101 protein-coding genes, 1 tRNA gene and 3 pseudogenes (1 of these 105 only partly in view) are annotated in these 113,928 nt (G+C 66.6%); 55 read left to right on the forward strand and 50 right to left on the reverse strand.

Annotated features, from left to right (window positions below; genetic code table 11):
- The 5 genes from alaS to citZ all read left to right on the forward strand — a co-directional run.
- A protein-coding gene (gene alaS / locus NO887_RS00535) for an alanine--tRNA ligase (protein WP_256416539.1) crosses the window boundary here: on the forward strand, positions 1-685 show its end. Its footprint begins 2,096 nt before the window's first position; 685 of the gene's 2,781 nt are visible here — the last part of the coding sequence; its start codon lies off the left edge, out of view; the stop codon is at positions 683-685.
- A 17-nt stretch (positions 686-702) separates the two neighbouring features.
- Positions 703-1,509 (forward strand): alpha/beta fold hydrolase, encoded by an 807-nt coding sequence (locus tag NO887_RS00540; protein ID WP_256416540.1) that lies wholly within the window; start codon positions 703-705, stop codon positions 1,507-1,509.
- Between the two features lie 47 nt (positions 1,510-1,556).
- Positions 1,557-2,273, forward strand: coding sequence for a type 1 glutamine amidotransferase (locus NO887_RS00545; RefSeq protein WP_256416541.1), 717 nt, complete (start codon positions 1,557-1,559; stop codon positions 2,271-2,273).
- A 118-nt stretch (positions 2,274-2,391) separates the two neighbouring features.
- Positions 2,392-4,290 (forward strand): PINc/VapC family ATPase, encoded by a 1,899-nt coding sequence (locus NO887_RS00550; protein WP_256416542.1) that lies wholly within the window; start codon positions 2,392-2,394, stop codon positions 4,288-4,290.
- A gap of 155 nt (positions 4,291-4,445) precedes the next feature.
- Positions 4,446-5,594 carry a citrate synthase gene (gene citZ, locus NO887_RS00555; protein WP_256416543.1) on the forward strand — a complete coding sequence of 383 codons (1,149 nt, stop codon included), beginning with the start codon at positions 4,446-4,448 and terminating at the stop codon, positions 5,592-5,594.
- A 1-nt stretch (position 5,595) separates the two neighbouring features.
- Here citZ and NO887_RS00560 read toward each other — a convergent pair whose 3' ends face one another.
- On the reverse strand, positions 5,596-6,240 hold the full coding sequence (locus NO887_RS00560; RefSeq protein WP_256416544.1) for an FAD-dependent oxidoreductase: 645 nt from the start codon (positions 6,238-6,240) through the stop codon (positions 5,596-5,598).
- 298 nt (positions 6,241-6,538) lie between these two features.
- On the opposite strand from NO887_RS00560, the gene NO887_RS00565 reads away from it, so the two are divergent.
- The 3 genes from NO887_RS00565 (at position 6,539) to NO887_RS00575 (ending at position 11,624) form a co-directional block, all read left to right on the forward strand.
- Complete coding sequence (locus tag NO887_RS00565; protein WP_256416545.1) at positions 6,539-8,296, forward strand: 2-oxoacid:acceptor oxidoreductase subunit alpha; 1,758 nt, start codon at positions 6,539-6,541, stop codon at positions 8,294-8,296.
- Between the two features lie 3 nt (positions 8,297-8,299).
- Positions 8,300-9,163, forward strand: coding sequence for a 2-oxoacid:ferredoxin oxidoreductase subunit beta (locus tag NO887_RS00570; protein WP_256416546.1), 864 nt, complete (start codon positions 8,300-8,302; stop codon positions 9,161-9,163).
- 94 nt (positions 9,164-9,257) lie between these two features.
- Entirely contained in the window at positions 9,258-11,624 is a 2,367-nt protein-coding gene (locus NO887_RS00575) for a PAS domain S-box protein (protein ID WP_256416547.1), read from the forward strand.
- Positions 11,625-11,674: 50 nt separating this feature from the next.
- Here the strand turns inward: NO887_RS00575 and NO887_RS00580 are convergent, their stop codons facing one another.
- Together NO887_RS00580 and nasA (NO887_RS00585) are read right to left on the reverse strand one after the other, a co-directional pair.
- Complete coding sequence (locus tag NO887_RS00580; protein WP_256417009.1) at positions 11,675-12,973, reverse strand: MFS transporter; 1,299 nt, start codon at positions 12,971-12,973, stop codon at positions 11,675-11,677.
- A 526-nt stretch (positions 12,974-13,499) separates the two neighbouring features.
- Positions 13,500-15,602: an assimilatory nitrate reductase NasA gene (nasA, locus tag NO887_RS00585; protein WP_256416548.1), complete on the reverse strand. Its 2,103-nt coding sequence runs from the start codon at positions 15,600-15,602 to the stop codon at positions 13,500-13,502.
- A 519-nt stretch (positions 15,603-16,121) separates the two neighbouring features.
- Between nasA (NO887_RS00585) and NO887_RS00590 the strand changes: the two genes are divergently transcribed.
- The 4 genes from NO887_RS00590 to NO887_RS00605 all read left to right on the forward strand — a co-directional run bounded on the left by NO887_RS00590 (position 16,122) and on the right by NO887_RS00605 (position 21,561).
- Complete coding sequence (locus NO887_RS00590) at positions 16,122-17,897, forward strand: nitrite/sulfite reductase (protein ID WP_256416549.1); 1,776 nt, start codon at positions 16,122-16,124, stop codon at positions 17,895-17,897.
- Positions 17,890-18,027 (forward strand): hypothetical protein, encoded by a 138-nt coding sequence (locus tag NO887_RS00595; RefSeq protein ID WP_256416550.1) that lies wholly within the window; start codon positions 17,890-17,892, stop codon positions 18,025-18,027. Before NO887_RS00590 ends, NO887_RS00595 begins: the two co-directional genes overlap by 8 nt.
- The gene (gene nasA, locus NO887_RS00600) at positions 18,024-20,177 is read left to right on the forward strand and encodes an assimilatory nitrate reductase NasA (RefSeq protein WP_256416551.1); all 2,154 of its coding nucleotides are present in this window, start codon (positions 18,024-18,026) and stop codon (positions 20,175-20,177) included. The genes NO887_RS00595 and nasA (NO887_RS00600) overlap by 4 nt, the downstream gene beginning before the upstream one ends.
- 151 nt (positions 20,178-20,328) lie before the next feature.
- A complete protein-coding gene (locus NO887_RS00605; RefSeq protein WP_256416552.1) occupies positions 20,329-21,561 on the forward strand; it encodes a digeranylgeranylglycerophospholipid reductase in 1,233 nt (410 codons plus the stop codon).
- Here the strand turns inward: NO887_RS00605 and NO887_RS00610 are convergent.
- Together NO887_RS00610 and btuC are read right to left on the reverse strand one after the other, a co-directional pair.
- The gene (locus NO887_RS00610; protein ID WP_256416553.1) at positions 21,558-22,916 is read right to left on the reverse strand and encodes an ATP-binding cassette domain-containing protein; all 1,359 of its coding nucleotides are present in this window, start codon (positions 22,914-22,916) and stop codon (positions 21,558-21,560) included. The genes NO887_RS00605 and NO887_RS00610 overlap by 4 nt on opposite strands.
- Positions 22,913-24,055, reverse strand: coding sequence for a vitamin B12 ABC transporter permease BtuC (gene btuC, locus NO887_RS00615; protein WP_256416554.1), 1,143 nt, complete (start codon positions 24,053-24,055; stop codon positions 22,913-22,915). The genes NO887_RS00610 and btuC overlap by 4 nt, the downstream gene beginning before the upstream one ends.
- Before the next feature lie 62 nt (positions 24,056-24,117).
- On the opposite strand from btuC, the gene NO887_RS00620 reads away from it, so the two are divergent.
- On the forward strand, positions 24,118-25,233 hold the full coding sequence (locus tag NO887_RS00620) for a PGF-CTERM-anchored ABC transporter substrate-binding protein (protein ID WP_256416555.1): 1,116 nt from the start codon (positions 24,118-24,120) through the stop codon (positions 25,231-25,233).
- 21 nt (positions 25,234-25,254) lie between these two features.
- Here NO887_RS00620 and NO887_RS00625 read toward each other — a convergent pair whose 3' ends face one another.
- Positions 25,255-25,986 (reverse strand): MBL fold metallo-hydrolase, encoded by a 732-nt coding sequence (locus NO887_RS00625; protein ID WP_256416556.1) that lies wholly within the window; start codon positions 25,984-25,986, stop codon positions 25,255-25,257.
- A 34-nt stretch (positions 25,987-26,020) separates the two neighbouring features.
- On the reverse strand, positions 26,021-28,045 hold the full coding sequence (locus NO887_RS00630; protein WP_303652197.1) for an ATP-dependent DNA ligase: 2,025 nt from the start codon (positions 28,043-28,045) through the stop codon (positions 26,021-26,023).
- 122 nt (positions 28,046-28,167) lie between these two features.
- On the opposite strand from NO887_RS00630, the gene NO887_RS00635 reads away from it, so the two are divergent.
- Positions 28,168-29,727, forward strand: a complete 1,560-nt coding sequence (locus NO887_RS00635; RefSeq protein WP_256416557.1) for a glutamate-cysteine ligase family protein — start codon at positions 28,168-28,170, stop codon at positions 29,725-29,727.
- 76 nt (positions 29,728-29,803) lie between these two features.
- Here NO887_RS00635 and NO887_RS00640 read toward each other — a convergent pair whose 3' ends face one another.
- The 3 genes from NO887_RS00640 to NO887_RS00650 are packed head-to-tail and all read right to left on the reverse strand — an operon-like array spanning position 29,804 to position 34,796.
- Complete coding sequence (locus tag NO887_RS00640; protein ID WP_256416558.1) at positions 29,804-30,784, reverse strand: segregation and condensation protein A; 981 nt, start codon at positions 30,782-30,784, stop codon at positions 29,804-29,806.
- The gene (gene smc, locus NO887_RS00645) at positions 30,777-34,355 is read right to left on the reverse strand and encodes a chromosome segregation protein SMC (RefSeq protein WP_256416559.1); all 3,579 of its coding nucleotides are present in this window, start codon (positions 34,353-34,355) and stop codon (positions 30,777-30,779) included. The genes NO887_RS00640 and smc overlap by 8 nt, the downstream gene beginning before the upstream one ends.
- A gap of 18 nt (positions 34,356-34,373) precedes the next feature.
- Positions 34,374-34,796, reverse strand: coding sequence for a DUF7518 family protein (locus NO887_RS00650; protein WP_256416560.1), 423 nt, complete (start codon positions 34,794-34,796; stop codon positions 34,374-34,376).
- Between the two features lie 330 nt (positions 34,797-35,126).
- Here NO887_RS00650 and NO887_RS00655 point away from each other — a divergent pair, with 330 nt between their 5' ends.
- The 5 genes and pseudogenes from NO887_RS00655 to NO887_RS00675 all read left to right on the forward strand — a co-directional run bounded on the left by NO887_RS00655 (position 35,127) and on the right by NO887_RS00675 (position 39,004).
- On the forward strand, positions 35,127-35,708 hold the full coding sequence (locus NO887_RS00655; protein ID WP_256416561.1) for a double zinc ribbon domain-containing protein: 582 nt from the start codon (positions 35,127-35,129) through the stop codon (positions 35,706-35,708).
- Between the two features lie 217 nt (positions 35,709-35,925).
- Positions 35,926-36,105 (forward strand): ribbon-helix-helix domain-containing protein, encoded by a 180-nt coding sequence (locus tag NO887_RS00660; RefSeq protein WP_256416562.1) that lies wholly within the window; start codon positions 35,926-35,928, stop codon positions 36,103-36,105.
- 4 nt (positions 36,106-36,109) lie between these two features.
- Complete coding sequence (gene ftsZ, locus NO887_RS00665) at positions 36,110-37,330, forward strand: cell division protein FtsZ (protein WP_256416563.1); 1,221 nt, start codon at positions 36,110-36,112, stop codon at positions 37,328-37,330.
- 29 nt (positions 37,331-37,359) lie between these two features.
- Positions 37,360-37,854, forward strand: a pseudogene (locus NO887_RS00670) (RNA-guided endonuclease InsQ/TnpB family protein); the annotation flags it as partial.
- A 151-nt stretch (positions 37,855-38,005) separates the two neighbouring features.
- Positions 38,006-39,004, forward strand: coding sequence for a zinc-dependent alcohol dehydrogenase (locus NO887_RS00675; protein ID WP_256416565.1), 999 nt, complete (start codon positions 38,006-38,008; stop codon positions 39,002-39,004).
- A gap of 45 nt (positions 39,005-39,049) precedes the next feature.
- Here the strand turns inward: NO887_RS00675 and NO887_RS00680 are convergent, their stop codons facing one another.
- From NO887_RS00680 to NO887_RS00690, 3 genes and pseudogenes are all read right to left on the reverse strand, one after another.
- Positions 39,050-39,835 (reverse strand): CDP-alcohol phosphatidyltransferase family protein, encoded by a 786-nt coding sequence (locus tag NO887_RS00680; protein ID WP_303652207.1) that lies wholly within the window; start codon positions 39,833-39,835, stop codon positions 39,050-39,052.
- 77 nt (positions 39,836-39,912) lie between these two features.
- Positions 39,913-40,299: a DUF7475 family protein gene (locus NO887_RS00685; protein WP_256416567.1), complete on the reverse strand. Its 387-nt coding sequence runs from the start codon at positions 40,297-40,299 to the stop codon at positions 39,913-39,915.
- Between the two features lie 115 nt (positions 40,300-40,414).
- Positions 40,415-41,467 (reverse strand): annotated as a pseudogene (locus NO887_RS00690) (aldo/keto reductase); the annotation flags it as partial.
- Here NO887_RS00690 and NO887_RS18470 point away from each other — a divergent pair.
- The 4 genes and pseudogenes from NO887_RS18470 to NO887_RS00710 form a co-directional block, all read left to right on the forward strand.
- Positions 41,447-41,851 (forward strand): annotated as a pseudogene (locus tag NO887_RS18470) (alkaline phosphatase family protein); the annotation flags it as partial. The pseudogenes NO887_RS00690 and NO887_RS18470 sit on opposite strands and share 21 nt — an antisense overlap.
- 67 nt (positions 41,852-41,918) lie before the next feature.
- Positions 41,919-42,296: a 6-pyruvoyl trahydropterin synthase family protein gene (locus tag NO887_RS00700; protein ID WP_256416570.1), complete on the forward strand. Its 378-nt coding sequence runs from the start codon at positions 41,919-41,921 to the stop codon at positions 42,294-42,296.
- Positions 42,293-43,447 carry a glycosyltransferase family 4 protein gene (locus NO887_RS00705; RefSeq protein WP_256416571.1) on the forward strand — a complete coding sequence of 385 codons (1,155 nt, stop codon included), beginning with the start codon at positions 42,293-42,295 and terminating at the stop codon, positions 43,445-43,447. The genes NO887_RS00700 and NO887_RS00705 overlap by 4 nt, the downstream gene beginning before the upstream one ends.
- Positions 43,444-44,481: a hypothetical protein gene (locus tag NO887_RS00710; RefSeq protein ID WP_256416572.1), complete on the forward strand. Its 1,038-nt coding sequence runs from the start codon at positions 43,444-43,446 to the stop codon at positions 44,479-44,481. Before NO887_RS00705 ends, NO887_RS00710 begins: the two co-directional genes overlap by 4 nt.
- A gap of 41 nt (positions 44,482-44,522) precedes the next feature.
- On the opposite strand, the gene ncsA is transcribed toward NO887_RS00710, so the two are convergent.
- The 4 genes from ncsA to NO887_RS00730 all read right to left on the reverse strand — a co-directional run bounded on the left by ncsA (position 44,523) and on the right by NO887_RS00730 (position 48,162).
- A complete protein-coding gene (gene ncsA / locus NO887_RS00715) occupies positions 44,523-45,542 on the reverse strand; it encodes a tRNA 2-thiolation protein NcsA (RefSeq protein ID WP_256416573.1) in 1,020 nt (339 codons plus the stop codon).
- Positions 45,543-45,613: 71 nt separating this feature from the next.
- Positions 45,614-46,567: an alpha/beta fold hydrolase gene (locus NO887_RS00720; protein WP_256416574.1), complete on the reverse strand. Its 954-nt coding sequence runs from the start codon at positions 46,565-46,567 to the stop codon at positions 45,614-45,616.
- A gap of 68 nt (positions 46,568-46,635) precedes the next feature.
- Positions 46,636-47,742 (reverse strand): methylmalonyl Co-A mutase-associated GTPase MeaB, encoded by a 1,107-nt coding sequence (gene meaB / locus NO887_RS00725; RefSeq protein WP_256416575.1) that lies wholly within the window; start codon positions 47,740-47,742, stop codon positions 46,636-46,638.
- Positions 47,743-48,162: a cobalamin B12-binding domain-containing protein gene (locus tag NO887_RS00730; protein WP_256416576.1), complete on the reverse strand. Its 420-nt coding sequence runs from the start codon at positions 48,160-48,162 to the stop codon at positions 47,743-47,745. It abuts the gene before it with no gap.
- 133 nt (positions 48,163-48,295) lie between these two features.
- Between NO887_RS00730 and NO887_RS00735 the strand changes: the two genes are divergently transcribed.
- Complete coding sequence (locus NO887_RS00735; RefSeq protein WP_256416577.1) at positions 48,296-49,225, forward strand: VOC family protein; 930 nt, start codon at positions 48,296-48,298, stop codon at positions 49,223-49,225.
- Positions 49,226-49,310: 85 nt separating this feature from the next.
- Here NO887_RS00735 and NO887_RS00740 read toward each other — a convergent pair whose 3' ends face one another.
- The 10 genes from NO887_RS00740 to NO887_RS00785 all read right to left on the reverse strand — a co-directional run bounded on the left by NO887_RS00740 (position 49,311) and on the right by NO887_RS00785 (position 58,447).
- Positions 49,311-50,363 carry a sodium:calcium antiporter gene (locus NO887_RS00740; protein WP_256416578.1) on the reverse strand — a complete coding sequence of 351 codons (1,053 nt, stop codon included), beginning with the start codon at positions 50,361-50,363 and terminating at the stop codon, positions 49,311-49,313.
- A 66-nt stretch (positions 50,364-50,429) separates the two neighbouring features.
- Positions 50,430-50,891: an arsenate-mycothiol transferase ArsC gene (locus NO887_RS00745; RefSeq protein ID WP_256416579.1), complete on the reverse strand. Its 462-nt coding sequence runs from the start codon at positions 50,889-50,891 to the stop codon at positions 50,430-50,432.
- Between the two features lie 27 nt (positions 50,892-50,918).
- The gene (gene phoU / locus NO887_RS00750) at positions 50,919-51,584 is read right to left on the reverse strand and encodes a phosphate signaling complex protein PhoU (protein WP_256416580.1); all 666 of its coding nucleotides are present in this window, start codon (positions 51,582-51,584) and stop codon (positions 50,919-50,921) included.
- A complete protein-coding gene (gene pstB, locus NO887_RS00755; RefSeq protein WP_256416581.1) occupies positions 51,585-52,421 on the reverse strand; it encodes a phosphate ABC transporter ATP-binding protein PstB in 837 nt (278 codons plus the stop codon).
- A 2-nt stretch (positions 52,422-52,423) separates the two neighbouring features.
- Positions 52,424-54,046, reverse strand: coding sequence for a phosphate ABC transporter permease PstA (gene pstA / locus NO887_RS00760; protein ID WP_256416582.1), 1,623 nt, complete (start codon positions 54,044-54,046; stop codon positions 52,424-52,426).
- A gap of 1 nt (position 54,047) precedes the next feature.
- Entirely contained in the window at positions 54,048-55,049 is a 1,002-nt protein-coding gene (pstC, locus tag NO887_RS00765; protein WP_256416583.1) for a phosphate ABC transporter permease subunit PstC, read from the reverse strand.
- Between the two features lie 48 nt (positions 55,050-55,097).
- Positions 55,098-56,162 carry a PstS family phosphate ABC transporter substrate-binding protein gene (locus tag NO887_RS00770; RefSeq protein WP_256416584.1) on the reverse strand — a complete coding sequence of 355 codons (1,065 nt, stop codon included), beginning with the start codon at positions 56,160-56,162 and terminating at the stop codon, positions 55,098-55,100.
- 234 nt (positions 56,163-56,396) lie between these two features.
- Positions 56,397-57,110, reverse strand: coding sequence for an energy-coupling factor transporter transmembrane component T family protein (locus NO887_RS00775; RefSeq protein WP_256416585.1), 714 nt, complete (start codon positions 57,108-57,110; stop codon positions 56,397-56,399).
- Positions 57,107-57,856 carry an energy-coupling factor ABC transporter ATP-binding protein gene (locus NO887_RS00780; protein ID WP_256416586.1) on the reverse strand — a complete coding sequence of 250 codons (750 nt, stop codon included), beginning with the start codon at positions 57,854-57,856 and terminating at the stop codon, positions 57,107-57,109. Before NO887_RS00780 ends, NO887_RS00775 begins: the two co-directional genes overlap by 4 nt.
- A 9-nt stretch (positions 57,857-57,865) precedes the next feature.
- A complete protein-coding gene (locus NO887_RS00785; RefSeq protein WP_256416587.1) occupies positions 57,866-58,447 on the reverse strand; it encodes a biotin transporter BioY in 582 nt (193 codons plus the stop codon).
- Between the two features lie 118 nt (positions 58,448-58,565).
- Here NO887_RS00785 and NO887_RS00790 point away from each other — a divergent pair, with 118 nt between their 5' ends.
- On the forward strand, positions 58,566-59,246 hold the full coding sequence (locus tag NO887_RS00790) for a hypothetical protein (RefSeq protein ID WP_256416588.1): 681 nt from the start codon (positions 58,566-58,568) through the stop codon (positions 59,244-59,246).
- Between the two features lie 120 nt (positions 59,247-59,366).
- Here NO887_RS00790 and NO887_RS00795 read toward each other — a convergent pair whose 3' ends face one another.
- The 3 genes from NO887_RS00795 to NO887_RS00805 all read right to left on the reverse strand — a co-directional run bounded on the left by NO887_RS00795 (position 59,367) and on the right by NO887_RS00805 (position 62,505).
- On the reverse strand, positions 59,367-60,761 hold the full coding sequence (locus NO887_RS00795; RefSeq protein WP_256416589.1) for a signal recognition particle protein Srp54: 1,395 nt from the start codon (positions 60,759-60,761) through the stop codon (positions 59,367-59,369).
- A gap of 60 nt (positions 60,762-60,821) precedes the next feature.
- Complete coding sequence (locus NO887_RS00800; RefSeq protein WP_256416590.1) at positions 60,822-61,586, reverse strand: DICT sensory domain-containing protein; 765 nt, start codon at positions 61,584-61,586, stop codon at positions 60,822-60,824.
- A 61-nt stretch (positions 61,587-61,647) separates the two neighbouring features.
- On the reverse strand, positions 61,648-62,505 hold the full coding sequence (locus NO887_RS00805) for a pantoate kinase (protein WP_256416591.1): 858 nt from the start codon (positions 62,503-62,505) through the stop codon (positions 61,648-61,650).
- A 120-nt stretch (positions 62,506-62,625) separates the two neighbouring features.
- Here NO887_RS00805 and NO887_RS00810 point away from each other — a divergent pair, with 120 nt between their 5' ends.
- From NO887_RS00810 to NO887_RS00820, 3 genes are all read left to right on the forward strand, one after another.
- Complete coding sequence (locus NO887_RS00810; protein ID WP_256416592.1) at positions 62,626-63,174, forward strand: zinc ribbon domain-containing protein; 549 nt, start codon at positions 62,626-62,628, stop codon at positions 63,172-63,174.
- 93 nt (positions 63,175-63,267) lie between these two features.
- Positions 63,268-63,771 (forward strand): FlaD/FlaE family flagellar protein, encoded by a 504-nt coding sequence (locus tag NO887_RS00815; RefSeq protein ID WP_256416593.1) that lies wholly within the window; start codon positions 63,268-63,270, stop codon positions 63,769-63,771.
- A complete protein-coding gene (locus NO887_RS00820; protein ID WP_256416594.1) occupies positions 63,768-64,820 on the forward strand; it encodes an actin-like salactin in 1,053 nt (350 codons plus the stop codon). Before NO887_RS00815 ends, NO887_RS00820 begins: the two co-directional genes overlap by 4 nt.
- Positions 64,821-64,834: 14 nt before the next feature.
- On the opposite strand, the gene NO887_RS00825 is transcribed toward NO887_RS00820, so the two are convergent.
- The 7 genes from NO887_RS00825 to NO887_RS00855 form a co-directional block, all read right to left on the reverse strand.
- A complete protein-coding gene (locus NO887_RS00825) occupies positions 64,835-65,800 on the reverse strand; it encodes a Kiwa anti-phage protein KwaB-like domain-containing protein (RefSeq protein WP_256416595.1) in 966 nt (321 codons plus the stop codon).
- A 34-nt stretch (positions 65,801-65,834) separates the two neighbouring features.
- On the reverse strand, positions 65,835-66,383 hold the full coding sequence (locus NO887_RS00830; RefSeq protein ID WP_256416596.1) for a hypothetical protein: 549 nt from the start codon (positions 66,381-66,383) through the stop codon (positions 65,835-65,837).
- Between the two features lie 112 nt (positions 66,384-66,495).
- Positions 66,496-67,773: a DNA methyltransferase gene (locus NO887_RS00835; RefSeq protein ID WP_256416597.1), complete on the reverse strand. Its 1,278-nt coding sequence runs from the start codon at positions 67,771-67,773 to the stop codon at positions 66,496-66,498.
- Positions 67,774-67,862: 89 nt separating this feature from the next.
- A complete protein-coding gene (locus NO887_RS00840; RefSeq protein ID WP_256416598.1) occupies positions 67,863-69,239 on the reverse strand; it encodes a hypothetical protein in 1,377 nt (458 codons plus the stop codon).
- A gap of 1 nt (position 69,240) precedes the next feature.
- The gene (locus NO887_RS00845; RefSeq protein ID WP_256416599.1) at positions 69,241-71,271 is read right to left on the reverse strand and encodes a helicase HerA domain-containing protein; all 2,031 of its coding nucleotides are present in this window, start codon (positions 71,269-71,271) and stop codon (positions 69,241-69,243) included.
- A 489-nt stretch (positions 71,272-71,760) separates the two neighbouring features.
- A complete protein-coding gene (locus tag NO887_RS00850; RefSeq protein ID WP_256416600.1) occupies positions 71,761-71,964 on the reverse strand; it encodes a hypothetical protein in 204 nt (67 codons plus the stop codon).
- 244 nt (positions 71,965-72,208) lie between these two features.
- A tRNA-Gln gene (locus NO887_RS00855) sits at positions 72,209-72,281 on the reverse strand.
- Positions 72,282-72,396: 115 nt separating this feature from the next.
- On the opposite strand from NO887_RS00855, the gene NO887_RS00860 reads away from it, so the two are divergent.
- A complete protein-coding gene (locus NO887_RS00860; protein WP_256416602.1) occupies positions 72,397-72,933 on the forward strand; it encodes a hypothetical protein in 537 nt (178 codons plus the stop codon).
- A 93-nt stretch (positions 72,934-73,026) separates the two neighbouring features.
- On the opposite strand, the gene NO887_RS00865 is transcribed toward NO887_RS00860, so the two are convergent.
- The gene (locus NO887_RS00865) at positions 73,027-74,208 is read right to left on the reverse strand and encodes a hypothetical protein (RefSeq protein ID WP_256416603.1); all 1,182 of its coding nucleotides are present in this window, start codon (positions 74,206-74,208) and stop codon (positions 73,027-73,029) included.
- A gap of 125 nt (positions 74,209-74,333) precedes the next feature.
- Here NO887_RS00865 and NO887_RS00870 point away from each other — a divergent pair, with 125 nt between their 5' ends.
- The 3 genes from NO887_RS00870 (at position 74,334) to NO887_RS00880 (ending at position 77,600) form a co-directional block, all read left to right on the forward strand.
- Complete coding sequence (locus NO887_RS00870) at positions 74,334-75,575, forward strand: DUF7504 family protein (RefSeq protein WP_256416604.1); 1,242 nt, start codon at positions 74,334-74,336, stop codon at positions 75,573-75,575.
- Positions 75,576-75,669: 94 nt separating this feature from the next.
- Positions 75,670-76,788, forward strand: coding sequence for a DUF5305 domain-containing protein (locus NO887_RS00875; RefSeq protein WP_256416605.1), 1,119 nt, complete (start codon positions 75,670-75,672; stop codon positions 76,786-76,788).
- 59 nt (positions 76,789-76,847) lie between these two features.
- Positions 76,848-77,600 carry a long-chain fatty acid--CoA ligase gene (locus tag NO887_RS00880; protein ID WP_256416606.1) on the forward strand — a complete coding sequence of 251 codons (753 nt, stop codon included), beginning with the start codon at positions 76,848-76,850 and terminating at the stop codon, positions 77,598-77,600.
- Between the two features lie 3 nt (positions 77,601-77,603).
- On the opposite strand, the gene NO887_RS00885 is transcribed toward NO887_RS00880, so the two are convergent.
- Positions 77,604-79,505 carry an ABC transporter substrate-binding protein gene (locus NO887_RS00885; RefSeq protein ID WP_256416607.1) on the reverse strand — a complete coding sequence of 634 codons (1,902 nt, stop codon included), beginning with the start codon at positions 79,503-79,505 and terminating at the stop codon, positions 77,604-77,606.
- Between the two features lie 153 nt (positions 79,506-79,658).
- On the opposite strand from NO887_RS00885, the gene NO887_RS00890 reads away from it, so the two are divergent.
- The gene (locus NO887_RS00890; protein ID WP_256416608.1) at positions 79,659-80,156 is read left to right on the forward strand and encodes a LabA-like NYN domain-containing protein; all 498 of its coding nucleotides are present in this window, start codon (positions 79,659-79,661) and stop codon (positions 80,154-80,156) included.
- A gap of 11 nt (positions 80,157-80,167) precedes the next feature.
- On the opposite strand, the gene NO887_RS00895 is transcribed toward NO887_RS00890, so the two are convergent.
- The 7 genes from NO887_RS00895 to NO887_RS00925 form a co-directional block, all read right to left on the reverse strand.
- Positions 80,168-81,382 carry a M20/M25/M40 family metallo-hydrolase gene (locus NO887_RS00895; RefSeq protein WP_256416609.1) on the reverse strand — a complete coding sequence of 405 codons (1,215 nt, stop codon included), beginning with the start codon at positions 81,380-81,382 and terminating at the stop codon, positions 80,168-80,170.
- Positions 81,379-82,356, reverse strand: a complete 978-nt coding sequence (gene dapF, locus NO887_RS00900) for a diaminopimelate epimerase (RefSeq protein ID WP_256416610.1) — start codon at positions 82,354-82,356, stop codon at positions 81,379-81,381. Before dapF ends, NO887_RS00895 begins: the two co-directional genes overlap by 4 nt.
- Positions 82,353-83,741, reverse strand: a complete 1,389-nt coding sequence (gene lysA, locus NO887_RS00905; protein WP_256416612.1) for a diaminopimelate decarboxylase — start codon at positions 83,739-83,741, stop codon at positions 82,353-82,355. Before lysA ends, dapF begins: the two co-directional genes overlap by 4 nt.
- On the reverse strand, positions 83,738-84,577 hold the full coding sequence (locus NO887_RS00910) for a 2,3,4,5-tetrahydropyridine-2,6-dicarboxylate N-succinyltransferase (RefSeq protein ID WP_256416613.1): 840 nt from the start codon (positions 84,575-84,577) through the stop codon (positions 83,738-83,740). Before NO887_RS00910 ends, lysA begins: the two co-directional genes overlap by 4 nt.
- Before the next feature lie 85 nt (positions 84,578-84,662).
- A complete protein-coding gene (dapB, locus tag NO887_RS00915; protein WP_256416614.1) occupies positions 84,663-85,499 on the reverse strand; it encodes a 4-hydroxy-tetrahydrodipicolinate reductase in 837 nt (278 codons plus the stop codon).
- Positions 85,496-86,479 (reverse strand): 4-hydroxy-tetrahydrodipicolinate synthase, encoded by a 984-nt coding sequence (gene dapA, locus NO887_RS00920; protein WP_256416615.1) that lies wholly within the window; start codon positions 86,477-86,479, stop codon positions 85,496-85,498. The genes dapB and dapA overlap by 4 nt, the downstream gene beginning before the upstream one ends.
- 408 nt (positions 86,480-86,887) lie before the next feature.
- Positions 86,888-87,571, reverse strand: a complete 684-nt coding sequence (locus NO887_RS00925) for a haloacid dehalogenase type II (RefSeq protein ID WP_256416629.1) — start codon at positions 87,569-87,571, stop codon at positions 86,888-86,890.
- A 291-nt stretch (positions 87,572-87,862) separates the two neighbouring features.
- Between NO887_RS00925 and NO887_RS00930 the strand changes: the two genes are divergently transcribed.
- The 13 genes from NO887_RS00930 to NO887_RS00990 all read left to right on the forward strand — a co-directional run bounded on the left by NO887_RS00930 (position 87,863) and on the right by NO887_RS00990 (position 100,256).
- Entirely contained in the window at positions 87,863-88,756 is an 894-nt protein-coding gene (locus NO887_RS00930; protein ID WP_256416630.1) for an HD domain-containing protein, read from the forward strand.
- Positions 88,757-88,820: 64 nt separating this feature from the next.
- The gene (locus NO887_RS00935; RefSeq protein WP_256416631.1) at positions 88,821-89,339 is read left to right on the forward strand and encodes a PUA domain-containing protein; all 519 of its coding nucleotides are present in this window, start codon (positions 88,821-88,823) and stop codon (positions 89,337-89,339) included.
- An 83-nt stretch (positions 89,340-89,422) separates the two neighbouring features.
- Positions 89,423-90,415 carry a rhomboid family intramembrane serine protease gene (locus NO887_RS00940; protein ID WP_256416632.1) on the forward strand — a complete coding sequence of 331 codons (993 nt, stop codon included), beginning with the start codon at positions 89,423-89,425 and terminating at the stop codon, positions 90,413-90,415.
- Complete coding sequence (locus NO887_RS00945) at positions 90,416-91,351, forward strand: endonuclease V (RefSeq protein WP_256416635.1); 936 nt, start codon at positions 90,416-90,418, stop codon at positions 91,349-91,351.
- 74 nt (positions 91,352-91,425) lie between these two features.
- Entirely contained in the window at positions 91,426-91,698 is a 273-nt protein-coding gene (locus tag NO887_RS00950) for a DUF7385 family protein (protein ID WP_256416636.1), read from the forward strand.
- Positions 91,699-91,761: 63 nt separating this feature from the next.
- Entirely contained in the window at positions 91,762-92,007 is a 246-nt protein-coding gene (locus NO887_RS00955) for a hypothetical protein (protein WP_256416637.1), read from the forward strand.
- A 119-nt stretch (positions 92,008-92,126) separates the two neighbouring features.
- Positions 92,127-92,894, forward strand: a complete 768-nt coding sequence (locus NO887_RS00960) for a nucleotide-binding protein (RefSeq protein ID WP_256416638.1) — start codon at positions 92,127-92,129, stop codon at positions 92,892-92,894.
- Complete coding sequence (locus NO887_RS00965; RefSeq protein WP_256416639.1) at positions 92,891-93,538, forward strand: DUF8054 family protein; 648 nt, start codon at positions 92,891-92,893, stop codon at positions 93,536-93,538. Before NO887_RS00960 ends, NO887_RS00965 begins: the two co-directional genes overlap by 4 nt.
- Before the next feature lie 30 nt (positions 93,539-93,568).
- Positions 93,569-94,300, forward strand: coding sequence for a DUF8116 family protein (locus tag NO887_RS00970; RefSeq protein WP_465261987.1), 732 nt, complete (start codon positions 93,569-93,571; stop codon positions 94,298-94,300).
- Between the two features lie 388 nt (positions 94,301-94,688).
- Positions 94,689-96,998: a phosphoenolpyruvate synthase gene (gene ppsA, locus NO887_RS00975; protein ID WP_256416643.1), complete on the forward strand. Its 2,310-nt coding sequence runs from the start codon at positions 94,689-94,691 to the stop codon at positions 96,996-96,998.
- Between the two features lie 84 nt (positions 96,999-97,082).
- Complete coding sequence (gene mfnA, locus NO887_RS00980; RefSeq protein WP_256416644.1) at positions 97,083-98,150, forward strand: tyrosine decarboxylase MfnA; 1,068 nt, start codon at positions 97,083-97,085, stop codon at positions 98,148-98,150.
- Positions 98,151-98,417: 267 nt separating this feature from the next.
- Positions 98,418-99,098 carry a 2,5-diamino-6-(ribosylamino)-4(3H)-pyrimidinone 5'-phosphate reductase gene (locus NO887_RS00985; protein ID WP_256416645.1) on the forward strand — a complete coding sequence of 227 codons (681 nt, stop codon included), beginning with the start codon at positions 98,418-98,420 and terminating at the stop codon, positions 99,096-99,098.
- A gap of 234 nt (positions 99,099-99,332) precedes the next feature.
- Complete coding sequence (locus NO887_RS00990; protein ID WP_256416646.1) at positions 99,333-100,256, forward strand: coiled-coil protein; 924 nt, start codon at positions 99,333-99,335, stop codon at positions 100,254-100,256.
- Between the two features lie 121 nt (positions 100,257-100,377).
- Here the strand turns inward: NO887_RS00990 and NO887_RS00995 are convergent, their stop codons facing one another.
- The gene (locus NO887_RS00995; protein ID WP_256416647.1) at positions 100,378-101,907 is read right to left on the reverse strand and encodes a uracil-xanthine permease family protein; all 1,530 of its coding nucleotides are present in this window, start codon (positions 101,905-101,907) and stop codon (positions 100,378-100,380) included.
- Positions 101,908-102,070: 163 nt separating this feature from the next.
- Here NO887_RS00995 and sppA point away from each other — a divergent pair, with 163 nt between their 5' ends.
- From sppA to NO887_RS01010, 3 genes are all read left to right on the forward strand, one after another.
- The gene (gene sppA / locus NO887_RS01000; RefSeq protein ID WP_256416648.1) at positions 102,071-103,006 is read left to right on the forward strand and encodes a signal peptide peptidase SppA; all 936 of its coding nucleotides are present in this window, start codon (positions 102,071-102,073) and stop codon (positions 103,004-103,006) included.
- 62 nt (positions 103,007-103,068) lie between these two features.
- Complete coding sequence (locus tag NO887_RS01005) at positions 103,069-104,193, forward strand: DUF373 family protein (protein ID WP_256416649.1); 1,125 nt, start codon at positions 103,069-103,071, stop codon at positions 104,191-104,193.
- A gap of 83 nt (positions 104,194-104,276) precedes the next feature.
- On the forward strand, positions 104,277-105,101 hold the full coding sequence (locus NO887_RS01010; RefSeq protein WP_256417010.1) for a shikimate dehydrogenase: 825 nt from the start codon (positions 104,277-104,279) through the stop codon (positions 105,099-105,101).
- Positions 105,102-105,393: 292 nt separating this feature from the next.
- Here the strand turns inward: NO887_RS01010 and NO887_RS01015 are convergent, their stop codons facing one another.
- A complete protein-coding gene (locus tag NO887_RS01015) occupies positions 105,394-105,852 on the reverse strand; it encodes a transporter (RefSeq protein WP_256416650.1) in 459 nt (152 codons plus the stop codon).
- A 123-nt stretch (positions 105,853-105,975) separates the two neighbouring features.
- Here NO887_RS01015 and NO887_RS01020 point away from each other — a divergent pair, with 123 nt between their 5' ends.
- The 6 genes from NO887_RS01020 (at position 105,976) to NO887_RS01045 (ending at position 111,973) form a co-directional block, all read left to right on the forward strand.
- A complete protein-coding gene (locus NO887_RS01020; RefSeq protein ID WP_256416651.1) occupies positions 105,976-106,494 on the forward strand; it encodes a helix-hairpin-helix domain-containing protein in 519 nt (172 codons plus the stop codon).
- A gap of 74 nt (positions 106,495-106,568) precedes the next feature.
- On the forward strand, positions 106,569-108,254 hold the full coding sequence (locus NO887_RS01025) for an anthranilate synthase component I family protein (RefSeq protein ID WP_256416652.1): 1,686 nt from the start codon (positions 106,569-106,571) through the stop codon (positions 108,252-108,254).
- Positions 108,251-108,871, forward strand: coding sequence for an anthranilate synthase component II (locus NO887_RS01030; RefSeq protein WP_256416653.1), 621 nt, complete (start codon positions 108,251-108,253; stop codon positions 108,869-108,871). Before NO887_RS01025 ends, NO887_RS01030 begins: the two co-directional genes overlap by 4 nt.
- Complete coding sequence (locus tag NO887_RS01035) at positions 108,864-109,814, forward strand: aminotransferase class IV (protein ID WP_256416654.1); 951 nt, start codon at positions 108,864-108,866, stop codon at positions 109,812-109,814. Before NO887_RS01030 ends, NO887_RS01035 begins: the two co-directional genes overlap by 8 nt.
- A gap of 332 nt (positions 109,815-110,146) precedes the next feature.
- Complete coding sequence (locus NO887_RS01040) at positions 110,147-110,617, forward strand: Rieske (2Fe-2S) protein (RefSeq protein ID WP_256416655.1); 471 nt, start codon at positions 110,147-110,149, stop codon at positions 110,615-110,617.
- A gap of 159 nt (positions 110,618-110,776) precedes the next feature.
- Positions 110,777-111,973 carry a S24/S26 family peptidase gene (locus tag NO887_RS01045; RefSeq protein WP_256416656.1) on the forward strand — a complete coding sequence of 399 codons (1,197 nt, stop codon included), beginning with the start codon at positions 110,777-110,779 and terminating at the stop codon, positions 111,971-111,973.
- 29 nt (positions 111,974-112,002) lie between these two features.
- Here NO887_RS01045 and NO887_RS01050 read toward each other — a convergent pair whose 3' ends face one another.
- The gene (locus tag NO887_RS01050) at positions 112,003-112,968 is read right to left on the reverse strand and encodes a response regulator transcription factor (protein ID WP_256416657.1); all 966 of its coding nucleotides are present in this window, start codon (positions 112,966-112,968) and stop codon (positions 112,003-112,005) included.
- A gap of 151 nt (positions 112,969-113,119) precedes the next feature.
- The gene (locus NO887_RS01055; RefSeq protein ID WP_256416658.1) at positions 113,120-113,806 is read right to left on the reverse strand and encodes a TetR/AcrR family transcriptional regulator; all 687 of its coding nucleotides are present in this window, start codon (positions 113,804-113,806) and stop codon (positions 113,120-113,122) included.
- Between the last annotated feature and the right edge of the window lie 122 nt (positions 113,807-113,928).

A 113,928-nucleotide genomic window follows, 5' to 3' on the forward strand; every position in this document is an offset into this window, starting at 1 on the left:
CGTCCCGCCGGGAACGAACGTCCGGCTTATCCATGTCGGCGACGCAGACGTGCAGGCGTGTGCCGGAACCCACGTCGCCCGAACCGGACAGATCGGCGCGGTGAAGGTGCTGAAGACGGAGCCTGTTCAGGACGGCGTCGAGCGGATCGTCTTCGCCGCTGCCGGCGCGGCCGTCGAGTCGACCCAGCGCACCGAGGACGCGCTGTACGACGCCGCCGACGCGCTCGACGTCGACCCGCTCGACGTGCCGGACACGGCCGAGCGGTTCTTCGAGGAGTGGAAGGCGCGGGGCAAAGAGATCGAGTCGCTCAAAGAGGAGCTCGCGGCGGCCCGCGCGTCCGGCGGCGCGGACGCCGAGGAGGTCGATATCGACGGAGCGACGGCCGTGATCCAGCGGCTCGACGGCGACGCAGACGAGTTGCGCGCGACCGCGAACGCCCACGTCGACGACGGAAAGATCGCCGTCATCGGGAGCGGTGCCGGCGGGTCGGCAAGCTTCGTCGTCGGCGTCCCCGACGGCGTCGACGTCAACGCCGGGCGGGTGGTCGCGGCGCTCGCCGACCGCGTCGGCGGCGGCGGCGGCGGCCCGCCGGACTTCGCGCAGGGCGGCGGACCGGACGTCGACGCGCTCAACGAGGCGCTCGACGCGGCACCGGAGATCGTCCACAGCGTCCGAGAGGCGTAAGCACGGAGCGTTCACCGATGCCGACAGCCGACAACGCCGGGGTCACAATCCGGTACGAGGTCGATGCGCCGGACGCGGGTGACGCCGACGAAGCCGTCGTGTTCTGCGGCGATGTTGGCCTCGGGGCGTGGCAGTTCGGCTGGCAACACGCCGCGGTCGCGGGACCGCACACGGTCGTCACGCCAGAGACGCGGGGCGTCGGTCGGTCCGACGCGCCAGCGGGACCGTACACGGTCGACGCGCTGGCGAGCGATGTCGACGCCGTCTGCGCCGCAGAGGAGATACGGAACGCCCACCTCGTCGGGTACGGACTGGGCGGTATGGTCGCGCTCGCGTACGCGAACGCCTCGTCGCGCCCCGCGAGCCTGACCGTCGTCGGCACGCCGCCGGCGGGCTTCGACTACCACTCTCGCGGGGTGTGGGCCGACCCGTCGTCGCCGGCGGCGGTCGAGGGGTCGCTGACCGGGCTCCTCTCCGAGTCGTTCCGTGAGACGCATCCGGACGTGCTCTCGCGGATCACCGACTGGCGGCTCGGGGAGGACGCCGACCGCGAGACGTTCGAGGCGCACCGCGCGGCCGTGACGGAGTTCGACGTGTCGGACCACCTGTATGAGATCACGACGCCGGCGCTCTGCATCCACGGTGAGGCCGACACCGTCTGTCCGCTCACCGCCGCGGAGACGCTCGCAGACGGGCTCCCGCGGGGGGAACTCACCGGGATCGAAGGTGCGCGACACCTCGTCGGCGTGGAGGCGTCCGCCGCAGTCAACGACCTGCTCGTCGGCTGGCTCGCGGAACACACCGCCGATCCGCTCTCCGGGTGACCGACGCGCCACAACCGTTTTCAGTTTCTCGGGCCTCTGTCCGGTCAATGACACGCCTCCGGTTCGCGCTGTTGAACGCGGCGCAGACAGACGGGAACACGCGGCGGAACTTTCGCCGCGAACTCGACGCCGACCTCGTGGAGTTCGACGCTACGAGCGGTCACCTGCCCGACCACACGGACTTCGACGGCGTCGTCGTCACCGGTTCGCGGTCCTCGGTCTACTGGGACGAAGCGTGGATTCCACCGCTCGTCGAGTACGTCGCCGACGCTGCCGACGCGGGCGTGCCGGTGCTCGGCGTCTGTTACGGCCATCAGGTGCTTGCGGAGGCGCTCGGCGGCCGCGTCACCGGAATGGATGGCTTCGAGATCGGCTACAACACGGTGCGACAGCGTGGCGACGACTCGCTGTTCGCGGGCGTCGACGAGGAGTTCACGGTCTTCACGACGCACGGGGACACGGTCGTCGACCTCCCGCCGAACGCGACGCTGCTGGCCGAGAACGACCACGGCGTCCACGCGTTTCGCGACGGCCACTGCTGGGGCGTCCAGTTCCACCCGGAGTACGACATCGAATCCGCGCGCGATGTCACGGAGGGCAAGCGCGAACGCTTGGGAGACGCACGAGTCGACTCGGTCTTGGCGGAGATCACGCCAGACGCCTACGATGCCGCCTGCGAGGCGAAGTCGATCTTCGACAACTTCGTCGGGTACGCCCGGCGGCTGAAGGCTGAGCGAGAGTCGACGGCTGCCACCGGGGACTGACCCGCGCTCGCACAGAAGAGTGCCGGTCGATCCGGACCGAGAGCCCCTCTCAGAACGGTCGACGGGGGACTGCGGCCGGGTCGAACACCCTTATACCGCTCCCGCCCGGAGCGACCGTATGAACGTAGTACCGGACACCAGTGCGGTCGTCGACGGCCGCGTGTCCGAACGCGTCGCCTCGGGGAGCTACGAGTCGGTGACGGTGCTCGTCCCCGAAGCCGTTGTCGGCGAGCTGGAGTCGCAGGCCAATGACGGGCTGGAGTCGGGCTGGGACGGGCTGAGCGAACTCAAGCGGCTCGCCGATCTGGCCGACGACGGAGCGATCGAACTCCGGTACGTCGGCGAGCGCGCGAGCGGCGACGCTCGATCGCGCGCTCACGAGGGCGACATCGACGCGCTGATACGCGATCTGGCGGCCGATCACGGTGCCACCCTCCTGTCGAGCGACGTTGTGCAGGCCGAAGTCGCCCGCGCGAAGGGGGTCGACGTGGAGTACGTCGAACCGGTCGCTCGCGGCGTCGTCGACGAGCTGCCGATCCAGCGGTTCTTCACCGACGAGACGATGTCGGTCCACCTCAAATCGGAGACGGTGCCGAAGGCCAAACGCGGGAGCCTCGGCGAGATGCGGTACGTCGAGATCGCTGACGAGGCGACGAGCGAGGAACAGATGCGCGAGTGGGCGACCGCGATCGTGGACTTGGCGCGCCAGTCGAACGAGGGGTTCATCGAACTGTCCAATGACGGGATGGACATCGTCCAGTTCCGGAACTACCGGATCGCGGTCGCGCAGCCGCCCTTTTCGGACGGGATCGAGATCACTGCGGTCAGGCCCATCGCGAAGACGACGCTCGACGATTACGAGTTCGCCGACGAACTCCGCGAGCGGTTCCTTGAACAGAAACGCGGCGTGCTCATCTCCGGGTCGCCCGGCGCGGGGAAGTCGACGTTCGCACAGGCGGTCGCGGAGTTCCTCAACGACTCTGACTACGCCGTGAAGACTATGGAGAAGCCGCGCGACCTACAGGTCGGCCCGGAGATAACCCAGTACGGGGCGCTCGGCGGCGACATGGCGAACACCGCGGACTCGCTGCTTTTGGTCCGCCCCGACTACACGATCTACGACGAGGTGCGCAAGACGGACGACTTCGAGGTGTTCTCGGACATGCGGATGGCCGGCGTCGGGATGGTCGGCGTCGTCCACGCCTCCCGCGCCATCGACGCGCTCCAGCGGCTCGTCGGCCGCGTCGAACTCGGGATGATCCCGCAGATCGTCGACACCGTCGTCTACATCGAGGCCGGCGAGGTCCACACCGTCTACGACGTGGAGACCGAGGTGAAGGTGCCGGCGGGACTCACGGCCGAGGACCTCGCACGGCCGGTCATTCAGGTGTCGAATTTCGAGACCGGCAGCCCGGAGTACGAGATATACACGTTCAACCGGCAGGTCGTCACGGTTCCGCTCGACGACACGGACGGGGACGACGCGGACTCCGGGGTCGGACGGATCGCCAAACAGGAGATCGAACGAGAGATACGATCGGTCGCGCACGGGCACGTCGAGGTGGAACTGAAGGGCACGGACAAAGCGATAGTGTACGTCACCGAGGGCGACATCGGCACCGTCATCGGCAAGGGCGGCGGCCGGATCAGCGACATCGAGAACCGGCTCGGCATCGAGATCGATGTCCGGACGCACGCCGACAAACCCGGCGGGGCCGATGACGCCTCGACCGGTGCGGGGTCCAACGGAACGGGCGGATCTGGCGGGACTGGCGGACAGGTCGGCGAAGAGCGCGGCACCGTCGTCGAGCCGGAGATCACCTCCCGACACGTCGTCATCGATGTCGACGACGGCGTCGGCGAGACCGTCGAGGTGCGTGCAGATGGTGAGTACCTCTTTACCGCAACCGTCGGCCGCGGCGGCGAGGTGCAGGTGTCTCGCGGATCCGCAATCGCGGAGGAACTGGAAGACGCAATCGATCGGAAGCGGCAGGTGACGGTCGTTCCGGCGCGCTGAGCGTGACCTCGACGCGTACCGCCGCTGTCCGATAGTCGAGGTCGGCACTCCCCGCCGCGGTGTCCGTCGTTCGACTCGAATTAAGTTCCACGATCGTCGAACAATATCCCTCCTGAAAGATAACGCTTTTTTGGTGGTGGACGGAATCCTCCTCCATGTCAGACGAGTTAAAGCGCGGGCTCGAAGGCGTCCTCGTCGCGGAGTCGGATCTGAGCTACGTCGACGGCGAGGTTGGCAAGCTCGTGTACCGCGGCCACGACATCGAGGACCTCGCGCGCGGCGCGAGCTACGAGGAGGTCTTGTATCTCCTCTGGTACGGCTCGTTGCCGACGCGAGAAGAGCTCGACGCGTTCGCCGCGGAACTCGCCGCCGAACGAGAGGTCGACGACGACGTGCTGGAGACTGTCCGCACGCTAGCTGACGCCGGAGAACGCCCGATGGCGGCGCTCCGGACCGCGGTGTCGATGCTGTCGGCGTACGAGCCCGAGCCCGACGCGGACCCCGAAGATCTCGACGCGACGCTCCGGAAGGGCCGTCGCATCACTGCGAAGATTCCGACGGTCTTGGCCGCCTTCGAACGCGCGCGTCAGGGCGAAGACCCGATCGCGCCCGACCCCGATCTCTCGCATGCCGCGAACTTCCTCTACATGCTCACGGGGTCCGAGCCCGACGCCGTCAGCGCGGAGACGTTCGACATGGCGCTCACGCTCCACGCCGACCACGGTCTCAACGCCTCGACGTTCACCGCGATAGTGATCGGCTCGACGATGGCCGACATCTACTCCGGTGTCACCGGCGGGATCGGCGCGCTCTCCGGATCGCTTCACGGCGGGGCGAACCAAGACGTGATGGAGGTGCTCTACGAGATCGATGCCTCCGACAAGGACCCCGTCGAGTGGGTGAAAGACGCCCGTGAGGACGGCCGCCGCATCCCCGGCTTCGGGCACCGCGTGTACGCGGTGAAAGACCCGCGCGCGAAGATCCTCGAAGAGAAACTCCGGGACCTCTCAGAGTCGTCCGGCGACACGAAGTGGCTCGACTACACCACGGCGATCGAGGGGTATCTCACCGATCAGGGGCTCTTAGAGAAGGGGATCGCGCCGAACGTCGACTTCTACTCCGGCTCGGTGTACGACTCGCTGGGCATTCCGGTCGATATGTACACGCCCATCTTCGCGATGAGCCGCGTCGGCGGCTGGATCGCACACGTCGTCGAGTATCAGGAAGACAACCGTCTCATCCGACCGCGAGCACGGTACACCGGCCCCGAGGACGCGACGTTCGTTCCCATCGACGAGCGCTGAGTTAGCCGAAGTTCTCTATTTTCGCGGCGTCCGCGTCGCCGCCGATGGCCTCGATGGCCGCGGTCGCGTCCTCGACGAGATCTGCGAACCCGTACACGAACACCGTCTCGCCCGCCGCGCCGGTCACCACGTCCGCCAGCGCGTCGCGCAGGTCCGCGTCGGCGTCGAGGAGGTGGACCGTCGCGCCGCGCTCTTTCAGCCGCTCGATTCGGTCGGCGTGCGCCACGTCGTCGTCGCGGTAGACGATCGCCGCCTCGGCCCCATCGTCGAGGGCACGTTCGGCGATGGCGACCGCTGGTCCGACGCCGGGGCCGCCGGCGACGACGATCGCGCGGGGTTCGCCGTCGTAGTGCTGATCGCCGAACGGCCCGGAGAGTGTCATCTCCGTGCCGGCCGTTGCGTCCGCGAGGAACGCGGAGAAGTCGCCGCCGTCGTCCGGATCGATGCCAATGGTGACCTCGAAAGTGTCGTCGACGGTCGGCGAGGAGAGCGTGTAGAAGCGCGCGATCGACTCCCCGTCGATCTCGGTGCCGAGCTTCACGAACTGTCCCGGTTCGGCGGCGAACTCGTGCGGTGCGTGAAACCGGAGAGCGTACGTGTCGCGGCCGACCGTCTCGACTTCGCTGACCGTGGCTGTCGTGTCCATGCTGACGATCCGGCCGGCGGACACAAACGTGTTCCCGTCGCCGTCGGTCCTGCCTCCGTCGAAACACGGTGAATGTGACCGACTGCGCGCGTGTATTTCGACGAATGTCGAAACGATCTGCGACAGAAAGAGTCGATCGTGAGGAATGTGGAAAACGAACGTCTGGTTCTTGTACTATATTCCACACAGAATCTTTTGTTCCTAATATATTAAATGATAAAAATATGAATGTGTGAAACTGTGTCCGTAGCTCCTTCCAGAAGTCTTTTGATGAGCCCGGTGGAAGGCGGACCATAGCATGGCTGCGGACTTCAATTGGGCCGTCGGCGGGGAGGCCGGTGACGGCATCGACTCGACCGGGAAGATCTTCGCGCAAGCGCTCTCTCGGGCGGGCCGACACGTGTTTACATCGAAGGACTTCGCGTCGCGGATTCGGGGCGGATACACCGCCTACAAGGTGCGAACATCCGTCGACAAGGTACAGAGCGTCGTCGATCGGCTGGACGTGCTCATCGCATTGACCCCGCGGACCATCGAGGAGAACCTCAACGAGCTCCACGAGGGGTCGGTGATCATCTACGACGGCGAGCGGACCACGATGCAAGACGTCGAGATCCCCGACGGGATGATCGGGATCGACGTTCCGCTCAAGCGGCTCGCCGAGGAGGCCGGCGGGGCGATCATGCGGAACGTCGTCGCACTCGGTGCCGCCTGTGAGGTCGCCGACTTTCCGATCGAGAACCTCGACTCGGCGCTCGAAAAGCGCTTCAAGGACAAGGGACAGAAGCTCGTCGACAACAACAAGGAGGCCGCACGCGCGGGGCGATCGTACGTCGCCGAGGAGTTCGACCACGAGTTCGACTACGATCTAGAGACGACGGAAGAGGATTATGTCCTCCTCAACGGCGACGAGGCGATCGGGATGGGTGCCATCGCGGCCGGCTGTCGCTTCTACGCCGGCTACCCGATCACGCCCGCCACCGACGTAATGACCTACCTCACCGGGCGCATCGAGCAGTACGGCGGTCACGTCGTGCAAGCGGAAGACGAGCTGTCCGCGATCAACATGGCGCTCGGAGCCGCCCGCGGGGGCGCGCGGTCAATGACCGCCACCTCCGGTCCCGGAATCGATCTGATGACGGAGACGTTCGGACTCATCGCCACCTCGGAAACGCCGCTCGTCATCTGTAACGTGATGCGCTCCGGTCCCTCGACAGGGATGCCGACGAAACAGGAGCAGGGCGATTTAAACCAGATGCTATACGGCGGCCACGGCGAGGTCCCGCGGTTCGTGCTCGCGCCCACGACGATCGCCGAGTGCTTCTGGAAGACCGTCGAGGCGTTCAACCTCGCCGAGAAGTACCAGATCCCGGTGTACATCACCGCAGACCTCTCGATGGCAGTCACGGAGCAGACGTTCACGCCGGACACCTTCGACATGGAGAAGGTGGAGGTCGACCGCGGCTTCGTCGTCGACGAGTCTACGATCGACGACCACATGAGCGAGTCGGGCGGCTTCCAACCCCACGAGATCACAGAGGACGGCGTCTCACCGCGCGCGTTCCCCGGCACGGCTGACGGCGCGCACATGTCGACGGGCCTCGAACACGACGAGCAGGGCCGCCGGACCGAGGACACGGAGATGCGCGTCGAGCAGGTCGACAAGCGCAACCGGAAGGTCGCGACCGCCCGCGAACGCGAGGACTTCTCACCGCGCGAGTTCGGGGACGATGACGCCGACACGCTCGTGATCACGTGGGGGTCGAACGAGGGCGCGCTCGCGGAGGCGGTCGAGTTCCTCGACGAGGAGGGAATTTCGGTTCGGGTGATCTCCGTTCCGTACATCTTCCCGCGACCGGATCTCTCGGCGGACGTGGAGGCGGCGGAGAACGTCGTCGTCGTGGAGTGTAACGAGCAGGGACAGTTCGCCGACCTCGTCGAGCACGACGTGCTCGAACGGGTCGACCGGATAAACAAGTACAACGGCGTGCGGTTCAAGGCCGACGAACTCGCAGTGGAGATTAAAGCCACCCTCGCGGCGGAGGTGGAGGCGTAACCAATGAGCTCAGACATTCGATTCACCGACTTCAAGTCCGACAAGCAGCCGACGTGGTGTCCGGGATGCGGCGACTTCGGCACGATGAACGGGATGATGAAGGCGCTCGCGGAGACGGGAAACGATCCCGACAACACCTTCGTCGTCGCCGGCATCGGTTGCTCCGGAAAGATCGGCACGTACATGCACAGCTACGCGCTTCACGGCGTTCACGGCCGGGCGCTCCCCGTCGGCACGGGCGTGAAGCTCGCGCGGCCCGACATCGAAGTGATGGTCGCCGGCGGCGACGGCGACGGCTACTCCATCGGTGCGGGCCACTTCGTCCACGCCGTCCGGCGCAACGTCGACATGACGTACGTCGTGATGGACAACCGCATCTACGGGCTGACGAAGGGGCAGGCGTCGCCGACCTCGCGCGAGGACTTCGAGACGTCGACGAGCCCCGAGGGCCCCAAACAGCCCCCGGTCAACCCGCACGCCCTCGCGCTGGCGTCGGGCGCGACGTTCATCGCGCAGTCCTTTTCCTCAGACGCGCTCCGCCATCAGGAGATCATCCAGAAGGCGGTCGAACACGACGGCTTCGGCTTCGTGAACGTCTACTCTCCCTGTGTCACGTTCAACGACGTCGACACCTACGACTACTTCCGCGACTCGCTCGTCGATCTCAAGGAAACGGACCACGATCCGTCCTCCCGCGAGGACGCGAAAGATGTCATCCTCGACAGCGAGCAGGAACACCAAGGCGTCATCTATCAAGACGAGGAGTCGGTGCCGTACCACGAACAGCACGGCGTCGACGAGGACATGTCCGTCATCCCCGACGGCGCGCCCGAAGGCGCGACTGACCTCGTCCGCGAGTTCTACTGAACGACGGTTCGCGGTCGGGTTCGCATCACTCGCACCGCGCGTCTCACCGGCCGACGACACAGCTATTTATCCGCGACGTGAGCATTACGTACTCATGGACGAAATTCGGGTTCTCCACGTGGACGACGAGCCCGACTTCGCCGACCTCACCGCGGATTTCCTCGAACGGATAGACGACCGGTTCACGGTCGAGACGGCCACATCGGTCGCGGCGGGCCGTAGCGCGCTCGACGAGGACCCGGCCGTCGACTGCGTGATATCGGATTACGACATGCCGGAGCAGTCCGGGATCGACTTCCTCCGGCGCGTTCGCGAGGATCACCCGCATCTCCCGTTCGTGTTGTTCACCGGGAAGGGCTCCGAGACGATAGCGAGCGAGGCGCTCCGGGCCGGTGCGACCGACTACCTACAAAAGGACGCGGGCACGGAGCAGTACGAGTTGCTCGCGAACCGCGTCGCGAACGCCGTGCGGCAGGTCCGCGGCCGGCGAGCGGAACAGCGCCTCGTCGAGGTCGCGGACAACACCGATCAGCTCATCTTCGTCTTCGACACTGACTGGAGCGAGCTACTGTTCGTGAGCGCCGCCTACGAGGAGCTGTGGGGCCACCCGCGTTCGGAGCTGCGAGACGATCCGACCGCGTTCCTCGACGACGTTCACCCCGACGACCGTGACCGCGTACGAGACGCGATGGATCGACTCACCGCCGGGGAGTCGGTCAGACACACGTTTCGTGTTCGTCCCAACGAGGACACCCAGCGATGGATCGAGATCCGCGGTGAACCGATCCGCGACGACGCGGGAGAGGTCGTCCGAGTCGCCGGGTTCGGCGTGGACGTGACTGACGCACAGCGACGACGACAGCGCAGAGAGCGCCAGCGGGAGACGCTGCTCCGGCTGGCAACCGATGAAGCGGTGGCCGACGGCTCCTTCGAGACCGCGGTCCGAACGATCACGGAGGCAACCGCGAGGGTGCTCGACGTCGACCGCGTCAACGTCTGGTTGACCGAGCCGAAGGCGGGTATCGACGGAACGGCGAACTCGGCTGCGTCCGACGAGTTCCTCTACTGCGTCGACGACTACGACCGGCAGACGGGCGAGCACGACGCGGGGGGCAGGCTGCGAATCGACGACCATCCCACGTACATCGAGGCGCTCGAAACGAACCGCGCGATCGCTGTCGACGACGCCGCAAGCGACCCGCGAACGGCCGAGTTGGCGGACGGCTACCTCGAGGCACACGGCGTCGGCGCGCTGCTCGACGGGACGCTTCGTTCCGGCGGCGACGTGATCGGAATGGTCTGCCACGAACACGTCGGCGGCACCCGCAAGTGGACCGACGACGAGGCCGAGTTCGCAAGCGACGTGGCAGAGGTCGTCCACCGTGCGGTTCGGAACCGCGAGCGCGCAGCGCGCGAACGCGACCTCGAACGGTACGAAACGATCGTCCAGTCGCTCGCAGACGCGGTGTACACGCTGGACGATGAGGGACGGATCGACTTCGTCAACGACGCGTACGTGGACATGAAGGAGGCGAGCCGCGAGGAACTGATCGGGAGACCGATAGTCGACTTCGTCGACGACGAGGTGATCGACCGGACGACTGCGATGTACGAGTCGCTCGATGAGCGTGATCGGGACATCGCTCGGATCGAATACGACTTCCGGACGATAGACGGCGATCCGATTCCGGCTGAACTCCGGTTCACGTCGCTTCCGGGGTCGGACGACGGGGTCTCGCGCGTCGGCGTGATACGCGACATCTCCGATCGAAAGCAGAGAGAACGCGAACTCAAACGCCAGAATGAGCGGCTCGACGCGTTCGCGAGCGTCGTCTCTCACGACCTTCGGAATCCGCTCCGCGTAGCCGCCGGGAACATCGAGCTCGCGAGGGAGTCGTGTGACACCCCCGGGCTCGACGACGCCGCGAACGCGCTCGACCGGATGGAGGCGCTCGTCGACGACCTCCTCACGGTAGCGCGCGAGGGGAAGCCGGTCGAAGATCCGGACACGGTCGAGATCGGAGATGTGGCGACAGCATCGTGGCGGACGGTCGAGACGGATGACACGACGCTTTCGGTCGAGATCGACGCGAGCATCCGTGCCGATGAGAGCCGGCTTCGACAGCTGTTCGAGAACCTCTTTCGGAACGCGATGGAACACGGTCCCGATTCCGATGGAGTGGACTCCGACGGGCCGCCCCTGTCCGTCACCATCGGCCCGCTCGCAGATGGAACGGGGTTCTACGTCGAAGACGACGGTGTCGGGATCCCCGTCGACGAGAGAGACGACGTGTTCGAGGGCGGCTACTCCACCGACCCCGACGGAACCGGGTTCGGCCTCACGATCGCGCGGGAGGTGGCCGAAGCGCACGGCTGGTCGATCGACGCGACGGCGGGAGAGACGGGCGGAGCGCGTTTCGAGATCACGGGCGTGTCGGGTATCGCCGGCGACGGAGAGTGACGGTGACAGAGGGTGGCGGCAACAAAGCGTGACGGCGACCGCGGACCGGCTCAGTCGTCGGCGACGACCGCCGAGTCGTCGTGGGCGACGAAGCCGTCGTCGGTCGCGCGCTCGGCGACGTGGGGCTGGAAGACCCACGCGGTCAACAGGACGATCGGGATCATCGAGATGGCCACGATCGAGTAGCCGAGATGGAGATTGGCGAGGAACGGCGCGGAGTATACGAGCGGATAGACGATGCCGCCGACGGTGCCGACCCCGCCGACGACGCCCGCGACGGCCCCGGAGCTGTTGGGGAACATCGCCGGCACCTGCGCGAATATCGCGCCCTCGGCGAACGCACAGCCCATGCCGACGAGGAACCCGGTGCCGACCGCGAGCAGCACCTGACCGCTCAGTCCCGCGAGCGTCATCGCGAACATCATTAAGACGACGAAACACAGCGAGACGAACGTCCACTGCTCGCGGTACCGACCCTGAAACACGGGCAGGATGTTCCGCTCGGCGCGCGCCAGTCGGTCGCTCACGTAGCCGCCGATCGGCCGCAGTAGGCCGGCCGCGATCGAGAACGTCGCGGCGAACGTCGCCGCGAGCGTGAGGTTCTGCGTGTTGAACCCTTCCCGGTAGTAGGTCGCGAGCCAGCCGTTCATCGACAGTTCGAGGCCGAACGTCATCACGTACGCCAACGCGAGCACGACCGTCCCGTACCGGGTCGCAGTGTAGATCCAGTCTGTGAAGCTCGCGTTGTCCGCGGTGGCCTGACGCTTCTCCTCGTCTTTGGCCGCCTCGCCGAACACGAAGTAGACGACCGCGAGGAGGATCGAGACGACGCCCGTGTAGAAGAAGGCCGCCCGCCAGCTCGTCTCGAAGAGCGGGCCGCTCCAGTCGGCCGTGAAGACCCGCGGGAGGATGAGCGCGCCGCCGGCCGCTCCGGCGTTGCCGATCCCGGCGTAGACGCCCTCTGCGGTGCCGAGTTCCTCCTCTTCGAACCACTCGGAGACGTGTTGGATGCCGATGACGAACGTGATCCCCGCCGTCGCGACGATCAGCCGCGTGCCGAAGAAGACGGCGTACGACTCGGCGACCGCGCTCCACATCGAGAACACGCCGACGTACGCGAGGACGATGGCGAAGATGGTCGGCGCGCCGAACTTATCGGAGAGCCACCCCGTCAGGATTCGCCCGAACGGCGCGAGCCAGATCGCCGCGCTCGCGAGTAGGCCGATCTCGGCCACCGACAGTCCGAACTCCTCGGCCATCGGCCCGGTGAAGGGCGCGAACGAGAACCAGATCAGAAACGAGAAGTTGAATCCGATCGTCGCGAGCAGCAGCGTCCGGTACTTCGTCATCTTGATCGGGCTCTTCATGCGGCCACCCCCTCCGCGAGTGAGCGCTCGGCCGCCTGCGCCGCCGAAGTGAAACGCCCGTCGACGGAACCGACCGGAAGACGACGGATCGAACACCGATCTGCGGTCTCGATACCCGAACACCACACGCCACCGCACCAAATTCTTCTGATTTTGTGGTTTTTCACGTATATCCGATGTATGTGCATGGTTGAAAAGGCGTTCGCTCAACGAATAACCACCTCAGATGGTGTAAGATACAATATAGCGAAAAAGTGGTTTGGTCGATAATAATTCCACACTATTCAAAAAGAAATTAAATATCGTTTAGTATTCTGCTCTGTAATTAGAATTCCGGACAAATATATCGTTGTTTATCGTACATTATATACCTATATCAGTTCAAACTCCGTCTAACGCGAGTATCGAGACGGGCGTCACTGGAGGCGAAAAGAATCGCACGCGTTGGGCGAATAACGGCGAGAAGGCGGGCTGTGTCGCCCGACCGGCATCGAAGAAAGCGAACGCGTTACCCGGAGACGACGAGTCCGTCGGGGTCCGTCCGCGCGCGCTCCGGGGCGTGAAGCGCGACGGCACACTGCTTAAGGTTCGGTTCGGCGGAGTCGGGATCGACGGCCGACAGCGTCAGTTCGTTGGCGGCCGCGTTGTGGATCGGCAGCCAGATCACGCCGGGCGGCACGCCGTCGTTGGGCGCGACCGCGACCGTGACCGTCGCCCGCCGAGACTGGATGACGGTCTTACCGCGATCGAACGCGGAGAGGTGCTCCGCGATTGTCTCGGGATGTACCCGTGCGGTCGGGAGCCCGCCCTCGTCCTCGCGGGTCCGCACGCCCGTGTTGTACACGCCGTCCGTGCGGCCGGTCGTGAGCGTGAGCGGGTACTCGTCGTCGATCGGCTCCGGAACGCGGCTGTGCGTCGCCGTCGAGAACCGCGCCCGACCGGACTCGGTTTCGAACGACCACTCCCCGTCGTCGTAGTACCGGTAGCCGCCTTGGCTTTCGGCGTCGCGCGCGGGCCAGCGGACGGCCAGCTCCGACGCCAGCCGGTCGTACGAGATCCCCGAAATATCTGCCGTCGTGCCGGCGGTCAGCCCCCGCATCTCGTCGAAGATCGCCTCCGGGTCCAGCGGCGGCTCGTCGAACAGGTCGGGGTGGATCCGGTTGCCGATCGCGGCGATGATGTCGACATCCTGACGAACCGCCTCCGGCGGGTCGGTCGCCGCGGTGATCCGGGAGACGCGGCGTTCCATGTTGATGGCGGTTCCCTCGGATTCGCCCCACGTCGCCGCCGGTAACACCACGTCGGCGCAGTCGACCGTGTCCGATCGGAACGCGTCCTGCACGACGAGGAACGTGTCGTCGAGCGCGTTTCTGACGTGACCGGCGTCCGGCATCCCGGCGACCGGGTTCGTCGCGACCGTCCAGCAGACATCGATGTTGTCGCGGGCGAGCTCGTCGACGATGCGCACGAATCCCGGTCCGGGCGATTCCGGAATCCGACTCAGCGGCACGTCCCACAGATCCGTGACGGCCCGCCGGTTGTCGGGGTCGGAGAACTCGCGGCGTCCGGGCCAGGTCCCCTTCGAGGCGCACACCCGATTTCCCATCGAGTTGGCCTGGCCGGTGAGCGAGAAGGGGCCGGTTCCCGGGCCCATGTTCCCCGTCGCGAGACACAGGTCGATCAGCGCTCGGGCAGTTCCGGTTCCCTGAATGCTCTGGTTGACGCCCATTCCCCAGTAGACGATCGTGTCGGCGTCGAACGCCGCGGCGATGTCGCGGACGCGTTCGACGGGGACGCCGGCAGTCTCGGCGGCCGTCTCGGCGTCCGGGAGCGACTCGACGGTCCGGTCGAAGCCGTCAGTGTGGGCCTCGACGAACGCCTCGTCGACGCCGCCAGACGCGACGACCTCCGCGAGGACAGCGCGCGCGAGCGCCAAGTCCGTTCCCGGGTCTGGCCGGACGTGAACGTCGGCGTCCGCGGCCGTCTTGGTCTCGACGGGATCGACGACGACGAGCTCGCCGTCGTCGTCGGCAGCGCTGTTCGCGATCCAGCGGTAGAGAACGGGATGTGCGACGGCCGGGTTCGCGCCCCACACCACGTGCGTGTCCGCTCGCGGCACGTCGTCGTAGGTCGGCGGCGGAGCGTCGCTTCCGAACGACTGATAGTACGCCGCGACGGCGCTCGCCATACAGAGGGTGGTGTTCGCGTCGTAGTGGCGCGTCCCGAACGCGCCGCGGGCGACCTTCCCGAGCGCATAGGCCGCCTCGTTCGTCTGCTGGCCGCTTCCCAACACCGCGACGTTGTCGGAGCTCTGTCGGAGCGCCTCGACGAGTCGAGTGGTGACGACGCCGAGCGCGGTGTCCCAGTCGGTCGGGCGCAGTTCTCCGCCGCGCCGGATCAGCGGCTCGGTCAGTCGTGCGGCGTCCGGGGCAACCGTCTCTCGAACGCCGCGTTGACACTTGAGTCCGGCACTCGTGGGGTGGTCGGGGTTCCCGCAGACGTCTATCGCGCCGCGCGTTTCCGTCGTGTCCGTCCGCTCGTCCGCACCGGTCTGAAGGTATCCGCAGCCGACCGCACACCGCATACAGGTGGTGGGTTTCCAATCAGTCATCCGTCACTCTCGGAGTCGTTCCGCGATCGTTCAGTTTCGTAGCTGTCTGTTCACACATCGTCGATATCGCTGTTCAGATGTCCGATTACGTTCGCAATAGATAACTGTTTTTGTAATCAAAAACCAAGTAAATGGCACAGTTCGTGAGAACGCCGATATCGACGATGTCAGCAAGCGAGACGCCGATGTGACGGGTGCCACGGGACCGATCAACGGACGGCCGTCCGTGATCGAGACACCCGATCGTTCGTGAACGAAGGTGATGAATTCCGGATCGCGGTTGTCAATCTATGACTTCCATCGGAGAGAAGTGCCGGGGAGAAAAATTCTCATTTTTCATATTGAAATTATTCGTGGCTCGAAGTAGAGATATCCGTCCGTCTGATTCGAGACACGAATTTTTGATTTTTTAAACGGATAGTGTTTTATGCAACGATACAAACTGTGAGTCGTACAAATGAATCAGACGACCACTATATCGGCCGTAGACTGTCCGTTTGGGGAATCAAGTGACAACTGATGGCGAACAAGAAGGAAACGTGGAAAGAGGGGATGTACGGCGACGAGGTTCGCGAGAAGATACTCGAGTTCGCAGAGGAGGGGTGGGACTCGATACCGGAGGACGAACGCGACATGTGGTTCTCGCGGTTCAAGTTCTGGGGCGTGTTCCACCAGCGCTCCGGACAGGAGAGTTACTTCATGATGCGGCTCGCGAACACCAACGGCGTGCTCGAACCCGGGCAGCTGCGCGCGATCGGCGAAGTCGCTCGGGAGTACGCGGCGGGTCCGGTCGCGAACCCGGAGTTCGGAGACGCCTGGATCGACCTGACGACGCGACAGTCGGTCCAGCTCCACTGGCTGAAGCTGGAGGACATCCCCGAGATCTGGGAGAAGCTGGAGTCCGTCGGCGTCACGTCCCGGTCCGCGGGCGGCGACACGATGCGGAACATATCCGGGTGTCCGGTTGCCGGGCGGGATAAACGCGAGTTCGTCGACTCCCAGTCGGTGCTCGACGAGATCAAGACGAAGCTCCGCGACGACGACGACCTCGCGAACATGCCCCGGAAGTTCAACATCAGCGTCACCGGCTGTCGGGAGGGGTGCGCGCAGGACTCGATCAACGGGATCGGCCTCGAACCCGCCGAGAAGACGGTGGCCGGCGAGCAGGTGCGCGGCTTCAACGTCCGCGTCGGCGGCGGGCTGGGCGGCCGCGAGCCGCGCCGGGCGCGGAGCCTCGACGTCTTCGTCGAGCCCGACAACGCCTACGACGTGGTCCGCGGATTCGTCGAGCTCTACTTCGAGCACGGCAACCGCGAGAACCGACAGAAGAACCGGAGCCGCTTCTTCGTCGACGAGCGGGGGGCAGAAGAGATTCGCGAGCTCCTCCAAAAGAAGTACGTCGACTTCGAGCTTCGGACGGCGGGAGAAGATCTGCGCGAGGAGTACACCTACAACGCCGGGAAATCCTCCGATGCGGGCAAACACGATCACGTCGGCGTTCACGAGCAGAAAGACGGCGACTACTACGTCGGACTCTCGGTGCCAATCGGGCGGCTGACAGCCGAGGAGACGATCGAGTTGGCTGACCTCGCCGACGAGCACGGCTCCGGCGCGGTGCGGCTCACCCGCCGGCAGAACCCCCTGATTATGGACGTTCCCGAGGGAGAACTCGACGCACTGTTGGACGCCGACCTGCTCGACACGCACAGCCCGGACCCGAGCGTGTTCACCCGTGGGGCGATGGCGTGTACGGGCACGGAGTTCTGCTCGCTGGCGCTGACGGAGACGAAAGCGCGGATGGCTGCGACGCTCCGGTGGCTGCGAGAAAACGTCACCTTGCCGGACGACGTGGAACAGATCAAGATGCACTACTCCGGCTGCACGGCCGACTGCGGACAGGCCATGACCGCCGACATCGGCTTCCAAGGGATGCGGGCGCGCAAGGACGGCCGGATGGTCGAGGCGCTCGATGTGGGGGTCGGCGGCGGCGTCGGCCCCGAGCCGTCGTTCGTCGAGTGGGTCCGCCAGCGCGTCCCGGCCGACGAGGTTCCCGGGCTGTTGAAGAACCTGCTCGAAGGGTTCGCGGCCGGCCGCGAGTCGGGCCAAACGTTCAGGCAGTGGGTCGAGGCGACCGGGACGGAGGCGATCATCGAACTTGCCGAGCCCGAGGAGACCGACTACGAGGATCCGTGCCTGCACGACGCCAAGCAGTCGTGGTACCCGTTCGCTGACGGGGAGGGACCCGCACCGACTGCCGCCGACGGAACCCCGATCGCGACGGAGAGCGATGACTGACGTGGACGCCGAGCGCGACGGAGCGCCGGCGCGCGGGACGGAGCCGGTCCCGGCGGCGTCGATGGACGTGGCCCCGGAGCTGTTCCCCGCGACGATCGTCCGGAACGACGCCGGAGGGGGCGACGCGTGAACGACCCGGTCCCGACGACGTGTATGCGGTGTGCGGTCGGGTGCGGACACCTCACCGGCCGCGTCGACACGGGGTACGGGATCGACGGCGTTCGCGGCGACGTCGCCCATCCGGTCAACCGCGGGCTCGCGTGCTCGCGCGGTATCGAAGAGACCGCAGACCCCGACGGGACGTGGCTGACTCGGCCGCTCGTTCGCCGCGACGGCGAGCTTCATCCGACCACGTGGGACGTGGCGCTGTCGCGCGTCTCGGAGGCGTTCGGAGAGGCCTTAGAGCGCGACCGCGACGGCGTCGCAGTGTTGGGAAGCGGTCAGCAGACGAACGAGGCGGCGTACGCGCTCGGGAAAGTCGCCCGCGGCGGGTTCGGCACGCGCTACTACGACGCGAACACGACCCTCTGTATGGCCAGCGCCGTGACCGCCTACAACGACGCGTTCGGGAGCGATGCGCCGCCGTGTACGTACGACGACATCGAGGACGCCCGGACCCACGTGGTGTGGGGCGCGAACCCGGCCGTCGCACACCCGGTCATGTTCCGCTGGATCACGGAGAGCGCTGCCGCCGAGAACAGCCGACTCGTCGTCGTCGACCCCGTCGAGACGCAGACCGCGGCGGAGGCGGACCGGCACGTCGCCCTCGAACCGGGGACGGACCTGGCGCTCGCGCGCGCCGTCCTCGCGCGGGCGGTAGAACGCGGCGGCGTCGACGAATCGTTCGTCGAGGCGCACACCGACGGCTTCGACGACCTGCTCGCCGAACTGCCCGATCCGGACGACGCCGCGACGACCGCCGGCGTCGAGCCGGAGACCGTGGACGCGCTGGCGGCTGTGCTCACCGACCCGACTCTCGTCTACTGGGGGATGGGCGTCAACCAGAGCACGCAGGGGACCGCGACCGCCGGAGCGCTCGTCGACCTGTGTCTCGCGACGGGAAACGTGGGCCCGGGAACCGGGCCCTTCTCGCTCACCGGCCAAGCCAACTCCATGGGGACTCGCGTCTGCTCGTCGAAGGGATCGTGGCCGGGGATGCGCCCGTTCGAGGACCCGACCGAGCGCCGGACGATCGCGGCGGCGTGGGACGTGCCCGTCGAGCGGCTTCCCGACGACGCGGGACCCGGCCCGGTCGACACGGTGGCGGCGGTCGACGGCGGCCCGGTCGAGGCCGTCTGGGCTGTCGCGACCAACCCGGCCGCGGGGCTGCCGGACGCGTCGGCGGCCCGCGAGCGGCTCGACGACGCGTTCCTCGTCGTGCAGGACGCGTTCCACACGGAGACGACCGCCCTCGCCGACGTGGTGTTGCCGGCGGCGACGTGGGGCGAGTCCGAGGGGACCGCCATCAACATGGAACGACGCGTCTCACGCGTACGTTCCGCGGCGGAACTCGCGCCCGACATCCGCACGGACCTCGACATCATCACGGCGATCGGCGAGGCGGTCGTTCCCGGTCTGCTCGGCGACCCGGACCCGGAGGCGGTGTTCGACGAGTTCGCGGCGCTCACCGCCGGGACGCCCGCCGACTGCTCCGGGATCTCGTACGATCGCCTCGAAGAGGTGCGGGCGGTGCGGTGGCCGGCACCGACGCCAACCTCGGAGGGGGGATACAGGTACTACGACGACGGGGAGTGGTCGTTCCCAACTCCGTCCGGGCGCGCGCGGTTCTCGACGGCGACGCACGACGGCGTCCCGGAGCCGACCGACGACGAGTATCCCCTCACGCTCACGACCGGCCGCGAGCCCGACGGGTACAACACCGGCGTGCGCTCGCGGGGATCTGACGCGTCCGCGGCCCCGACGGCGCGGGTCAACCCGGAAACAATGTCGGCGCTTGGGATCGCAGACGGGAGGAGCGCCGACGGAGAGCGCGCCGACGAGGAGCACGCCAGCGGAGAGCGCGCCGAGAGCGAGGCGACGAACGACGCCCGCCTCACCACTCGGCGGGGAAGCATCGCCACGCGGGCCGTGTCCGATGAGGCCGTCCCGACCGGGTTGGTCTGGCTGCCGATCCACCACCCTGAGACGAACGCGCTGACGCTCCCGGAGACGGATCCGCGGTCGGACGAGCCGAACTTCAAACAGTGCGCGGTACGGCTGGAGCCGATCGCCGGGGACGCCGCGGCGGGTCGTGCGACCGGACTGGTTGCCGACGACTGACCGGTGCGAGCCGAGACGCGAGCGACGACCGGATTCAGTTCGCCGATTCCGACCTCGCGATTCGGCCAAAATACGCCGAGAGAGACCGCACAGACGTCTGTCGCGACCGGTTTCAGCAAGCCTAATTACGTGGGTCCGTATTCACGGGTATATGGTTGACCGCTACGACGTCGTGATCGCGGGGGCCGGACCGGCGGGGGCGCAGTGCGCCCGCGATCTGGCGACCCGCGGCTACGACGTCGTCGTTCTCGAAACGGAGCCGGAGTCGGAGTTCCCCCGTCAGAGCAACAAATCGACCGCCGGCACCTTCCCGTCGATGATGTCTGCGTTCGGCATCCCCGACGACGTGGTGATGTCGTACACCGACGATGTGGTGTTGGAGTCCCCGAACAGCTACTACGAGAGCTACCAGCCCGGCGCGGTGTTGGAGTTCGCGGAGTTCAAGCAGTTCCTCGTCGAGGACGGCCGCGAGAACGGCGCGGAGTATCGGTTCGACGCGCGCGTCTCTCGCCCGATCCTCGATGACGACGGCGTCGTCGAAGGCGTGCGGTACAACGGCGACGAGACCGTGTACGGCGAGGTTGTGATCGACGCCACCGGGCCGGCCGCTCCGATCGCGAGCGCGCTCGACGTGGTCGATCTGGAGCGCGAAAATCAGGCGATCGGCATCGAGTACGAGATGGAGGGCATCGAGATGAACCACCCGGAGTACGCCGACTTACGGCGCGCGATGATGCTCCGGCTCGACCACGATATCGCGCCGGGCGGCTACTCGTGGATATTCGCTACCGGCGAGGACACCGCCAAGGTCGGGCTCTGCTACATCCAGAACGACCGCCACCGCGAGTTCGCAGACGAGGGACAGACCGTCGACGGCTACCTGAACGAGTGGGTCGAGCGCGACCCGCGGTTCGCGGACGCCGAGAAGATCGACGGAAAGGTCCACCGCGGCTCCGCACACATCCAGATGCCGGACGAGCTGCACACCGACCGCTTCCTCGCCATCGGCGACACGGTCCCCTCCATCGATCCGCTGTGGGGCGAGGGGATCCACAAGGGGATGAAGTCGGCCCGCGCCGCGGCGGCCACCGTCGACCGGTGTCTCACCGACTCCGAGCGTCGCCTCGACGCCGAGAGCCTCGCCGTCTACGAGCGACTCTGGCACCGCGACGTCGCGCCGCGGATGAAATCTCGGCTGATGCTCACGCGACTGTTGTACCTCGCGCCGAACGAACGGTACGACCGGTTCATGCGCGATCTCCGCGCGACCGACGAGAACACGCTTGAGAAGGCGAACCAAGGCGACACCGCGGCGATGGCGAAGCTGCTCCACCTCGACGACCTCCCGCTTTTGGCCACCTTCGCGCGCGAGCACTTCTTCTAGGATTCGGGCGCGTCTTCGGCGCGCCGAGTGGCGAGGTCGCGAACCGCAGCCAACAGCGCCTCGTCGCTCGCGTCGCCGTCGACGGACACGACTCTGTCTGCGGCGGCGAGAACCGCGGCGTTCGGTCCCGTGGGCGCAACCGCGTCGCTCCAGTCCGTGGTACCCGCCGCATCGGAGCGGTCGTCTCGCCCCGCGCGGCCCACCGCGACCGCCACGGCTGCGTCGCTCGCGAGGGCGACCGCAGCATCTCGCTTCGCGTCGCCCACCGGCTCGAACGCCGGGGCGACGACGACCGGAGCGCCTGCGTCGTCTGCCACCGCGGCGGCCGCGTCACCCTCGGGCACGACGCCGAGCGACGGATCGTGCCCGGCGGCGGCGAGGCGGGTGAGCACTCGGGCCGCGTCCCGACCGCTCCCGACGACGTGGACACGGTGGCCGTCTCGGGCGGCGGACGAGTCGTGACCGCGCGGTGCTCCGGGGTCGTCGACCGCGGCGAACGCTGTCACGGCGGGCGACCCGGTCGCCGGGCTCCGGCCGACGAACGCCTCGGCGTCAAAGGCGGCACGCAGGGCGTCCGCGGTTAGCACGTCTTCCGGTGGACCGGCGGCGTGGACTCCGCCATTTGCGAGAACGACGAGTTCGTCGCAGTACCGGGCGGCCATGTCGAGGTCGTGGATCGCCGCGAGCGCGCCGCGCCCGTCGTCGACGAGGTCGCTGACGAGTTCGAGCGTCTCCACGGCGTGGTTCACGTCGAGGCTCGCCGTGGGCTCGTCGAGCACGAGCGCGGGCGTCTCCTGTGCCAGCGCCCGCGCAAGGAGCACGCGCTGGCGCTCGCCGCCCGACACTTCGGTAATCGGCCGGTCGGCGAAACGAGCCACACCGGCGGCGTCCATCGCCTCGCGGACCGCCCGCTCGTCGTCAGGGCCGTGGCCGTCGAACCGACCGAGGTGGGGGGTCCGTCCCATCTCCACGACGTGACGCACCCGGAAGTCGAACGCGAGATTCGTCTCTTGCGGGACGCTCGCGACGCGCCGGCCGCGCTCGCGCGCGGAGAGGTCGGACGCGAGGTCACCGCCCAGTCGAACCGATCCGGCGTCCGGCGTGACCGTTCCCTTGATCGCCCGGAGGACGGTGGTCTTTCCCGCTCCGTTCGGGCCGACCAGTCCGACCAGATCGCCGCGGTCGACGCGGAGGTCGACGCCCGAGACGACGGGGACATCGCCGAAGGCGACCGCAAGGTCCTCGACGGCGACGAGCGGATCGTCTGAGTCGGCCGAGTCGAACGCCGACGAAGCGTCTGCGTCGGACGCCGACGAAACAGCCGAGTCGGACGCCGACTGACCGTCCGGACTCACAGCTCGTGCACCTCGCGGCTCACGAGCAGGTAGACGAAGAAGGGCGCGCCGACGGCGGCGGTGACGATGCCGACGGGCAGTTCCGTGCTCCCCGATCGGGCCATCGTGTCGGCGGCGACGAGGAACGTCCCGCCGGCGAGCGCCGCGGTCGGCAACAGGACGCGGTGGTCCGGCCCGACGACCAGCCGAAGCATGTGCGGGACGATCAGTCCGACGAAGCCGATGACGCCCGCGAAGGCCACCCCCGCCGCGGTGATCAGCGCGGAGGCGCAAAGCAGGATCCGCTTCGTGCGCTCGACGGCGATGCCGAGGCCGCGCGCGTCCTCTTCGCCGAGCAGCAGGACGTTGAGGTCGCGGGCGTACGCGAGAAGCAGGAGGAAAAGCGGGGGCACGACGACCGCGGTGACGGCCACGTCACTCCACGCGGCCCCCGAGAGGTGTCCCATCAGCCACGCGACGACGCGCCGCAGCGACTCGCCGGCCTGCAGTTGGAGGTACGAGATCACCGCACCGAGGAACGTCTGGACGGCCACGCCGGCGAGGAGGAGCGTCGCAACCGGCGTCCGGCCGTGTCTGGTTGCAATCGCGTAGACACCGAACGCGGCCGCGAGTGCACCGGCGAACGCGAAGAGGCTCAACCCGGCACCGTCCGGGACGCCCACGCCGACCGCGCCGACGAGCGGGAGGGAGACGGTGGCAGACAGCGTGACGGGGAACACGATGAACGCGACCGCGCCGACGGCCGCACCCGAGGAGACGCCGATGATCGAGGGGTCGGCCATCGGGTTGCGGAAAAAGCCCTGCATGACCGTGCCGGCGGCCGCGAGCGCGAAGCCGACGAGCGCGGCCAAGAGGATCCGAGGGAGGCGCACGCCGATGACGATCTGGCGGTGAACGTCATCGACGGGAAACGCGAAGGGCGAGCGGTACGCGACATCGACGCCCGGCAACAGCAGCGGGCCGCCGCCGAGCGACGAGAACTCGACGCCGACCGGCACCGCGACCGTGTTCACAACCGCCTTCACGACCGCGGAAGGCGGGACGGAGACCGGGCCGATCGCGGCGCTCACCACCGTCACGGCGGCGAGCGCCGCCGCGAGCGCCGCTGACCACGCGACCGATCGGGTCCACGCACGCATCTGTTTGCCAAGGAGACTTGTGGTAGGTAAGTACTTATTGGGTGCGCGTCGTCGTCGATCCGATGCGACTCAGATCCGTCCTCGGCACGGCTCCATCTGTCTTCGTCGCGGCGCTGCTCGTGACGAGCGCGCTCGCCGGCGGCGTCGCGGCCGCGCCCCCGAGCGAACAGCCAGCGGCAGCGAACGCAGACCACGCCACCGCCGTCGTCTCGGCAGGCCCCGGTGACGAAACGACACCCCAAGCAAGCGACGACGCAGCTCCCGACGCGTGCGGATTTCCGCTCGAACTGACGGACTCGACGGGGACGACGGTCACGCTCGACGAGCGGCCCGAGCGGATCGTGACCACGAACCCCTCGGCCGCACAGACGCTCTGGGAGGTGGGCGCTCGCGACCGCGTCGTCGGCGTGACGCAGTTCGCGGCGTACCTCGACGGAGCCGGCGAAAAGACGGACGTCTCGGCCGAGGGGCTCGGCGTCAGCGTCGAGCGGGTCGTGAACGCCGAACCCGACCTCGTGCTCGCGCCGAACGCCTCTGCCGATCAGGTCGCGGACCTCCGAGAGCAGGGGCTCACCGTCTACCACTTCTCCGCGGCGACGAGCGTGGGAGACATCGCCGAGAAGACGACGACGACCGGTCGACTGGTCGGAAGCTGCGAGGCCGCAGCCGCGACCAACGAGGAGATGAACGCGAGCGTCGCCGCGGTCGAGAACCGGACCGCCGAGATCGATCGGCCGGCCGCGCTGTACCCGCTCGGCGACGGCTTCGTTGCCGGCGGCAACACCTTCATCAACGAGATCATGCAGATTGGCGGCGTCGACAACGTCGCCGCCGACGTGGGCGACGGGTACCCGCAGCTGTCGAACGAGGTCATCCTCGAAACGGACCCCGAACTGATCGTCGTCACCGACCCCGACGCCCCGATCCTCGATGAGAAGCCGTACGTGAGCACGACCGCCGGGATCGAGAACAACTACGTCGTCTTGGATGAGAACTACCTCAACCAGCCCGCCCCGCGCAGCGTGATCGTGACGACCGATCAGTTGGCGACCGCGGTCCAAAACCTCGACGACGACGCGGACGGAACGGGTGAAACTGGCACCCAAGCACCCGGCTTCGGCGTCGCCGCCGCCGTGCTCGCGACGCTCGCGGTCGCGCTGCGAGCGCGGCGAGAGTAGGGCCGGGAGATCGGAAGCGACCTACTGATTTGCCGAGCGCGCGTCGAGCGCGACCGGGATCGACCGCGCGGCCACGTCGCCCGCGAACGCCTCGCCGTCGGCTTCGAGCTTCTCGAAGGTGTCGTAGTGGATCGGGACGACCAGATCCGGGTCCAGTTCCTCGGCGAGGTCGGCCGCGGCGCGGCGGTCGGAAGCGAGCCCGGACCCACAGATGTTCGCGAGGAATATCGACACGTCGAGCTCCGCGAACCCGTCGAGCGCGTCGGAGTCGCCGGGCCAGAACACGGTCCGGTCGGCGATCGAGAGGATGAAGCCGCAGCCGAACCCCGGCGGATGGACCACCGAGCCGTCCGGACCGGCGTTCGGTCCGTCCGGATCGTTGTGCGCCGGAACCGTCCAGAGCGTGACCACGCCGGCGGGCGTGTCGATGTCGACGTGCGCCTCGTCGTCGACGCGGATCACGTCGTAGTCGGCGGCCAGCGAGTCGATCGACTCCACGTCGCGGGCGATGCCGGCCGGGTCGACGGCGTCGTAGATCACGAGCGTCGCGCTATCGGCGGCGACGGACCGGATCCCCTCGGGGTCGTAGTGGTGGTCGTGCGTGACGACGACGAGGTCGCCGTCGCGCGCCCAGTAGTCGTCCAACACGCCGTATCGGCCCGGATCCGTGTACGCAACGATTTCCTCGGCCTCCAGCCGCGCTGTCGCGTAGCCGAGCCACTCCACGGTGAACTCGTCGTATCGAACGGTCATGGAGAGAATGCGACTCCGATCGCCTTGAGCGTGACTATGGCTCGTCCCGATCTGGCCGTTCGTCCACATCGGCAGCGCTATCGTCAGTGCAGTCAGCGTCGCCCGCGTCCTCGGCCGACGAGGCCGCGTCGCCGTCCGCCAGCCGCCGGACGCGCGCAAGCGAGTCGGCATCGTCCACGTCCTTGTCTTCTCGAACGCTCACGAACCGCGGGAACCGGAGGGCGTAGCCGGCCGAATACGTCGGTGACGGCTGTATCTCCTCGTATCCGACCTCGACGACGAGAGAGGGATCGAACGCAACGGTCGTTCCCTCCTCGCGGACGACATGCGGCTCCAGCCGCTCCGTGAGGTCGGCAAGTTCCTCGTCCGTGACGCCCGTGGCGACTTTTCCCACGGTCGCGTAGCCGTCGAGGGGGGCAGCGTCGGCGGTTTCGGCGGTTTCGGCGTCGCCGGAACCGTCGTCGGCGTCGTCCGTGGGGTCTCGAACTCCGAGCAGGAACGTCCCGAACAGCTCCGCACGCCGACCCTCGCCCCACTCCGCGCCCACGACGACCGCGTCGATCGTCTCCACGTCGGGTTTTCGCTTCAGCCAGTCGCGGCCGCGGTCGCCGGGCGTGTACGCCGATTCGGGGTTCTTCAGCATGACGCCCTCGTGGCCCGCCTCCAGCGCGGCGCGCTCTGCGGCCGCGATCGCCTCGGCGTCGGTCGCGACCTCCAGTTCGGCGGCCGCGTCCGGGAGGGCGTCGACGAGTCGCTCGTGGCGCACGCGGAGCGGTTCCTCTAGGAGGTCGGTGTCGCCGGCGTGGAGGCAGTCGAACGCGTGCAGGCGCAGGCGTACCTCCTCACGCATTCGGTCGATGTCGTGTTTCCGACGGAAGCGCCGCAGCACCTCCTGAAACGGGAGGGGGTCGCCCTCGTCGTCGACTGCAACTACCTCGCCGTCGACGATGATCGGCGTGTCGACCCTCGATTCGACGTACTCCGCGACCTCCGGAAGCGCGTCCGTCACGTCGTCCATGTTGCGCGAGTAGATCCGCGGGCCGAGCCCGGTGTCGTCGGGATCGCCTCTGGCAGTCTCGGTGGCCTCGTCGTCTCCGGTGGCCTCGTCGTCTCCGGCTCCGGGCGCGTAGTGTATCTGCACGCGCGCGCCATCGAATTTCGTCTCGACGGCGACCTCGCCGAACGACTCAATCGCGTCGGTCGCGGTGCCCGCCTGTGCGAGCATCGCTTGGACCGGCCGACCAACAGCGAGACGTTCCTCGCGGAGCCCGGCCACCCCCGCGTCGCGCGCGAGCCGGGCGACGTGCCCGTAGTCGTTCGTCACTTGGAGCGCGCGCTCGACGGCCGCGACGGCTTCATCGTCGGCACGGAGGGTCGGGGCGTCGCCGTCGTCGCCGTCGCGGTCAGCCGCGTCGCGCGTCGCTCGGGATCCGTCCGCGAGGAACGCCTCAGCGACCGCGTCGCGGACGGTTCCTTCGCCGACGCCGAGCCGCATCTCGCCGAGCACGAGCCGGGCGAGCAGTTTCGCCTCGGCGGGGTCACAGCGGTTGAACAGCCCGAATAGCGCGTCCCGCTTGCGTGACTCGCTGCCGTCTCCCGCCGCGGCCGCGAGCGAGCGAAGCTCCGCGTCGACCGCGCTGACGGTGAGCGCGCCGCGGCCGGCGGTCCCGGTCTCCTCACCGCCACCGAACGCGGCGAGCCCGCGCTGTCCCCCGAAATCGAGGGCGGCGGCGACCGCGCCGATCTCGCCTTCGGCCGCGAGCCGCGCTTCCACGTCGGCGGCCGTGACGTTCGGCCCCGCCGCGCGAGCCATCGCCTCGCGGCACAGCGACGGCCCCACGTCCAGCGTTCGCGTGTCGTGGGCCGGGAAGACGCGGCCGAGCAGGAACCGGACGACCGTCGGGAGGTCGTCGGTGTCGGTGATTTCGCCTGCGCCATCGGTGTCTCCAGTGTCCTCGCCCGCGGCGACGAGCAGGTCGGCGACCGCAAGGGTGGTCTCGATGTCTCCCGGCTCGTCGGCCAGCCGCTCGGCCCGCTCCGCGAACGCGGCGAACTCCATGCGTCGAATCCGCGATCGGCGGGCAAAAGCGCGCCGATACGTCTGACTGCAGGCGTGTTGACCGCTCACACGCCGCCGATCGGCCGTTGCCCTTTTTGGTTGGGCGGTCCGTCGACCGTCGCATGAGCACCGAGTCCGCCCTCGCCGACGGCGTTCGCGAGGCGCTCGCCGTCGACCCCGACGAGTTCGCCGCCCGCGCAGAGGAGGAGGCGGAGATCGTCAAACAGGAGCTCCGAGACGGGTCGTTCGACAACCATCAGTCGATCGTCGGCTTCGAGTACGAGTTCTACGCCGTCGCCGACGGCCGGTGGAGCGAGGAGTCCCGCGCCGGCGACTACGCCCTGATGCGCGTCCCCCGACGGATGCTCGAACTCATGGGCTTCGAGAAGGAGCTCGGCTTACACAACGCCGAGATGTCAACGAGTCCGCAACCGCTCTCGGATCACGGCCTGAAGGCGCAGCTCGCGGAGGTCCGCGCACGACTGGAGGCCGCAGAAAACACCGCGGGCGTCGAGGGAATGCGGCTCGTCTCTGACGGGATCTGGACGATCCCGCCGGCGGGCGAGACGGCACGGGGGTATCTCACCGACAGCGTCGACGTCGACGGGGTGACAGTCGCTGTCAACATGAGCGACGCGGTCCGGTATCACGCGATGGCCAACACCGGGGGCACGGGAGCGACGGACGTGGCCGTCGACGCGCCGGGCGTGTCGCTGTCGGCGGACACGGTGATGCCGGAGAGCCTCATCACCTCGATCCAGCCGCACTTCCAAGTCGCGCAGGCGACGACGCTCCCGCGACACTTCCGATACGCGCTCCGGATCGCCGGGCCGCTGCTCGCGCTCGGCGTCAACTCGCCCTTCTTCCCGCCGGAGTTGTACGACGACGACTGGGACGGCGAACGCGTGCTCACGGAGGGCGCGGCCGAAAATCGGATTCACGTGTTCGAGTCCGTGCTCAACGCTCGGACCGACGCCGACAAGGTCAGATTCCCGCGCGAGTTCCACGACGTGGAGACCGCAGTCGACCGGATCGCGAGCGACGAGACGCTGATCCCGATGCCGGAATCCGACGGAACGGACCGCTTCGACGACGCATTCTCCACGTTCCGGACGAAGCACGGGAGCTACTGGCGGTGGGTCCGCCCGGTCTTCGAGGGCGCGAGCCGGTCAAGCGCGAACGCCCGCATCGAGTTCCGCCCGATCCCCGGCCAGCCGACGGTCCGCGACTCGATCGCGTTTCAGGGCGCGTTTGCCGGACTGATGCAGGCGCTCCCGCAGCGCGAGCACCCCGTGATCGGACTGGACTGGGAGACTGCTCGCGACAATTTCTACGCCGCAGTTGCTGACGGGCTTGACGCCGACATCGAGTGGGTCGGTCCCGACGGCGAGCGAACGACGGACACCGACGCCCTCTTCAGAGACATCCTCGACCACGCGGAGGCCGGACTGCGGACTGCGGGTTGTGCCGACGACGAGGCGGCCGAGTGGATCGCACCGCTGCGGTGGCGGGTCGCGAACCGCACGACGCCCGCGAGTTGGAAGCGCGACCGTGTCCGCGAGCGACTCGACGACGGCGACGACTTCGAGACCGCCCTCTCTGATACCCAGCGGGAGTACATCGACCGCCAGTCGGAGACGCTCATCGACGGCGGATTCTCGGCGTGGACCGGAGCCGAGTGAGGGACTTGGCTGGTCGTCGAATCGAGAAGTGAGCCGAACGCCGAGACGATCGACCGGTCGAGCGCGAGGCGGCCGCTCAGTCCGCCACCGCCTCGGAGTCGGCGGTTGCGGCCGCGGGGTCTTTCACCCACAGGTCGCCGAACAGCTCGTCCTGTTGAAGCCGCACAGTCCCGCGATGTGCCATGAACAGCAGGGCGAGGTACGTCATGAACGGGCGGCCGCCGGCCGTCTCGATCTCCGCGAACAGCACCTCCGTGCGGCCGCGGTCGAAGTGGGCACGGAGGGCGTTGTCGATCTCCACGATGACCTCCTCGATGTCCTCGTCGTGAGTCCGGTCGGTCGCCTCGCCCGCGGTCGGCTCGCCCTCGCGGCGGAACTCGTCGTCCGCGTGGTAATCGAGCGTCTGCGTGCCGCGGGCGTAGCCGCTCGGCGACTCGCTCGTGTCGTACTCGCGGGACTGTTTCCACCACGAACCGCGCTCGGCCTCCCGAAGCTCTCGGACGAGTTCGTCGAGCGTCTCCGGCGACCCGCGGGTGCTCTTCCGGTCGAGCCGGCGGTCCATCTCCGCCTCCAGTTCGTCGATCGGATCGAAATCGCCGTCGGCGGGGTCCGGCGCGCCACCCTCCATCGCGACTTCCCACGGCTCCGGCTCGGATTCCGCCTCGTCGTCCGCGTCGTCGTCGGCCAGCATTCCGTCGCTTTTCATCCGCAGGAGGACGCTCGCGTAAAACAGCGCGCGACCCGTGGTTCGAAGGTCGGTCTCGTCGAGCCGCTCCAAGAACGCGTCGGTCACCTGCATGATGTCAATGTCCCACGGCTCGATCTCTCCCTCCTCGGCGAGTTGGACGAGCAGTTCGACGGGCTCGACCTCCTCGTCATCCGGTTTCGAAGCGCCATCGGTGTCGGTCGATTCCGGGAGCGCGTCCGCACCGCCGAAGTCGACGCGACCGCTGTCGCCGTCGCGTTCGGTGTCACCCTCGTGCTCGCCGCCGTCGCGCTCGCTCGTCAGATCGAGGTCGGGGACGCCGCCGTCGGTCCGACCCGTCTCGTCAGTCATCCGCGGTCACCTCCTCGTCGCCGTCGCCGAACTGCATACCGGTCACCGCGGAGAGGTTGTCGCCCTGCATGGTGACGCCGATGGCGCGGTCGGAGCGTTCGAGCAGGGCCGACCGGTGGCCGACGACGACGAACTGCGCGTCCGCGGCCAGCTCTTCTATCATCTCGCCGACGCGCTCGGCGTTGACCGCGTCGAGGAACGCGTCGATCTCGTCGAGCGCGTAGAATGGGGCGGGGTTGTGCCGCTGGATGGCGAAGATGAACGAAAGCGCGGTCAGCGACTTCTCGCCGCCGCTCATCGCGTCGAGCCGCTGGACCGGTTTGTCCGCCGGCTGCGCTTTCATCGTCAGCCCCTCCTCGAACGGGTCCTCGGGGTTCTCCAAGAGCAGTTCCCCGCTGCCCGCCGAGAGGCGCGCGAAGATGTCCTCAAAGTGGTCGTTGATCGACTCGAACGTCTCCATGAACGTCCGCTTTTTCTCCGCCTCGTACCCCTCGATTCGCTCTTCGATCGCGTCGCGCTCCTCGACGAGTACGTCGCGGCGCTCCTGAAGGGTTTCGAGCGCCTCCTGCACCTCGTCGTACTCGTCGATCGCGAGCATGTTGACGGGTTCGAGCGCCTCCATCTCCGACTCCAGTTCCTCGATCCGCGATTCGACCTCGTCGAGGTCGGGTATCTCCGTGGCGTCGTACGTGCCGACCTGTGACTCCAACTCGTCTATCTCCCACTCCAGCCGGTCGCGACGGTCAGTGAGGTTCTCCAAGGTCGACTCCGCCTCGGCGACGCGAGACTGCTGTTCGTCGCGCTCGCGCGTCGCTTCGGTGATCGCCTCGCGGAGTTCCTCGCGCTCCGCTTTCAGCTCGGCCAGCTCTTCTTCTAGGTCCGCGATCGCCTCGCGCTTTTCTTCCAGTTCGCTCTTCCGCTCGTCGATGTCTGCCTCGTGGTCGGCGACCGCCTCTTCGGCCTCAGCCTTCCGGTTTTGCGCCTCCTCGACCGTGTCGTGGAGGTCGTCGAGCGCGTCCTCGGCGTACCCCTTCTCCAACTCCAGTTCGTTCTGTCGGCCGTCGAGCGACCCCATCCGGTCTTCGAGGTCGTCGATCTCGGCGCGGATCTCGTCGGCGCGCTCGGAGAGCTCGGGGATCTTCGAGTCGGCGAGTTCGGCTTCGATCTCCGCGATCTCGGACTCCACCACCGCGATGTCGGCGTCGAGATCGTCGATGTCGGCGTCGAGATCGCTCATCTCTTCGTCGACCGACTCCCGTTCCGCCTCCAAGTCGTCGAGCTCCGTCTCCAGGTCGTCGATCCGATCTTCGGCCGCCGCGAGCTCGTCTTCGGCGCGCTCCACGTCGGCTTCGAGCGATCGGACGCGCTCCGCGGCGTCGGCCTTCCGGTCGCGGGCGTCGTCGATGTCGCTCTCTAACTCGTCGATCTCCGACTGCAGGGACTGTCGCTCGTCTTCCAACTCCGATATCTCGGCCGCGAGCCGTTCGAGCTTGCCGCCGCCGGACTTGGTGAACGAGTAGCGCGAGCCGCCGCCGGAGCCGCCGGTCATCGCGCCAGACTTCTCGACGAGATCGCCGTCGAGAGTGACCATCCGGTAGTCGCCCATCAGCTCGCGGGCGGTCGCCATGTCCTCGACGACGAGCGTCGAACCGAGCACGTACGAGAAGATCGTCTCGTACCGCGAGTCGTACTCGACGAGGTTTCGCGCGAAGTCGACGACGCCCGGCTGTGAGGGTTTCCGCGGGAGCCCCCGGTCGTCCATCTTCGTGATCGGTAGGAACGTCGCACGGCCGGCGTTGCGCCGCTTGAGGTAGTCGATACACGTCGATCCGACGCCGTCGTCATCGACGACGACGTTCGCGAGGCGACCGCCGGCGGCCGTCTCGCAGGCCTCGGCGTACTCCGCGTCGACGGAGCCGAGCTCGCCAACGGCACCGTGGACCCCGTCGATACCGCCGTTTTTGACCTCGGTCACCGCTCGCGGCCACGAGGCGTCGCCGCGCTCGTCTGCGGCCGCCTCCAGCTTCGCGTACTCGTTTTGCCTCTCGCGGAGGTCGGCTTCCACGTCCTCCAGTCGCTCGCTGACCTCGGCCTTCTCTGCGAACAGGTCCGCGACGCCGTCTTCTATCGTCGACTGGTTCTTCCGGGCCTTGTCCAGTTCGCTTTGCAGCTCCGAGATACGGGCCTTCTGCTCCGGGATCGACTCGTGCGCCTCCTCCACCTGCTCGCGGGTCTCGCTGACCGCGTTTGAGCGGCGGCGCGCCTCGTCGAGGAGCCGATCTTTCTCGCGCTGGAGCTCGTTTTTCTCCTCGCGCAGCGATTCGACGCGCTCCTTCTTTTCGGACAGCTCCGATTTCAGCTCGTCGAACTCGGTGTCTGCGCCCTCAATTTCGGCCTCCACGTCCGCCAGCTCCGAGCGCTTCGTCGCGATCTCGGATTTAACCGATGCCTTCTCGACTTTTACCTCGCGGATCTCCGATTCGAGGTCGTCTATCGTCTCCTCTTTCCGATCGATCTGGACGAACGCGTCACGCCGCTCGGTCTCGGCTTCGGCCGCGCGCGCTTCGGCTGCCTCGATCTTGTCTTCGAGCCGTGAGATCTCGCCTTTGATCTCCTCTATCTCCGAGCGGATCTCGATCTGTTCGTCCTCGCCTTTGGTCTCTATCTCGCGGTTGAGGTCCGCGAGGTCGCCTTCCAGCCGCGTGAGTTTCCCCTGTCTCGCGTCGAGCTCGTCGCGGAGCTCGTCGAGCTCAGTTTCGGCGGCGTCGATGTCGCTCTCGACGCCCGCGAGCGCGTCGCGTTTTTCCTCCAGCTCTGAGGCTTTCAGGTAGCCGCGGTACTCCTCTAGTTCGTCGCGGAACTGCTGGTACTGGAGCGCGATCTCGCGTTCGTCTTCGAGCTGATCGAGCCGGTCCTCCTTCTCGCCGATCCGGAGATCCGCCTCGCCGATCCGGTCTTCGACCGTGTCGAGCTCCTCGTAGGCGGCGTCCTTCTTCTCGTCGAACTCGGCGACGCCCGCGATCTCGTCGATGATCCCCCGCCGCTGGTAGGGAGTCATGTTGATGATCTCCGTCACGTCGCCCTGCATCACGACGTTGTATCCCTCCGGCGTGACGCCCGCGGCCGCGAGCAGGTCTTGGATGTCGGAGAGGTTCACCGAACGACCGTTGAGGTAGTAGTACGAGTAGTAGTTGTCCTCGGTCTCTTTGACGCGCCGCTTGATCGTGATCTCGGAGACATCGCCGACGTTCTCCGTGCCGGCCGCGGAGACCACCTGCGACCGATCGAGTGTCCCGTCCTCGTTCGACAACACCACCGTCACCGAGGCCTCGCTCGGTCCGTCACCGTCGTCATCGCCGTCATGGCCGGGGTTGTAGATCAGGTCGGTGAGCTTCTGGGCTCTGATCCCGCGGGTGCGAGCCAATCCGAGCGCGAAGAGGACGCCGTCAATGATGTTCGATTTCCCGGAGCCGTTCGGGCCCGTGACGACCGTGAAGTCGTCGTAAAACGGGATCCGCGTCGTCCGCCCGAAGCTCTTGAACCCGTCCAAAACGACTTCAGTGATGTGCATTGCGGGGATGAGGTCGGCTTACGCGACGATGATGTCGCCGTCCGACTCTGCCTCGTCGTCTGCGGCCTCCGCGTCGCTCTCGGCGTCCGGTGTCGTCGTCCCCTGTTCGGGGGTGGTCTCGTCGCCGGCTGCCGCATCGTCCGCGGCCGAGTCGTGAGACGCCGTCCCGTCGTCGGTCCGCTCGACGACCTCGACGTGGTCGTCAGAGTGAGTTCGACGCTCTCCGTTGTCAGCGGCCGCGTCCGACTCCGCCTCGTCAGCTTGGGGCTCCGGATCGGCCGGATCGGGCGTCGTCTCGGCCGCCACCTCGGCCGACGTGGCCTGTGCGTCTTCCAGTTGCCTGACGCGCTCTTTCATCTCCACGAGCTCTTCGGTGAGCCCGTTGACCGCTGCCTGTAGTTCTGAGACCTGCCGTTCGAGATCCTCGACGCGATTGCTCATATACTCATGTATGCCCACGCGGGCCGTATAAATCTGCGTCAGACACATGTGTGATCATACACCGTGGAACATGATATCAGTTGTCAAATAGAACGCGCACGCATCTCGCGGCGAGACGGGCGGTCCGTCAGCCAGTGGCTCATCGAACCGTCTCACGCAGTGAGACACACCTCAGATCAAGTACCATTCGGGCGCTCGTCGACACCGATCGCGGGCTCCGCAGAGGGTTGCAAACCCGCCGCCAGAAGACGTTTCTGACATCTGAAACATGTCTGCCGTGAAGCCGACAGCAGGGGAAGATACTTGTACCCTGACCGATATCTCTGGGATATGAGCAAGATCACCTTCCGGGCCGACGACGACCTCGTCGAGCGGCTGGAAGCGTGTGACGCCTCAAAGAGTGAGGTGATGCGAGAGGCCCTCCGAATGCACCTCGGGGACGGCGATCCGGAGTCAGACGCGTCGGACGCTACACTGGACGCCGCGGTGGCCGACCGGATCGACGACCTCATCGGCGATCGACTCGACGCCGCGTTGGACGACCGACTGGGCGATCGGTCGCGTAGTGACCCCGCGTATACGCCCGGAAACACCGGTGATATCAACGTAAACGTCACACTCGACGCCAACGGTGCCGAAGACGGCGAGGCGCGTGTGACACGGGAGACGGCGACTGACACCGAGTCGAAAACGCGTAAGACGCCCGCCGATCCCGACGTGCAAACACGGGAAAACGTCTGTGGAGGATGTGGCGAAAACGTACCGTCTAACCACGTTTACTGCCCGAATTGCGGTGAAAAACAGTCTCACCGAGCGTTCTGTGAGTGCGGTGACGAACTCCGGACTGACTGGGCGTTCTGTCCAGGTTGCGGGCGTCGAACTCCCGCAGCGGACGTGCTGAACGATCGGTAATCGGTATTTCACCACCGTATACGCCCATATATGGGCGTTTTCACGTCGTGTCTTACGACGGGCGGTAGTTTTATAAACCTAGCATCGGTGGATACGACTGCGTAAGACGGTCGTCTTACAGTGGCCGTCCGAAGTGGGGTTGGTCCCCGCAGTCGGACGATTCGTCGCTGTAAGACACACGCGCTGCGTGCTCTACCGTCTTACCGGGGGAATGCCAATGGAGCGTGTGACACTACGAATCCCGAAACAGCAGATAGACGAGGTAGAACAGATGGTCGAGACGGGGGAGTTCCCGAATCGGAGCGAGGCGATTCGCTCTGCCGTCCGCGACATGCTAAACGAACAGGACGGCGATCGCGACGAGCGCAGCCGTAACCGCAACTGGGCGAAGGTGTAAACTGATGCAAGATCTCGTTCAAGAGGCCCTCGACAACGCGGAAGCGGAAAAGCGCGAGATGGACGCCAGCATGGACGACGACGACGAGTTCGGGGACCCCCGAATCGTCATCGTCGGTGCCGGCGGTGCCGGAAATAATACGATCAACCGTCTGTACAACATCGGTGTCAACGGTGCCGACACGGTAGCCATCAACACCGACAAACAGCATCTCAAGATGATCGAAGCCGACACCAAGATCCTCGTGGGCAAGTCGCTCACACAGGGGCTCGGTGCCGGCGGCGACCCCAAGATGGGCGAGCGCGCCACCGAGATGGCTCAAGGGACGATCAAAGAAGTGCTCGGCGACGCCGACCTCGTCTTCGTCACGGCCGGGATGGGCGGCGGGACCGGCACCGGCGCGGCCCCAGTCGTCTCGAAGATCGCCAAAGATCAGGGTGCTATCGTCGTTGGGATGGTGTCGACGCCGTTCAACGTCGAGCGCGCCCGCACGGTGAAAGCCGAAGAGGGATTAGAGACCCTCCGCAACGAGGCCGACTCGATCATCGTCCTCGACAACAACCGGCTGCTCGACTACGTGCCGAACCTGCCGATCGGGAAGGCGTTCTCCGTGATGGACCAGATCATCGCGGAGACCGTGAAGGGAATTTCAGAGACGATCACCCAACCGAGCCTCATCAACCTCGACTATGCCGACATGTCCACGATCATGAACCAAGGCGGCGTCGCGGTCATGCTCGTTGGCGAGACGCAGGACAAGAACAAGACGCAAGAAGTGGTGAACGACGCGATGAACCACCCGCTCTTAGATGTCGACTACCGCGGTGCGAGCGGGGGGCTCGTCCACATCACGGGCGGCCCGGACCTCACGCTGAAGGAGGCCGAAGGGATCGCGAACAACATCACCGAGCGACTGGAGGCGAGCGCGAACGTGATCTGGGGCGCGCGCATCCAAGACGAGTACAAGGGGAAGGTGCGCGTCATGGCGATCATGACCGGCGTCCAGAGCGCACAGGTGCTCGGCCCCTCCACGCAAAAGCAGGCCGACAAGTCCCGCGCCGCGGTCAGCGACGAGGACCTCAGCGACTCGCGGTCCCGTGCAGCCGAAGCGAACGGGAGCCCGGGCAACGCGGCTGCCACCGGGAACGGTAATCGCGGCGCATGGGAGTCCGACGGCGGTAGCGAGCCCGCCGAACAGAACAACGGCCTCGACGTCATCCGCTGAGACCGCTCCCACCCGCGGCCGTCGTCTCCGATTTTTACCTCGTGGCAGTCGAGGACTTGGACGTGAAGGGCTTGGTAGAACTCCCGGGCAGCTCACGGAACCGAGCGGGGGCGGCGTGGGGGACGTTCCTGCGAATGCTCGAATACAAGTGCGAACGCGAAGGAACGCACTTCGTCGCCGTGAATCCGCGCGGAACAACGAAAGAGTGTGCGTCCTGCAGCGTCTCGACCGACAAGCCACTGTGGGTCCGTGAACACTCGTGTCCGGCGTGTGGATTCGAGGCGGATAGAGACGCGAATGCGGCATGGAATATCCTTTCTCGCGGTATCAAGACGCGGTTAGGAGCGGGACGCTCCGAATCAACGCCTGTGGAGACTGCGCTCCCTATGGATACGTCCGTATCTGCAAAGTGCGTCGTGGAAACAGGAAGCCCCATCACCAGAAGTCAAAGACTTCTGGTTAGCAGTCAGAACTCGGAGAGTTCTGACGACACCCTCAAGCGCGAGTCGTCAGGCGAGCGGTAGGGTGGGGTAGTTCACCGGATACCTCGTCTCGTTCGGCGCGAGGACTTAACATCGCGCAGGCCTAGCGGATCCACGTGCCAGTCACCCAGTCACCTCGGAGGGTTCGGGTTCGTCCGAACACCGGCTATGATCCACTCCACGTGTTACCGCGATGACCGACACTGCGCTGGTGTTCACGGGACCAAAAACGGTCGAGCTCCACGAGGTCGACATCGGCCCGCCGGCCGCAGACGAACTACGGGTCGACACGCGCGCGTCGGCGATAAGCGCCGGTACGGAACTGCTTGTCTACCGCGACCAGACGCCGACGGACGTGCCCGTCGACGAGACGCTCGACGCGCTCGACGGCGAGTTCTCGTATCCGCTCCGGTACGGCTACGCCGCGAGCGGCGTCGTCGACGCAGTCGGCGAGAACGTCGACAACGACTGGGACGGTCGGTCGGTATTCGGCTTCGTCCCGCACCAAACGGGATTCGTGACCGCGCCCGACGACGTGGTCGCGCTTCCCGACGGAACCGCGCCCGCGGTCGGAGCGCTCCTCCCCTCCGTCGAGACGGCGACGAACCTCGTCCTCGATGCGGCCCCGCGGCTCGGCGAGCGGGTCGTCGTCTTCGGGGCCGGCGTCATCGGTCTCTGTGTCACCCGGCTGCTGGCGTCGTTTCCGCTCTCGTCACTCGTCGTCGTCGATCCCGTCGAGCGCCGTCGGGAACTCGCCGCCGCAATGGGTGCAGACCGGACCGAGACGCCGGAGACCGTCGGAGACCGCGTTGCCGACGTTGACCTCGCAGTCGAGCTGTCCGGACAGCCGAGTGCGCTCGACGACGCTATCGGCGTCGTCGGCTACGACGCTCGGATCGTCGTCGGCTCGTGGTACGGCGAAAAGCGCGCGCCGATCGATCTCGGCGGCCGGTTCCACCGCGACCGGATCGACCTGATCCCCAGTCAGGTGTCGACGATCAGTCCGCCACTGCGCGGACGGTGGGACCACGACCGCCGCCTCGACGAGGCGCTCGACTGGCTCGATCGGATCGACGCCGAGGCACTTATCACTCATCGGATACCCTTCGAGCGCGCGTCGGAGGCGTACGAACTGCTCGATTCCGAGGCGACCGACGCGGTGCAGGTCATTCTGGAGTACGGCGATCCGTGATCGGAAAGTCGCATCCGATGGCAGGCGTATCGGGAGCCAACGCCCTCACTCCGGACTTCCGAGCGTCACCGCGTGTCGTGAGACCCGTCCGCTGACGACGAGGTAGTCGCGAGCGAAGACGGCGATCGAGGGCGCGAGCACCACCGGCGCGACCGTTCGAACGATCGGCGTCGGAACGGCGGGCGCGAGCGCGACTGTCACGAAACACATCTGTACGCCCGCGAGGTACTTGCCGAGGTCGCTGTCGGGAAGATCGAACACCGGACGGCCGCGAGCGCGGCGCAGCCCGACGGCCCCCCGAAAGATGTAGCGCGCCGCGGACAGCGAGAGGTACCAGACGGGAAGGATCCCCCAGCCGACCGCGACGAGCGGCGCGGCGACGAATCCGAACGTGTCGAAGGCCATGTCCAGCCGCCGACCGATCTCGGTCTCGGTGCCGATCGTCCGCGCGACGTATCCGTCGAGCCCGTCGAAGAGGACGCCGACCCCGTACCCCGTCGCCGCTACCCACGCGAGATCGGTGTCCGGCGGCGCGACGACGAGTCCGGCGACGACCGCGTAGAGCGCGCCACGGACGAGCGTCACCCCGTTCGCGAGGCCGAAGAGCCGAGAGAGATCGCCGCGCTCGGCCGGCTCGCCCGCCGACTCGCCCGTATGTCGTCGGACCGCGTCGACGCCGCCGAGCCCGAAGGCGACGTACCAGAGCTGGCCCGCCAGACAGATCCCCGCAACTGCCGCCGGTGAGACCCCCCACCGACCCGTCGCAGTCGCCGGAAGCGCAGCGGACAGCCCGAGCGCGAGCGCGACGCCGGCGAGAGGCGGAAGCGCCAGACCCGCGAGAGCCGACTGTCCGGTGCCGAAGACGCGACCGACCGCACACCGGGAGCGAGGGGATCTATCGGACACGACTACCGGCGCAGCAGGGCCGCGAGCACCGCGATCAACACGACCTGTGCGACCTTATCGACCGCGCCGAGCGTCCCCACGTCGGCGGGGAACGACCGGCCGCCGCCGGCGAAATTGACGACGTACCACAAGACGATCTGGACGAGCGTGAAGGCGATCCCGACGGCGTACACGGTCCGCCGCCGATAGCCGCGCACCACGAGGACGATCCCGCCGACGAATCCGAGCCCCGCGAAGACGAAGCTGATCCCGAGCGGCGAGGGAACCATCCGGACTCCCAAGAGGAGGTGGACGGCGGCGGAGACCGCGGCCGAGACGATCCCCGCCCAGTGGAGCCCGTTCAACGACTCGATACCGGCCGCCGGCCGTCGAGACCCAGCAGTCGCCATACCGTATCCATGCGCCACGCTCACATAGAGCTACTGGCGGGGCGACGGCGACAGATCGGGCACGCGTCCGTGTGCCGGCGCGGCAGGTGCGCTGATGCGGCAGCGAGACGTTCGCTCACCGTGGGTCGAAGTCAGGGTCGCAGAGGGCGTCAACGCGCGCGAGTTCGTCCGGACTCAACCGTTCGGCCGCCGCCGCGAGGTTGTCGACAACGTGCGACTCGGCGGTGCTCGACGGGATCGGCACCACGCCGCGGGAGACGTTCCACGCGAGCACGACGCCGGCGGGCGAGAGGTCGCGGTCCGCGCCGATCGCGGCCAGAGCGGGCTCGTCCAACAGTCCCGGCGCGGACAGCGGCGAGTGCGCGACGACCCGGATCCCCCGGTCGTGACAGAACGAGACGAGGTCGGTCCGCGGGAGATACGGATGTCGCTCGATCTGCACGAGCGCGGGAGCCACGCTCCCCGTCTCCAGAACCCTCTCCACCTGCTCTCGTGAGGCGTTACAGAGCCCGATGGTGCGCGTCAGCCCTCGGTCGCGGACCGCCTCCAGGTTCCGCCACGCCTCGGCGATCGAGACATCGTCGGTGGCTAGAGTGCCGTCGGCGTCTTCCGGAAATGCGAGCGCCTCCTGTCTGTCGGCGGGGAGTTCGGCGATTCGACGGAGTTCGCCGCGGTGCGCGAGCGCGGTCGGCCAGTGGAGCGCGTAGCAGTCGAACGCGTCGAACGCGAGGTCGGCGAGGCTCCCCTCGGCGGCGGCGAGCATGTGCTCGCGCCGGTGGTTCGTGCGCCACGGCTTCCCGAGCACGAAGACGCGCTCGCGGTCGGGCGCGCCCGACGCGGCCAGCAGCTCGCCGATCCGGTGGTCGTTGCCGTACAGTTCGGCGGTGTCCAGCAGGCGGTATCCCGAATCGAGCGCGGTCGCGATCGAGTCGACGCGGTCGACGTACTCCCCGTCGCGGTAGCGCGAGCAGCCGAATCCGATCAGGGGGAGTCGGAGCGCGCTTTTCGCGCCACCGCTGCCGGTGCGGTCGGTGCCGTGCTCCCGCGGCGGCGAGACGACCGGCACTGCGGGCGGATCCGCGGTCGCGCCGTAATCGTCGACGAGGACCGGTCCGCCCTCGTCGGCTGCGGTCTCGATCGCGTTGCAGACGGCGACGACGGGCTGGCCCGGACCGGCGGCCACAGCAACGCCGGGAACCCGTGGGTCCTGCTCCGGCGCGGCGAGGTCGATCCCGACCGCGTGTGGGACGCCTACGAGGCGAACCTCCAACACGTCCTGAGCGAGGTTGCGTCGCTCGCGGCCAACGTCGACGGCCGGATCGCGGTCACCGCAGACCACGGGAACTGCTTCGGCGAGTGGGGGCTGTACGGCCACCCGATGTACGCGCCGGTGTCGGCGCTGCTCGCGGTCCCGTGGGCGACGGTCGACGGCGCGGACACCGGAGCCCGCGAACCGACGCTCTCGCCGCCGGAACCGCTGCCGGTGTCGCGGGTCTACGGGAGCGACGGCGAATCGGAGCAGGACCGCCTCCGGGCGCTCGGATACCTGTAGTCAGTCGGCGCATCGGGCGTCTCAGACGCCCTCCGGATTTAGGTGGATCGCGTCCGTGGATCGGTGCATGTACGCGACGACGGTCACGACCGAGTTCGTGGCCCAACACTACCTCACGGTCGTCGACGACGGACCGGAGAGCGTCCCGCACTCACACCAGTTCGCGGTGGAACTCACGTTCCGCGGTCCCGCGCTGAACGAGCACGACTACCTCGTCGACATCGACGACGCCGACGCCGCGCTCGCCGACATTGCCGACCGCTACCGCGATGCCCTCCTCAACGACTTCTCCGAGTTCGACGGGCGCAACCCGAGCGTCGAGCGGTTCGCCCGTGTCATCTTTGAGCGCGTGACCGCCGCCGTGACCGACGACACCGTGAGCGAGGTGGCGGTGACCGTGTGGGAGGACGACGACGCCGGGGCGACCTACGACGGGCCGGTATGAAGGTCGGCTTCGCGCTGTACGGGAGCCTCGACGAGCGTTCTGGCGGCTTCCGCTACGACCGGAAGCTCGTCGAGGGGCTCCGACGCGCCGGCGACACCGTCGAGGTGATCGAGCTGCCGTGGCGCGGCGCGGCGGGCGGGGCGTGGCGGGCGTACCCCCGCGGGCTGTGTGACACCCTTTCGCCGCGCTTTCGAGACAGACTCCGCGTCGACGTCGACGTGATGCTCCAAGACGAGCTCGCGCACCCGTCGCTGTGGCACTGCAACCGCGATCTCTCCTATCCGATCGTGAGTGTCGTTCACCACCTGCGCGCCAGCGAGCCGCGACGGCTCTCCCCCCTCTACCGAGCCGTCGAGCGACGGTATTTCGCGAGCCTCGACGGCGTCGTCTGCAACAGCACGGTCACCCGCGAGGCGGTGACGGGTCTCGGCGTTGATCCCGACGCCACGGTCGTCGCGCCGCCCGCAGGCGATCGGTTCGCCGGTCACGCGGGCGGGTCCGGCGGCGCTGTCACTGCCGAGTCGGTCGCGGACCGGATCGCCGACCGCGCGGCCGAGCGCCCGCTGCGGGTCGCGTTCGTCGGCAACATCGCGCCGCGGAAGGGCCTCGACACACTGATCGAGGGGATCGCCGCCGCGGACGCAGCCGTTGAGGTCGTCGTCGTCGGTCGGACCGTCGACGAGGCGCACGTCCACGACGTGCGACGTACCGTCGACCGGCTTGAGCTCACAGAGCGCGTGCGGTTCGCCGGGCGACTCTCGGACGATGAGCTGGCGGCAACGCTTCGGGAGAGTCACGCGATCGCCGTCCCGTCTCGGTACGAGGGGTTCGGGATCGTCTATCTGGAGGGGATGGCGTTCGGCCTCCCGGCGATCGCCTCGCGCGCTGGCGGCGCGAGCGACGTGGTCACGGACGGCGAGACGGGCGTGCTCGTCGACCCCGACGATCCGAGCGCGGTTGCAGCGGCGCTGGAGTCGCTCGCGACGGATCCCGACCGGCTCGCGGCGATGAGCCGCGCCGCCAGACGGCGGTACGAACGGCACCCCGACTGGCCGGCGACGACGGCGCGAGTCCGTCGGCTTCTCGCGACCGTCGCCGACGGAGAGGCTCCGGCGTCCGCGACCCAACCGGACCCGGAGGTGATGGCGTGACGGCGTCGTTCCGCCGGTACCTCCGGGCGAAGCGCACCGTCGACGACCGGGCGATCGACCGGCGGATCGTCGGGTTGCTCCGCGAGCGGCTGACTGAGCGCGCGGCGGAAGCGGGAGGAGTCGGGAGCGACACCGATTCCGGTCCACTCCACGTGCTGGAGGTCGGTGCCGGCGTCGGAACGATGGTCGCTCGGCTGATCGACTGGGAGGTGCTCCCGCCGGGGGAGACCAGATACGTCGCCGTCGACCGTGACGGCGACACGCTTTCCGGGCTGGTTCCGTTCCTCCGCGAGTGGGCGGCAGACCGAGCAGACGTGTCGGTCGGTGAGGTCGAATCGTCGTCGGACAGAGGTTCGTCGTCAGACGGCGAAACGCTCGTCGTCGAGTCGCCGGAACGAACCGTTGCGGTCGAGCCCGTCGTCGCCGATGCCGCCGCGTACGCCGAGTCGACCGCGGGCGAGTGGGACGCGCTGATCGGGATGGCGCTTCTCGACGTGCTCGGGCTCGACCGGCTCGATCCGCTTCTCGACGCGCTCGCGCCGGGCGGCACGTATTACTTCCCGATCACGTTCGACGGCGCGACCAGATTCCGGCCGCCCCACCCCGACGACCGGGCGGTCGAGCGGCTGTACCACCGACACATGGACGAGAAGCCGGGCGGAAACAGCCGCGCCGGCGGCGACGCGCTCGCGCGACTACGGACGGCGGACGGCTCGACGTTGCTCGGCGTCGCCGGCTCGGATTGGATCGTGCGACCAAGCGGCGATAGCGGCGGCTACCCCGACGACGAGGCATCCTTTCTGCGACACATCCTCGACACCGTTGAAGACGCGGTCGGCGAGGTGATCGGCGCGGAGAAGGGAGTGACTACCGCGGGAGCTGGAGCGACCACAGCCGACTCCGAGTCGGCGTCGCTCTCGTCAGCCGACCTCGACGCGTGGCTCCGCGATCGGCGCGATCAGATCGACGCCAGCGAACTGATCTACCTCACGCACCAACTCGATCTGCTCGGTCGCGTCGACGGAGACCGGTGAGAACAGACTAGCCTAGCGGTATGAGATGGGGTGGCCGGTGGTCACGTCGCCGCCTCGATCGACGCCAGCAGCCGGCACTTCCGGCACACGTCACGGCTCGTCTTCGATCCGCAACGCTCGCACTCGGAGAGGTCGGGAGACGTGACGTCAGTGGTCGCGGCGTCGTCCGCGTCGGACTCACCGCCATCGTCTCCGCTCCCTCGATACGTCTCGGCCGCGAGCGCCGACAGCTCCTCGTAGCCAGCCATGATCGAGTGGCGCGCACCGGGGTGGTTCTCCTCTAATTCGTGGATCGTCGACTGGATCTCGCCGCGGTACGCCTCTTCGGCGTGGGGGCATTCCGCCATATGCATCGGGAGGTCGCGGACGTGGCAGTACAGGGCGATCTCTTTTTCTGGCACGTCTCGCAGCGGTTTGGCTCGCGGGACGAACTCGTCCGTTCCCTCACGCTCGTCGAACGGCCCGAGCGAGGCGTCGAAGTGTTTCGCCACCTGTCGCACGTCGCCCTCTAGGAAGTTCATCATCGCCGTCTGGGCCTCGTCGTCGAGGTTGTGGCCGGTGAGCAGTTTGTCGGCGTCGAACTCGGCGGCGTAGGTTTCGAGGAGGTCCCGGCGGAACACACCGCAGTACGCGCAGGCGGCCATGTTCTCGGGGTCGCTCTCGACGACATCGTCCATCTGCACGTCGAACTCCTCTTCGTAGGAGACGACCTCGTGACGCAGCGAGAGGTCGTCTGCGAGTTCGACACAGGCGTCGAGGCTGGCGTCGCGATATCCCTCAATTCCCTCGTGGATCGTCAACGCGAGCATCTCGACGCGGGGGTCCCGTCCGAACACGTCGTCCAGAATCTGGGTGAGCGCGACGCTGTCTTTCCCGCCAGAGAGGCCGATCACCCAGCGGTCGGGGTCGTCCGGCGTCGCCTCCGGATCGAGCAAACCGTCCTCGCGGACCCGGCGTTTCACGCGCTTTTCGACCGACCGGCGGAGGTGCTCGCCACAGAGATGCGCCCCGGAGTAGGCGGCGTGGTGGATCGCGTCCGCCCCGCACTTGTCACACTCCATCGGTGTCGGGTTGCAGACGCGCGGGGATACCCGTTTCGGGCCGCGGATGCGTCGGGCGTCAGTCGCTCGAATTACGCCGTCGCTCCCGCGACGAGAGCCTCCTCGACCGTCTCGACGAACCGGTCGGGGTGCTCGACGTGCGGGAGCAGCTTGGCCCGATCGAAGACGACGAGGCGGGCGTCCGCCGCGTCGGCCAGATCGCGCCCGTCCGACAGCGGACTCACTTCGGCCTCGCGGCCCCAGACGATCGTGGGCGGCGTCTCCATCGCGGCGAACGCGGCCGTCAGATTGAGGTCACTGTTGAGGTACCCGGAGATGAACGACGCCGGCGCGAACCGGGCGTTCTCGACGTGGCTCGTCCGCCACTCGTAATCGGTCCACTCCTCGCTCGGGTTCGTCGGGTCGTCGTAGCCGTGGTCGGCGTTGAAGTAGCGGATCGACGGCTTCGAGGTGATGAGATTGAAGAGGGCGTCGCCGAGCACCGGCGATCGCAACAGCTCGCGCAGCCACGGCTTCGGCGGGCTCGGACCGGCGACCGTCGTCGGGCAGACGCCGACGAACCCGCGGATCGACACGTCGGCGGACGGGTCGTCGGCGTCGACCGCGCGCGCCGCGTACGCCGCCGACAGCGACGAGGCGACGACAGCCGGGTCGTCGAAGTCGCCGAGAAAGTCGCGGACGAAGTCCTCGTACAGCGCCGCGGAGTACCGAAGCGGTGGTCGGTCGGACCGACCGAATCCGGGGAAGTCCGGGGCGACGACGTGGAAGTCGGCGGCGAACGCGTCGAACACCGCGCGCCACTCGCCCGACGATCCCGCGGCGTTGACGCCGTGGAGCAAGATCAGGTCGGGTTCGGCGGGGTCGCCGGCCTCGGTGTAGGCCACGTCCATCCCCCGCCAGCGGAACGTGCCGTCGTCGCCGTCGAGCGGCGATTCCAGTTCACCCTCGTAGCGAAGTCCGGTGTTGAGTGCGGCGAGCGCGCCGGTACCGAGGAGGAGACCGCCGGCGAGGTTCCTGAGTCTCATGGAAAACTGTTGGTTCGCGGGCGACTTATACCCGGTGGCCGGGCGACCGATCGCGTCGGTTGTGCGAGTCAGTCGGGCGACGATTCCCCATCCGCGTCTTGCTCCGCGCGATCCACGCACGCTTCGATCGGGGCGACGACGTCGGCGGCGACGGTGTAGGGGTCGGTCTCGCGTCGCCTGACCGCCTCCGCAAGCGCGTCGACGCCGCCGTGTCGATCGATCTCCGCGCTGGCGAGCGAGCCCACGTCGGCGCGGACAAGCGTCCGGATCTCCTCGGCGTAGCGCAGGCGTTTCGTCTCCTCGATCTCGCCGGAGTCGCGGAGGTACCGCGCGTGCGCGTCGAACGTCGCGATCAGGTCCTCGACTCCCTCGCCGGTGCTCGCGACGGTTCGAGTCACGTCGGGAGTCCACTCGGTACCGGAATCGTCCTCCTCGCTCTGATCGTCCGGGTGGTCCGGCGCGTCGAACCCGTGGTGGCCCGTGTCAACTCCGGCGGTCGGGCTCTCGCGTCTGTGGACCATCTCTTCTAGCTCCGCGAGCGTGCGCTCCGCCCCGTCCATGTCGGCTTTGTTGACGACGAAGACGTCACCGATCTCCAAGATGCCCGCCTTGAGCGTCTGGATGTCGTCGCCGGAGCCGGGCTGGACGAGCACGGCGACGGTGTCGGCGGTACGGACCACGTCGATCTCGTTTTGGCCGGCCCCGACCGTCTCGATTATCACCACGTCCTTGCCGAAGGCGTCGAGCGCCTTCACCGCGTCCGCGGTCGCCATCGAGAGGCCGCCGAGCTGGCCGCGCGCGCTCATGGACCGGAAGAACACGTCCATGTCGCCGACGTTCGACCCCATTCGGATCCGGTCGCCGAGCACCGCGCCGCCGGTGTACGGCGAGGAGGGATCGACGGCGACGACGCCGACCGTGTCCCCGCGGTCGCGATAGGCGGCCGCCAGCTTGTCGACGAGCGTCGACTTCCCCGCGCCGGGCGATCCCGTGATTCCGATCACGTCCGCGCCGCCGGTGTGCTCGTGCAGCGTGGAAACGATCTCTCGGTGGCCCGGCGAGCGATTCTCGATGCGCGTGATGACGCGGGCGAGCGCGCGGTGACTCCCGTCGAGCACCGCCTCGACGAGTTCAGCGTCCGCGTCGGTGAGCCGTTGAGCGGCAGACCCGTCCATCTACGCTCGCTCCGGGACGTTGTTCCGGATGAACTCGATCGTCTCTTCCATCGGGGTTCCGGGGCCGAACACCTCCGCGACGCCAAGTTGCTTGAGTTCGACCTCGTCGTCGTCGGGGATGATACCGCCGACCAACACGAGGGTGTCATCGAACGCGTCGTACTCCTTGAGCCCGTCTATCACCTTCGGGACGAGCGTGTTGTGCGCGCCAGAGAGAATGGAGATGCCGAGCACGTCGACATCTTCTTGGACCGCCGCCTGCACGATGTCTTCCGGCGCGCGATGGAGCCCGGAGTAGACGACTTCGAAGCCGGCGTCGCGGAACGCCCGCGCGATCACGTGTGCACCGCGGTCGTGGCCGTCGAGCCCGACCTTCGCCACCAGACAGCGGATGGCCCGCTCCTCCTGTTCGACGCTCATGTCCACCACTGCGTCGCGTGCCGGTTTGACTCTAACGGAAGTTCGGGACATAGTCGAGACAGCCATCCCGCCGCCGTCGAGCGGACACCGCCGGTACCGACGCATTGATCGCGCGAGCGCTCCCAGATGGGGTATGCGTTCAGACGACGGCAGCAGCCACGGCGACCGCCTCTCCGGCGCTCGGATCGGCCGCGTCTCGCTCCGCGTGGCCGATCTCGACGAGACGACCGCGTTCTACCGCGACGTGGTTGGACTGGCGGTGCTCGACCGCGACGGCGACGAGGCCGTACTCGGCGGCGACGGGACCGGACTCGGCGGCGACGGGACCGGACTCGGCGGCGACGCGACGGCGTTGCTCGTCCTGCGGCGCGACGCCGATGGCCCGGATCGGCGTCCGACCGACGCCGGACTGTTCCACACCGCGTTCCGCGTCCCGAGCCGACCCGCGCTCGGCGAGGCGCTGGCGCGGGTGCGCGACCGGTGGCGGCTGGACGGTGCCTCGGACCACCGCGTCAGCGAGGCGCTGTATCTCGAAGATCCGGAAGGGAACGGCGTCGAGATCTACCGCGACCGCCCCCGCGAAGAGTGGCCGACCGCGGCGGACGGTTCCGTGGAGATGACCACGGAGCCGATCGACCTCGACGGCGTCGTCGCGGCGGCCGACACGGGAGAGACGGGGAGCGCGGACAGAGTTCCGGCAGGCACCGACGTGGGACACGTCCACCTCGAAGTCGCGTCGCTCGCGGCGTTCGAGTCCGTCTACGTCGACGGACTCGGCTTCGAGGTCCGACAGGCGGCTCCCAACGTGCGGTTCATCGCGGCCGACGGGTACCATCACCACGTCGGCGCGAACACTTGGCAGGGGCGGACGACTCCCGCATCGGGCCGTGGACTCGACTGGTTCGAGGTCGTCGTTCCCGACGAAACTGCGTTGGCGGCAGCACGGAGCCGGCTCGATGCAGTCGCATCCGAGAGCGATACCGACTTCACCGTCGACGAGCGGGACGACGGGATCGCGCTCACCGACACCAACGGCATCGAGGTTCGGATCCGGACACCGTAGCCGGCATCCGCGGGGGGATCACAGAGTTCCTCATCCTCCCCGCGCGAAAAGGAAGAGGCGAAAACTCACGACTTCAGGTTGATCACTAACTGACGATCGTCCGGAGCGTCTCCTCGGTCAGCAGCGCGGTGACGCCGAGCGCCTCGGTCGTCATCCAGCCGAGGAAGGCGAGGTACATCGCGAGGAATACGTATCCCTCCTCGGTGGTGAGTTCGAAGTCCGTCGCAGACAACACCACGACGACGAGAGTTGTGTAAAACAGGAACAACAGGAGCGGTACGGACGTGAGGAAGCCGATCGAGACGCCGCCGGCGAGAATGACGCCGATGGGCAAGGCCGCGACAAGATTGAACGTGTTCGTTCCGAAGACGTTCGCGACCGCCGCTCGCTGGTCGCCCGCCTCACCCATCTTCACGCCGACGAGCAGGTCGGGGAACGAACTCATCGCCGACAGCACCGTCACAGATATCAGGAACGGCGGCGCGCCGAGCGCGTCCGAGAGCTGCATCGTCATGCCGACCATCGACTCGACGCCGACGAGCACGACGGCCAACCCGGCCGCGAACAGCCCAGCCTGCTTCGGGACGTTCGTCGATTCGGTCTTCTTCTGCGCCGACGCGCCGCTTTTACCGCCGACGAGGAGGATGACGTACACCCCGTACAACACTAGGAGACCGACGCCCATCTGCGGGGTGATCCGCGCGATCTCCCGCCCGTCGGTCCCGAGGACGCCGAGCGCGATCACGCCGAAGAGCGCGAGGACGGCGACCACGTAGAAGATCGCGTCGCGGTAGACGATTCCCCGCGTTGTCGGCGTGTCACCGCTCGTGATGGCGACTGCGCTCGGAATGACTAAGATGTTGAACACCGCTGTCCCGATGAGCGCTCCGGCTCCGACGCCGAACTCCCCGAGGACGAGCACGGAGATGACGATGATCGCGAGCTCGGGGAACGACGTGGCGGCCGCGACGATAAGTCCGCCTTGGATCGCCTGTGAGACCCCGAAGTGGTCGCTGATCTTCGAGGTCGTCGACTCGATGACGTTCGCGCCCTTCCAAGTCAGCAGGAACCCGATCGCGCCTACGGCGATCCACACGGCGAGTGGCTGGTCCCCGATGAGTTCCTGCAGGATGGTCACGTCCCGTCAGTACGGCCGGAATCGGGTATTGCTTCCGGAATCGCTCCCGGCGTCGGAACGATCATTCTATTCGCCGTCGTACTCGCCGAATCGCTCGTCGAAGACGGCGATCACCCGGCGTTCGATCTCGTCGCGGATCTCGCGGACCTCCTCGATCGGGCGCTCACCCGGATCGTCGAGATCCCAGTCGTCGGTGTCGACGGTCGCAAGCTCCAGCGTCGAACAGCCCATCGTCGCGACGAAGTCGGAGCCGGCGAGCGCCTCGTCAGAGATCGATCGCGGCTCCCGCCCGTTCACGTCGAGGTCGACCTCGGCGAGTGCCTCGCGCACCACGTCGTGGACGGCGTCGGCGGGCATCGTGCCGCCGGTTCGGATCTCGACGCGGTCGCCGAGCCCGCGCCGATCGTGCTCGCGCTCCGCGAACGCGGTCGCCATCTGGCTTCGCCCGGCGTTGCGGACGCACATGAAGGTGAGGACGGTCGGTTCGTCGATCGCCGGCTCGTCGGCCGTGTCGGTTGGTGTCGTCATGGGTGGATTATGGGTCCGCCGTCGCTCTCAGTAGATCAGATCGTCGTCGTTCTCGATCATGTACAGCGTTCGGGCGGCGACGTTGACCGCGTGGTCCGCGATGCGTTCGAGGTCGCGCACCGCGAGCAGCCCGCGGGAGGCCTCGTCGATCGATGCCTCAAGCCCCTCCGTCCCGCCGTCGGCGTCGAGCAGCCCGCGCACGACCGCCTCGCTCGCGCGCCGACAGCGCTCATCGAAGTCGTCGTCGCGCGCCGCGATTTCCCGACACGCCTCGGCGTCGCCGGCCTCGTAGGCCGCGACCGCGTCGGCGACCATGTCGCCCGCCGCGGCGGCGAGCCCCTCAAACTCGATCGCCGGGTGGACGCCCCCGTCCGGACCGCCGTACTCGGCGAGGTTCGTCGCGAGGTCGGCGATGCGTTCGAGGTCGGTGATGATCTTGAACGAGGCCGTCACCAGCCGGAGGTCGCCAGCGACGGGCTGCTGGAGCGCGAGCAGGTCAGTACAGTCGTCCTCCAAGGCAAGGTACGTCTCGTTGACCTCGTGGTCGCCGCCGACCACCTCGTCGGCCAGCGCGGCGTCGCCGGTCACAGCCGCCTCGATCGCGGTCTCGTAGCGCTCGCCGACCAGCGCTCCCATCGCGACCACGTCGGCCCGGAGCTCGTCGAGCCGCGCCTGGTAGTTCTCGCGGGGCATCTATCCGAACTTGCCGGTGATGTAGTCTTCCACGCGCTGCTCGTCGGGGTCCTCGAAGATCTTGGTAGTGTCGTCGTACTCGACGAGCCGACCGCCGGTGAGGAACACCGCGGTCCGGTCGGATATCCGCGCCGCCTGCTGCATGTTGTGCGTGACGATGATGACGGTGTACTCCTCGGCGAGGTCGTCAATGAGGTCCTCGATCTTCGAGGCCGCGACGGGGTCGAGCGCGCTCGTCGGCTCGTCCATGAGGATGACCTCCGGGTCGGGGGCGATAGCGCGAGCGATACAGAGCCGCTGTTGTTGCCCGCCAGACAGATCGAGCCCCGAAGAGCCGAGTTGGTCTTTCACTTCGTCCCATAGTGCGGCTCGCTTGAGCGACTCTTCGACACGCTCGTCGACGTCGCCGTCGAACCCCTGAATTTTGAGCCCGTACGCGACGTTCTCGCGGATCGATTTGGGGAACGGGTTCGGCTTCTGGAACACGATTCCGATCTTCCGTCGCAAGGCAACGGGGTCGACATCGTCGTCGTACACGTTCTTGCCGCCGAACTCCACGTCGCCCTCGACGCGACAGACGTCGATCATATCGTTCATCCGGTTGATACACCGGAGGAACGTCGACTTGCCGCAGCCGGAGGGACCGATCAGCGCAGTCACGTCGTGCTCGTTTATCTGCATCGAAACGCCGTCTAACGCCTGTTCATCGCCGTAGTAGACATTGAGGTCACGCGTCTCGATGACGGTGTCCCGAGCGTCGAGGGGAGCCTCTCGCGTCTCCTCGTCGCCGGTCTCGATCGTCGTCTGGATCTTCGGGGAAGTGTCTGATTCGCTCATTGTTAGTTCTCACGTCCGTACTTGTTCCGGATAACGATTGCCGTCGCGTTCATCAGCAGCATCAGTATCAGTAGCACCACGGCCGCCGCCGGAACGACGCCATGTCGAAACTCCGGCTTCGCGTTCGCCGACGCGGCGAATATCTGGAGCGAGAGCGCCGTCGCGCTGGAGAACAGTCCGCTCGGCGGACTGTACTTCGTGGTCGCAACCGCGATGATAACGAGCGGGGCGGTCTCACCGATCGCCCGCGCCAGCGCGAGGATCGTCCCGGTGAGGGTTCCGGGGATTGCTTCGGGCAGGACAACCTCGCGGAGGGTCTGCCACCGGCTCGCGCCCATCCCGTACGACCCTTGTCGAAGGGCGTCTGGGACGGACCGCAGCGCCTCCTGCGTCGAGACGATGACGATCGGGAGGATGAGCAGTCCGAGCGTTCCCGCGGCGGAGACGACGACCCCGGTTCCGAATCCGAGCGTCCGCCGGAACAGCGCGAGGCCGAGCAGTCCGTACACGACCGAAGGGACACCGGCCAAGTTCGAGATGTTCACCTCCAACAGCGTCGCGAGTCGCCCGCGAATCCCGGTATCCGGCGCGTACTCCTCCAAGTAGATGGCCGCGCCGATCCCGACCGGGAACGCGAGGATCGCCATGAAGCCGACGATGACGATCGATCCGACGATCTGTGGATAAACGCCCGCGTTGCTCGCGGTCAGTCCGTCCCACGAATTGAGGAGCAGGTTCGGCGTGAGGAAGGTGTCCGGGTTCCGGATCCCGAACCGGTCGACGACCGCGGCACCGAGCAGCGTGCCACCGAGGAGAACGAACGGTCCTGCGACGCCGACGCGTCCCTCCGGGTCCGTCCGGACCGACCGCCAGAGGACGTAGCCGGTGGGAACGACAAACGCCGAGAAGAGGACGACCAGAAGCGACGCGTTGGCCCCCGTGATTATCGACGCCGCGGCGACGGCGAGGCCGCCGCCGGCGACGACTCCCCCGACGACGACACCGGAACGGCGACCGCGACGAGAGGCCGTCAGCCTCGCGACGAGGAGCGACGCCGGAACGGTGACGACACCGAAGTACATGATCCACTCCGCGGCGATTCCGATCGGCCCCCGGACTAGGTCGTACAGCAGCGCTGCGACAGCGATGCCCACGATGATCGACGCGGGGATCGCCGGTCCGGTGTACGTTTGATCGTCCGTTGTCCGGTCGTACGCCAAGACGAGCGCCGGCGGAAGCGACGCGAAGAAGGCGTAGGTGAACACGTCGTAGGGGCTGAGCGCGTCGACGACGGCATACGTGACGACGCTCAGGAGGAGCCCGCCGAACACCGCCGCGAACGCCTTGGCGTTCGTCTCCCGCACCGCCGGTCTCCGACGGGCGTACAGCGTGAACGCGGCCGTCGGCCCGACGAGCGTACTGAGATAGACGAGAAACCACGTGAGTGACGCGGATCCCGGTTGGAACGCGTCGCTCGCGATCTGCGCGAACAACGCGAGCAGCGAGACGATTCCGACGAGCGTCGCCGCGACGAGCGCGACCTCGAATATCTGTCCTTTCAGCTTCTGGATCCGTAGTGCCGTGCTCTGTCCGAGTTGATCGCTTGTAGTCTCTTCCGTAGCCATATCAGTACTCCTCCCGGAACCGCCGTCGGACCACTTCAGCGAGGACGTTCATCGTCAGCGTCATCGCGAACAGCGTCATCCCGAGCGCGAACATCGCCTCGTAGGTCGGGCCGCTTCCGAGGGAGTCCGCGTTGGCGATCTGGACCATCGCCGCCGTGATGGTCTGTCCCGACTCCGCGAGATTTGTGAGCACGTTCGGGAAGTACGGCATCTGCGGGCTCATGCCCATCGCCATCGTGACAGCCATCGTCTCGCCGATCGCCCGCGAGATCGCGAGCACGTACGACGCGACGATACCGGAGGTCGCCGACGGGACGACGATCCGCGTCGAGACGTCGAACTTCGTCGACCCGAGGCCGTACCCTCCCTGTCTGAGGCTATCCGGAACCGCGCTCAGCGCGTCCTCGCTGATCGACGAGACCATCGGGATGATCATGATCCCGACGACGAAGCTCGCCGACAGCGCGTTAAACGTGCCGAGCGACGGCATGACGAAGGTGAACTCCGGGAGGACGGGAACGCCCGGCGGAATCAGCTGTGCGGAGAACGGGAGGACGCTGTCGATCAGCGGCGTGATGTATACGAGCGCCATATAACCGTAGATGACCGTCGGCACGCCGGCGAGGATCTCCAGAGACGGCTTCAGTATCGACCGTGCCTTGTCGCTCGCGTACTCGCTGAGATAGATCGCCGCCGCCAAGCCGATCGGCAGCGCGATCAGCGCCGAAAAGACGGTGACGATGAGTGTCCCACTGATAAGCGGGAGCACGCCGTAGTCCTGTGCGATGACGGGACTCCAACTCGTTCCGGTGAAGTACGCGATCGGCGATATCTGCGACCAGAACGAGAGGGCGCGTCCCGACAGTGCCAAGATTATTCCGACGGTCACGCCTATCGTCAGGACGGCGCAGGCCGCGATCAGGCGGCCGTAGAGGCGCTCCTTACGGACAACGAATCCGCTCCGTTGGAGCGACCCGACCCCGCTCTCCGGTTCGTTACTCATGTAGATTGGTAAAACGTGAGGTGAGTAATCAGCGTTCCCCTTCGGGTTCTACGCGCTGTACTCGTACTCGCCGGCGATCGCCTCTTCGAGGGCGGCGAGGTTGTCGTCGACCATGTCCTGACTGCTCGGGACGTAGCCGATGTCCTCGGCGATGTAGTCCTCGTCGGCCTCGTTGATGTAGTACTCGAGGAACGCCTGGAGATGGTTCTTCTCCTGGATGTTGTTCATGTTGCCGTAGAAGAACAGCGGCCGTGCGAGCGGGTAGTTCCCGCTCTGTGCGCCTTCGAGGCTCGGCTCGACCGGGTCGCCGCCGTCCTCGCTGAGGGTGAGCGCCTTGACCGTGTCGGGGTTGTTCGTGTAGTACGCGAAGGGGAGGTACCCGAGCGCGTACTCGTTTCCGGCGACACCCTGCGCGATCAGGTCGTCCTCTTCGGTCCCTTCGAAGTCCTCCCGGATCGGTTGATCGGCTTCCGTCTCTCCGATGACCGCCTCGGTGAAGTAGTCGTACGTGCCCGACGTGCTCGCCGGACCGTAGAGGTCGAGCGGCTCGTCGGGCCAGTCGTCGTTGACATCGGACCACATCTCGGGCGCGGTGTCCGGCGACCAGATGGTCGCGAGATCCTCCAGCGAGATCGTGTCGATGAAGTCGGCGTCGTTGTTGACGACCACGGTGAGCGCGTCCTGCGCGACGAAGAACTCGACCGGCTCGATGCCGTTGTCGCGGCAGCGCTGGAGCTCGTCCTCGCTGATGGGTCGGCTCGAGTTGTTGATGTCGCTGTCGCCGGGGATGAAGACGTTCTCGAACCCGCCGCCGCTGCCGTCCCGAGTGAGGTTGAAGCTCACTTCCGAGTTCTGTTCGGCGAACGACCGAGTGACCTCCTGGGCGACCGGGTAGACCGTACTGCTCCCGGAGATACGGATGTCCCCGGAGAGGTTCTCGGAGCCGCCGTCGGACCCGTCACCGGAGCCGCCGTCGGACCCGTCTCCGGAGCCACCGTCGCCACCGTCACCAGACGTACAGCCCGCGAGCGTCAGCGCGCCCGCACCGGCGAGCATCGCAAGCGATTTCCGCCGCGTGATGCCGTTCGCGTCCGCGTCGTGGCTTGATGCCATCACCTGATCGAGAGCGAGTTTCGGTTAAATAGTATGCTATGAGCGGTACGGCTGACGCAGTATCGCTCCCCGGCACTATATACTCTATATAGATTCGATCGGCGGGGAGGGGGCTTCTGCGGTTCGGGCGTCGATCCGGCGCTCCGGACGCATTTACGGCCGATTGACATCTTCCCCGCGCTGAAGCGCAACTCCCCCGACGAACTGGCCCGGATCGGGTGATGTTACGGCTTGTCACGCGACCCGCCAGACCGCGGCCGCCAGCAGCAGCGCGCTCGCGGCCAGTACCGGTCCGTCGATCCGGCCGAACGCGAGACGCGGGAGCGTCGGGTTCCACGCGAAACAGCGCGCGGCGAGCGCGGTTCCCAGCCGGTCGGCGCGCTCGAACGCTCTGTCGAGGCCGGCCGTCGCGACGATCCGGATTCGGTCCGTCACCGCGCGCTCGGCTCCGGCGCGCGCGCGGACCGCCTCGCGCGCCGCCGTCAGGTCCCGCCGAAGCAGCGGGAGGAACCGAAACACGAGCGCGACGCCGGCACCGAGGAACTGCCCGGATCGGCCGGGCACCGTGTGCTGGATCGCCGCGCGCGAATCGCGAACCGGCGTCGATCTGACGTAGCCGGCCGCGACGACAAGGATCAGGAGCACACGATAGCTCGCGAGCGCCGTGTCGGCCGCGCGGTCGGGGCGGACCCATGGCGACCCGAGCGTCGCGCCGGCGACGACGGGGGCGACCGCGAGCACCGGGAACGCGGCGCGATAGCTCCAGAGGTCTCGGAGGCCGCCGCCGGCCAGCCGCAGCGATCCGACCGCGACGAGCGTGAGGACCGCGAGCCCGCGCGGCGTCGTGTACGCGTACGCGGCGGCCGCGAACCCGACCTGCCAACAGAGTTTCGTGCGGGGGTCGAGCCGGTGGAACGCGGTGTCGTCGGAGACGTACGCGAGCGTCATGGATCGTGGCCGGCCGGCAACCGAACCCCGAGATTGGAGAGCTCCGCAAGCGCCTCGCTCGGCGGGCCGACGACGGCAACCCGCCCGTCGGCGAGTCCGATCACGCGATCAGCGAGGTCGAGCACGTCGCGGAGGTCGTGAGTGACGACGATTACGCTCGTCCCGGCCGCGTGGAGCGCGCGGAGTCGGTCGAGGACCGACAGGCGGGCCGGCTCGTCGAGCCCGGTGAACGGCTCGTCCAAGACGAGGTGGTCCGGCTCCATGGCGAGCGCGCCAGCGATCGCGACACGCTCGCGCTCGCCGCCGGAGAGCGTGCCGATCCGGGCGTCCTCGCGGCGGGTCATGTTCACGGCCGCGAGCGCGTCGGCGACGCGCCGGTCGATTTCCTCGTGCGTGCATCCGAGGTTCTCCGGGCCGAACGCCACGTCCGCGCCAACCGTCGACGCGACCAGCTGATCGCGGGGCTCTTGGAACACCATACCGACCGCGCTCCGGGCGGCGACGAGGTCCGCGTCGGCCGGCGTTCCGTTGACCGAGACCGTCCCCGCGTCCGGCTCGACGAGTCCGTTGAACGTCCGAACGAGCGTCGTCTTGCCGGAGCCGTTGGGGCCCGCGACGACGAGGAACTCGCCGTGGTCGATCCGGAGAGAAACATCGTCGACGGCGACGACACCGCTGGCGTCGTCAACATCGTCTTTGCCCCGACTCCCGCCGTACCGGCAGGTGACGCCGTCGAGATCGATCACTGCAGCACCTCACGCGGCCGCGACCGCGTCCGACCGGACGATGCCGACCGCGGCGGCGATCTTCAGCGCCTCGGCGGGGAGGAAGGCGGCCGCGCCGACCGTCACCGCCTCGACGGGGCCAAGGGAAAGCACCAGCGCGAGCCCCGCGACGCCGAGCGCGTAGATGACGACCGTGCCGGCGACCATCGCGCCGACGAGCGACAGGAGGCCGACGCTGTCGAGATCGCGGAGACCGACCCCGCGGTGAACGACCACGCCGACGACCGCCGCGGCGAGCGGGTACGACCAGAGGTATCCCGCCGATTGGCCGACCAGTTGGCCGACGCCGGCAGAGCCGCCCTGAAACACGGGCGCGCCGAGCGCGCCGGCCGCGAGGTACAAGACGAGCGACGCGGCACCCCACACCGGACCGAGGTAGATTCCAGCGAGGAACACGCCGAGTACCTGCAGCGTCACCGACACGGGCGAGACGGGGTTCGGAAAGGTCACGTACGCGAACGCGCCGACGAGCGCGGCGAAAAGCGCCGCGCGCGCGAGGTTCGTCGCAGCCTCGTCGCCGACGAGGTCGACGGACTCCGTGCTTGTTGCCATGGCTGTGACACGCTCGTAAACCAACTTGAAGATACTGGTTGACGGGTGTGAGGCACCATGTGATGAATCAAGTGACGGACACGAGTCTTATCTACGGCGAGCCCGTTGTCTCTCTTCCATGGACGAGAAGACCGCCGACCTCCGCGACATCTTCGTCGAGACCACCGGGTCCGACACGGTCACCGAGCGGCAGGCGGAGTCGCGCGGGACGCTCACCGACCGCGACGCGGCGGCGGTCGACGAGCGCGTCCGCGAGCTGGTCGCCGCACTGCGCGATCGGTACGGCTTCTCGACCGATCTCGAGGACGCGACGTACGCGCGGATCGCACGCGCCCGCTTCGAGGAATCGGACGACGAGGCGATCGCGGCTCGACTCGGCGGCGACGAGACGGACGAAGCCGGCGGCAGCGAGACGGACGAGACGGACGAGACGAACGAGTCGAGCGATATCACACCCGAGACCGTTAGAGACGCCCGTCTGGACCTCCACCTCGTGCGCGAACGCGACCGCGAGGTCGACGGGGACGCGTTCGACTACGAGGACCTGAAGCGGCTGACCGCCGAAGGGCGCTCGATCCCCGAGTGCGCGGACGCGCTCGACGCCGACCCCGACGCGGTCGCGAGGTACGCCCGCGTCGCGCGCGTCGATCTGACCTCGACCCGCGCGAACGACCGGTTCCGCGACGAGTTCCGCGACCTTCTCACCGACGCCGAGATCGAAGGTTCACACGCCGCCGCCGCCCGAAAAGACGGGCTCGAAGAGGCGACGGAAGACATCGAGACGGACGTGTCGCTATAGCTGCTGTCGTCAATCGACCGATAATGTGCGGCGAGCGGTCGCCGGTGCCGGTTAGCAGTTTGTAGGCGGAAGCCCCCTTCCTCAACGAGCGACCAGCGGGAGCGAGTAGGGAGGGGTAGTTCACAACGGTCCCTTGCCGCCGCCCATCATGTCTCCGAGGCCGCCGCCGCCATCGCCGCCCATCTTCTTCATCATGCGCTGCATGTCGCCCTCGCCCATCCCCTGGAACTGATCGATCGTCTGTTCCATCATCGAGTGCTGCTCTAAGAGCTGCTGGACCGTCTCCTCGTCGGTGCCGGAGCCGCGAGCGATCCGCCGAACGCGCGACTGGCCGACGACGCGAGGGTTCTCAAGCTCCTTGTCGGTCATCGAGTCCATGATCCGCTCAAACCGCCGCATGCGGTCTTGGGTCACGTCCATCGCGTCGTCTGGGAGCTGGTCCATCATCCCGCCGCCCATCCCGGGGATCATGTCCATCACCTGATCTAAGGGCCCCATCCGATTCATCGCGTCCATCTGCTTTTTCATGTCCTTCAGGGTGAACTCGCCCTGAAGCATGTCCTCCGGGTCCCAGTCGTCGTCCTCCTCCGTGGCCTCCTGCATCGCGCGCTCGACGCGCTCGGAGAGCTGCTTGAGGTCGCCCATCCCGAGCAGCCGCGAGATGAACCCGGACGGCTCGAAGCGCTCGATGTCTTGGACCGTCTCGCCGGTCCCGAGGAAGGCAATGGAGGAGTCGGTCTCGTTGACGGCCGTGAGCGCGCCGCCGCCCTTGGCGGTCCCGTCGAGCTTGGTGATCATCACGCCCTCGATGCCGATCGACTCCTCGAACTGGCGGGCCTGCTCTTTGGCCCCCTGTCCGATCGCGGCGTCGAGGACGAGTAGCGAGCGGTCGGGGTCGACGACGTCGTCGATCTCTTCGATCTCCGCGATGAGGTCGTCTTCGAGGGCGTGCCGACCGGCGGTGTCGACGATGTGCACGTCGGCGTCTTCGGTCTCTTCGAGCCCCGTCCGAGCGATTTCGACGGGGTCGTCGGCGTCGGGGTTCCCGTAGAAGTCGACCTCGGCACGCTCGCACATCTGTTTGGCCTGATCGTACGCGCCCGGCCGGAAGGTGTCCGTCTGGATGACCGCGGGACGGAGCCCCTTCTTCGAGAACCACCACGCTATCTTCGCCGCGGAGGTCGTCTTCCCCGATCCCTGAAGGCCGGCAAGTAAGATCGTCTGATTTTCGAGGGGGAGATCGGTGGAGTCACCGACCAACTCGACCATCTCCTCGTAGACGATTTTGAGGACGTGGTCGCGTGCGGTGGTGCCGCCCGGGGGCTCCTCGTCGAGCGCGCGGGCCTTGATCGAGTCGGACAGCTCCATCACGAGCGACACGTCGACGTCGGCGGACAGCAGCGACCGCTGGATCTCTTTGACGATCTCCTCGACGTCGCCCTCTTCGAGCCGGCGTTTCCCTTGGAGCTTGTCGAGGCTGCTCCGGAGAGACGTACCGAGGTCGTCGAGTACCATTTGCCGGAGATAGGCGGGCGACGCGGTAAAGCTTTGTTCGTCGGCGGGCGCGAGCCCGCGTCAGACCCGCTCCGCGATGTACCGCTCGATTCGAGTCACGAGCTCCGGGCGAAACGTCCAGAAGCCGTCCCAGACGTTCGGCTCGTCTTCGAGCGCGAGCAGCGCGACGTGGTCCCCGTCGGTCCCATCCGGCGGCGTGAACACGACGAACCACGAGCGTCGGTACGGGTAGGAGGTCCCGGTGTGAACGGTTATCGGGAGGGTCGACAGCCGGTCCACGTCGCCGACGCCGTACACGTGGACGTCGACGCCGGTGCCGGCGACCCGCTCGTACACCGACCGAGTGCCGCGCTCGTCGTCGATCCGGGAGAGCCGCTGGAACGAGGCCCGCAGCGTTCCGACGCCGTGTTCGACAGCGACCCGCTCTATCACCCGCGAGATGATGATCAACAGGAGCTTCTCCTTGTTCGAGGCGGGATAGCCGCGAACCCGAAACGGGACCTCGTCAAGCCCTTCGAACACGTCCGGAAGCGCGACTTCGTCGAGTTCGATGGCACCGGTCTTGTACAGATCGGAGTTGATGAGCAACACCGATTCGAGCAGTTCGTCGAGCGTCGACCGCGCGACGATCGAGCCGTTCTCGACGAGTGCGACCACGTCGTCGTCCGACGCGGGGTCGTCGGTCTCGCTGATCGAAACCGGCTGTCCGTCGAGCAGCGAGTCCAGCAACTTCCGAACCGGATCCGGCGACGACCGGTTCAACAGGACGAGATGCCGTTCTGGCGACTCAAGCTCGTCGAAGAACGAGCGAAGCGATTCGGCCATATACCCTACTCCGGCCGAACGCGGAAAAGATCTTACTCACGGCCGCGCTCGTCAAAAGATCTTACTCACGGCCGCGCTCGTCGACAATCCGCGTGCCCGCGGCGTCGATCCGGCAGACCTCGGGGTCGTAGCCGGCGTCCGAGAGCCCGGTCCCGAGCGCGAAGACGGTGCGGCCGAGCATCGCCATCGCGGCCTCGCCGCCGACGGCCTCGACCGCGTCGATCGCGGTGTCGACTTCAGGAACGAGGAGGTCGGCCGAGCGAGCGAACTCGCGGGCCACAGCCATCATCGTCGGAAGCCGCGGGTCGGCGCGGACGCGTTCGAGCGCAGTCACTCCGGCAGCCGAGAGTGCGGTCGTGTCGCCGCCCAACACCGTCTCCGTCGACAGTTCACCGAACGTGACGTACTCGATGCGGGCGTCTGCGGGGATCCCGTCAAGCGCGCCGAACCCGGGTGCGCCGGGTTCGAGTCGGATCGGGACACCGCCGCGCGCCTGCGCGACCACGTCGCCGAGGCCGGTACCTCGACGGACCTCCGACTCGTGGGCGATGCGGACGAGGTCGTTCTCCGAGCGGCCGCGGTCGAACGCCCGGTTCGCCGCGACGGCGGTCCCCAGCGCGGCCGCGCCGGAAACGCCGAACCCGGCACCGATCGGCAGGTCAGCCGTGACCGCGACATCGACCGCGGGCACGTCGAGCGCGTCGAGCACGTCCTCGACCGCGCCGATCGCGCTGGGCTCACCGTCGAGGAGCCGGGTGCCGCCGTCACCGCTGGCCGCCGACACGTCGACGGTGACGCCGTCAGTCAGCGTCACGCCCGCGCCCCGCGACCCGGCGGCGGCCGGCCGGTCGTCGGGATGCGCGCTGAAGAAGGCCGTGACGTGTCCCGGGACGAACACGGTCGCCCGCTGCCTGCTCATGCTCTGCCGGAGGTTCGGCCGTCGATTAACGGTTGTTATCCGCGATGACGACACCGCGGGTCTCACAGAGCGCGGCGGACACCGCAGGCGGTAAGTAGGGGCCACACGAACCCCGGACGTATGCGAAATCAGTTGCGTCCCCTCCTCGCCGCCGCGCTGGCGATGCTATTCCCGGGGCTCGGCCACCTCGTCTTGCGTCGGTGGGGACGGGCGCTGCTGTGGCACCTGACCATCGTCGCCGGCGGCGTAGCGCTTTTCGCGTTCTACGACGTGACCGTATCGGGCTCGATCACCGCTCCGGCCGAGGCGGCCGACGCCGCCGCGTCGCTCCCGCTCGACATCACCGTCTCGCTTGTCCTCTTATACGGGCTGTCGGCGATCGACGCGTACGTCGTGGGTCGCGCCGACGCCGCCGCGCGCGAGCGGACCGACGCCACCGCCGAAGCGATCCGCCGCCGCGCCGCGAGTGCCGAGGACAGCGACGGCACCGACGGCGACGACGCGCAGCGGTCACAGTCTCCGGTCGCCGCAGTCACCGGATCGGACGCCGAGCCAGCGGAGGTCGAGCCGGCGGAGGTCGAGTGTCCGCACTGCGGCAAAGAGACCGACGCCGACCTCGACTTCTGTCACTGGTGTACGGAGCCGCTCCCGTGGGCCGATGAGACGTGATCCAGATCCCTTCTCACAGCTGATAACTGCGGAGCAACTATCATATATCGCCGTCGTGATGTCGAGAGTACGGACGCGAACGACGGACGGAACATGAGTCTGAATCCACGGAGATACGACGTACGGGAGCTGCGTCAGATCGCGGGCGCACCGCGAGTCGACGTAGACGAAGCGGCTCGGGAGCAGCCGCTTCGGCAGCCGAACCGGAGTCGAGCGGAGCAAGCCGCCCGCTCGGCCGCGTTCACCGAGCTGCTCCAGCGTCAGCGAGGACAGCGGCTGTCCGCCGGCGACGGGACTCGACCCGATGACGCCGAAAACCGCCCGTATCTGCGAGCGGTTCCGGCCTCGCCGGAGGCGGAACACGAACTCGGCGAGTGGCTCGGCTACCTCGTCGACGTCGGCGGACATCTACGCAGTCGCGACGCGCTGTCGTACTACGCCGAACTCGGCTGGATCGAATCCGACGCGGTCGACGCGCTGACGCGCCGGCTGGAGGGGTTCAACGCCCCACGGTACGATCGGCCATTTACCCCCGCGGACCATCGGATCAGCCTCGTCTCCATCGTCCGGATCGCTTCGTGTGCGAGTGAACCATGAGCGACGACGAATCCACGGATATCAACGAATCGGATGAACCGGCAGCGGTGGGCGTGAAACTCGGCAGCACTCGGACGGTGCTCGACATCCCCGACGGGCGGGGCGGTCGCGAGCGACACTCCATACTCACCTGTCTGGCGACCTACGAGGACGCCATCACCGGCGAAGAGAAGGTGCTGTTCGGCGAGGAAGCGGCGGTCGAGTACCCGGACACGGTGCGGTTTATGCTCCGGTCCGGACTTCCCGAAGACGACGAGAGTGTCGCCGACGCCGAGCGGTTCTTCGAGGCGGTCGTGGACGCCCACGACGTGCCCGAAGAGAGCGCCGTCGTCTACGCGGTGCCGACCATCGACAACGAGGAGGGCGTCGAGAACCTCAAGCGGGTGATCGAAGGGTCGTCGATCGGCCAGATCGAGGCCCGGAGCTTCCCCGAGTCGCTGTGCGGGTCGATCCCCGCCTACGGCGACGGGCTCGACGCGATTGACGAGGTATTCCTCTCGGTCAACATGGGATCGACCACGCTCGAGGCGTGCGCCTACCGGCGCGGCGAGCAGCTCTCACCGTTCTCGACCGGCTCGGTGACGGGCAACGAGGTCGACCGCTGGATCGTCGCCGCCGTCGAAGAGGAGAGCCAAGGTCGCGTCCACATCGATCGGACGACCGCACGGGAGTACAAGGAGGAGCACGCCGACGTGTACGACTTCGAGCCGTTCACGGACGTGGTGCAGCAGCCCGGCGGCGGGAGCCACGAGTTCACCGTCGACCGCGGCGTCCGCGGCCCGGTCGACCGCTACATCGACGACGCCGTCGACGCGGTCGCCAACGAGTTCCTCCCGGAGCTCGCGAACGATCACATGAAGCCGTACCAGCTCGCGTTGGGTCGCCCGATCGCCGTCACCGGCGGAATGGCGTGTATCCCCGGGCTCACCGAAGAGTTCGAATCACGGCTTTCGGACGTGCTCGACCGCGACATCGAGGTCGTCTCCCCTGAGGACCCCGCGACGGCCGCCGCCGAAGGCGCGGCCCGGATCGCGGAACGCCTCGTGTAATCAGAGCGACATCACTACCGTTGTTCTTTGCCATACACTTGGAAGCGAGATGAATCGACGGGAGATACGAGATGATCATTGTTGAACAGACGAATCACGTCCCAAACACGATGCCCATCTGGGATCTCAATACCTTCCTTTCCATCCCCGTTCTCGCGAATATCCAATTCCAAACCAAATTCGTCAATTATTGCCTTTGCTTGCTGCATGTCCAGATCCGAGGTGATTCCCGACTGAGATACCTCATACAGCTTCCGCATTTTTGTTCGATGGTTGTACACACGCTCTCGGAATTCGCTCATATTATGTATCAGCACATTGCTGTCCTTGATGGTTCTAAATGTCTCAACAGCGGTGTTCTCAAGTTCTTCAACCCAATCAAACGTATCCTCGAAGCTACGCTGTTTGAAGATGAAGAACTGGCCATCAAAATAGATTGCATCAATCTTCTGAGGTAGAGATACGAGCTCTCCATCATTCACTTTGTTGTACTCTTGGTCTTGGAGCATCATCCAGCCCTTGCGATTCATTTCGATGACCTGTCTGTTGGTATAGCCCCGAAATGCGACCAACATCTTACCGTCGCTGTTCTTCAATCGAATCGCCTGGAAGTCGGGTCTGGGCTCCTCGTACGAGGATTCCGGCAAGTCGTTCTCCGTGAACAACTCTTCTATTGAATCGGACATCGGGAAGTCGTCCCGATCACAGTACTGGATTGGCTGTGGGTCACGATTGATATTCGAAAGGTCGTATTCCTCAAACTCTGTCTTTCCATCCCGGTAATTCTCGATCCGCTTTTTCAGACGGCTCTTCACTAGATCTTGAATGTCATTAGCAATCCGCTGGTTGATCGGAACTTCGCCGAATTCGAACTCAAGACCATCATTAGAGTTCTGTTCACGAGCGACAACAATATCGCGAGTTGACCCATGGCCCATCCCAAATGTTCGTGCATCTTCCAGATCACTAATATCAGTCATGGGTACTCTCTCTTTATCACATACCTTCGCTCAATCACCTATTACTTACGGTGATGTGGACACGTTCACTCAATTCAACCGTGGTTACGGTATCCTCTTCTAGGTCAATATCCCGATCTGCCACCAACATGTTAGTCCCGCGACCACCATCCTTGATTTCATAGATATCGTACCCCATCACGGCCAATATCGGATTGACGTGTAGGTGTGCGGAACGGATTTGGATGGCACCGAGCACGAAAAAGAACAAAGTGAAAATCACCCAGTTCTCCCACAATGCGTAGTCAAGGCTCACGAAAGGGAATATATACGGGATGAGATAACTGGTAAGAAGATCGTGACGGCTCTTGTATGACTCAATGTCTCGGAACTTCGGTTCCTTTTGCTTGCGGATAGTAATCGCTTCCCGAAGTACGATACCGGAAATAAGTGTCATCAAGACGAATAGAAGTGAAATCCACGGGAACTGAACTCCGTAGACAGTGTATGTGATATCGTGGGCTTTCACCGCCATGGCAAGCCACAGGGGAATATAGGAACTCAAAAAGAGCCCTACTTTGACCCACCCACGATAGTCTGCCATGACTAGTACTTGTTGGTGCAGGGGGATGGACTTTTCCCATCAATTTGCAGCGTACGCCGCCCGTAGCGAGCCATCCCACATTGAACCACAGGACGCAGTGACCAGAGACGAGCTAGGCACTTTTGTACAATTCTTTTTCCCAGTCGATCTCGGGCTCGGTAGACATCTCCGGTGAGCCCTTCTTCAAGATCAGACACCGGTCAATTGTTTCTCGCCCTTCGTCATCCTCATCATGATCGTATTTCAATCGGTTGAAAACAACATAGCTGCGGTTTTCCACGTCATAGGCATCATCAATAATCCCATGAACGTCAAAATCCGTGTACTGTTGGGCTTCTTCCGCGATAATCGCTGCCGTGTTGAGTATCTGTTTTCGATTGGACAAGTGCTTTCGAACGTCACCGACAATTAATACCGCGACGCTGTCTGGCGCGAGTACATCATACATCTCCCGCAGACACTCACGCATGAACTCCCGATACTTATCCGTATCTTGGGTACTGACAAGGTTATCCCGTTCATCCTCACGTGGGGTATTCAGCCACCAAAGTCGAATCCAATTATTCCAATCGTAGTTCAGCGTCTGCATATATGGTGGTGACGTGACGATGAGATCCGCTGTCTCTGATTCAAAAGGGAGATCGGTGGCGTTTGATTGCGTAATCTTTGTTTGTGAGCTTACCCACGGAGGAATAAAGTCTTCTTGGGCTAATTCATGTTTTTGTATGGCCTTGGGACGAATATCACGCTCTGGAAGTTCAAGATCGTGTTTCTCGGCATACTCGCGAACATAGTTCGCGGTTCCCGAGTACGTGTCCTTTGTTTGAAGCGAGAGGAACATTTGACTCGGGCCGTGAAGGATGCCGCACATCACTGCTTTGAGATACATCGCTTTCGGGCTATCATCGTCATGCAGCACTTCTCGCAACCGAAGGATTTGATCCAGCGTATAGTCCGAATAGAACACCTGTAGATCTTCGTTGTCTAGTAGTCGCATCCCGGTGTTATCAACCGATGCTGCTTCGTCTAGTTTCTCGTCGAGATACTCCTCAAAATTCTCAGGGTTGACCGGATTGCATTTGGCTTTTGACAGCGTATAAGCATAGCAAAATATATCGTTCCCGTATCCTTTTCGGTTATGAAGAGCTGCTTCCAGCGGAGTCGTTCCACCTCCAGAGAATGGGTCAAGAACGGAATCTCCAACGTCACTAAACCGGCGAATAAAGTAGTGGGCGAGAGCGGGCGGGAATCCTCCAATATAGGGTGAGAGTCGGTGGAGGCTGTGACCCCAGCCTCGAGGGGCTTCTTTCCACGTTGATTGAAGTCCTGTTGTATTTTCTGCAATTAGATCATCCGTACTTATCGAAGCGCCCTCAGTTGTTTTTGACATGAAAAGGTATTCTTACCAAGACAAATATTCGCGAGTCGTGTTAATCTTGCGCATCGCGACGGGATTGCAAGAACCGCAAGACTGCGCCACTACGATGATCCGTTATTAAGTGCCCCTTTGGAGAACAATTCAAGTACTTTCGATCCAGTTTTGAGAGGGATCGAAGCACGTTGATGAGCAAGCGTCACTGGGATTGTCGCATCATCGTATAGTGCCGTTTCAACCTTTGAGATGGACTCTAGCGTCTTCCGCATCAATGGGTAGTTCATCGGATCGTACTTCTCCTCGCCGTTTGGGAGCTTGGGAACCTTCAACATGAACACTCGTCCCGATCTCGTCCGGTAAATGAACGGCCACCCGTAGTGTTCCCTCACACCATATTCATCATCGGTTGTCCCTGTTTTCACATACTTGTAGATGTACTCATTATCCATTTTGAGTACCGTTCCCGGTTCCATCTTGTCCCTGATCTGATCTGCATGATCTTTGAGTTGACCGCTTTTCTCGATTCCGACGATTATCGGTGGTGCGTACCCCAGTTCCTTCTGTCTGTTCGACACTCGTGCAATCGTTTGCAGAATTGGTTTATGTAAGAACGATCCTGTCCCGTAGATGGCCAGTGGCCCGTCGATAATAAACCCGACACGAGAGAGACGCTCCGGATTCTCCTCGGAAAGATACAACAGGTATGCGCACATCGTTAAGTGCTCAAACACCTGCATAATATCTGATATCGCAGTTCTATTCGACTGACTTTCGCTCACTCGTTCATGTGTTCGAAGGGCATCAGTCGGGTAGACTTCTGTGTCGCATTTGGGGCAGTGCCCGAAGTCGTCAACACTGGTGTGAATATGAAGTTCGGAACGACGCTCACCGGTGTTAGCCGGACAGTCTGGATTGGGGCATCGATACACGTCCACCGTGTTCTCATCGATTAGGCGTGGATCGGCCTGAATCACGTCAAGGTAGATCTCTAGGAGGGATCTTCCCTCGATTTCGCGTGTTTTGAACGTGTCGTAAATGTGTTTCCGCCAACTCTCAACGGTTGTTTCCGCATCGTCTCGAATGTAGTTACTGCTCGGGAGAACGATATCCTGGAGGGAACTGTCATCGATCTCTTCGACGCGCGCCGGGTCAACGAATCGCTCTGATTCCTGTTCGTCGAGCAGGTCGAGCTTGGTGAGAACAGCTGCGATTTGAACGAATCCAATACGATTGCTCGGGTAGTCATCATTCGTTGGAACTTCCTGGAGTGACCCATCTATCGAGAGGAAGTAACTCGGGTCAATGCCCTCGTTCGGAAGATCTTCCAATGCATAGCTATTGTCTTCGATCGGGGCTTCGTCCGGGTCTACCTCCTTTGTGCTGAACCCGTCGAGTTCCTCCTGAACTAACTCGTTTTCGATGATTGGAACGTGCCCTAGCCGTTGCGCTGTCTCATACGTATTCCCACTCTCGTACGGCATTCTATTCTCCTCCGTCGTCTCCGTGGTAGTTCTCGTACAGTTGGCCCGCTTGGTTGATGAGATCAGTATCGAAGAGGTCGATCTGAGTGGGGATGATGAACTCTCCACTGCGTGTTTTCACTCGTGCGAATCCCTTGTCCTCTGCTTCGCGAGTCTGTCGTTCGAACGCTTCGAAATTGTAGTAATTCGACAGCTCTCTGGTTTCATTTTTGCTGTTGAGGTGCGTCACGATCCAGTTCGCGGTGTTCGCGAGTACGCGGTCGTCTACACCGCTCACTTCCTGCGTTGCGTACACTAACCCAATGTTGTACTTTGCAGCCTCTTTTGCGAGCCGAACGTAAGGGTCACTGTCTTCGGCTTCATCTAGGTGGTCGCTTCCGAATAGCCGGTGTGCTTCCTCCACGTAAATCTGGATGTTGTGCGGATCATCCCCATCAGTGAAGATCCCGACTTGTTGATTGACGATATAGTCGATGATGTTTTTCGAGATTCGCTGATTGATCTCGTCTGTTCCGGTAGTAAGATCGACAATCACGATGTCGCCTTCGATAAGGCTCTCGAAGATGCGTCGAGGGTAGTACCCTGCGGCTCCAGTTCCGTGGAACCGCTGTAACGGTTGGAGGTGTCGGTATCCAGCGCCTCGTTCCTGATTGAATACAACAAGGATGGCATCCAGATCGTTGTCTATCCAGTCCCCGCCGTTATTGGCGGCATTTATGTCTCCTCGGTTGTTGGCGACGATTTCCCAGAACGTCACGAGATCATCTGCATCAACGAACATCCAACCAGGTGCGCCTCCGTCAGACTCTTCGAAGTAGTCGTCTTCCCCGTAGATATTGTTGACTTCGTCACGCACTGCTTGGTTTGTAGGGATGGGTGTTGTCCAACCCTGGGGGGGTCTAAATCCAGCCTGAATTAGTGTTGCGTAGAAGGCGGAGCGACAGCGAACTGCTGTGTTACGATCTCCCCAATCTCCATCTTCACCTGGCCCAATTACGTCTGCGGATTTGAAGCTGTCAATGTAGGTCGCATCTTGGGTTAGAAGGGTTCTGGTGGTTTGCCAGACTTCTTCGATTTGTTCATAGTCGAAGAAATTCATTTCGAGCGATTCGACGTTGTCGTCATCGTTTGCCCAGCTGTAGACCGTGACGGCGTCGTCGTGAATGTCTGCGAGTGCGGTTTCGTCGTCTTGAGTATTTACGTTAGCGTACTCACCAGTCGGGTCGAAGAGTAACTGCCCGAGTGTTTCCCCCGTTTCAACTGCTTCCATGAAGGACGCGGTCGCAAACACTTTCATGGAGTTCGATTTCCCGGTTCGAGTCATTCCGAACAGAGCGGTTTTGTTGCCAATGATATCCTTAATATCGATAGGAACGGTCGCACCTTCGAGATTAGATCGTCGCTCGGTCGAGGTATATCGAACGCGCCCTAATCGAATTCCCTCCCTGTCTACGTCGTCCTCGTCCTCATCGTCTCGACCTATCTGGACTTCAGAGAAGATTCGTGCAAGCGCTTCTGGCCCGGGTTTGTAGACTTTGTATCGGGCACTGGAATAGAATGTCTCCACGTCGCTCCCGAATTGCAATTCGTTGTCTTCTTGATAGATTGTGCCGAGGATTTTGGCGTCGATTCCAGAGAACTGGATTCGATCTCGGGTGAGAACGTCCATGATGTCTTCACTGGAGCCAGGGACGACTCGGTCTGATTCGATGCTGGAGTCGCCTGTGATTTTCTTTCGCATCGCTTCTTCTCGGACTTTCATTAGGTCGTCCTCTGCGGGGAGTTTCGCTGGGCCTTTGGCGCGAAGAAGCATCGCGTATGCGTCTTCCTCGTTGAAATTGTTAGGATCTTCCCAGTCTGCGGCTGTTGCGAGAAGGTAGCAGTGTCGAGGAACGCCGTCGGCTTCGTCTTTCCAACGGTCGTTACTCACGATGGTGCACGTGTCGTACTGCATGTAATAGACCCCCCCTATGAGCTGGGAACCCTCGATGATTGGTTTGATGTCTTGGTCGTTGAGGGCTAGCTCGCTCATCAGTCGATTAGACATATGCCTGCCAACTCATGCGAAGGTGAATAACCTTGCGTGGCCGAAGTGAAAGTGAAACACAATCACTTCACAGTCCACCGTCGATCAGTAGTGAGTCGCAGTCGTGGCATGGAACGTTGGAGATTGTCCTGATCACCGTTTGTCACCGTCCTCGTCAGAGTGGTCGTAGCAGTAGTGATCTCGATACTTGTAATAGACGTGTACAGTTAGTGTGCGATCACATCGAGTCCCGTCATCTGTCGAGCCAGCACACAGCACTGTGACGCGTGTCGGGTCACTCATCGCCGTTACCGCCTATGTCTACTTGTTCGGGTTCTTCCATACAGTATATATTCGTAATTTAATTGCCAAAAGGATCACGCCCCGATTATATCGATACTGGTGTGCAACGGGCGTGTGCTAGCCGGTTCGGCTAGCGCGCCTAGGCCTCAGGAGAGTCGAGACACCCCTCGTTGTGAGTGGGTGGATCAGCGCTTAGTCTTCGTCGATGCCCTCGTCGTCGTCGCTGCTCTCGATCCCCATCGCTTCCGCACGCGTACACCGGCGGAACTCTGGTTCCATCTCTATCTCTTCTCGGCCATCATCTGCATCATCTACGGAATCATCATCCTCGTCGGTGCCGAGCCCCGGATCAACGGCATTCGCACCAAACCCGGACACATCATCTTGATCAGACATCGTCAGAATCCTCACAACCCTACCATATAGACTTATTACATAATTCACACACTCGGAACAAACGGCACTCTCACACGTCACAGTCATACGTGAAAGTCACACGTCACAGTGACGCGTCACACCCACACGTCACTCACCAGGATGGGACTCTGGCGCGCGCCACAGAGACTTCGAGACCGAATTCACCACCAGCAACTACCAGCAATAAAATCCTCAAAAAAGAGGATTCGTGCCTTTTTGGGTATAGTCCCGGGCGGATTCGAACCGCCGTCAATGGCTCCAAAGGCCATTATGATTGGCCACTACACCACGGGACTGCGATCACTGATTCCGCGCGCGCACTCAAGTAGGTTACTTTTCGCCGACTGTGAGCACCGTTCGTGATACCCCACCACATACTTATATGAGTTGAAACTAAACGATCCACGTGAGATGTCTAAACGGGGGACAGATCGACAGCCGAGAGACGACGGCACCGCTCTCGGCCACCGCGTGCCGTCCGAGCGACGACGGTCGCGTCCCGAGTCGGTTCGATCGGTCGAATCACGTACGGGGACGCGGTATGGCGGGGCCGACCGCTCGGCGAGAGCGCGTCAGTTCGGTCGGAGCGCGCTCTGTCTGTCCGGAATCGCGCTGTTGACGGCGACGAAGTTCGCCGACGCGCTCACGACGGGCATCGGACTTCGGTTCGTTCCGACGGTGTACGAGGCGAACCCCGCAGTCGACGCAGTGTTGCGCCGTGTCGGCGTCGAGACCGGACTGATCGTCAGTTCCTGCGTACTCGTTGTTTCGATTATCGCGATCACCGAAATCGCCGCCGTCGCCGTCTCGATACGTCGTCGAGACGGCCATCTCGCCCCGCTCGTCCGACTCGTCGGATACGGCCTCCCGTCGGCGCTGTTCGCGCTCGTCGCCGTGTACAATACCACGGTTATCGTCGCGGGACTGCGATCCATCGAACTGATCTGAGGTGGGCCTGCAGAGCGGATCGAGAGGAGTTTGAGAGACCGTCCGGTCGGACGAGCCGTGTCGAGTACGACGGTTCGGCTGTCGCGAAGCGAGTCAGTTTCTGTCCACGATGTCTCGGGGATGTGTCGCCCCGTCTGTGGGTCCTGTGTTCTGCGTGCCGGACTCCGTGTGGAGCGTCGCAGTGGAGAGAGGACTCCACCAGCGGCCGGGGGTGATGTCTGCAAACGGGCGGTCGCAGCCGGGACAGATGGGATCGGTGAGCATCGAGAGGTCGACGGACGACCCGCAGTGGTCACAGGTTCCCTCGTCGACCCCGAGGTCGATCGCCTCACGCCGTAACGCGCCGAGAGTGCGACGCGCGGTCGCGATCTCCTCGGTGGTGTCGGCCGTCCGTTCAGCGTCGACGAGTCGGTCGTCGAGGTCATCTGTCCGCTCGATCAGCCGCTGGAACAGCGCTTCGATCTCGTCGAACTCACCGTCTATCCACGCCTCGAACTCGTCCTGTGTCGATTCGAGGTCGCCGAGGACCTGTTCGATGGCGTCGAGGCGTTCGGTGAGGTCCTCCGCGTCGTCGCCGACCTGCGCGTCGAGCTGTTCGACCCGTCGGTTGAGGCGCGTGAGGTCGTCGGTGATGCGGTCGGTGAACCCGTCCTGTCTGGACCGTTGCTGTTCGACGTCAAGAGACAGGTCAGACACCTGCCGCCGGAGCTCCGTGACAGTTTGAACTAAGTCGAGCTGGGTCTGAATCGAGTTGCGAAGCTCTTGGATCTCCGTTGCGACGGGGTCGTCGGTCGGAATGTCGGATGCATCGGTGTCGTCGCCGTCCCCGCCGGACCTGCCGGATCCGCCGGGATCGCTAGACTCGCCGGCCGTCTCCGGCTCGTCGTCGCCGGCTGGAGCGCCGCTTCGCGCCGCTGACTCTTCGGCTGGGTGCCGCTCGGCATCAGCGGCGTCACTCGAGACGCCGGCTGCGCGTTCGTCTCTCGGACGACTCTCGCTCGTTCTCTCTGTCGACTCGTCAGTTCGACGACGGTTCGGCAACGATCGCCACTCCGATGAGCCGTCCGAATCCAATTCTGCGGCCGGCCCGGGACCGCTGGCGGGCGTGTCGGGAACGACATCGCTCATCTCGTCGAGGACCCAGTAGGCGGAGACGAGTCGATCCAGCAGTTCCCGCTCCTCGAGGTCGCGGGATTCCGCCGTGTAGTGAAGCCACTCTTGGAACGTGTCGACGTCGATCGGATCGGCCTCATCGGGGTCCCGAGAGTCTGACACGGTCGCACAGTTGGGTATCCAGTATCTTAACGGTTGTGTCGAAACCGTCGCCGCCGACGCTGTGCGATGGTTTTTTAGTCTGAAATGACGAGAGTGCAAAAGATGACGCAGTCGCAGGAGACGGCGTGTCGGGGGCGATCCGGGACACCGCGACCGGCGGTGGTGTCTTCCGATCGAACGTGGTCGGGACACATCGCGCGAACACGAGCACGCCCGATGCGGGCCGGTCGAGTTCGATGAGCGACTCCGGATCGAACGACACCGATTCGGCAGACGTCGATGACGCCGACTCCGATTCAGAGCGCTCGTCTCGGTTCGAATCGCTCCGATCGCGGCTGGACGGAGCCGACGAGACGCCGCCGGCCGACGCCGATCGGGGCGACACGGGGAGTCAGCAAGACGACGGCGACTCGGCCGCCGAACCAGACGAGTGGAGGTGGTCGACCGCGACCGATGACGACAGCGGGACGGCGACGGGCTTCGACGAGGGCGAGACGGGCGAGGCGGGCGAACACGAGGACGCTACCGTGACCGCCGGCTCGGACAGGGGGAGCGACGAGACGGTCGGCGGTAGTGCCGGCACGCGCGAAACTACCGACGCGGTCGACACCGGCACGCGGCCAGACGAGCGGTCAGCCGATCGTGGCGGACGAATCTGGGACCGCGACGAGGCCGACGAGGTGTCCTCGGACGCCGAATCGATCGACCCCAGTGATCCCGCGACCACAGATTCGGGGACAGCGGCGAGCGCTTCGGATCGCGTCGCGCAGGGGTGGAACCCGGACGCCGATGGTGAGAGCAAACTCCCCGTCGACATCGAACCGGGAACGAGCGTGCTCGTGCAGTCCGAGTCGCGAGACGATCGCACGGATCACGCCTGTCACGAGCTGCTCGAAGTCGGCCGAGAGGGAGCGTCACCGCGAGTGCTCCTCGTCCGGTATCAGGAACTCGATCCCGACCGATTGGCGCAGATTGCGGGGAACGCGGACCGTCTCAAACTGATCGCGATCGGCTACAGGCAGTCGGTGCCGGCGTCGGTCGACGATGTCGTCGACAGCGTGCAGATCACGAACCCAAACGATATCACGCGTCTGGGGATCGTCGTGTCCGGGACGATAGACAGCTGGGCGATCGACGATCGACCGATCGCCGTCTGCTTCGACTCACTGAACGTCGTGTTGAACTACCGCGACGTGAAGAGCACGTTCCGGTTTCTGCACGTGCTTCTCAACACGCTCCACGGCGGCGGGGCGGTCTCGCACTTCCACGCGGACCCGCTGGCCGGAAATCCGCAAGACCTGAGCACGCTCAAACCGCTGTTCGACGAGGTCGTCGCCATCGACTCGACCGGAGTGCACACCGAATGACTGACCGCAGTCGTCGGGCGTCGCGGACGCAGAACGTGTCTCCACGGAACGGGGAGGCGTCGCTTCCGCGGAACCGAGGTCGTGAGGGACGCTCGTGAGCGACATCGACCGGTCGATACGGGCCCGTGCGTTCCTCGAACAGTGGCTCTCGGTGCTTTTGATCGCGGCGATCCTGCTCGCGGCCGTCGGCGGGTGGTGGAGCTATCAAGTCCACGCGAGCCCCGAGGTTGAGCGCGACTCGGTGACCGTCGAACAGTGGTCCGAGTCGACCGCGTTCGACCACAGCTCCGTCGTCGTCAACGACTCGTTGGTGTTTGAGGAGGGCGAACGCGTGCGAAACCGACCGGTGTACTACGTGAACCTCGCGGAGGAGCTTGACGTGACGTACGCGTACGAACATACCGCCTCGGAGGGGTCAGTCGACGTGACGACAGACATCCGTCTTGTGTATCGGGGCGTCGAGGGCGAAGACGTGCTCTGGCAGTACGCCGAGCCGCTTGCGAGCGGGAGCGACGAGGGCGTCACAGCGGACGGGAACCACACCGTGGACGCGACCGTCGACATCGACGAGGTCTTCGAGAACATCGACACGATCGAACAGCAGCTCGGTGCCGCGGGCACCATCGAGATCCGCGTCGTCGCCACGTCGAACGTCGAGGGCACGCTGTCTGGACAGTCCGTGAGCGCAACCTACGAGAGCGCGATGCCGATCACGGTCACCCAGCAGACGCTCCGCGTCCTCGAAACCGAGACGATCGACGAGAGCAGCCAGCGGACGGACACCGTCGAGCGCGTGGTCGAGCCCAGCGGCCTCGAAGCCGCCGGCTCGGTGCTGCTGTTCGTCGTCGGACTCGCCGGCACCGGCGGACTGCTGGTCGCTCGCCGGCGCGGCCTCGTCGAACTCTCACCGGACGAGCGCGAGATCCTCCATATCCACCAGCAGGAACAGGAGTTCTCCGAGTGGATCACGCGCGGGACGTTCCCCTCCGAGCGGGAGTACGAGGCGACGGTCCTCGTCGACGATCTGGAGGGGCTCGTCGATGTCGCCATCGACACCAACAAGCGCGTCATCAAGGACGAACAGCTCGGTGTGAGCACGGTGCTCGACGGGGATTACGTGTACGTGTACGTCCGGCCCGACTCGCCGGCGGAAGACTGGCTGGTCAACTACGCGGACATGACGATGGACGAGTTCGAGCAGTTCGAACGCTGAGAGGCGACGGATTCGGCGGAGCCGCTTGCTTTTATGTCACACCGACCTGAGCGTCGGGCATGGACGTCGTCGGCGATCTCCTCGCGCGCGACCGGCGGAGCCGAGATATCGCGCTCGTCACGGTCGACGGGCGCGAGCGCACCTATCGCGATCTGATCACCAACGCGTACAAGGCGGCGAACGTGTTGCGTTACCTCGGCGCGCGTGAGGGCTCGGTCGTCGCCGTCGACCCCGCACCCGAGCTGCACACCGTCCTCGCGTTCCTCGGTGCCGCCCGGCTCGGTGCGCCGGTGCGGTTCGATCCCGACGCGGGAGTCGACGCCGGCGACCGCGTCGTGCTCGTGTCGGTCGACGACGAGCCGACGATCGAACCGGCACCCGGGACGAATCTCGTCGCGTTCGGCGGCCCGCCGGAGCGCCCGGAGACGACCCACTGGGAACAGGAGCTGTGGAGCGAGAACCCGGCGACGCCGCCGAGCGAGGTCGCGCCGGAGGACGCGGTCATCTGCGCTCGACGCCGCGGCTCGTCTGACCGCGCTCCGTCCGACCGCGACGTCTCCCACCGCGCCATCCTCGACGCGGCCGCCGCGGTCGCCGATCGATACGACATGACCGCGGCGTCTCGCGTCACGTTCGGCGGAGGGCTCTCGAACACACGGGCGGTGGCCGCGGGACTCGTCGCTCCGCTGTCGGTCGGAGCGACCGTTGCGCTCGCGGAAGGATCGACACTGACAGTTGAAGTTACGGAACACGCAGACGGGACAGGCGCGACCCCGCGGTCTGTCGCGCTCGATTCGGTCGCGTTACGCTGACCGTCACTCGTAGCGCCACGCCGCGCGGTTCCACCCGTTCGAGAACCGCGATATCGGTCCCGAGAGGCCGGATCGGTAGCCGACGGTGGCCTCGGGAAACGCCAGCGTCACGGAGGGCTGTGCCGACGCGAGCGCGACGAACAGCTCCGCGAGCGTCTCGGCGAGCGCCTCCCGGTCGGTCGCGCGTCGGGCGCGGTCGAAAAGCGACGTAACGGTGGATTCGGGATAGTAGCCGACAGCGTTGTGCGGCGCGGTCGCCCCGTCAAAGTGCGCGGCGGTGGCGAGCGGGTTCCGAGGGAACGTGTTCGACCGGAACACGATCTCCATGTCCCACGGCGCGGCCGCCGTGACGCGCCGCGGTCCGGGATTGACCGCGGTCGGCCGCGTCCACGCGACCGGCTTGCCGCGCACCTCGTCGACCAAGGCGTCCGGCACGTCCGTGAGATCTCCGTCGGCGTCCCGCTCCGGTCGAGGTCGGTCCCCGACCGTGTAGCGCTCGGCCGCGAACCGCTCGCGGGTGGTTCCCTCGACGGCCACGTCGATCCCAAGGTTCGACCCGAGATCGTCGGCGACGAACGCAGCGACGCGGCGGCTCCCGGCGTTGTCGCGGCGGAAAAGCGTCAGGGAGACCCGATCGCCGTCCGGCGTGACCATGTCGTCGCCGTCGAACCCGTAGTCGTGTGCCGACCGATCGAACGCCCGGCGCGCGAGGTCGCGGGCGTACTCGCGGCCGTACCGGTCGCCGGTGCCGAACCGCGGGAGGTCAGCGTCCAACGGGTGGAACTCGGCGAACGGCGGCTGCCACGTGAACTGCGGGGCGGCCGCGCCGTGAAACGCCTCCTCGACGAGCGCGTCCACGTCGATCGCGGCGGACAGCGCCTGCCGAAACGGCCGGTGTCGGAACGGGTTCCCGGGGCCCGCGCTCCACCCGTTGTCGCGCATGTTGACCGCGATCCGTTCGGCGTGCGCCTGCGGGACGCGACCGACGGTGACCCCGTCGGCGTCGCGGTACGCGTCAGCGCGGTCGACTGGGATCGCCGCGGCGTCGAGCGCGCCCGAGTCGAACGCGTCGAGACGCGCCGCCAGCTCGGGGAGCACCCGAATCTCGGCGGCGGCGAAGTGCGGCGCGCCGGCGAACCCCGGCGGGACCGGTACGTCCGGCGACTCGGCGGCCGCACCGAGGTAGTACCGGTCGTTGCGGGCGAGCCGGACGACCTCGCCCCGTCGCCACTCGTCGAGGACGTACGGCCCGAGATTCCCCGCAAACCCGAGTTCGGCGAGCGTCCGGTCTGTGCGGAGCCCCTCGGCGTCAGCCGCGTCGACGTACGGTTCCAGGAGGCCTTTGGGGATCGGATACACGAGCGGCTCGTAGCTCTCGGGCCACAGCAGTCGCGGTTGCGGGAGCGTCGCGCGAAACGAGCGGTCGTCGATGACCGCAACGGAGACGTCCCGCCAGTGTGCCGCCGCGGGCGAGTCCGCCCAGTCGCGCTGGTGGACCTCACTGATTAGGTAGACGAAGTCGTGCGCGGTCACCGAGCCGTACGGATCGCCGAACCGCAGTCCGTCGCGCAGCCGGAACGTCCACTCGCGTCCGTCCTCACTGGACAAATCGTACAGCAGCGGGACGTACTCGTCGTTCTCGTCGAACGCGTATCCGGGATCGATCACGCGAGCGATCGCGTTGCCGCCAGCGTTCCCGGTGTTGTATATCGGGTTGAGTGTCTCTATCGGCTCCGTGACGGCTGTCGCGTACGTCCCCGCATCGCGAGCGAGATCGATCGGTCCGAATCTGAGACCCGAACAACCGGCGAGGGTCGCCGCCGTTCCACCGGCCAGCGCCGAAAGGTACCGTCGTCGTCCGACTCCGCGATCTGCACCGGTGTCGCCGCCGCGTGTACGTCCCATTCGCTCTCTCAGCGCACATATGCATAAAACAATTCAGATGTGCGGCGGATCACCGTGGCGACACTGGGGGCGCGGCCGGAGCCGGCTACCGACACGTTGGCATCGTGAGCCGCGGATCCCAAAAGCCGTAACCCGTCGCGTGAAAACGCCGGTATGAACGAGATCCATCCCGATCAGCGCGTCGCAGTGCTCGCGGACTCACAGAACCTGTATCACTCCGCACAGAGCGTCTATTCCAGAAACATCGATTACTCTAGCCTCCTCGAAGAGGCCGTCTCCGGCCGGGCGCTCGTTCGCGCCATCGCGTACGTGATCCGCGCCGACTCGCCGGAAGAGGAGAGCTTCTTCGAGGCGCTGCGAGAGATCGGCTTCGAGACGAAGATCAAGGACATCAAGACGTTCGCGGACGGGTCGAAGAAGGCCGACTGGGACCTCGGCATGAGCCTCGACGCCGTCTCGCTCGCGAGCCACGTCGACACTGTCGTGTTATGCACCGGCGACGGTGACTTCGCGCGGCTCTGCACGCACCTCCGTCACGAGGGCGTCCGCGTCGAGGCCATGGGGTTCTCGAACTCGGCGGCCGACGAACTGATCGACGCCGCCGACGACTTCGTCGACCTCGCGGAGCGCGAGGAGACGTTCCTGTTGTAGCCGCGCGGGTTCTACCGCGACCCGAGCAGCGCCGCGATCGACCGCTCGACCGCGTCGGCGGCCGCCTCCACCTCCCGCACGCGGACGTACTCGCGCTCGGCGTGCGCGACCGCGCCGGCGTCGTCCGCGAGGTCGCCGGGACCGAAGACGACGGTCGGCGCGGGCGCGAAGTACGACGCCTCCGTCGCCGCGCCGAACGACCGCACTGCGCCGCCGCGTTCTCCGAGTCCCGCGGCGTCGCCCGCCGCTCGCGCCGCGTCCGCGACCGATCCGACCAGTTCGTGGTCGGGGTCCGTCGAGAACGCCTCGAAAAAGGGCGACTCGCGGTCCGTCAGCGCCACGTTGACGCCGACCTCGTCGGGGACCGACCCGCGGACATCCACGGCGAGCGACGACCGAAACCCCTCGGCGGTCTCCGGCGGCACGCTCCGACGGTCCACCGTGATCGAACAGTCGGCGGGGACCTGGTTCGTCGCGTCGCCGCCGGCGATCACCGTCGGCGTGAGCTTCGGCGCGCCGAGCTGCGGGTGATCGTCGCTGTCGTCGTCGAACGTCCGGATCGCCGCGAGCGCGCCCTCGGCGGCTGCGACAGCGTTCGCGCCGGCGAACTCCGCGGCGTGTGCGGCGACGCCCGACAGCTCGACGGTCCCCTGAAACCGTCCCTTGGCCGCCGTACAGGCGTCGAGACCGGTCGGCTCGCCGACGAGGTACAGGTCGGCGTCGAGCCGCGGATCGCTCTCCGAGATCTTCCCCGTCAGCGCCGCAGCCCCGAGCGAAAGGGCCTCCTCGTCGGGCGTGAGCGCGAGCGTGAGCCGCCCGCGAGTCGGCTCAGTTGCGAGGAATCCGGACAACAGCGCCGCGAGCGGTCCCTTCGCGTCGCACGATCCCCGGCCGCGGATCACGTCGTCTGGGTTCCCCGCCGCGTGTCCCCGCTCTCCGTCCGCCGCCGGGCCGCGTTCGAATGGGACGTGCGGCGTCACCGTGTCGAGGTGGGTGTTCACCGCGAGGTGCGGTCCGTCGGCGGGCGCGGGCGACGATTTCTCGGCGACGATGCAGCCGTCCGCGACGACCGAGGCGTCGACGCCGTACGATTCGAGCGTCTCGACGACGAACGACCGCATCGACTCGACTGACTCGTGTGAGGGGATCTGCACCGCCGCTTCGAGGAACGCGACGGGATCGAACTCGGTCGGGTCGTCGGCTCTGGGTGCGGCGTCGCCGCTCATCTGGGATCCACCGGGAGCGTCCCGCTGAACTCGTGGGCGACGGGGCCGGTGAGCGTCGCGTGACCGGCGTCCGGCACGGTGATCGAGAGGTCGCCCCCCGGCGGTCGGGTCACGGCGGACTCGCCCGCGATCAGTCCGAGCCGGCGCGCCGCGGCCACGACGGCGACCGCGCCGGTGCCGCACGACTGCGTCTCGCCCTCGACGCCGCGCTCGAAGGTCCGCTGGTCGATGACCGCCGTCCCCTCGTCGCTCACGTCGCCGCTCCCGTCACCGCCGGTGCCGTCATCGACGACGGCAGCGAGGTTCACGTTCGCTCCCTCGGGAAACACGTCGGCGTGGCGCACCGGGGGCGCGACTGCGTCGAGATCATACGTGTCGATCCCCTCCGGATCGTCGCGGCCGCCGTCGACGAGCGCGACCGCGTGGGGGACCCCAGTGTTGACGGCGGTGACAGACAGCCCGGCGACGGGCTCGTCGATCAGGGGCTCGCCGGCTCGGTCGTCGCCGCGAGCGACGGGAACGCGCGCGGGGTCGAACGTCGGGACGCCCATCTCGATGGTGGCCGCGCTCGCGTCGTCGGTCACGGAGGCGCGGCGCGTCCCAGCCTGCGTGTCGATCATGAACTCGCGGTCGCCGGTCCGGTCGTGCGCCCAGCGCGCGACGACCCGCGCGCCGTTGCCACACATCGACGCGGTTGAGCCGTCCGGCTGGACGAGCGTCATCACGACGCGAGTCGGGTCGAACCGCTCCGCGATGCTCAAGAAGAGCACGCCGTCGGCACCCCGCCGACCGGTCGCGCTCGCCGGGACCACGTCGTCGCCGACGGCGGCGTCGGCGGTCACGCCCGTCTCGCGGTCGCAGTGCGCGCGGGCGAACGCGGCGCGGTCGCCGACTGTGTGGGCGTCCGCGTCGACGACGAGGAAGTCGTTGCCCGTGCCGTGGTACTTCTCCACGGGAACGGCGTGCGCGCTCATCGGTCCGCCTCCGAGGCGTCGCGGTCGGTCGCTCGGGGCTGCTCCCGCTCGACGGCCGTAAGGTCCACGAGCGTCTCGCGGCGGCGGACGAGCCGAGCCGTCCCGCCGACGAGCGCGACCTCGGCGGGCCGCGGCCGGGAGTTGTACTGGTTCGCCATCTCGTACCCGTACGCGCCGGCGATCCCGACAGCGAGAACGTCGCCGCGCGCGGGGTCTGCAAGCGGTCGGTCCGTGGCGAATGCGTCGCCCGTCTCACAGATAGGGCCGGCGACGGTGACGGGCGTCGTCGGCCGTTCGTCAGGGGCCGGCTCGCCGTCGGCTCCGCCGAGGTTGCAGATCGGGTGGTACGCGTCGTACATCGCCGGGCGCAGGAGGTCCGTCATTCCGGCGTCGACGCCGACGACGCGTTCGTCGGGGGTCGGCTTCACCGTGTTCACCCGCGTCAGGAGGACGCCGGCGTCGGCGACGACGTACCGCCCGGGCTCGATCGCGAGGTCAACGCCCTCGGGGAGCGGCGCGACCGCCTCGCGGGTCGCATCGGCGACCGCGGGGAGGTCGAGCGGGGCCGCGTCCTCCTCGTAGGGCACGCCGAACCCGCCGCCGATGTCGACGTACTCGATGTCGATCGGATCCGCTTCTGCGGCCGGCTCCGCCAGCGTTCGGGCCAACTCGCCCATCCGAGCGACCAGCTCCCGGTGGCTGTCGAGCTGGTCCGAGTCGATTCCGGAGCCCGCGTGCGCGTGGATTCCGACCACGTCGAAGCGGGCCGCCGCCTCCCGGGCCGCGGTCGCGGCGCGGTCATACGGAATTCCGAACTTCGCCGCGCCGCCGGTCGTCACCTTCTCGTGATGGCCGGCTCCGACGCCGGGGTTCACGCGGAGACAGATCCGCCCGTCGTAGCCGCGCTCGGCCAGCCGGTCGAGGGTATCGAGCGCCCCGACGGTAACCGTCAGGTCGGGCTCCGCCTCGGCGACGCCGGTGACGTAGTCGAGGTCGCGCGCCGGCGGGTTGACCGCAGTGTAGTGGAGTCGGTCGCCGCCGAAGCCGGCTGCGAGCGCCCGGTCGAGTTCGCCGGCCGAGGCGCACTCGGCGGCGAGTCCGGCATCGCGGACCGTCTCCAGCACGGCGCGGCCGGTGTGAGCCTTGACCGCGTAGCGCACGTCTGCGTCCGGGAAGGCGTCTCGGAGGCGAGCGCAGTTCTCGCGGACGCGGTCGAGGTCCTGGACGTACAGCGGGGTGTCGTGGACGGCCGCGATCGATCGGAGCCCCTCGCCGTCCCAGTCGCACACGCGACGAACCGCGGGACCGCCGTCGCCGGCGGTGTCGGCCGGCGAGTCAGCGAGATCGGCTCCCGAGTCAGCGGAGTCGGAACCGGGGTCGCTCATTCTCGAAGCGCGTCCTCGCGCCGTGTCGCTTCGAGTGTCTCTTCTTCGACGTGCGTCGCGACGACCGCTGGCTTGTACGCGCCGCCCTCGAAGAGGTCGTGGTCGCCGACGCTCGACTCTACCATCCGCGTGAACGCCCGGCGCTCGGCCGGGAGGTGTCCGTACAGAACCTCCTCGTCGACGAGGTCGTACACCGGGATCCGCGGGGTCAACAGGGTGTTCTCGCCAACTATGGAGTTCTCGCCGACGCGGAACCCGCTCGTGACTCGACAGCCCGCGCCGAGCGAGACGCCGTCTTCGATCACGACGGGCGCGTCCTCGACGGGTTCGAGGACGCCGCCGATCAGGGTGTTCGCGCCGAGCTTCACGTTCGCGCCGAGTTGCGCGCAGGAGCCGACCGTGTCGCAGGAGTCGACGAGGGTGCCGTCGCCGACGTACGCGCCCACGTTGACGAACGAGGGGCTCATCATGATGCAGTCGCTGCCGAGGTACGCGCCCCGGCGGATCGCGGTCCCGTCGGGCGTGTTTCGCGTGCCGCGGTCGCCGAGGTCCGCGGTGTCGCGAAGCGGGAGCACGTCGTGATAGCGGACATCGCCGTACTCGCGGGGTTCGGTCGCCCGCAGCCCGAAGTTGAGCAGGATGCCGCGCTTGACCCACTCGTTCGCCTCCCACGAGGTCACGTCGTCGCCGGTCTTCTCCGCGGCGCGCACCTCGCTGGCCTCCAGCGCCGCGAGGAAGGCGTCGAGGGTGTCGGCGTCGTCCGCCGTCGCGTCGGCGGCGGTCAGCCCGTCCTGATAGCGGTCCCACAGATCGGATACGTCGGATTCGAGCGTCATTGGGTGGTACGTGGGCGACCGGTCGTATTTACCCGTCGGTGTGCAGTCGACGGACACTGCGGACATCGGGACTGTGACGAGACCGTCACGCGTCGCCTCCCGTATCGGGTGCATCGCCGCCCGCGTCCAGCACGTCGCCGAAGTCGTACCACCCCGGGTCGCGGCCGGCGATCCAGACGGCAGCGTCGAGCGCGCCCTCGGCGAACACGCCGCGGTCTCCGGCGCGGTGCGTGAGTTCGATCGACTCGCGGTTGCCGGCGAACAGCACCTCGTGTTCGCCCGTCACGTCGCCCGCGCGTCGAGCGTGGACGCCGATCTCGCCAGACTCGCGGGGCGCGTCGCCCTCGCGGCCGTACACGCGCTTGTCGAGGTCGTCGCGAACGTCCTCGACGTCGCCGAGGATCGACTTCGCGGTGCCCGAGGGCGCGTCGCGCTTGCCGTTGTGGTGGGTCTCCGTCAGTTCCACGTCGTAGCCGGGGAGCGCGGCGGCCGCCTCGCGGACCGCCCGGCGGAGCGCGGCGACGCCGCGCGCGAAGTTCGACGCCTTGAGCACCGGGACCGCGTCGCTCGCGGCGTGCAGGCTGTCGATCTGGCCGCCCGCGAATCCGGTCGTCCCGGTGATCATCGGGACGCCGGCGTCAGCGCAGGCCTCGGCGTACGAAACGGCCGAGGCGGGCCCGGTGAAGTCGACGAGGGCATCGGGAGCGCCGTCCGGCGCGTCGCCCGCGAGCAGCTCGGGGAAGTCGTCCGCGTCGCGAACCTCGACGCCCGCGACGGGATCTATCGGCGAGCGGTTCACCGCGACTGCGACGGCGACATCGTCACGGTCGCGAGCAGCCTCGATCACCTCTCGTCCCATCCGACCGCCAGCGCCGGTGACGGCGACGCGGAGCGGCTCGGCGGACGCGCCGGTTCCGCTCATTCGGACTCACCCGGCGATAGCTCGACGGTCGTCGGCTCGCTCGCCTCGTACTCGGCGAGCAAGTCGCGGAGCCGGCCGCGGCGCTCCTCGGAGAGCCGCGAGAGTGGCGAGCGGACCCGCGGCCCGCCCCGCCCGCGGATGTGCATCGCCTCCTTGATCGGGATCGGGTTCGTCTCGGCGAACAGCTCGCGCACGAGCGGCGACAGCTCGTGGTGGAGCGATCGCGCTCGGCCGTAATCGCCGGAGAGCGCGGCTCCGACCATCGCACAGGAGCGCGCCGGCTCGACGTTGGCGACCACGCTGATCGTGCCCGTGCCGCCGATCGAGATCACGGGAAGTGTGAGCCCGTCGTCGCCGGAGAGCACCGAGAACTCCTCGTCGCGGGTGCGCTCTATCACCTCGCTGATGAGGTTCAGGTCGCCGGAAGCGGCCTTGTACCCCTGAATGTTCGGATGTTGAGCGAGTTCGACGGAGACATCGACGGGGATCGACTGGCCGGTCCGGCTCGGCACGTTGTAGACGATCTGTGGGAGGTCGACCGCGTCGGCGATCGTCCGGTAATGTTCGAGGAAGCCGGCGGCCTCGGGCTTGTTGTAGTACGGGGAGATGAGGAGCAGACCGTCCGCGCCGGCGTCCGCGGCGCGCTCGGACAGCGAGAGCGCCTCGGCGGTGTTGTTCGATCCGGTGCCGGCTATCACGGGCACCTCGTCGACGGCGTCGCGGACGGTCTCGATGACCGCGACGTGCTCGTCGTGGCTCATCGTCGCCGACTCGCCGGTGGAGCCGACCGGGACCACGCCGTCGACGCCCGCCCGCTCCATGTATCGAGCATTGTCGGCGAGCTGGTCGTGGTCGATCTCGTCGTTGTCGGTGAACGGCGTCGTCATCGCGGGGTAGACTCCCGCGAACGGTTCGTCTGTCGCGTCTCGGTCGGTCTCGTCTGCTGTCGCGTACGGCGTCGTGGTTGTTGTGTTCGTCATGGTGGGTTCGCGTGTTGGTGGGTTCGGGTGTGGATCGTGCGTTCGCGTGTCGGTGGATTCGCGTGTGATATCGCGTGTCAGTCGTCGAACGGAGCGTTCGCGCGGTCAGGGATCGTCCGGGACGGGGTCGCCACTCCCGCCGGTGGACGTCTCACGCGCGTTTTTTCGAGAAGAGCCGCGTCGCTGACGAAGTCGGCGAGCCGCGGGCGGACGCGGGTCGAGTCACACCCTACGGTAGGCGCGTGGCTCGCTTATAGATTGTGTCTCGAATCGAAACCGTCACCAAGGCGCGCAGTCACCCGCCGGTTCCCCGGACCCGTCTCGGACGGCCGCGAGTGTCCGCGAGGCGAAAGACCCCGCGAGTGTCCGCGGGGCGGGGTCGTTCGATCGGCCGCCTGCGATCGGCTCTCAGACGCCGAGTTCGTCGGCCACGTCGTGGATCGTCTCGACGGTCGCGTCGGGGTCGCCACCGAACGGCTCCCACGGCGTTCCCTTCCGGTCGACCCACGCGGCCTGCATTCCGGCGTGTCGAGCGCCGAGCACGTCGAACCAGCCCGCGGTGACGTGGACGACCTCGTCGATCGGCGTTCCCGTCCGGGCGGCACCGTGGCGGTACACCTCCGCGGCCGGCTTGAACGTCCGTACCTCGTCGGCGCTTATCGTGTCCTCGATCAGGTCCGCGATGTCGGCGTGATCGACGAGCGAGGCGAGCATCTCTGGGTTCCCGTTCGAGAGCACGTAGGGGTCGTAGCCGCCGTCGCGCAGTCGCCGGATCCCGTCGCGAACATCGTCGAAGACATCGAGCTCGTGGTAGACGGCGAGAATCTCGTCGCGCTCGGCGATCGACAGGTCGACGCCGTGCGCGTCGAGCGCGTACTGGAGCGCGTCTCGGTTCATCTCGTAGAAGGGCTGGTACGCGTCGACCTGATTCGCGACAAACGTGTACTCCAGCGACCGCGCCCGCCAGAGCCGCGACACGGGCCGGGGGTCGTCGATGCGAGCGGCGAGCGCCTGCTCTGCGGCGTCCACGTCTACCAGCGTGCTGTACGAGTCGAACGTCACAGAGGACACGCGCTCGGCATCAAGTCCCATGTCACGACGGATCGACGGGGTCCGATATAAGCTCCCGGACCGCGGCGATTCGTCGCGGCGGTGGCGGCCTCACGGCCTCGTGTCGGTAGCGGTCTCACGGCCTCGTGTCGGTAGCGGTCTCACGGCCTCGTGTCGGTAGCGGTCTCACGGCCTCGTGTCGGTAGCGGTCTCACGGCCTCGTGTCGGCAGCGGTCTCACGGCCTCGTGTCGGTAGCGGCCTCACGGATCGCCGGGGGTCGGCGGACGCGCCCGCCCGAGGCTGTTTTAAGCCGACGGCGTCTCCCTCGTTGCATGACCGACCCAGCGGACGATTCGGAACCGGCTCCGAAGGACGCGGCCCACGCGTCGGACCCGAACGCGGACGCCGACGCCGACACGGACGCCGGCCGCCACGAGTACGACCCGAGCGCCGAGCACGCCTTCCCGGACGACCGGCTCAACGAGGTGCTCGGCCGGATCGAGTCGGATCCCGAGATCGAGGCCTACCTGGAGGCGCAGAACGTCAACCCGGTCGACCGGAAGGGGTACAACGACCACGGCAAGAAGCACGTCGAGATCGTGCGCGACCGCGCGCTCCGGCTGTACGACCTCCTGAAGGCCGGCGGCGTCGAGTTCAACGGTGCGCTCGATCAGGGGCTCGACGAGGCGGACGAGCCGGTGATCGTCGCGCTCGCGGCGACGCTCCACGACATCGGCCACGTCGTTCACCGACACGACCACCCGTACTACTCGATCCCGCTCGCAGCCGACTTCCTCGACGACTTCCTCCCCTCCTTCTACGGCGTTCCGGAGCGGGTTCGGGTCAAGGCCGAGGTGCTCCACGCAATCTTGTGTCACCACACCGAAGAGCAGCCGCTGACGCGCGAGGCCGGCGTCGTCAGGATCGCCGACGGGCTCGACATGGAGCGCGGTCGGTCGCGGGTCCCCTACGAGGAGGGCGGCCGCGGTATCAACACCGTCTCCTCGCAGGCGATCGAGCGCGTCTCGTTGCGGAAGGGCGATGAGACTCCCGTACAGGTCGTGATCCGGATGAACAACGCCGCCGGCGTCTATCAGGTCGACTCGCTGCTGAAAGCCAAAATCGACGGATCGATGCTCGAAGACTGGATCCGGACGATCGCGATCAATACCCATCGCGACGGTGAGGATGGCAACGGTCCGATCGTCGATCGGATCGAGCTGTGAGCGGACGCTGTCGGGGGCACACGCCTGTCGCAACCGCTTTGCCGCCGGCCGCGAAACCGCGTCTATGACCGACGCCGAGACGCTCGCGGACCTGCGGACCGGGGCCGACTACCAGTTCGGAGCCGGCGCGGGGGCGGCGCTGTTTCCGCCCGACGAGACGCTGACCGTCCGCCGGTCGAGCGGAGGCCGCCCGCGGCAGGTGATCGTCGGCGATGTCGACGACACGCCCGGCAGCGCAGCGGGAGAGCGACTCGTCTCATACGGGACCGACGGTCGATTCACGCTCGGGGTCGCCGGCGGTCGGCGGCTCCGGTCGACCTTTGCGGCACCTCGACACCGGGTCGTCGTGGGCGACGAGAGCGAGCCGTTCGTCCGCGAGGGGCGCAACGCCTTCGCGAAGTTCGTCACCGAGGCCGACGACGAAATCCGCCCCGGCGACGAGGTGCTCGTCGTCGACGCCGACGACGCGCTGTTCGCTGTCGGGCGCGCGGAGCTGTCGGGTGCCGAGATCGCGGCGTTCGACACCGGCCCGGCCGTGAGCGTCCGGAACGGTGTCGGCTCCGCAGACGACAGCGGCGAGTGACCGACAGGGCCGGCGACGCCTCTCACAGATCCAAACCCTACGTGGACCAAACCGCTTTACGAGCGCCCGCACAAGGACCGGCAATGGCGACGTGCGACGTGTGCGGGGAGTACGAGAACCTCCCGTACCAGTGTAAGCGATGCGGGCAGACGTTCTGCGCCGAGCACCGTCTGCCGGAGAACCACGACTGCTCGGGACTCGGCGAGTGGAGCGATCCCGGCGGGGTCTTCGACAGCGGGTTCGACGACGGCGTCGACGGCCGCTCCGGGAGAACGACCGGCGGCTCGTCCGGCGGTTCCGGCGGGGTCGTGACCCGCATCAAGCGTCGGATCGACCGCGAGACGAGCACCGGCGGGCTCGTGAGCTACGTCCGGGGGAACGCGACCTACGCGATCCTCGCGGCGATGTGGATCACGTTCCTCGCGCAGCTGATCGTCTACCACGGAATCAGTCCGGCGCTGCACGAACAGCTGTTCGTCCTCCGATCGGACGCCCTCGGGAATGTCTGGACGTGGGTGACTTCCGTGCTCTCTCACTCTCCCGTCGGCCTCTACCATATCCTCGGAAACAGCATCGTGCTGTTCTTCTTCGGACCGCTCGTCGAGCGCGCGGTCGGATCAAAGCGTTTCACGGCGTTCTTCTTCGGAGCGGGGATCGCCGCCGGCCTCGGGCATATCCTCTTCGCGATCACGACGAACGCCCCGCCGACCGGCGTGCTCGGCGCGAGCGGTGCCGGGTTCGCGATCCTCGGCGTCCTCACGGTCTGGCGACCGAACATGGAGGTGCTCCTCTTTTTCGTGATCCCGATGAAGATCAAGTACCTCACGTGGGGGATCGCGCTCATCTCAGCGGTCCTCGTTGTCCAGAGCGTGCAGGCCGGCGGAGGCGGCAGCGCCGGCAACATCGCCCACCTCGCACACCTGATCGGCTTCGCGATCGGGCTCGCGTTCGGCAAGCGAAACGAGGGGCTCGCCCGATCAACCGGCGGCGCAGGCGGGGTGCGGATGGGTGGCGCGCGTGGTCCGCGTGGGCCGGGCGGTCCGGGTGGTCCGGGTGGTCCCGGCGGTCGATTCTGAATGGAGATCGCGAACCCCGCGTTCCGACCAGATCCCGCGCTCTCCCGCGACGAGATGGAGGCGCTCCAGCGTGAGATCGCGGCGACGGCGACGTTCGCGGACGACCACGACCTCGCAGTCGAAGCAGTCACGATCGACGACCCGGCGGATCTGACGGAGGGACTCCCGCCGGCCGATCCGACGGCGGGCGCTCCCGAGGATTCCCACGCGCCCGTCAGCGACGCTCCCCCGGTCGGCGGTCCCGCCGTCGACGCCCCGGTCGTCGTCGGCGTCGATCAGGCGTTTCTCACGGAGGAGGATCCGACGCGCGCCGTCTCCGCGGCGGTCGCGATCCGCGCCGGGACCGTGATCGAGTACGCGACGGCGACGACGACGCCCTCGATACCGTACGTTCCCGGGCTGCTCGCGTTCCGAGAAGGAAAACCGATCTGTGCCGCCCTCGACGCCCTCGACGCCGATCCCGACCTCCTCGTCTGTGACGGATCGGGCCGGGTCCATTACCGCGAAGCCGGCCTCGCGACGCACGTCGGCGTCTGCTTCGACGTCCCGAGCGTCGGCGTCGCGAAGCGCCTCCTGTGTGGCGAGCCGGACGAGCCGGTCGACGGCCGTCCGGCCGGGTGGCGGACGCCGATCCGCGCCGACGACGCGGTGGAGACCGCCGCGGGCGACGACGACGCGGGCGACACCGGTGCAGACGACACCGGCGGCGGCGGTTTCGCGCCCGTGATCGGACACGCCGTCCAGTCGCGGCAATACCCCGAGAGCCGGCGGATCAATCCGCTGTACGTGAGCCCGGGACACCGCGTGTCGGCCGAGACGACCGTGGACCTCGTCGAGGCGCTTTGCGCCGGGTATAAGCTCCCGGAGCCGACCCGCCTCGCAGACGCGGCGGCGGACGCGGCGAAGCGCGACGACGGCAAGGCGGAAGATGCGTGAGCCGTCGGCGTCCATCTGTGCCACGGATTGCCACGGACCGGCGGTTTATATGCGATGGGCGAAAACGAGTACGCATGGGAGACGAGGACATGGACGGACCGATGTCTACGGAGCAGTTCAGATCGCTGCGGGACGGCCTAGTGCGCCAGAGTTCCGGCGGCGGTACCACGGTCTACAAGAACGCGGCCGGGGTGGGCTGTCCGAACCCGGACTGCGACCGCGGCGTCTTTCAGACGCTGTTCGTGAGCGACCACGGCTGGCAGCAGATCGGCGCGACCCGCGACGGTATCGACCTCTGTTTAGTCAACACCGACTCGAAGCGACTCGTCTTCATCCACGACGAGTAGTGGCCGAGACGATGACTCGGCACCGAGCCGAACGCTTTTGTCGCATCGCCCGCCAGCGCCGGTATGACATCCGCCCTCCCGATCAGCATCGACGATATCGTCGACGCGGCGTTTATGCTGTTGACGACCGCCGTGGGATTCCTCCTCGGCGGCGTCGTCGGCCTCGTCGTCGGCCTGTTCGCCGGCCACGCGTACCTCGGACTGCTGTCCCGCGTCGCCGACCTCGAAGCGACCGTGAACGCGCTCATCCGCGAAAAGGAGACCCTCCGCGAGCGCGTCGAGACGCTAGAAGACCGCGACGGGACATAGCAGACCGCGACGGGACCAAGACGCGACGGGACCAAGACGCGACGGGACCAAGACGCGACGGTGACGAGAGACGGCCGGCCGATAGACAGCTTTTAGCTAGGTGGCCGGGCAGTCAGTGCATGGTTGAGGCGTTCGCCGTCGCCAGCGGCAAGGGCGGCACGGGGAAGACGACGAGCACGCTCGCGCTCGGAATGGCGCTGGCCGACGAGTACGACGTGACCGTCGTCGACGCCGACACCGGGATGGCGAATCTGCTCTTTCACACCGGACTCGACGACGCGACGGTGACGCTTCACGACCTGCTCGTCGAGGGGGTCGCGACCGACGTGTCGGAGGCGACGTACGACCGCTTCGGGCTCTCCGTCGTTCCCTGCGGCACGTCGCTCGCGGGGTTCGAAGCGGCCGATCCGGCGCGGCTTCGCGCCGTCGTCGCCGAACTCGCCGCCGACACCGACGTGCTACTCCTCGATTCGCCGGCCGCGCTTGGGTCGAAATCGGCGGTCCTTCCGATCGTGCTCGCCGATCGCGTCGTGATCGTCGTCGAACCGACGATCCCCGCGCTCTCGGATGGGCTGAAGGTTCAGGAGTACGCTCGCTCGTACGGGACCGAGACGGCCGGCGTCCTCTTCAACAAGGTCCGCGAGGGAACTGCCGACGTGGCGGCGCAGGCGGAGAGACACTTCGGTGGCCCCGTGCTGGCGAACGTCCCCGACAGCGACATCGTCCGGGCGGCGCGACGCGCTGGCGAACCGCTCCTCGCGCACGCGCCGGAGAGCGGTCCCGCCGCCTGCTACCGCCGGGCCGCCGCTCGGCTCGACGTTCGTGACGGCGACGGCGACGCGGTCGCAGACCGATTCCGGAGCGCGGTGGTCCCCGAGACGCCATGACCGGGGACGCGTCGCCGACGCTCCGGATCCCGCGGGGGAACCTCCTGCGCTCGCGCGTCGTCTCGGAGATCGCCACGACGCTTTCGCGTGCACTCGACCGCGAACTGACCGGCTACGCGACGGTGGTTCCCCAAGAGACGCTTCTTCTGTCCGGCGAGGCGAAAGGCGTCATCACCTTCGCCGACGGAATTCCCATGTTAGCGTACAACACGGTGAGCGACAGCGGCGGAGCCAGCGCGCTCGCCGAACTCGCCGTTCCCGGCCCCTACCGCGTCGAACTGTACGCGGTCGACGCCGACGGACTGGAGACGGCCCACCAAGCTGATGCACTCCGGGTGACGCCGGGCGCGGTGGCAACCGAACTCGCTGACGACCAGCGGCTCGCCGACCGGACGCGGGCCGCTGCGCCCGACGAGCGACTCGCGGAGACCGACGAGGACGATACCGATGCAGTCACCGCGTTCCTCGAAGACGACGACCGGATCGCGGCGATCCGCGAACAGGCCCAGACGGAAGCGGCCGCTCGCGCCAAAGAGTGGGGGCTCGACGACGCTCTCAGCAACGCGACTGAAGATCGGAACTGCGACGGGATCGACGCCGACGGCTCTCACACTCGTTCGGATGCACCGAGATCCGAGCGGTAGCGTTTTGCTCCAGACGGACGTATCGCACACATCACGGTCCTCCGTCTCCTCCGGCTGACGACTCCGGCCGAGTTCGCGGAGTGGTACGAAGCGGGTCGCGCGTACACCAGCCACGTCGCCGCCGGGATGGGGTTCGAGGGTGTCGACGCGCTCGACGGACGCGACATCGCGACCCGACTCCGCGAGGACCACGCGGCGTTGTCGCCCGCGGCGGCGCGCTCGGTCGCGGCCACGCTGCTCGCGGACGGAGCGTTCTCGGAGCCGTACTGCGAGTGGCTCCCGCTCTGGTACGAACTGGGACTAATCGCCCCGGTTCGGTACGGCGAGTGGCGGCTCCGTCGGGTGGCCGCGACCGTTGCCGACGCGGCGGGCGTGACGGTGACCGCACCGCGGTACTCCCGGCCGCAGGACGTGATAGTCGACGGCGAACCCGCGCTCGACAGCGTGTCCGGGTTCCGAGACCGGTTTCTCCTCGCCGACTCGATCCTCCACCTCGAGTGGTTCGTTCACGCCGCTGCCGCCGACGACATCGACGTGCCGAGTACCCTCGTCGAACGGACCCGCGAAGAGTCGCTAACCTACTACGGTGGCGATCGGGACCGGCTCTCGCCAACAGTCCGTCGTTTCCAGCGACTCCTGTTCACCGACGATGCGTGGGTCCGCTGGGTGAACGACCGCTACGAACTCGACAGCCGACTGTTCCGCCTCTGGGAGCGGCTTCTTCGACGCGAACGTCGACGGCTCACGGCCGAGAACCGGTGATTCGTTGGCGGTTCGTAGCCGAGAGATCGTCGTTCGTACCATCTGGGTCGACGGTACGTCCCGACCGGTTTGATGTAACATTACCTGTAACACGTATTCGATCCGATCGATTGCGCAGAAGGTAAGTATAGGCCGGCACAGCGCGTATCTTGGTTCACGAACCGAATGGCGGTTCGTCTCCACCCCTCGCGTTTTCGGCCCTCATTCGCCCGTCCGCGGTCGGTAGGGCTGGTTCCACTCTGCGTTGTCATGATCCGCGGTTTCGTGTCGACGCCGCTTCCACCGGCGATGCCGCTCCCGGGGTAACTCGATTGTGAGTTGTTTTTTATTCACTGTTGCACAGGTCGGAAGCTTCATACGTCGGCTCTCGGATCCTCCGGGTACACGAATGGCAGTACTCTGGCTGGAGGATGTCGACGCCGACGACGTTGGGACCGTCGGCGGAAAAGCGGCTTCGCTCGGTGAACTCATCGGTGCCGGACTCCCCGTTCCCCCCGGATTCACCGTCACGGCGGGGACGTACCGCACCTTCATCGAGGAGAGCGGGATCGACGACGAGCTGTTCTCGGCCGTCGACGTCGACCCCGAGGACTCCGCCGCGCTTCGGGAAGCCGAAGAGACGGCGGAGGAGCTGATCCTCGAAACGCCGCTTCCCGACGACGTTCGCGACGAGATTCTCGAGCGATACCGGACGATGGGCGGCGACGAGGAGGCGTTCGTCGCGGTTCGGTCGTCCGCCACCGCAGAGGATCTTCCCGACTCCTCGTTCGCCGGACAACAGGAGACGTTTCTCAACGTCCGCGAAGCGGACCTCATCCGGCGAGTCAAGGAGTGCTGGGCCTCGCTTTTCACGCAGCGGGCGATCTACTACCGGCAGCAGCGCGGCTTCCCACACGCCGACGTCGACATCGCCGTCGTCGTCCAGCGGATGGTCGACGCTGACAAGTCCGGCGTGATGTTCACTAGCCATCCGTCGACGGGCGACCCGCAGATCACGATCGAGGCGGCGTGGGGACTCGGCGAGGCGGTCGTCTCCGGCACCGTTTCTCCGGACAACTACGTGTACGACCGCGAACGCGGTGCCGTCGACGAAGTGACCGTCGCCGACAAGAAAGTCGAGATGGTCAAGGATCCGGAGACGGGCGAAACCGTGCAACTCGACATCGAAGACGACCGCCGCGAGAGCCGCGTCCTCTCGGACGAGGAGATCGATCGGCTCGTCACACTCGGGAAGCGCGTCGAGGATCACTACGGAACGCCACAGGACGTGGAGTGGGCGATCCACGACGGCGAGATATACATGCTCCAGTCGCGGCCGATCACGACGATCCAAGAGGACGACGCCGCGGCGGCGGACGACGCGGTCGACGACGGAGATACCACCGACCTCGCCGACGGAGCCGATGAGGACGGTGATGCGGACGTGCTCGTGGACGGCCTCGGTGCCAGTCCCGGCGTCGTCTCGGGCGCGGTCCGGATCGTCCACAAGCTCGACCACCTCGATCAGGTACAAGAGGGCGACGTGATGGTGACGGAGATGACGATGCCGGACATGGTCCCAGCGATGAAGCGAGCGGCCGGCATCGTCACTGACGAGGGCGGAATGACGAGCCACGCGGCGATCATTTCGCGCGAACTCGGCGTCCCGGCGGTGGTCGGCACCGGCAACGGCACGCGACGGCTCGAAGACGGACAAAACGTCACGCTCGATGGCGACAAGGGAACCATCCGCGCCGGAACCGAAGACGATGCCGAACCCGGCGAGGAGTTCGAACCCGTCGAGGCGGCGCGTCCTGAGACGCCGGTGAAGCCGATGACCGCGACGGAAGTAAAGGTGAACGTCTCGATTCCGGAGGCCGCCGAGCGCGCGGCGGCGACAGGCGCAGACGGCGTCGGCCTACTTCGCATCGAGCATATGGTGCTCTCGCTCGGCAAGACGCCGGAACGCTACATCGCCGACCACGGTGCCCGAGCGTATCAAGACGAACTGATCGAAGGCGTCCGCCGAGTGGCCGAAGAGTTCTATCCGCGGCCGGTCCGCGTTCGGACGATAGACGCCCCGACGGACGAGTTCCGTGACTTGGAAGGCGGTGACGGCGAACCGAACGAACACAACCCGATGCTCGGGTGGCGTGGAACCCGCCGAAGCCTTGACAAGCCCGAGCCGTTCCGACAGGAACTCACCGCGTTCGCGCGGCTGCTGGAGATGGGGTACGACAACCTCGAAGTGATGTTCCCGCTCGTCAACGACGCGGCCGACATCGAGGGGATCAAACGGCACATGCAGGAAACCGGGATCGATCCCGAGACGAACCGGTGGGGCGTGATGATCGAGACCCCCGCGAGCGCGTTGCAGATCGAAGAACTCGCCGAAGCCGGGATCGATTTCGCCTCGTTCGGGACTAACGACCTCACGCAGTACACGCTGGCGGTCGACCGCAATAACGAGCACGTTGCCGGCCGCTTCGACGAACTCCACCCGGCCGTGTTGACGCTCATCAGCAACACGATCGAGACGTGTCGAGAACTCGGCGTCGACACCAGCATCTGCGGACAGGCCGGCTCGAAGTCGGAGATGGTCGATTTCCTCGTCGAGGAGGGCGTCTCGTCTATCTCGGCAAACATCGACGCGGTTCGCGACGTCCAACACGAAGTGAAACGGACCGAGCAGCGGTTGCTCCTCGATTCGGTCCGCTGAGCGGAGTTGGCCGCTCCGCGCTGTGAGGAGTGTGGTGCCCGGAGAGCGGAACGGGTAAGACTCTCCGCGACAACAGTTTCCCGAATGCAGCAGCCCGAGCCGCAGTCGTTCGACCGGGTGCTTTCCTCGATGTGCACGGAGCCACATCCGGCGGCACGGGAGGCCGCGGAACGATTCCTCGCGACGAACCCCGGAGATCCCGCCACGTACGAGGCGGTCGCGTCGCTGGAAGAGCGCGCGATCGAGTTGCTGGCGACGCTCGCAGACCACCCGTCCCCGACCGACGCCGCGGGCTACGTCACCTCGGGGGGGACGGAGGCGAACGTACAAGCGGTCCGCTCGGCACGGAACCGACACGACGCGAACGACGTGAACGTCGTCGTCCCCGAGAGCGGGCACTTCTCGTTCCACAAGGCCGCGGAGATGCTCGGTGTCGAACTCCGGACGGTTCCGGTGGACGATGACCATCGGACCAGAGCCGACGCCGTCGCCGCAGCGGTTGACACGTCGACGGCGCTTGTCGTCGGCGTTGCTGGCAGCACGGAGTACGGTCGAGTCGACCCGATCCCAGCGCTGGCCGAGATCGCACACGACGCCGGTGCGCTGATGCATGTCGACGCCGCGTGGGGCGGTTTCGTTCTCCCGTTCACCGACGGCGAGTGGTCGTTCGGCGACGCCGCAGTTGACACGCTGACAATCGACCCGCACAAGTTCGGACAGGCACCGGTTCCGGCCGGCGGGCTCCTCGCGCGGGACGCGGCGGCGTTGGACGCGCTCGCCGTCGATACCCCCTATCTCGAGACGCGCTCGCAGGCGACGCTGACGGGTACCCGAAGCGGGGCCGGCGTCGCCGGCGCGGTTGCCGCGATGGAGGTGTTGTGGCCGGACGGCTACCGGGACGCCGTCGAGCGAGCCGGTGACAACGCCGAGTGGCTCGCCGCGGCGCTCGCCGACCGCGGGTACGACGTGGTGGAACCGTCGCTCCCGCTCGTCGCTGCGAGGCTCCCCGAATCCGAGTTCGACGCCCTGCGAGAGGCCGGATGGAAGGTGTCGAGGACGGCGAACGGCGAACTCCGCGTCGTGTGTATGCCACACGTGACTCGCAGCAGTCTCCAAGCGTTCGTCGCCGATCTGGACCGGATACGAGACTGAACGAAGCGGGCGCTACGCGGCGTTCTCGCGCCTTCTATGGTGGCGAACAGACGGCATCGGGTTCCCCGAGCGGCTCGCCGTGCACCCGTCTCGGCCGGCTCGGGACGGTCATCACGTCATGAGTGACGATCGATACGTATTCGCATATGAACGGTCGGGTGCGCACGCGTTCGACGGCCGGAGTTCGAAATCACCGCTGAAACCCGGATCATCTCGGCCGAAACGCGGGACCGAAACGATCATGAGACGAGCGCGCCACCGCTTCGTATGCACGTCGTCGTCAACGCCGCCCAGAGCGTGGACGGGAAGCTCGCGACGCGAAACCGGGAACAGCATCGGATTTCCGGGCCGGAAGATTTCGATCGGGTCGATCGAGTGCGGGCGGCTGCCGACGCGGTACTCGTCGGCGTCGGTACCATCCTCGCCGACGATCCGCACCTCACGCTCGATGAGGAGGACCGCCGAGTCGAGCGGCTCCGGAACGGTCGGGCCGGTCACCCGGCTCGCGTCGTCGTCGACTCGACCGGTCGGACCCCGACGGACGCGCGGATCCTCGACGACGCGGCAACGACGTACCTGCTCGTCTCCGAGGCGACACCCACGGAGCGTCGGGAGGCTCTTACAGAGGCCGGCGCGGCGGTGATCGTGGCAGGGGACGACGACCGAGAGTGCGTCGATCTGACAGCGGGGCTCGACATCCTCACCGACCGCGGGATCGACCGGCTCATGGTCGAGGGGGGCGGCGAGGTGATCTATTCGTGTTTCGCGGCCGGGCTCGTCGACGAACTGCACGTGTACGTGGGATCGATGGTGATCGGCGGCCGCAACGCGCCGACGCTCGCCGACGGCGAGGGGTTCATCGAGGCGTTTCCGACTCTCGACCTCGTCGGAACCGAGCGACTCGACGACGGGATCGTGCTCTCGTACGAGGTCGACGGCCGCTCGTGAGTTCTTCCATTGGCATGTGACGGTCCGCCACGGATCGGCCGGTACACGGTCCGTGCTACCGGAGTACACCCGAACCACCGAAGTCTTTATATATTCCCCGCTGGTATCGTCTGGTACCAGAACGCCTCCGGCGCTGGTGGATCGCACGCTGAAATGAACGGGAGCTCTTGTGAACGGCCCCACACACGACGGCGAGCGGTCGCTATCCCCGGAGCGGTGATGGAGAGATAAAAAATGGTAACGAAAGACGAAGTCATCGAACAGTACGATATCGAGGCGATGGACGAGGCGGACAACGTGGACCTTTCTGAAGACGACTTGGAGAACGGCTCCAAGGGCCAGCTCATCAAACGCGCAGGGCAGCTGCGAGACCGACGTAACGAGCTGAACCAGATGGCCTCCGAGCGCGCGTCCAAGCGCGACGACCTCAACGCGAAGACTCGTGAAAAGGTCGACGAGGCCCAAGAACACCGCGAGAAGCGCGACGAGCTCAACGAGCAGGTCCAAGAGCACAAGGACAAGCGAAACGAACTCAACGCCGAGGCCAACGAACTGTTCGACGAGGTCGAAGAGCTCAAACAGGACATGGAACTCGGCTCCGGCAAGTCCATCGAGGAGCTCGAGTCCGAGATCGAAGACCTAGAGTTCCGCCAGCAGACGGAGGTTCTCGACGCCGAAGACGAGCGCGAACTCATCGAGAAGATCGACGAGAAACGCGAGAATCTCGCCGAGAAGAAGGAGAAGGTCGACGACACCAGCGAACTCGACGACCTCGTCGAGGAGGCCGAGGAGGTTCGATCGGAGGCCAGCCAGCACCACCAGAAGGTGACAGAGCTCGCGGACAAGGCACAGGAGCACCACAACCAGATGATCGAGGCCTACCGCGAGGCCGACGACATCCGCGACGAGGCCGACGAGATGCACGAGCTGTTCGTCGAGGCTCAGGAGGCTGCCGACCAGCACCACGAGGACTTCGTGCGCGTCCAGAAGCGTCTGCGCGAGCTCGACAAGGAGGAAGAGCGCGAGCGCAAAGACGAGCGCGCCGAGAAGCGCGAAGAGGAGAAAGAGGAGGCCGAGGAGATATATCAGAAGTTCAAGGAGGGCGAGACGCTCGACACCGAGGACCTGATGAAGCTCCAGAAGACCGGTCTTCTGTAGTTCGGTCGAACGACACGCGGTTGCAGTTCTTTTGTGACACCTACCGCCTACCCGACGGGTCGCGCAGTAACCGAGGCTCGAGGTCCACCCGATCGCAGACGGTCGACCGCTCCGGAACCGATCAGTCGGAGTGGGTCGGTTCCTCGTCGGAGACGAAACGGTCGTACGCGGAGGTGAACTCCTCATCCCCTTCGGCTCCCTCTTGCCACGCAGTGAGACCGCGTTCCGCGGCCGTCCCTGCGATCGAATTGTCGAGGAAGAAGCCGACGATCCCCCCGACCGCCATGCCCGTCGATCCGATGACGAAGATGGTGGTAGCGACGATGTCAGCACCGAGGAGAGGACCGATCAACGCGCTGTCGGCCAGCCCCTGCTGGAAGGCGTTCGCGCTCCCGACGCTCCGCATGTACTCCGGGACGGCCATTCCGGAAAATAGCGAGATACCGATGATGAAGATGTTTCGCGACGAGTCGAGGTCGACGTACCTGAGGTTCGAGATCCCGACCCCGACTATCTGACCGAACATCGCAATGTAGAGGCCGCCGATGATCGGGCTCGGAATGGTAGCGACGAGCTGGCCGAAGTAGCCGACAAACCCGGCCAGAATCATGAGCACGGCACCGATCTGGACGACGTAGCGCGAAGCCACGCCGGTGAGTCCGATAGCGCCGACGTTTTCCGAGTACGAGGTTGAACCGCCGGTGCCCATCAATCCGGAGAAGACGTTCATGACGCCCTCCATGCCGATGCCGTGGTTCATCCGTTCGCTGCTGGGGGCACCCATACCGGAGAGGCGAGCGACGGCGTGGTAATCGCCGATGGACTCGACGATGGAGGCAGCGACACCGGCGAGCATCCCGATGACGAACGCGGGTGTCACGCTCGGGACGCCCCACTGAAGCGGATAGATGGGATGGACTGGTTCGGCCGCGACGACACTCGCCAGATCGATGTAGCCGGGTGCGTCCGGTCCGACGATACCGAGGACCGACGCGGCCGCGGCGATCACCCACGCGACGACGATACCGAGTAGGACCGGGAACAGCTGGAAGATCGCGGACTTCCCTCCGAGGTACTGTGAGAACAGGACGATGGCGACCAGCGTGAGACCAACGAGCCACCAGTTCTGATCAGCCGTAACGATGTCCGATGAGTTGAACAGCGACAGACCGATGAGCACGATGACCGGTACGATGACGACCGGTGAGAGGTAGCGTCGCAATCTTCCGACGAGTCCGAGGTACCCGATCGCAATCTCGGCGAGCGCGGCGACGACGATCGCGCCTTGGAGTTGAAGCAGCGCTGCCCGCCAGGCGACGATCCCCTCCGGAGGATTCGCCGTCACGACGCCGATGACCGCCAGCGCGGGCGCGAGCATCGAGAACGGGGCACCCTGAACGATCGGGTAGCGGTTGCCGAACGTCGTCTGTGCGAGCGTCGCGATACCCGAGACGACGAAGAACGTGCCGACGAACCGCGGAATGACTTCCTCGGGCATCCCCATCGCGCCGGCGAGAAGGAGTGGGACGGCGATGTTCGCGCCCACCATGGTGAGGTAGTGTTGGGCCCCCAAGAGGATCGATTTCCCCAGCGGCGGTTTGTCGTCGATACCGTACTGAACGAACGTATTTTCGTCTTCGTCCTCTACCATCCCTGTGACTGCCAACACCGCAGGGCTACAAAAATTCGGTCTTTGACGAGCGGTAGACGGCGGAGTCAACCGGACCGTTCTAGATTCGCGGTCTGGTCTCAGATGACGCGCGGGAGAGAGTGGGCGACAGCATATATAAACGGCCGCACGTCCAACCGGGAGCATGGAACACGATCCTCGCTCGAACGGGACGGATCTTCTCGCGGCCGCCGCGGTGGGCGCGACGGCGGCGGTGGCCGGCACGCGAATTCTCGCCCGGCTCACACGAGGGCGGTTCGGCGACGCGGGAGAGTACAACGTCGCGAAGGTGTCGGTGTCCGGGCCCATCACCCGCGACACCGGCCGCCCGTCGCCGTTGTCGGGGCCGGGCGGGGCGACCGCGGACGACGTGGTCGAGCAGATCGAGTCCGCCGACGATGACGAGAACGTGGAGGCACTCGTCGTCGAACTCAACACGCCCGGCGGGGAGGTGCTCCCGAGCGACGACATCCGACGTGCGGCGGCGGCGTTCGACGGACCGACGATCGCGTACGCGACCGATCTGTGCGCCTCCGGCGGCTACTGGATCGCGAGCGGCTGCGACGAGCTGTGGGCGCGCGACGCGAGCCTCGTCGGGTCGATCGGCGTGGTCGGGTCGCGACCGAACGCGGCCGGGCTGGCGGACAAGCTCGGAATCTCCTACGAGCAGTTCACCGCGGGCGAGTACAAGGACGCCGGAGTGCCGCTCAGAGAGATCGAAGACGACGAGCGCGAATACCTCCAAGGGATCATCGACGGGTACTACGAGCAGTTCGTCGAGACCGTGAGCGAGGGTCGCGACATGGATCCGGACGCCGTGCGGGAGACGGAGGCACGCGTCTACCTCGGCAGCGACGCCGCGGAGATCGGCCTCATCGACGAACTGGGTACCGAAGACGACGTGGAGACGCGGGTCGAGTCGCTAATCGGCGCTGCGCCCGAGATACGCGAGTTCGAGCCGGACCGGGGGATCGCGGAGCGGCTCGGTCTGGGCGCGGAACGGGTCGCGTTCGCCGCGGGCAGCGGCGTCGCGAGCGTGTTCACGGACGAGGGCGGGGACGTGGACGTGGAACTGCGGTAGGAAATCTCGGTCATGTCCCGGCGACGGGGAGCTTTTTATCCGGGCGGACAGAGTGTCGAGACGTGACGACGCTGGTCATCTGCATCGATCGCTCGGGGGCGATCGGCCGGGCCACGAACGTCCCCATGCCCGTTGCCGGCTGGGAGGCCGTCCGGTCGCTCGTCACCGACGCCGGGCTCAGCGATCCGGAAGACGCCAGCGTCAACTGTCTGCTCGAATCGCTGCGGGTCGCTCGCGACCTACGCGACGAGCGAGAGGAGTCGGTCGTCGCGGTCGTCTCCGCCGAGAGCGACAGCGCCGTCGGGGCGGACCGCTCTATCGCCGCGCAGCTCGACGACCTCGTGGACCGATACGACCCGCGTGCGGCGATCGTCGTCGTCGACTCCGCGGAAGACGAGCGCGTGCTCCCGATCGTCGAGTCTCGGATGCCCGTCGACTCGGTCGACCGCGTCGTCGTGCGGCAGGCCCGCGACATCGAATCGACGTACTACCTGCTCAAGCAGTTCCTCGCCGACGAACAGCTCCGGTCGACCGTGCTCGTCCCCTTCGGCGTCGCGCTGCTGCTGCTGCCGGCGCTGTTCTACTGGTTCTCGGCTGGCGAGGCAGTCGCGGGCGTCGCCGGGCTGCTCGGTGCCGCGCTGCTATACAAGGGTCTCGCGATCGACAGGGTCGTCGCCGGCGCGCCGGAGCGGGTCCGCGAGGCGCTGTACGCCGGACAGGTGTCGGTCGTGACGTACGTCGTCGCCGCCGGGCTCGCGCTCGTCGGCGGGTTCTTCGGCGTGCTGTCGGCCTCAGATATCGGTCCGGCGGAGCCCGCGATCGTTCGGGCGATGGAGTTCGCGTTCGCCGCGGTCCCCTGGGTCGCGGTCGCGGGCGTAACGGCTGCGGTCGGCCGCCTGCTCGACGAGCTGATCCGCGACGAGGGGATCCGCACGCAGTACCTCAACCTCCCGTTCGTCATCGTCGCCGTCGGGCTCGTCGTCCGCGGGTTCGCGGGGTACTTCCTCGCACAGGAGGCGATACTCGACCCCTTCGAGACGGCGTGGTTCGTCGTGACACCGGTGCAGCGGCTCGCCGCGTTCATCGTCGTCGGGATCGTGGTCTCGCTCGTCGGCGTCAAGGTCGCGAGCGACGTGGGGACGGAGACGCTCGAAGAGGTCATCGACGCGGACCGAGACGGAGAGTGACGCGGCCGGGCTCGCGCGACGCGTCCGAAATTCATGTGACCGCGACCGCGCTCCTTTTGTCGCTCGCGGTCGCGTGGGGTCGCATGGACGTATATGGACTGATCGGGAACCCGGTCGGCCACTCGCTGTCGCCACCGCTACACGAGGCGGGCTACGAGGCGCTCGACCTCGACGCGCGCTACGTGACGTTCGAACCGGACGCAGACGCCGCGGCGGCGGCGATCACCGGCGCGGCCGATCTCGGGGTTGCTGGGCTCAACGTGACCATCCCGTTCAAGCGCGACGTCGCCGATGCGGTCGACGCGGACCCGCTCGCCGAGCGGATCGGGGCGGTCAACACGGTCGATTTTGCACCGGTTCGCGAGGGCGACGCCGACCGTCCCCGCGGATACAACACCGACGCTGCCGGCGTGACGCGCGCGTTCGCGCACCACGACGTGTCGCTCGACGGCGCGGCCGCGGTCGTCGTCGGAGCCGGCGGGGCGGGGCGGGCCGCGGCGTTCGCGCTGGCCGACGCGGGCGCGATCGTCCACGTCGCGAACCGGACCGCGGAGCGCGCAGAATCGCTTTCAGCGGCGGTCGATGGCGCGACCGGCGGCGGGCTCGACGACCTCGGCGAGCGGATCGCGGCGGCGGACGTGCTCGTCAACGCGACGAGCGTCGGGATGGAGGCTCCGGACGAGACGCCGGTCCCGGCCGAGCACCTCCACGGCGACCTCGCCGTCCTCGACGCGGTGTACGCGCCGATCGAGACACGGCTGCTCCGCGAGGCGGCCGAGGCAGGCGCGACGACGATCGACGGCGCGTGGATGCTGCTGTTCCAGGGCGTCGAGGCGTTCGAACGCTGGACCGGTGTGGACGCGCCGGTCGAACCGATGAACGCGGCGCTGCGGGCCGAACTGGAGTGAATGATCGGGAACGAATGGGGCGGTGGCGCGCCTGCGAGCGGCCGATAGGCCGCGAGCCAGCCCGCGAGGGACGCCGCGAGCGGTGCGAGGTGTGAGCGAAGCGAACACCTCGAATGCGAGCGGCGAGGCTGGGGAGGCGTGAGGTGCGGTCGCGGTGCGGTGCGGGAATCAAAGGGGCTGGGGCTTCGGAGGTGTTCGTATCGATCGACTACCAGCCGGTTATCAGAGAATCCAGAGGAGTCGGCGAGCAGAACTGGAGCACGGAGCGATCCGACGAACCTCCCGACGACGACTAGGCGAACCCGGGCGTCGCCAGCAGTCCGGCGGTGACGAGGAGGAGGACGGAGAGGCCGGCGGCACCGTAGAAGAACGGTTTTGCGTCGCGGGCGGGTTCGCGGAGCTTGCCCGTGTCGACGCCGGAGAGGAGCTTTCCGCTCGCGACTTCGACGAGGCCGGTGATAACGAACCACAGGACCAGCATCGTCAACACGAGGTGACCGCGACCGCTGCCCGTGAGCGATTCGACCGTGTACAGCGTGCCGGCCATGTGGCCGCCGGTGGCGAGAAACGCCACCGCGGCGAACCGGGTGATCCACCTGAGTCGTCCGACGATGCCGGCGAGCGCGTCGCCGCCGATGTCGCCGCGGAGCGCCGACGGGAGCACGGCGAGCGACACGAACAACACGCTGCCGGTCCACAGGACCGCGAAGCCGACGTGGACCGACCACATGACGGGATTGAGCGCCTCCATACCCGTCGAACGCACCGTACGCACTTATATATCGGCGAGACCGGATCGACGGGGCGGGTTTCCGACGCCGACCCGGTCTCACGTCGAGTGCTTTTAACTGCGTCACGGTCGTACCCCCGCTCGATGGCCCTACTCCAGAAGATCAAGGAGGCGCTCGGGTTCGGGAGCGCCCCCGCCGAGCGCGACGAGGCGGACGCCGAAGTGACGGTCGAACACGAGCCGGACGCGGACAGCACCGACGCGGCGTCGGACTCGAATGACGGCGACGTGGAGCCGAACTCGGCCGGCGCGAGCGACGGCACGGAGTCGGACGGAGAGCCGGTCGCGACCGACACCGACGCCGCCGCCTCGACCGAGTCGCTGGTCGACGAGGACGGCGCGGCCGCCGATCCGGACGAGGCGGCGGAGCCGGCCGAGGCCGCGGACGGAGCCGACGAGGAGACCGCGGTCGACGACGACGACGCCGGTTCAGGTGTGGAGAACATTACTGGGATCGGCCCAGCGTACGCCGAACGACTGGCGGAGATCGGCATCGAAACCATCGACGAACTCGCGGCCGCGGACGCCGCGGACATCGCCGAACGGACGAGCGTCGGCGAGACGCGCGCCGCGACGTGGATCGAGCGGGCAAGCGAGTTCTGACCCCCCACTCATACTGAGTCGGCACCGATCGGCGGGACCACAACTGTTTCCTCTCCGCCCCCGAACCGTGTCCCATGCAGCGATCGGTGCGGACCGACCGGGACCGCTTTCGCGCCGTCGCCGCCGGAGCGCCCGCCGGCGCTCGGGTTCCGGTCGAGTGCCGCGTCACCGTCTCGGATCCGTTCGCGGCGTACCGACGCGCCCGCGACGGGCCGGGCGGCTTCTTCTATGAAACGACCGGCGGCCAGTCCGGCTGGGGCTACTTCGGCGTCGATCCGGTCGAGCGGCTCACCGTCTCGGCCAAAGCGGTCGTCGCGAATGCGTCCCCGACCGGCGACTACCGCCGGCCGTCGCCGACGCTCGCGGCCCTCGACGGGCTCGTCGACGGGGAGTCGCTCGCTCGCGGGGACTGCGAGGTACCCTACCCCTGCGGCGCGTTCGGGTGGCTCTCCTACGATGTCGCGCGCGAACTGGAGTCGTTTCCGGCGTCGCCGCCCGACGGCCCGGGCGCGGTCGACGACCGCGGGCTCCCGCGGCTCCAAGTGGGCGTCTTCGACCGCGTGGCGGCGTGGGAGTGTCCAGTCGATGAATGGAAGGGTCCGACGGGTGACGGCGAGTCGGGCGTCACCCTTCGCGTGACGGCGTGCCCGCGGACGCCGGTCGGGCTCGACGACGCCGAGGCCGACCGAGACGCGCTCGATGACCTGTTCGACGCGGCGACGGCCCGGGCCACTGACCTGATCGACCGGATCGCCTCCGGCGACGCGGCGGTCGGGTCGGCACCCGCTCCGAACGCGACGACGGCGACGTTCGAGAGCGACACGGGCCGGGAGGGGTACGCCGACGCGGTTCGGCGGGTGAAGGCGGCGATCCGCGAGGGCGACACGTTTCAGGCCAACGTCTCACAGCGGCTCCGCGCGCCGGCGGCGGTGCACCCGGTCGACGCCTACGACGCCCTGCGGCGGGTGAATCCGGCCCCGTACTCGGGGGTGATCGAGTTCGCGGGCGTCGAGCGCGGCGACGCGCGACGCGGCGTCGACCTCGTGAGCGCGAGCCCCGAACTGTTGCTGGAGCGGGTCCCGCACGAAGACGGCAACGGCGAAAGCGGTGACGCTGACAGCGGAACCGATGACGGCGGGAGCGGGGTTCGGCTGCGCACGGAACCCATCGCTGGGACCCGACCGCGCGGGGAGACGGAGGAGGCGGACGCGGCGCTGGAGACGGAACTGACCGGCGACGCCAAAGAGCGGGCCGAACACGCCATGCTCGTGGATCTAGAGCGCAACGACCTCGGCAAGGTCTCGCGGTTCGGCACGGTCGACGTGACCGAGTATCGCCGCGTCGACCGATACAGCGAGGTGATGCACCTCGTGAGCCTAGTCGAGGGGGAGGCGCGGTCGGACGTGGGGCTCGCCGACGCGATCGCGGCGTGTTTTCCCGGCGGGACGATCACCGGTGCGCCGAAGCCGAAGACGATGGCGATCATCGACGAGCTGGAACGGACCCGGCGCGGCCCCTACACGGGGTCGATGCTCGCGGCGGGGTTCGACGGCCGCACCACCCTGAACATCGTGATACGGACGCTGGTCCGGCACGCGGAGGAGTACCACCTGCGGGTCGGGGCGGGGATCGTCCACGACTCCGAACCGGACGCCGAGTACGACGAGACCCTCGCGAAGGCGCGCGCGCTCGTGACGGCGATGGACGAGGCGCTCGCGGCCGGCGAGATGACCGTCGATCGACCGGAGGCGGACGGATGACTGACGCGGGCTGGCAGACCGGCGTCGGCGACCGTGACGCGCGGATCCTCGTGGTCGACAACTACGACTCGTTCGCGTACAACCTCGTCCAGTACGTGGGTGAGGTCGCCGGCGCGGTGACGGTGCGGCGGAACGACGCGATCGATCTCGCGGGGATCCGGCGGCTCGACCCCGACGGCGTCGTCGTCTCGCCCGGTCCGGGGACGCCGACCGACGCCGGCGTCTCGACGGCCGTCTTCGATCTGGACCGCCCCGTCTTCGGCGTCTGTCTGGGTCACCAGGCGATGTGCGCGAGAGGCGGAAGCTGGGTCAGTCACGCGCCCGAGGTCGTCCACGGGAAACCCTCGACGATCACCCATGACGGTTCGGGCGTGTTCGCCGGACTCCCCGATCGGCTCCGAGTCGGGCGATACCACTCGCTGTGCGTCAGGCGCGAGGACCTCTCCGACGAACTCGTCGAGACCGCTCGCACCGAGGACGAGCGGTCGGTCGTGATGGGCGTGCGTCACCGCGAGAAGCCACACGTCGGCGTGCAGTTCCATCCCGAGAGCATCCTGACGCCACGGGGCAAGGCGATGGTCCGGAACTTCGCAGAGGTGTGTGCGGACCGTGCCTGACGAGTTGCAGTACCACGTGGACGGCGACCTCGTCCCGGCCGACGAGGCGACCGTCTCGGTCGAAGATCGCGGATTCGCGTACGGCGACGCCGCCTTCGAAACGCTGCGCGCCTACGGCGGCGAGGTGTTCCGCTGGGACGCGCACGCGGATCGGCTCGCGGACGCCTGCGAGACGATCGGGCTCGATCACGGCCTCGCGGCGGCAGACCTGAAGGCACGGATCGACGAGACGCTCGCGGCGAACGACCTCGCGGACGCGTACGTGAAGTGCTCGATCACGAGAGGGGTCCAGCCCGGGACGCTCGACCCGAAACCCGACGTGGACCCGACCGTCGTCGTGATCGCGAAACCGCTCCCGCGGGGTGGGCTCGGTGCGGAGGGCGGCGACTCGGGGGACGGCGACTCGGGAGACGGCGGTTGGGCGGCCGTCTACGACGGTCCGGCGGCGATCCAGACGACGAAGACGCGCAAGCCGTCACCGCGCGCGCTCCCGGCCGACGCGAAGACGCACAACTACCTGAACGGGATCTTGGCCCGACTTGAACTCCGTGTGACTGGCGCGGACGAAGCGCTCATGCTCGACCCCGAGGGGAACGTCGCGGAGGGGGCGACCTCGAACCTCTTCTTCTCGGACGGCACCGCCCTCAAGACGCCCTCGCTCGACGGCCCGATCCTTCCCGGAATCACGCGAGCGACCGTGATCGAGATCGCGGAGGGAGAGGGGATCCCCGTCGAGGAAGGGACGTACGCGCCCGACGAGGTTCGAGAGGCGAACGAGGTGTTCCTCACGAACTCGACGTGGGAGGTTCGGCCCGTTGCGACCGTCGACGGGCTGTCGGCCGGCGGCGACGGAGACGGGACCGCGGGGCCGCTCACAACTCTCATCTCGCGGCTGTTCGACCGGCGGATCGAGGAGACGCACTACGACGGCGCGCGGCTGTGAGGGCGTCAACTGCCTCGGGGTCAAGCCCCGGGGCATCTGCCTTATCGATCCGTGAATCGCGCGGAAGACAATCTACTGCGGTGGCGCGTGCCGGCGAGCGTCCGACGGGCGCGAGTCGCATGCGCGAGGGAGTCGGTCGCCGGAGCGCAGCGGAGGCGACCGACGAGGCTGGGGAGGCGTGAGGTGCTGTGCGGTGCGGGACGGGACTCGAAGGAGCGGCCAAGGCTTCGGCGGCCCCAGTCAACGTTTCCTTCTCTCACCTCGACCAGAAACGAACGGCCCCACCTCCGAGCGACCACAGCGTTCAAACCCGCCGGCGGCGACGGCTCGGTATGGACGCGGATCGCCGGATTGTGGCCGTCGAGGAGGTTCCGGAGGAGAGCACGCTGCTCGTGACGCTTCGACCTGTCGACGCCGACGCGGTCGACGACGGCGAGGGCGACGTGGGCGAGTCCGACGACGGCCGGCCGGAGGCCGAGGCGATTCTCACGCGGGCGGCCGGCAAGGTGACGGCGTTTCGCAACTACTGTCAACACTGGACCGACGTGCGCCTCGACAAGGACGACGGCGCGTTCGTCCGCAACGGGGAGGTGTTCTGTCAGAAACACGGCGCGACGTTCGAGGCGGATTCCGGCTACTGCAATTTCGGCCCCTGTGAGGGCGCGGTCCTCGAAACGGTAGACGTGAGCGTCGACGGCGACGCGGTGTATCTCGCGGACGACGCCTACGAGTTCGTTCGGCTCGGCTCCGCAAAGCGCGACAGCGACGCCGGCGACTCGCGGATCGATTTTACGGGGAACTGACCGCCGCCCTGAAGCTCTCTCGCCTCGAACGTCAGTGAACATCGCAGCGTCCGCAACGTCGCAGCGAAGATGGCTGCGTGAGCGTCGACGACGGCCCGTGCGTCGCCGAACGGCATTTATCCGGGGCTGGCGTACGTCGTGCCGTAACGGGCCCTCACGATGAACCTCAGATCGCTTGCCGGCTCCGGCGCGACCGCCCTCCTTGTCGCCCTCGTCGTCGTCATGCTGATCGGCCAACAGCTGGGTCAGCCGATCCTCCTCGGGTTCGTGCTCACCGGGAGCATGAACGGCGAGCCGGCCAACATGGCACCCGGCGACGGGTTCGTCGCGGTGCCGCCGTCGATCGCCGGCGACGTGGGCGAGGGGGACGTGGTGACGTTCGAGGCGAGAGAGCTTCAGGGCGGCGGGCTGACCACCCACCGTATCGTCGGCGAGACCGACGAGGGGTACGTCACGCGCGGCGACGCGAACCCGTTCACCGATCAGGACGGCCCGGAGCCGCCGGTTCAGGAGTCGCAGATAGTGTCCGTCGCGCTGCAGTTCGACGGCGAGGTGGTGGTGATCCCGAAGATCGGTCTCCTCGTCTTGGGGATGCAGGAGGCGTTCTCGGTCGCCGTGTCGGCCCTCAGCGGGGTTCCGGGGCTCGGCGGGCTGGCGGACGGCGACGTGGGCACGTCGATGGTCGGCGTCGGGCTGCTGCTTCTGGCCTACAGCATCGTCGCCGAGATAGTCGGCGTCGGGAAGAACGAGCGGTCGGATCGGCCCGATCGGTCCGAGCGGTCGCGCAGCCGCCGGAGCGAGACGAGCGCGGTCCTCGTGCTCGTCGTCATCCTCCTTCTTATTACCGTGCCGGCGACCGCGAGCATGGTCATTCCGTCGGGGACGAACGACATCACGATCGTGAGTTCAGAGACCCCGAGCAGCAATCCGACGGTCATCGAGCGGGGCGGATCGGTGGAGTACACATACAACTTCACGAATGACGGGTTTATTCCGCGGATCGCCCTCGTCGAGCCGGCGAGCACGGGCGTCGACGTGAGTGACTCCGCGCTGGTGGCGGCACGCGGCGAGACCGCTTCGGCGACCGTGACGATCCACGCGCCAAACGAGACCGGCGCGTACGTCAGGTCCGTCGGCGAGTGGCAGTACGTCCGGTTTCTCCCGGCGTCGGTGATACTCGCGCTCCACGCGATACACCCGTTCGTCGCGGTCGCGGCGATAGACGCCGTCATCGTCGTCGTCGTGACGGCCGTCTACGTCCTCGCCGTCGGGCTTGAGCCGTTCCGGTTCCGCGACCGCGACCGCGACATCGGGCTGGCCGACCGCGTCCGGCGACGGATTCGTAAGTGGCTGTGAACTCGGCCGCGAGAGTTCCTGTTTCCCGGTCACATCCCGGCGATCAGCCGGAGGTTCCAGCCCGTGAGCAACAGTCCGAGTCCGGTCGTCACGACCGGCGGCCAGTAGTACGAGTACCGGTCGCGGGCCCGGCCACCCTGCACGCTGACCGAGAGCAACACGAGAAAGACGAGGAGTTTCAACACGAGGAATCCGGGGACGCCGACGGTCGCGAGCAATCCACCGACGACTGGGTTACCCTCGATCAGTCCGGGTACGGCGGCGGTTGCGTACAGGGTCGAGACGATGTCGCCGACCCCGTAGGTGAGCGCGGCGACGAACCAGAGCGCGTAGAACTCGCGTGTGCGACTGCGGTAGAGGGGCGTCTCGGTGGTGTCCGACGCCCTCGCGGCATGGTTGCCATCCGCGTCGCCGTCGGCGGTTTCTGTGGTTTCTGTGGTCTCTGCGGTCGCATTTGTGCCGGTTTCCGCTCCGGCCGCGCGCGCCAGTAGCGTGTCGATCTGGCTGCGGCGGGCGGCGATCTCGCCGGTCAGCTCTTGGTACTGCTCGTCGTCGGTGGCGTCGCGATCGGGTCTGGCCTCGACGCGTCGCAGTCGGGTGACGAGCAAGAGATATCGCTCGACCGCCGCCTCGGCAGCGCCGTGATCGACGAGGCGGGCGACCGACTCTCGCAGTTCCTCGCGGTTGATCGGCCGGGGGACGTACTCGTTGACGTCGAGGCCGAGGACGGTCAGCCCGCTCGTGTCACCCGACAGCAGGCCGATCTGACAGCCGGCTCGGCGGGCGCGGATCCGGCCGATAGTCGCGGCGGGGTCCGGGTCCGCGAGCCCGGCGTCAAGCAGTACAACGTCGACCTCGTCGTCGAGCGCGTCGAGTCCGGACTCGACGTCTCCCGCGACGCGAACCGCGTACGCGTCGAGCCACGCCGCGTACTCGTCCGCCCGCTCGCGGTCGTCGTCGAGGAGGAGGATGGTGCCGCCGGGGGTGCGAGACATTCGCACTGTCACGTCGGACTCGCGGAGGGGTAAGGGTTAGTGTCTCCGTTGGAGCGGACGCGCGAGTATCGCACGCCGTGACGAGCGCGGCGACCCGGTCGATCCCGAAAGGCTCGTCGCCGGGACCAAGGCGGTCGACGCCGAATTCGGCTCACGAGTCCGCGAACAATCCCTCGACGACAGTATCGATCAGCGCATCCTCGACGTCGTCGTAGGCACCGGCCGGCACGACGGGCGTCTCGCGCGCCTGCGTGACGAAGAGCAGCGACCGCAGGAGCCCGCGGACGATCTCCGGGTCATCTATCCGGAAGTCGTCGCGGGCGACCCACTCGTCCGGCTGCGGCAACACGCGATCGAAGGCGAGTTCGTCGTCGGTTCCGGCGGTGTCACTTCCGGCGGTATCACTTCCGGCGCAACCGTTTCCGGTCACCGCGCCGCCTTCGGTTCCGGGCTCGTCGTCGTAGCTCGTGCCGTTCAGCTGCTCGTCGATCCGTCGGATCTCGCCGTCGACGAACAGCCGCCGGATCAGCGGGTTCGATCGTACCTGACCAAGCGTCGTCCGCAGGATCGTCTCGGCTTCCGCTCGCGGCGTCTCGACTGCGGCGACCTCGGCCTCCAGCGTCTTGAACAGCCGCTCCCGCTCCGCGATCAACACGGCGAGGTACAGCGCCTCCTTCGAGTCGAAGAACTGGTAGAACGTGCTCGTCCCGATCCCGGCTGCGTCAGTCACGTCGCTCACGCGCGTCCGGTCGAACCCGTGCCGCGCGAACAGATTGTGGCCCGCCTCGACCAGCTCTGCGCGGATTCGCTCGCGGTCCTCCTCGGAAAACCGGGTCACGGTACGACCCCGCACGCGAGCGGCTGACCCGGTTCGAACTTTCGGTCTCTCGGCTCCATACCGGCTATGCGATTCCACGAACGAAATATTTATTGATTCGTGAACCGAGCTTCGAGTGTGCA

Source organism: Halorubrum laminariae (genome assembly GCF_024494655.1).
GTDB classification, from domain to species: Archaea; Halobacteriota; Halobacteria; order Halobacteriales; family Haloferacaceae; genus Halorubrum; species Halorubrum laminariae.

What these genes read in the sequence shown, in the direction of transcription:
- NO887_RS00965 (WP_256416639.1), top strand. Translation starts at nt 92,891, where the DNA reads ATGACCGGGGACGCGTCGCCGACGCTCCGGATCCCGCGGGGGAACCTC.
- NO887_RS00620 (WP_256416555.1), top strand. Translation starts at nt 24,118, where the DNA reads ATGCGACTCAGATCCGTCCTCGGCACGGCTCCATCTGTCTTCGTCGCG.
- NO887_RS00640 (WP_256416558.1), bottom strand. Translation starts at nt 30,784, where the DNA reads ATGACTGACGAGACGGGTCGGACCGACGGCGGCGTCCCCGACCTCGAT.
- NO887_RS00860 (WP_256416602.1), top strand. Translation starts at nt 72,397, where the DNA reads ATGTCTAAACGGGGGACAGATCGACAGCCGAGAGACGACGGCACCGCT.
- NO887_RS00950 (WP_256416636.1), top strand. Translation starts at nt 91,426, where the DNA reads ATGGGAGACGAGGACATGGACGGACCGATGTCTACGGAGCAGTTCAGA.
- ncsA (WP_256416573.1), bottom strand. Translation starts at nt 45,542, where the DNA reads ATGGAGTGTGACAAGTGCGGGGCGGACGCGATCCACCACGCCGCCTAC.
- NO887_RS00745 (WP_256416579.1), bottom strand. Translation starts at nt 50,891, where the DNA reads ATGACGACACCAACCGACACGGCCGACGAGCCGGCGATCGACGAACCG.
- NO887_RS00810 (WP_256416592.1), top strand. Translation starts at nt 62,626, where the DNA reads ATGCGAAATCAGTTGCGTCCCCTCCTCGCCGCCGCGCTGGCGATGCTA.
- NO887_RS00550 (WP_256416542.1), top strand. Translation starts at nt 2,392, where the DNA reads ATGAACGTAGTACCGGACACCAGTGCGGTCGTCGACGGCCGCGTGTCC.
- btuC (WP_256416554.1), bottom strand. Translation starts at nt 24,055, where the DNA reads ATGCGTGCGTGGACCCGATCGGTCGCGTGGTCAGCGGCGCTCGCGGCG.
- NO887_RS00660 (WP_256416562.1), top strand. Translation starts at nt 35,926, where the DNA reads ATGGAGCGTGTGACACTACGAATCCCGAAACAGCAGATAGACGAGGTA.
- ftsZ (WP_256416563.1), top strand. Translation starts at nt 36,110, where the DNA reads ATGCAAGATCTCGTTCAAGAGGCCCTCGACAACGCGGAAGCGGAAAAG.
- meaB (WP_256416575.1), bottom strand. Translation starts at nt 47,742, where the DNA reads ATGGACGGGTCTGCCGCTCAACGGCTCACCGACGCGGACGCTGAACTC.
- NO887_RS00995 (WP_256416647.1), bottom strand. Translation starts at nt 101,907, where the DNA reads ATGGTAGAGGACGAAGACGAAAATACGTTCGTTCAGTACGGTATCGAC.
- NO887_RS00545 (WP_256416541.1), top strand. Translation starts at nt 1,557, where the DNA reads ATGACACGCCTCCGGTTCGCGCTGTTGAACGCGGCGCAGACAGACGGG.
- NO887_RS00845 (WP_256416599.1), bottom strand. Translation starts at nt 71,271, where the DNA reads ATGAGCGAGCTAGCCCTCAACGACCAAGACATCAAACCAATCATCGAG.
- NO887_RS00815 (WP_256416593.1), top strand. Translation starts at nt 63,268, where the DNA reads ATGAGTCTGAATCCACGGAGATACGACGTACGGGAGCTGCGTCAGATC.
- NO887_RS01010 (WP_256417010.1), top strand. Translation starts at nt 104,277, where the DNA reads ATGGACGTATATGGACTGATCGGGAACCCGGTCGGCCACTCGCTGTCG.
- NO887_RS00800 (WP_256416590.1), bottom strand. Translation starts at nt 61,586, where the DNA reads ATGGCCGAATCGCTTCGCTCGTTCTTCGACGAGCTTGAGTCGCCAGAA.
- NO887_RS00575 (WP_256416547.1), top strand. Translation starts at nt 9,258, where the DNA reads ATGGACGAAATTCGGGTTCTCCACGTGGACGACGAGCCCGACTTCGCC.
- smc (WP_256416559.1), bottom strand. Translation starts at nt 34,355, where the DNA reads ATGCACATCACTGAAGTCGTTTTGGACGGGTTCAAGAGCTTCGGGCGG.
- dapB (WP_256416614.1), bottom strand. Translation starts at nt 85,499, where the DNA reads ATGAGCGGAACCGGCGCGTCCGCCGAGCCGCTCCGCGTCGCCGTCACC.
- NO887_RS00735 (WP_256416577.1), top strand. Translation starts at nt 48,296, where the DNA reads ATGCGTTCAGACGACGGCAGCAGCCACGGCGACCGCCTCTCCGGCGCT.
- NO887_RS00635 (WP_256416557.1), top strand. Translation starts at nt 28,168, where the DNA reads ATGAGCACCGAGTCCGCCCTCGCCGACGGCGTTCGCGAGGCGCTCGCC.
- NO887_RS00565 (WP_256416545.1), top strand. Translation starts at nt 6,539, where the DNA reads ATGGCTGCGGACTTCAATTGGGCCGTCGGCGGGGAGGCCGGTGACGGC.
- dapF (WP_256416610.1), bottom strand. Translation starts at nt 82,356, where the DNA reads ATGAGCGCGCACGCCGTTCCCGTGGAGAAGTACCACGGCACGGGCAAC.
- mfnA (WP_256416644.1), top strand. Translation starts at nt 97,083, where the DNA reads ATGCAGCAGCCCGAGCCGCAGTCGTTCGACCGGGTGCTTTCCTCGATG.
- pstA (WP_256416582.1), bottom strand. Translation starts at nt 54,046, where the DNA reads ATGGCTACGGAAGAGACTACAAGCGATCAACTCGGACAGAGCACGGCA.
- NO887_RS01020 (WP_256416651.1), top strand. Translation starts at nt 105,976, where the DNA reads ATGGCCCTACTCCAGAAGATCAAGGAGGCGCTCGGGTTCGGGAGCGCC.
- NO887_RS00925 (WP_256416629.1), bottom strand. Translation starts at nt 87,571, where the DNA reads ATGGGACTTGATGCCGAGCGCGTGTCCTCTGTGACGTTCGACTCGTAC.
- NO887_RS01030 (WP_256416653.1), top strand. Translation starts at nt 108,251, where the DNA reads ATGACTGACGCGGGCTGGCAGACCGGCGTCGGCGACCGTGACGCGCGG.
- NO887_RS00630 (WP_303652197.1), bottom strand. Translation starts at nt 28,045, where the DNA reads ATGGAGTTCGCCGCGTTCGCGGAGCGGGCCGAGCGGCTGGCCGACGAG.
- NO887_RS00675 (WP_256416565.1), top strand. Translation starts at nt 38,006, where the DNA reads ATGACCGACACTGCGCTGGTGTTCACGGGACCAAAAACGGTCGAGCTC.
- NO887_RS00935 (WP_256416631.1), top strand. Translation starts at nt 88,821, where the DNA reads ATGACCGACGCCGAGACGCTCGCGGACCTGCGGACCGGGGCCGACTAC.
- NO887_RS00880 (WP_256416606.1), top strand. Translation starts at nt 76,848, where the DNA reads ATGGACGTCGTCGGCGATCTCCTCGCGCGCGACCGGCGGAGCCGAGAT.
- NO887_RS00835 (WP_256416597.1), bottom strand. Translation starts at nt 67,773, where the DNA reads ATGTCAAAAACAACTGAGGGCGCTTCGATAAGTACGGATGATCTAATT.
- phoU (WP_256416580.1), bottom strand. Translation starts at nt 51,584, where the DNA reads ATGCCCCGCGAGAACTACCAGGCGCGGCTCGACGAGCTCCGGGCCGAC.
- NO887_RS00820 (WP_256416594.1), top strand. Translation starts at nt 63,768, where the DNA reads ATGAGCGACGACGAATCCACGGATATCAACGAATCGGATGAACCGGCA.
- NO887_RS00730 (WP_256416576.1), bottom strand. Translation starts at nt 48,162, where the DNA reads ATGAGCGTCGAACAGGAGGAGCGGGCCATCCGCTGTCTGGTGGCGAAG.
- NO887_RS00895 (WP_256416609.1), bottom strand. Translation starts at nt 81,382, where the DNA reads ATGAGCGGCGACGCCGCACCCAGAGCCGACGACCCGACCGAGTTCGAT.
- NO887_RS00595 (WP_256416550.1), top strand. Translation starts at nt 17,890, where the DNA reads ATGACTGACGTGGACGCCGAGCGCGACGGAGCGCCGGCGCGCGGGACG.
- NO887_RS00985 (WP_256416645.1), top strand. Translation starts at nt 98,418, where the DNA reads ATGCACGTCGTCGTCAACGCCGCCCAGAGCGTGGACGGGAAGCTCGCG.
- NO887_RS00790 (WP_256416588.1), top strand. Translation starts at nt 58,566, where the DNA reads ATGGACGAGAAGACCGCCGACCTCCGCGACATCTTCGTCGAGACCACC.
- NO887_RS00990 (WP_256416646.1), top strand. Translation starts at nt 99,333, where the DNA reads ATGGTAACGAAAGACGAAGTCATCGAACAGTACGATATCGAGGCGATG.
- NO887_RS00625 (WP_256416556.1), bottom strand. Translation starts at nt 25,986, where the DNA reads ATGACCGTTCGATACGACGAGTTCACCGTGGAGTGGCTCGGCTACGCG.
- NO887_RS00775 (WP_256416585.1), bottom strand. Translation starts at nt 57,110, where the DNA reads ATGACGCTCGCGTACGTCTCCGACGACACCGCGTTCCACCGGCTCGAC.
- NO887_RS00580 (WP_256417009.1), bottom strand. Translation starts at nt 12,973, where the DNA reads ATGACGAAGTACCGGACGCTGCTGCTCGCGACGATCGGATTCAACTTC.
- NO887_RS00910 (WP_256416613.1), bottom strand. Translation starts at nt 84,577, where the DNA reads ATGACGCTCGAATCCGACGTATCCGATCTGTGGGACCGCTATCAGGAC.
- NO887_RS00685 (WP_256416567.1), bottom strand. Translation starts at nt 40,299, where the DNA reads ATGGCGACTGCTGGGTCTCGACGGCCGGCGGCCGGTATCGAGTCGTTG.
- NO887_RS01015 (WP_256416650.1), bottom strand. Translation starts at nt 105,852, where the DNA reads ATGGAGGCGCTCAATCCCGTCATGTGGTCGGTCCACGTCGGCTTCGCG.
- NO887_RS01040 (WP_256416655.1), top strand. Translation starts at nt 110,147, where the DNA reads ATGGACGCGGATCGCCGGATTGTGGCCGTCGAGGAGGTTCCGGAGGAG.
- NO887_RS00955 (WP_256416637.1), top strand. Translation starts at nt 91,762, where the DNA reads ATGACATCCGCCCTCCCGATCAGCATCGACGATATCGTCGACGCGGCG.
- pstC (WP_256416583.1), bottom strand. Translation starts at nt 55,049, where the DNA reads ATGAGTAACGAACCGGAGAGCGGGGTCGGGTCGCTCCAACGGAGCGGA.
- NO887_RS00720 (WP_256416574.1), bottom strand. Translation starts at nt 46,567, where the DNA reads ATGAGACTCAGGAACCTCGCCGGCGGTCTCCTCCTCGGTACCGGCGCG.
- sppA (WP_256416648.1), top strand. Translation starts at nt 102,071, where the DNA reads ATGGAACACGATCCTCGCTCGAACGGGACGGATCTTCTCGCGGCCGCC.
- NO887_RS01045 (WP_256416656.1), top strand. Translation starts at nt 110,777, where the DNA reads ATGAACCTCAGATCGCTTGCCGGCTCCGGCGCGACCGCCCTCCTTGTC.
- NO887_RS00940 (WP_256416632.1), top strand. Translation starts at nt 89,423, where the DNA reads ATGGCGACGTGCGACGTGTGCGGGGAGTACGAGAACCTCCCGTACCAG.
- NO887_RS00830 (WP_256416596.1), bottom strand. Translation starts at nt 66,383, where the DNA reads ATGGCAGACTATCGTGGGTGGGTCAAAGTAGGGCTCTTTTTGAGTTCC.
- lysA (WP_256416612.1), bottom strand. Translation starts at nt 83,741, where the DNA reads ATGAGCGACCCCGGTTCCGACTCCGCTGACTCGGGAGCCGATCTCGCT.
- NO887_RS00890 (WP_256416608.1), top strand. Translation starts at nt 79,659, where the DNA reads ATGAACGAGATCCATCCCGATCAGCGCGTCGCAGTGCTCGCGGACTCA.
- NO887_RS00840 (WP_256416598.1), bottom strand. Translation starts at nt 69,239, where the DNA reads ATGCCGTACGAGAGTGGGAATACGTATGAGACAGCGCAACGGCTAGGG.
- NO887_RS00885 (WP_256416607.1), bottom strand. Translation starts at nt 79,505, where the DNA reads ATGGGACGTACACGCGGCGGCGACACCGGTGCAGATCGCGGAGTCGGA.
- NO887_RS00655 (WP_256416561.1), top strand. Translation starts at nt 35,127, where the DNA reads ATGAGCAAGATCACCTTCCGGGCCGACGACGACCTCGTCGAGCGGCTG.
- NO887_RS00930 (WP_256416630.1), top strand. Translation starts at nt 87,863, where the DNA reads ATGACCGACCCAGCGGACGATTCGGAACCGGCTCCGAAGGACGCGGCC.
- NO887_RS00650 (WP_256416560.1), bottom strand. Translation starts at nt 34,796, where the DNA reads ATGAGCAATCGCGTCGAGGATCTCGAACGGCAGGTCTCAGAACTACAG.
- NO887_RS00770 (WP_256416584.1), bottom strand. Translation starts at nt 56,162, where the DNA reads ATGGCATCAAGCCACGACGCGGACGCGAACGGCATCACGCGGCGGAAA.
- NO887_RS00590 (WP_256416549.1), top strand. Translation starts at nt 16,122, where the DNA reads ATGGCGAACAAGAAGGAAACGTGGAAAGAGGGGATGTACGGCGACGAG.
- NO887_RS00945 (WP_256416635.1), top strand. Translation starts at nt 90,416, where the DNA reads ATGGAGATCGCGAACCCCGCGTTCCGACCAGATCCCGCGCTCTCCCGC.
- ppsA (WP_256416643.1), top strand. Translation starts at nt 94,689, where the DNA reads ATGGCAGTACTCTGGCTGGAGGATGTCGACGCCGACGACGTTGGGACC.
- citZ (WP_256416543.1), top strand. Translation starts at nt 4,446, where the DNA reads ATGTCAGACGAGTTAAAGCGCGGGCTCGAAGGCGTCCTCGTCGCGGAG.
- pstB (WP_256416581.1), bottom strand. Translation starts at nt 52,421, where the DNA reads ATGAGCGAATCAGACACTTCCCCGAAGATCCAGACGACGATCGAGACC.
- NO887_RS00540 (WP_256416540.1), top strand. Translation starts at nt 703, where the DNA reads ATGCCGACAGCCGACAACGCCGGGGTCACAATCCGGTACGAGGTCGAT.
- dapA (WP_256416615.1), bottom strand. Translation starts at nt 86,479, where the DNA reads ATGACGAACACAACAACCACGACGCCGTACGCGACAGCAGACGAGACC.
- NO887_RS00785 (WP_256416587.1), bottom strand. Translation starts at nt 58,447, where the DNA reads ATGGCAACAAGCACGGAGTCCGTCGACCTCGTCGGCGACGAGGCTGCG.
- NO887_RS00705 (WP_256416571.1), top strand. Translation starts at nt 42,293, where the DNA reads ATGAAGGTCGGCTTCGCGCTGTACGGGAGCCTCGACGAGCGTTCTGGC.
- nasA (WP_256416548.1), bottom strand. Translation starts at nt 15,602, where the DNA reads ATGACTGATTGGAAACCCACCACCTGTATGCGGTGTGCGGTCGGCTGC.
- NO887_RS00850 (WP_256416600.1), bottom strand. Translation starts at nt 71,964, where the DNA reads ATGTCTGATCAAGATGATGTGTCCGGGTTTGGTGCGAATGCCGTTGAT.
- NO887_RS00570 (WP_256416546.1), top strand. Translation starts at nt 8,300, where the DNA reads ATGAGCTCAGACATTCGATTCACCGACTTCAAGTCCGACAAGCAGCCG.
- NO887_RS00960 (WP_256416638.1), top strand. Translation starts at nt 92,127, where the DNA reads ATGGTTGAGGCGTTCGCCGTCGCCAGCGGCAAGGGCGGCACGGGGAAG.
- NO887_RS01050 (WP_256416657.1), bottom strand. Translation starts at nt 112,968, where the DNA reads ATGTCTCGCACCCCCGGCGGCACCATCCTCCTCCTCGACGACGACCGC.
- NO887_RS00700 (WP_256416570.1), top strand. Translation starts at nt 41,919, where the DNA reads ATGTACGCGACGACGGTCACGACCGAGTTCGTGGCCCAACACTACCTC.
- NO887_RS00825 (WP_256416595.1), bottom strand. Translation starts at nt 65,800, where the DNA reads ATGACTGATATTAGTGATCTGGAAGATGCACGAACATTTGGGATGGGC.
- NO887_RS01025 (WP_256416652.1), top strand. Translation starts at nt 106,569, where the DNA reads ATGCAGCGATCGGTGCGGACCGACCGGGACCGCTTTCGCGCCGTCGCC.
- NO887_RS00795 (WP_256416589.1), bottom strand. Translation starts at nt 60,761, where the DNA reads ATGGTACTCGACGACCTCGGTACGTCTCTCCGGAGCAGCCTCGACAAG.
- NO887_RS00560 (WP_256416544.1), bottom strand. Translation starts at nt 6,240, where the DNA reads ATGGACACGACAGCCACGGTCAGCGAAGTCGAGACGGTCGGCCGCGAC.
- NO887_RS00805 (WP_256416591.1), bottom strand. Translation starts at nt 62,505, where the DNA reads ATGAGCAGGCAGCGGGCGACCGTGTTCGTCCCGGGACACGTCACGGCC.
- NO887_RS00605 (WP_256416552.1), top strand. Translation starts at nt 20,329, where the DNA reads ATGGTTGACCGCTACGACGTCGTGATCGCGGGGGCCGGACCGGCGGGG.